General features: G+C 65.4%; 71 protein-coding genes, 1 tRNA gene and 2 pseudogenes. 28 read left to right on the top strand and 46 right to left on the bottom strand.

Going from position 1 to position 94,707, the window contains the following annotated elements; translation table 11 throughout:
• Positions 1–1,910: ATP-binding cassette domain-containing protein (locus A5753_RS02800; RefSeq protein ID WP_082971145.1), on the top strand; the 1,910-nt coding region annotated here is incomplete at its 5' end.
• Between the two features lie 58 nt (positions 1,911–1,968).
• Positions 1,969–3,921: an acyl-CoA dehydrogenase gene (locus tag A5753_RS02795; protein WP_067123134.1), complete on the top strand. Its 1,953-nt coding sequence runs from the start codon at positions 1,969–1,971 to the stop codon at positions 3,919–3,921.
• Positions 3,922–3,969: 48 nt separating this feature from the next.
• Here A5753_RS02795 and A5753_RS02790 read toward each other — a convergent pair whose 3' ends face one another.
• Positions 3,970–4,437 carry an LppP/LprE family lipoprotein gene (locus A5753_RS02790; RefSeq protein WP_067123161.1) on the bottom strand — a complete coding sequence of 156 codons (468 nt, stop codon included), beginning with the start codon at positions 4,435–4,437 and terminating at the stop codon, positions 3,970–3,972.
• A 329-nt stretch (positions 4,438–4,766) separates the two neighbouring features.
• Here A5753_RS02790 and A5753_RS02785 point away from each other — a divergent pair, with 329 nt between their 5' ends.
• The 10 genes from A5753_RS02785 to A5753_RS02745 all read left to right on the top strand — a co-directional run bounded on the left by A5753_RS02785 (position 4,767) and on the right by A5753_RS02745 (position 18,016).
• Positions 4,767–9,008 carry a bifunctional nitrate reductase/sulfite reductase flavoprotein subunit alpha gene (locus tag A5753_RS02785; protein WP_067123130.1) on the top strand — a complete coding sequence of 1,414 codons (4,242 nt, stop codon included), beginning with the start codon at positions 4,767–4,769 and terminating at the stop codon, positions 9,006–9,008.
• Between the two features lie 112 nt (positions 9,009–9,120).
• A complete protein-coding gene (locus A5753_RS02780) occupies positions 9,121–9,402 on the top strand; it encodes a hypothetical protein (protein WP_231989976.1) in 282 nt (93 codons plus the stop codon).
• A 552-nt stretch (positions 9,403–9,954) separates the two neighbouring features.
• The gene (locus A5753_RS02775; RefSeq protein WP_067123127.1) at positions 9,955–10,758 is read left to right on the top strand and encodes a Stf0 family sulfotransferase; all 804 of its coding nucleotides are present in this window, start codon (positions 9,955–9,957) and stop codon (positions 10,756–10,758) included.
• Between the two features lie 124 nt (positions 10,759–10,882).
• Positions 10,883–11,041, top strand: coding sequence for a hypothetical protein (locus A5753_RS24505; protein WP_197694564.1), 159 nt, complete (start codon positions 10,883–10,885; stop codon positions 11,039–11,041).
• On the top strand, positions 11,035–12,168 hold the full coding sequence (locus tag A5753_RS02770) for a YeiH family protein (protein WP_067123123.1): 1,134 nt from the start codon (positions 11,035–11,037) through the stop codon (positions 12,166–12,168). The genes A5753_RS24505 and A5753_RS02770 overlap by 7 nt, the downstream gene beginning before the upstream one ends.
• A 409-nt stretch (positions 12,169–12,577) precedes the next feature.
• Complete coding sequence (gene cysK / locus A5753_RS02765) at positions 12,578–13,510, top strand: cysteine synthase A (RefSeq protein ID WP_067123120.1); 933 nt, start codon at positions 12,578–12,580, stop codon at positions 13,508–13,510.
• A 2-nt stretch (positions 13,511–13,512) separates the two neighbouring features.
• Positions 13,513–14,196 (top strand): serine O-acetyltransferase, encoded by a 684-nt coding sequence (cysE, locus tag A5753_RS02760; protein ID WP_067123117.1) that lies wholly within the window; start codon positions 13,513–13,515, stop codon positions 14,194–14,196.
• Positions 14,197–14,403: 207 nt separating this feature from the next.
• A complete protein-coding gene (locus A5753_RS02755) occupies positions 14,404–15,525 on the top strand; it encodes an LLM class flavin-dependent oxidoreductase (RefSeq protein WP_067123114.1) in 1,122 nt (373 codons plus the stop codon).
• Positions 15,522–16,643, top strand: a complete 1,122-nt coding sequence (locus tag A5753_RS02750) for an LLM class flavin-dependent oxidoreductase (RefSeq protein ID WP_067123111.1) — start codon at positions 15,522–15,524, stop codon at positions 16,641–16,643. The genes A5753_RS02755 and A5753_RS02750 overlap by 4 nt, the downstream gene beginning before the upstream one ends.
• On the top strand, positions 16,640–18,016 hold the full coding sequence (locus A5753_RS02745) for an NtaA/DmoA family FMN-dependent monooxygenase (protein WP_067123108.1): 1,377 nt from the start codon (positions 16,640–16,642) through the stop codon (positions 18,014–18,016). The genes A5753_RS02750 and A5753_RS02745 overlap by 4 nt, the downstream gene beginning before the upstream one ends.
• A 6-nt stretch (positions 18,017–18,022) precedes the next feature.
• Here the strand turns inward: A5753_RS02745 and A5753_RS02740 are convergent.
• Positions 18,023–18,095: transfer RNA gene (locus A5753_RS02740), tRNA-Asn, on the bottom strand.
• A 140-nt stretch (positions 18,096–18,235) separates the two neighbouring features.
• On the opposite strand from A5753_RS02740, the gene A5753_RS02735 reads away from it, so the two are divergent.
• The gene (locus A5753_RS02735; RefSeq protein WP_067123103.1) at positions 18,236–18,511 is read left to right on the top strand and encodes a hypothetical protein; all 276 of its coding nucleotides are present in this window, start codon (positions 18,236–18,238) and stop codon (positions 18,509–18,511) included.
• Here the strand turns inward: A5753_RS02735 and dnaG are convergent.
• From dnaG to A5753_RS02720, 3 genes are all read right to left on the bottom strand, one after another.
• Positions 18,495–20,453 (bottom strand): DNA primase, encoded by a 1,959-nt coding sequence (dnaG, locus tag A5753_RS02730; RefSeq protein ID WP_067123100.1) that lies wholly within the window; start codon positions 20,451–20,453, stop codon positions 18,495–18,497. The two genes, A5753_RS02735 and dnaG, sit on opposite strands and share 17 nt — an antisense overlap.
• Before the next feature lie 29 nt (positions 20,454–20,482).
• The gene (locus A5753_RS02725; RefSeq protein WP_067123098.1) at positions 20,483–21,100 is read right to left on the bottom strand and encodes a superoxide dismutase family protein; all 618 of its coding nucleotides are present in this window, start codon (positions 21,098–21,100) and stop codon (positions 20,483–20,485) included.
• 67 nt (positions 21,101–21,167) lie between these two features.
• Complete coding sequence (locus A5753_RS02720) at positions 21,168–22,433, bottom strand: deoxyguanosinetriphosphate triphosphohydrolase (RefSeq protein WP_067123096.1); 1,266 nt, start codon at positions 22,431–22,433, stop codon at positions 21,168–21,170.
• A gap of 143 nt (positions 22,434–22,576) precedes the next feature.
• Here A5753_RS02720 and A5753_RS02715 point away from each other — a divergent pair, with 143 nt between their 5' ends.
• Positions 22,577–24,565, top strand: coding sequence for a TPM domain-containing protein (locus A5753_RS02715; RefSeq protein ID WP_067123093.1), 1,989 nt, complete (start codon positions 22,577–22,579; stop codon positions 24,563–24,565).
• Between the two features lie 158 nt (positions 24,566–24,723).
• Here the strand turns inward: A5753_RS02715 and A5753_RS24695 are convergent.
• The 3 genes and pseudogenes from A5753_RS24695 to A5753_RS02705 form a co-directional block, all read right to left on the bottom strand.
• Positions 24,724–24,883, bottom strand: a pseudogene (locus A5753_RS24695) (hypothetical protein); the annotation flags it as partial.
• A gap of 520 nt (positions 24,884–25,403) precedes the next feature.
• On the bottom strand, positions 25,404–26,633 hold the full coding sequence (locus A5753_RS02710; protein ID WP_067123155.1) for a PPE family protein: 1,230 nt from the start codon (positions 26,631–26,633) through the stop codon (positions 25,404–25,406).
• Between the two features lie 240 nt (positions 26,634–26,873).
• Positions 26,874–28,265 (bottom strand): glycine--tRNA ligase, encoded by a 1,392-nt coding sequence (locus A5753_RS02705; protein ID WP_067123153.1) that lies wholly within the window; start codon positions 28,263–28,265, stop codon positions 26,874–26,876.
• A 192-nt stretch (positions 28,266–28,457) separates the two neighbouring features.
• Between A5753_RS02705 and A5753_RS02700 the strand changes: the two genes are divergently transcribed.
• The gene (locus A5753_RS02700) at positions 28,458–28,877 is read left to right on the top strand and encodes a helix-turn-helix transcriptional regulator (protein WP_156655901.1); all 420 of its coding nucleotides are present in this window, start codon (positions 28,458–28,460) and stop codon (positions 28,875–28,877) included.
• Positions 28,874–29,269, top strand: coding sequence for a Fur family transcriptional regulator (locus tag A5753_RS02695; protein ID WP_067123087.1), 396 nt, complete (start codon positions 28,874–28,876; stop codon positions 29,267–29,269). Before A5753_RS02700 ends, A5753_RS02695 begins: the two co-directional genes overlap by 4 nt.
• A gap of 4 nt (positions 29,270–29,273) precedes the next feature.
• Here the strand turns inward: A5753_RS02695 and A5753_RS02690 are convergent, their stop codons facing one another.
• Genes A5753_RS02690 through recO form a run of 3 tightly spaced genes read right to left on the bottom strand, consistent with a single transcriptional unit; the run spans position 29,274 to position 31,409 of the window.
• Entirely contained in the window at positions 29,274–29,702 is a 429-nt protein-coding gene (locus A5753_RS02690; RefSeq protein ID WP_067123085.1) for a hypothetical protein, read from the bottom strand.
• Complete coding sequence (locus A5753_RS02685; RefSeq protein ID WP_067123150.1) at positions 29,702–30,568, bottom strand: decaprenyl diphosphate synthase; 867 nt, start codon at positions 30,566–30,568, stop codon at positions 29,702–29,704. The genes A5753_RS02690 and A5753_RS02685 overlap by 1 nt, the downstream gene beginning before the upstream one ends.
• A 43-nt stretch (positions 30,569–30,611) precedes the next feature.
• Positions 30,612–31,409, bottom strand: coding sequence for a DNA repair protein RecO (gene recO, locus A5753_RS02680; RefSeq protein ID WP_067123081.1), 798 nt, complete (start codon positions 31,407–31,409; stop codon positions 30,612–30,614).
• A gap of 61 nt (positions 31,410–31,470) precedes the next feature.
• On the opposite strand from recO, the gene A5753_RS02675 reads away from it, so the two are divergent.
• Together A5753_RS02675 and A5753_RS02670 are read left to right on the top strand one after the other, a co-directional pair.
• Complete coding sequence (locus tag A5753_RS02675) at positions 31,471–32,955, top strand: amidase (RefSeq protein WP_067123078.1); 1,485 nt, start codon at positions 31,471–31,473, stop codon at positions 32,953–32,955.
• A gap of 28 nt (positions 32,956–32,983) precedes the next feature.
• Positions 32,984–34,441, top strand: a complete 1,458-nt coding sequence (locus A5753_RS02670) for an aminotransferase class I/II-fold pyridoxal phosphate-dependent enzyme (RefSeq protein ID WP_067123075.1) — start codon at positions 32,984–32,986, stop codon at positions 34,439–34,441.
• 42 nt (positions 34,442–34,483) lie between these two features.
• Here the strand turns inward: A5753_RS02670 and A5753_RS02665 are convergent, their stop codons facing one another.
• From A5753_RS02665 to hrcA, 9 genes are all read right to left on the bottom strand, one after another.
• The gene (locus A5753_RS02665) at positions 34,484–34,672 is read right to left on the bottom strand and encodes a hypothetical protein (RefSeq protein ID WP_067123072.1); all 189 of its coding nucleotides are present in this window, start codon (positions 34,670–34,672) and stop codon (positions 34,484–34,486) included.
• Positions 34,673–34,903: 231 nt separating this feature from the next.
• Positions 34,904–35,803, bottom strand: coding sequence for a GTPase Era (gene era / locus A5753_RS02660; protein WP_067123069.1), 900 nt, complete (start codon positions 35,801–35,803; stop codon positions 34,904–34,906).
• Complete coding sequence (locus A5753_RS02655; RefSeq protein WP_067123067.1) at positions 35,796–37,106, bottom strand: hemolysin family protein; 1,311 nt, start codon at positions 37,104–37,106, stop codon at positions 35,796–35,798. The genes era and A5753_RS02655 overlap by 8 nt, the downstream gene beginning before the upstream one ends.
• 87 nt (positions 37,107–37,193) lie before the next feature.
• On the bottom strand, positions 37,194–38,474 hold the full coding sequence (locus tag A5753_RS02650; RefSeq protein ID WP_067123064.1) for a hypothetical protein: 1,281 nt from the start codon (positions 38,472–38,474) through the stop codon (positions 37,194–37,196).
• Positions 38,471–39,004, bottom strand: a complete 534-nt coding sequence (ybeY, locus tag A5753_RS02645) for an rRNA maturation RNase YbeY (protein ID WP_067123061.1) — start codon at positions 39,002–39,004, stop codon at positions 38,471–38,473. Before ybeY ends, A5753_RS02650 begins: the two co-directional genes overlap by 4 nt.
• A 21-nt stretch (positions 39,005–39,025) precedes the next feature.
• Positions 39,026–40,084 carry a PhoH family protein gene (locus A5753_RS02640; protein ID WP_067123058.1) on the bottom strand — a complete coding sequence of 353 codons (1,059 nt, stop codon included), beginning with the start codon at positions 40,082–40,084 and terminating at the stop codon, positions 39,026–39,028.
• A gap of 56 nt (positions 40,085–40,140) precedes the next feature.
• Positions 40,141–40,992 carry a 16S rRNA (uracil(1498)-N(3))-methyltransferase gene (locus tag A5753_RS02635; RefSeq protein WP_067123054.1) on the bottom strand — a complete coding sequence of 284 codons (852 nt, stop codon included), beginning with the start codon at positions 40,990–40,992 and terminating at the stop codon, positions 40,141–40,143.
• Between the two features lie 16 nt (positions 40,993–41,008).
• Complete coding sequence (gene dnaJ / locus A5753_RS02630; protein WP_067123051.1) at positions 41,009–42,160, bottom strand: molecular chaperone DnaJ; 1,152 nt, start codon at positions 42,158–42,160, stop codon at positions 41,009–41,011.
• A gap of 56 nt (positions 42,161–42,216) precedes the next feature.
• Positions 42,217–43,248: a heat-inducible transcriptional repressor HrcA gene (gene hrcA, locus A5753_RS02625; protein WP_067123147.1), complete on the bottom strand. Its 1,032-nt coding sequence runs from the start codon at positions 43,246–43,248 to the stop codon at positions 42,217–42,219.
• Positions 43,249–43,491: 243 nt separating this feature from the next.
• Between hrcA and A5753_RS02620 the strand changes: the two genes are divergently transcribed.
• From A5753_RS02620 to A5753_RS02610, 3 genes are all read left to right on the top strand, one after another.
• Entirely contained in the window at positions 43,492–43,806 is a 315-nt protein-coding gene (locus tag A5753_RS02620; RefSeq protein WP_067123048.1) for a type II toxin-antitoxin system VapB family antitoxin, read from the top strand.
• A gap of 78 nt (positions 43,807–43,884) precedes the next feature.
• Positions 43,885–44,481 (top strand): carboxymuconolactone decarboxylase family protein, encoded by a 597-nt coding sequence (locus A5753_RS02615; RefSeq protein ID WP_067123045.1) that lies wholly within the window; start codon positions 43,885–43,887, stop codon positions 44,479–44,481.
• Positions 44,478–45,371: a sigma-70 family RNA polymerase sigma factor gene (locus A5753_RS02610; protein WP_067123042.1), complete on the top strand. Its 894-nt coding sequence runs from the start codon at positions 44,478–44,480 to the stop codon at positions 45,369–45,371. The genes A5753_RS02615 and A5753_RS02610 overlap by 4 nt, the downstream gene beginning before the upstream one ends.
• Here A5753_RS02610 and A5753_RS02605 read toward each other — a convergent pair.
• The 9 genes from A5753_RS02605 to A5753_RS02565 all read right to left on the bottom strand — a co-directional run bounded on the left by A5753_RS02605 (position 45,365) and on the right by A5753_RS02565 (position 67,895).
• Positions 45,365–45,889 carry a hypothetical protein gene (locus A5753_RS02605; RefSeq protein WP_067123039.1) on the bottom strand — a complete coding sequence of 175 codons (525 nt, stop codon included), beginning with the start codon at positions 45,887–45,889 and terminating at the stop codon, positions 45,365–45,367. The two genes, A5753_RS02610 and A5753_RS02605, sit on opposite strands and share 7 nt — an antisense overlap.
• 309 nt (positions 45,890–46,198) lie before the next feature.
• On the bottom strand, positions 46,199–46,735 hold the full coding sequence (locus A5753_RS02600; RefSeq protein WP_067123036.1) for a hypothetical protein: 537 nt from the start codon (positions 46,733–46,735) through the stop codon (positions 46,199–46,201).
• Between the two features lie 221 nt (positions 46,736–46,956).
• Positions 46,957–48,243: an NADPH-dependent L-lysine N(6)-monooxygenase MbtG gene (mbtG, locus tag A5753_RS02595; RefSeq protein WP_067123033.1), complete on the bottom strand. Its 1,287-nt coding sequence runs from the start codon at positions 48,241–48,243 to the stop codon at positions 46,957–46,959.
• Positions 48,240–52,670: a non-ribosomal peptide synthetase gene (locus tag A5753_RS02590; RefSeq protein WP_067123030.1), complete on the bottom strand. Its 4,431-nt coding sequence runs from the start codon at positions 52,668–52,670 to the stop codon at positions 48,240–48,242. The genes mbtG and A5753_RS02590 overlap by 4 nt, the downstream gene beginning before the upstream one ends.
• Positions 52,667–59,248 (bottom strand): non-ribosomal peptide synthetase, encoded by a 6,582-nt coding sequence (locus A5753_RS02585; RefSeq protein WP_067123028.1) that lies wholly within the window; start codon positions 59,246–59,248, stop codon positions 52,667–52,669. Before A5753_RS02585 ends, A5753_RS02590 begins: the two co-directional genes overlap by 4 nt.
• Before the next feature lies 1 nt (position 59,249).
• Positions 59,250–62,291: a mycobactin polyketide synthase MbtD gene (mbtD, locus tag A5753_RS02580; protein ID WP_067123143.1), complete on the bottom strand. Its 3,042-nt coding sequence runs from the start codon at positions 62,289–62,291 to the stop codon at positions 59,250–59,252.
• Complete coding sequence (locus A5753_RS02575; protein ID WP_082971143.1) at positions 62,291–63,622, bottom strand: polyketide synthase; 1,332 nt, start codon at positions 63,620–63,622, stop codon at positions 62,291–62,293. Before A5753_RS02575 ends, mbtD begins: the two co-directional genes overlap by 1 nt.
• Before the next feature lie 5 nt (positions 63,623–63,627).
• Complete coding sequence (locus A5753_RS02570; protein ID WP_067123023.1) at positions 63,628–64,389, bottom strand: thioesterase II family protein; 762 nt, start codon at positions 64,387–64,389, stop codon at positions 63,628–63,630.
• On the bottom strand, positions 64,386–67,895 hold the full coding sequence (locus tag A5753_RS02565; protein WP_067123020.1) for a non-ribosomal peptide synthetase: 3,510 nt from the start codon (positions 67,893–67,895) through the stop codon (positions 64,386–64,388). The genes A5753_RS02570 and A5753_RS02565 overlap by 4 nt, the downstream gene beginning before the upstream one ends.
• Positions 67,896–68,002: 107 nt before the next feature.
• Between A5753_RS02565 and A5753_RS02560 the strand changes: the two genes are divergently transcribed.
• Complete coding sequence (locus A5753_RS02560) at positions 68,003–69,667, top strand: (2,3-dihydroxybenzoyl)adenylate synthase (RefSeq protein WP_067123016.1); 1,665 nt, start codon at positions 68,003–68,005, stop codon at positions 69,665–69,667.
• A 28-nt stretch (positions 69,668–69,695) separates the two neighbouring features.
• Here A5753_RS02560 and A5753_RS02555 read toward each other — a convergent pair whose 3' ends face one another.
• The 8 genes from A5753_RS02555 to A5753_RS02520 form a co-directional block, all read right to left on the bottom strand.
• Positions 69,696–70,757 (bottom strand): 3-deoxy-7-phosphoheptulonate synthase, encoded by a 1,062-nt coding sequence (locus tag A5753_RS02555; RefSeq protein WP_067123013.1) that lies wholly within the window; start codon positions 70,755–70,757, stop codon positions 69,696–69,698.
• A 262-nt stretch (positions 70,758–71,019) separates the two neighbouring features.
• Positions 71,020–71,214 carry a hypothetical protein gene (locus A5753_RS02550; protein WP_156655899.1) on the bottom strand — a complete coding sequence of 65 codons (195 nt, stop codon included), beginning with the start codon at positions 71,212–71,214 and terminating at the stop codon, positions 71,020–71,022.
• 715 nt (positions 71,215–71,929) lie between these two features.
• Positions 71,930–73,597, bottom strand: a complete 1,668-nt coding sequence (locus tag A5753_RS02545) for an MCE family protein (protein ID WP_067123007.1) — start codon at positions 73,595–73,597, stop codon at positions 71,930–71,932.
• Positions 73,597–74,754, bottom strand: a complete 1,158-nt coding sequence (locus A5753_RS02540; protein WP_067123005.1) for an MCE family protein — start codon at positions 74,752–74,754, stop codon at positions 73,597–73,599. Before A5753_RS02540 ends, A5753_RS02545 begins: the two co-directional genes overlap by 1 nt.
• A gap of 38 nt (positions 74,755–74,792) precedes the next feature.
• On the bottom strand, positions 74,793–76,247 hold the full coding sequence (locus A5753_RS02535) for an MCE family protein (protein ID WP_082971140.1): 1,455 nt from the start codon (positions 76,245–76,247) through the stop codon (positions 74,793–74,795).
• Positions 76,247–77,311 (bottom strand): MCE family protein, encoded by a 1,065-nt coding sequence (locus A5753_RS02530; RefSeq protein WP_067123140.1) that lies wholly within the window; start codon positions 77,309–77,311, stop codon positions 76,247–76,249. The genes A5753_RS02535 and A5753_RS02530 overlap by 1 nt, the downstream gene beginning before the upstream one ends.
• Complete coding sequence (locus A5753_RS02525; protein ID WP_067122999.1) at positions 77,301–78,335, bottom strand: MCE family protein; 1,035 nt, start codon at positions 78,333–78,335, stop codon at positions 77,301–77,303. Before A5753_RS02525 ends, A5753_RS02530 begins: the two co-directional genes overlap by 11 nt.
• Positions 78,335–79,549 carry an MCE family protein gene (locus A5753_RS02520; protein WP_067122996.1) on the bottom strand — a complete coding sequence of 405 codons (1,215 nt, stop codon included), beginning with the start codon at positions 79,547–79,549 and terminating at the stop codon, positions 78,335–78,337. Before A5753_RS02520 ends, A5753_RS02525 begins: the two co-directional genes overlap by 1 nt.
• An 87-nt stretch (positions 79,550–79,636) precedes the next feature.
• On the opposite strand from A5753_RS02520, the gene A5753_RS02515 reads away from it, so the two are divergent.
• Positions 79,637–81,283 (top strand): GMC family oxidoreductase, encoded by a 1,647-nt coding sequence (locus A5753_RS02515; RefSeq protein ID WP_067122994.1) that lies wholly within the window; start codon positions 79,637–79,639, stop codon positions 81,281–81,283.
• A gap of 30 nt (positions 81,284–81,313) precedes the next feature.
• Here A5753_RS02515 and A5753_RS02510 read toward each other — a convergent pair whose 3' ends face one another.
• Positions 81,314–82,444 (bottom strand): spirocyclase AveC family protein, encoded by a 1,131-nt coding sequence (locus tag A5753_RS02510; RefSeq protein WP_067122991.1) that lies wholly within the window; start codon positions 82,442–82,444, stop codon positions 81,314–81,316.
• 141 nt (positions 82,445–82,585) lie between these two features.
• On the opposite strand from A5753_RS02510, the gene A5753_RS02505 reads away from it, so the two are divergent.
• Positions 82,586–83,071, top strand: coding sequence for a MarR family winged helix-turn-helix transcriptional regulator (locus A5753_RS02505; RefSeq protein ID WP_197694563.1), 486 nt, complete (start codon positions 82,586–82,588; stop codon positions 83,069–83,071).
• Positions 83,072–83,360: 289 nt separating this feature from the next.
• Complete coding sequence (locus A5753_RS24205) at positions 83,361–83,504, top strand: hypothetical protein (protein WP_156655895.1); 144 nt, start codon at positions 83,361–83,363, stop codon at positions 83,502–83,504.
• Here the strand turns inward: A5753_RS24205 and A5753_RS02500 are convergent.
• The 4 genes from A5753_RS02500 to A5753_RS02485 form a co-directional block, all read right to left on the bottom strand.
• A complete protein-coding gene (locus A5753_RS02500) occupies positions 83,501–83,791 on the bottom strand; it encodes a hypothetical protein (protein WP_067122984.1) in 291 nt (96 codons plus the stop codon). The two genes, A5753_RS24205 and A5753_RS02500, sit on opposite strands and share 4 nt — an antisense overlap.
• 212 nt (positions 83,792–84,003) lie before the next feature.
• Complete coding sequence (locus A5753_RS02495) at positions 84,004–84,339, bottom strand: antibiotic biosynthesis monooxygenase (RefSeq protein WP_197694562.1); 336 nt, start codon at positions 84,337–84,339, stop codon at positions 84,004–84,006.
• 18 nt (positions 84,340–84,357) lie between these two features.
• The gene (locus A5753_RS02490; RefSeq protein WP_067122978.1) at positions 84,358–85,005 is read right to left on the bottom strand and encodes a cyclase family protein; all 648 of its coding nucleotides are present in this window, start codon (positions 85,003–85,005) and stop codon (positions 84,358–84,360) included.
• Positions 85,002–85,457 (bottom strand): hypothetical protein, encoded by a 456-nt coding sequence (locus A5753_RS02485; RefSeq protein WP_067122975.1) that lies wholly within the window; start codon positions 85,455–85,457, stop codon positions 85,002–85,004. The genes A5753_RS02490 and A5753_RS02485 overlap by 4 nt, the downstream gene beginning before the upstream one ends.
• A gap of 308 nt (positions 85,458–85,765) precedes the next feature.
• Here A5753_RS02485 and A5753_RS02480 point away from each other — a divergent pair, with 308 nt between their 5' ends.
• Positions 85,766–86,650 carry a cyclopropane mycolic acid synthase family methyltransferase gene (locus tag A5753_RS02480; protein ID WP_067123137.1) on the top strand — a complete coding sequence of 295 codons (885 nt, stop codon included), beginning with the start codon at positions 85,766–85,768 and terminating at the stop codon, positions 86,648–86,650.
• Positions 86,651–87,313: 663 nt separating this feature from the next.
• Here A5753_RS02480 and A5753_RS02475 read toward each other — a convergent pair.
• On the bottom strand, positions 87,314–89,293 hold the full coding sequence (locus A5753_RS02475; protein ID WP_231989975.1) for a chloride channel protein: 1,980 nt from the start codon (positions 89,291–89,293) through the stop codon (positions 87,314–87,316).
• 887 nt (positions 89,294–90,180) lie between these two features.
• On the opposite strand from A5753_RS02475, the gene A5753_RS02470 reads away from it, so the two are divergent.
• Entirely contained in the window at positions 90,181–91,590 is a 1,410-nt protein-coding gene (locus A5753_RS02470) for a NarK/NasA family nitrate transporter (protein ID WP_067122972.1), read from the top strand.
• Here the strand turns inward: A5753_RS02470 and A5753_RS02465 are convergent.
• The gene (locus tag A5753_RS02465; protein ID WP_082971136.1) at positions 91,573–92,112 is read right to left on the bottom strand and encodes a DUF421 domain-containing protein; all 540 of its coding nucleotides are present in this window, start codon (positions 92,110–92,112) and stop codon (positions 91,573–91,575) included. The two genes, A5753_RS02470 and A5753_RS02465, sit on opposite strands and share 18 nt — an antisense overlap.
• A 717-nt stretch (positions 92,113–92,829) precedes the next feature.
• On the opposite strand from A5753_RS02465, the gene A5753_RS02460 reads away from it, so the two are divergent.
• A complete protein-coding gene (locus A5753_RS02460; RefSeq protein ID WP_231989974.1) occupies positions 92,830–93,681 on the top strand; it encodes a sigma-70 family RNA polymerase sigma factor in 852 nt (283 codons plus the stop codon).
• Positions 93,682–93,744: 63 nt separating this feature from the next.
• Here A5753_RS02460 and A5753_RS02455 read toward each other — a convergent pair whose 3' ends face one another.
• Both A5753_RS02455 and A5753_RS02450 read right to left on the bottom strand, forming a co-directional pair.
• Positions 93,745–94,317, bottom strand: a complete 573-nt coding sequence (locus A5753_RS02455; RefSeq protein WP_067122968.1) for a TetR/AcrR family transcriptional regulator — start codon at positions 94,315–94,317, stop codon at positions 93,745–93,747.
• Positions 94,318–94,618: 301 nt separating this feature from the next.
• Positions 94,619–94,707, bottom strand: a pseudogene (locus A5753_RS02450) (type VII secretion protein EsxI); the annotation flags it as partial.

Genomic DNA, 94,707 nt, shown 5'->3' with positions numbered 1-94,707 from the left:
CCCCCGTCCCACCGCCCGCGGCCCCCCCGGCCCAGCCACCAATTGCGCCGATGGGTCCGTCCGCCGCTGAACCCGAGCAGCAAAAGGGCCCGAGTTTGATCGAGCGGATGGTGACCAGCAAGCTCCGCGTTCAGCGGCCCTCGTTCCGCACCACGGAACCCGACTCCACCCATCGCCTGCCCCTGCAGGCCGCCTCGCGGACCACCGGGATGACGGCCTATCAGCTTGGGCTGACAGTCGACGGACACGACACCCTGTCGGGAATTTCATTCACGGCGCGTCCCGGTTCCATCACCGCGGTCATCGGACCGTCGGCCGCACGGAATTTCGCGCTGCTCGCACTGCTGGCCGGCACCAGAGCGCCCAACTCCGGGCGCGTCATCCTCGACGAACACGACGTTCACGGTGAGCCGCAGTACATGCGGACTCGCGTCGGGGTGGTTCCGCGCGACGACCGCCTGCACGGACAGCTCACGGTCGCGCAGACCGTGAAGTATGCCGCCGAGATGCGGCTGCCACCGGACACGTCGCCCGAGCAACGCGACCGTGTGGTCAGCCAGGTTCTCGACGAGCTCGAGCTGACGTCGCACCGGGACACCAAGATCCGCAAGCTGGGACCCGAGGTGCGTCGCTGCGCTGCCCTGGCGGTCGAGCTCGTCACCCGGCCGAGTCTGCTCGTGGTCGATGAACCGACCGCCGGACTGGATGCTGCCCAACAACGTCAGCTCATGGCGATCCTGCGGCAGCAGGCCAACATCGGCTGCGCCGTCGTGGCCGCGATCTCGGATCGCGCATCCCTTACGGATGTGAACGCGTGCGACCAGGTGTTGGTGCTCACTGCGGCGGGCAAGGTGGCCTACCTGGGAACGCCCCTGCAGATCGAGTCCGCGATGGGCACCACGGACTGGTCGAGAGTGCTGTCGCAGGTCGGCGCCGATCCCGACGGAGCCCACCGCGCCTTCCGTGCGAGGCAGCAGACGGCGGCACCGACAACCCCGCCGGAAGTCGCGGCACCCGGTCCCCCGCCACCCGGGCTACCCAGGAACCGGCAGATCCGACTGGTGGCCCGGCGCGAGGTCCGCCTGCTTCTCGGCGATCGCATCTACTTCGCGTTCCTGGCGATCCTGCCGTTCGTGTTGGCGGGCTTGGCGCTGCTGATTCCGGGCGGATCCGGCCTGACGCGTCCCGACCCGGGTAGCACCAACGCGCACGAGGCCATCGAGATCCTGGCCGCGCTCAACGTCGCCGCGGTGATCATCGGCACGGCGCTGACCACCCGCGCGCTGGTTTGCGAACACCGCATCTTTCGGCGCGAGCAGGAGGTCGGACTGACCGCACCGGCGTACCTGAGCGCCAAGATCATCGCGTACGGCCTGGCCGCGGCCCTATATACGGCAGTCGTCGTGGCGATCGTCATCGCGGTCAAGGGCGAGCCGGGGCCAAGCGCCGCTTTGCTGCACAACGCCACAGTCGAGCTGTACGTCAGTGTGGCCGTCACCGCGATCGTGTCCGCGGTCGTCGGCCTCGCGCTGTCGTCGCTGGGGAAGTCGCTGCGAGAGGTTCTGCCCCTGGTGGTGCCGGTGATCCTGGTATCTGCGCTGTTCAACGGGAGCCTGGTGCAACTGGTGAACATCTGGGGCCTGCAGCAGATCAGCTGGTTCGTCCCTGCCCAATGGGGTTTCGCGGCCGCGGCGTCCACCGCGAATCTGCGCAGGGTCGACTCGCTGGCCGCCGACGCCCTGACATGGACCCACTACAGCGGCTGGTGGGTCTTCGACATGGGGATGCTGGTTCTGCTCGGCGTCATCGCGGCCGGGTTCACGCTCTACCGGCTGCGGTCGCCCCTCGGCCAAAGCCGCGACCCGTCGCCCGATCGCGGGCCCCAGGAAGGCAGTCCACCCCGGCGCTGATATCCGGCGCGGGCGGACGAACGTGGTCGCGACGCGAACCGGCCATTACTGTCGGATCATGGCGCCTGAAACGACTACCACTGCCGACTATCTGCGCAATGCCTTGGACGGACGTTGGCGCGACGTCAGACACCGGATGCGCGACACACTTACCGAGGACCTGTTCCGCCCGCATTACACACCGAACACGGTGATCGCCCGCACCAAGGTGGCGGAGCAGATGAGGATCATGGCGGCGTTCGGCGCGGCCGCCGACAGTTTCAAGAAAGAGCACGGCGGCACCGGCGACGTCGGTGCGGCGATCACGATGATCGAGATGCTGGCGATGTCGGACCTGTCGCTGATGGTGAAGGCCGGCGTGCAGTGGGGGCTGTTCGGCGGGGCCGTGGAGAACCTGGGCACCGAGCGTCACCACGAGATGTACGTGCCCAAGATCATCAGCCTGGAATTGCGCGGTTGTTTCGCGATGACCGAGACCGGCCACGGCAGTGACGTGCAGTCATTGGAGACCACCGCGACCTACGATCCTGAGACTCAAGAGTTCGTCATTGACTCCCCCACCCCGTCGGCCCGTAAGGACTACATCGGCGGCGCCGCCGAAACCGCAACCATGGCAGCGGTTTTCGCGCAGCTGATCACGACCGAGGACGGCAAGCCGGTCAATCACGGTGTGCACTGCGTCCTGGTCCCGATCCGCGACGAGGACGGCAACGACCTGCCCGGGGTCACCACGTCGGACTGCGAATACAAGGGCGGACTGCCCGGTGTCGACAACGGCCGGATCGTGTTCGACCATGTCCGCGTCCCTCGGGTCAACCTACTGAACAAGTACGGCGACGTCGCGGAAGACGGCACGTACAGTTCGCCGATCGATAACCCGAACCGTCGGTTCTTCACCATGCTGGGCACCCTCGTCCGCGGCCGGATCACGGTGGGCGGCAGTGCCGGCGCCGCCGGCCGCGTGGCGCTGGACATCGCCACCCGGTATGCGTTGCAGCGCAGGCAGTTCAACGCACCCGACGACGACTCCGAAGTGCTGATCATGGACTACCTGGTGCACCAGCGACGGCTGTTCCCGTTGATCGCGAAGTCCTACGCGTTGCAGTTTGCGCAGAACGAATTGGTAGGCAAATGTCATGACGTACAGAGCGCTGACGCGCCCGACGCCGACGAGCAGCGCGAACTCGAAGCGCGTGCCGCCGGGCTCAAGGCCGCCAACACCTGGCATGCGAGCCGGGCGATCCAGGAGTCCCGCGAGGCGTGTGGTGGCGCCGGATACATGGCCGAGAACAGATTGATCGGGCTTCGGGGTGATACCGACGTTTTCACCACGTTCGAGGGCGACAACCACGTGCTGACCCAACTAGTGGCCAAGGAACTGCTCACGGCCTATGCCGATGACATCAAGAGCATGAGTCCGGTCGAATGGGTGCGCTTCGCCGCCAACACCGTTGGCGAACGCGTCGTGAAACGTACTGCGGCAGAAGCGATTATCCAAACCATTGTGGATACCCGGCAAGACAGCGAAGAAGAGGGCAGCCTCTTCAACCGCGGCACCCAGATCAAGATGTTCGAGGACCGCGAGGAATATCTGCTGGCATCGGTGGCGCGGCGGCTACAGGCGAAATCCAAAGAGATGTCGGCATTCGACGCGTTCAACTCGGTGCAGGATCACGTGTTGCATGCAGCCAGCGCGCACATTGATCGCGTCATCCTGGAGGCGTTCGTCGCCGGGATCGACGCGTGCCCCGACGAGCAGGCCCGCGAACTGCTCGGTGTCTTGTGCGACCTGTACGCACTATCAGTCATCGAGGACGACAAGGCCTGGTACATCGAGCACCGCTACCTGTCCACCGAACGCGCCAAGGCCGTCACCCGGGGAATCAACGACCGGTGCCGCGCGCTGCGACCGCACGCCGAGACGCTCGTCGACGGGTTCGGGGTCCCCGAGCGGCTGCGTTACGTCGAGATGCTGCATCCGGAGAACCTGGCCGAGGCCATCACTCGCTGACGGGCCACTCTCCGATCTCTCGGGGTCGGCCGTCCGGGCGCGAACACGTTACTGGTTCGGGACCTTGCCAAGGGTTTGCAGCTTGCCGTCCGGGCCGATCCGGAACTTGACCGTCCCGATGCCGGTGGGACAGCACAGCTGGTCATGTGGCTTCTGCCACTGGTATTGAACGGTGACGGTGTCGTCCGAGGGCGGTAGCACGGTGGTATAGGGCTTCGGGTTTGAGGTTGGACTACCAAGCGGCTTGTTGTGGTCGAAGAAGATCAACTGTTGCGGAGTCGACTCGCTGGCGATCGTCGGGATGATCTGCACCCAGTACAACCGGCAGTTTCGCGTGTGCCCCCTGCCCATCTCGACCCAGATGGTGCCCGGGACGGCAATGGGAACGGCGGTGATGGCCTGGCGCACGGCGTCGGCCGTGGGTCCGTCGGAGTCCTTGCACGTGTCGGGCCGGGCCTGTGGCGGCGCGGTGGGCTTCCAGCCGCAGCCGGAGGCCAGCAAAACCAGAACAATCACAATGAGCTGACGCACGCGGTGAGCTTAGCGAAGACTGTGAATGTCCCATCGGTTTGGTCAAAAACCCTGTTCTGAGAAGCGTTTCGAGGGGCGTCGTGAGTAACCTCGAGCGGGACAGGCGGTCGACGGTGACCTGCGCTAACGCGACTCTCAGCCGTGAATTCCTCCGGTGATTTCACACGGGCGTGCTGGCCGTTGAGAGGAAGAAGTAAACCGGGGGAAATTTCGGGCAGCGATGTCGAAACATGCCTGCTCCACAATGAACTCACCCTGTACGGAGCTAACCCGTACGTACTTGACGGAGGGACGTAAGCGTGGCGAGGGAGTCCATGGCGCCTGACGACGCCGTGAACACCGTGTGCGCTTACTGCGGCGTCGGTTGCGGGATGGTGTTGCAGATCACAACGGATCCGATAACGGGCCGCGATCACGTCATCAAGTCGGTTGGGAACAAAGAACATCCGGCAAACTTCGGCCGCTTGTGCACCAAGGGTGCCACCACCGCGGACCTGCTTCGCGCGCCCGGTCGGTTGGACTCGGCGCATGCGCGGACCGACCGTGGCGACCCGCTCGAGCCTATCGACATGAATCAAGCGATCATCCAGTGCGCGACGCGGTTACGCGCAATCATCGATGAACACGGCGCGGACGCATTCGCGATGTACGTGTCCGGCCAGATGTCCATCGAGGCGCAGTACCTGGCGAACAAACTGGTTAAAGGTTTCATCGGCACCAACCAGATCGAATCCAACTCGCGACTGTGCATGGCCAGCGCCGGTTCTGGCTACAAGCTGTCGTTGGGGGCGGACGGACCGCCCGGGTCATACCAGGACTTCGACCGCGCCGACGTCTTTTTCGTTATCGGTGCCAACATGGCCGATTGCCACCCAATTCTGTTTCTGCGCATGATGGACCGGGTCAAAGCCGGCGCAAAGCTGATCGTTGTCGACCCCCGCCGCACCGCGACCGCCGACAAGGCCGATCTGTTTCTGCAGATCGCACCGGGATCCGATCTGGCGCTGCTCAACGGACTGCTGCACCTGATCGTCGAGAACGGCCACACCGACCCCGGTTTCATCGCCGAATTCACCGAGGGCTGGGAGGTGATGCCCAGTTTCCTGGAGCAGTACACCCCCGACATGGTCAGCGCGGTGACCGGGATACCCGAAGAGCACATCCGCAAGGCGGCTCAAATGATCGGCGAGGCCGAGAATTTCATGAGCTGCTGGACGATGGGCCTCAATCAGAGCACCCACGGTACGTGGAATACCAATGCCATCTGCAACCTGCACCTGGCCACCGGTGCGATCTGCAAGCCAGGGAGCGGGCCCTTCTCGCTCACCGGCCAACCCAACGCGATGGGCGGTCGCGAAATGGGTTACATGGGGCCAGGTTTACCCGGGCAGCGTTCGGTGGCATCGGACGACGACCGTGAGTTCGTCGAAAATCTGTGGGGCCTCCCTCGCGGAACGCTGCGCACCGAGGCGGGCAGCGGCACCATCGACATGTTCTCCCGGATGGCCGATGGTCAGATCAAAGCGTGCTGGATCATCTGCACCAATCCCGTTGCATCAGTTGCTAATCGAAAGACCGTGCTGGCCGGACTGGAGCGCGCCGACTTGGTGATAGCCCAGGACGCGTTCTTCGAGACCGAGACCAACGAATACGCAGACGTGTTGTTGCCGGCGGCCCTGTGGACGGAAGCCGAAGGGGTCATGGTCAATTCCGAGCGCAACATGACTTTGTTCCGGCCGGCGGCGCAGGCACCCGGCCACGCTTTGCCGGACTGGCAGATCATCGCCCGGATCGCCTGCGAGATGGGCTTTTCGGAGTCGTTCAGCTACGACTCCGCCGCGGAGGTCTTCGAAGAAATCAAGCGGTTCTCGAACCCGAAGACCGGGTACGACTTGCGTGGCGTCAGCCATGAACGACTGCGTCAGGGCCCGCTGCAGTGGCCGTGCGCCCCCGAGAATGAGGGCGACCGCAATCCGATCCGCTATCTCAACGACGGCATCAGCCAGACGCAGTTGGTCCACGAGGATGGCAGCGTCCCGCGGCTGGCCTTCCCCACGGCGACGGGTCGTGCGGTGTTCTTCGCCCGCCCGCACCTGCTGCCCGAGGAAATGCCCGACGACGACTACCCGTTCCTGCTGAACACCGGTCGCCTGCCGCACCAATGGCACACCATGACCAAGACCGGCAAGGTGGCCAAACTCAACAAGCTCAATCCCGGGCCATTCGTCGAAATCCACCCCGACGACGGCGCGCGCCTACAGATCGCCGAGGGCGATCGGATCGAAATCGCTTCCCGCCGAGGTCGCGCCGTGCTGCCCGCCGTCATCAGCGATCGAGTGCGGCCCGGCAACTGCTTCGCGCCGTTCCACTGGAACGACGTGTTCGGCGAATACCTGTCGATCAACGCCGTCACCAACGATGCGGTCGATCCGGTCTCGAGCCAGCCGGAATTCAAGGCTTGCGCCGTCACGCTCACGAAAGTCAGTGTCGTACAATCTTTTTCGGACATCGAGGCGCCGACCCCCAGCGAGATACCAGGGCCCTCGCCCACGGAGGTACGAGAAATCAGCGTGTCACAAGTCGATGCCCTCGGCGAATTACTCGGTGTGGCAACACAACCCAAGCCGGAATTCAACGAGCTCGGCCGCTCATACCTCGCCGGTATGCTGTCCGGGCTTCGTTCGACCGCGGGTCGCCGCGCCGGCGGGGTGCCGACCCTGCCGCTGAGCGCGCCGTTCGATTCCAGCACCCGGCTTTGGGTAGACGGCCTGCTGGCGGGTCTGTTCTCGCGCATCGACGGGCCCGAACCGGTGGCGCCTGTACAGGATGCCCAAGCGACTACGCCGTCGGCTACCCGGCAACCGCCCGTCGCGCCGGCCGATGCCAAGCCCGCGGCCCAGCGCGCACCCGTCGTGGTGCTGTGGGCATCGCAGACCGGGAACGCAGAGGAGCTCGCCGCCGAGATCGCCGCGCGGTTGGGCGCCGCCGAACTTCCCGTCGCGTTGCACAGCATGGATGATTTCCCTGCGGACAAGTTGACGACGACGAAGGAGCTGCTGCTCGTCACCAGCACCACGGGCGACGGCGAAGCGCCTGACAACGGCGCCGGCCTCTGGCGGGCGCTGAGCTCCGAGGGCGCGCCGCGATTCACCGACACCCGCTATGCCGTACTCGCGCTGGGCGACTCCAACTACGACGATTTCTGCGGTCACGGACGCAAACTGGACGCGCGACTCGCCGAGCTGGGAGCCGCCCGCATCACCGAGCGGGTGGACTGCGAACCCGACTACGACGACACCGCGGTGAAGTGGCTGGGCGACGTCATCACCGCCCTGACCAAGACGCCCACGTCCGTCGGCGGAGACGGAGCTGCGACGGCGCCGGCCCGCACTTCCACGGTTACGGCACCGCCTCGCCCTGGCGCGCCCGCTTCCAGCCCCTACAGCAAAAAACATCCGCTGATCACCGGCATGATGCGCAACACCGTGTTGAGCCGGCCACAATCGACGAAAGACGTGCGGCACCTGGTTTTCGACATGCCTGAAGAATCCGTTGCCTACGCGGCCGGTGACGCGCTCGGTGTGTGGCCGCGCAACAGCGACGAGTTGGTCGACGAATGGCTGTCGGTCACCGGCCTAAGCGGGCAGACCCCCGTGGAGGTCGGCGAGCATGGCCTGATGTCGTTGCGCTCCGCGCTCACCGAGCGTATCGAGATCGCCCACATCAGCCGCGATTTGGTGCGCTTCGTGCAGGAGCGCACCGGTGACTCGACCCTCGCGGAGCTGCTGAAGCCGGAAAACAAACGCGCACTGTCGGATTGGACCTGGGGTCGCCAATCTATCGACCTGCTGGCCAAGCTGCCCGTCGCCGCATCGGCCCACGAGTGGCTGCGGGTGCTCAAACGCCTTCAGCCGCGGCTGTATTCGATCTCGTCGAGCCCGAAGGAGTGTCCGGGCGAGGTCCACCTGACCGTCTCCCCGGTGCGCTACAACTTCCAGGGGGTCGCGCGCCGCGGGGTGTGTTCGACCTACCTCGCCGACCGCTCCCCCGGCGATCGAGTCGCCGTCTATCTGCAGCAATCCAGCAATTTCCGGCCGCCGAGTGAGTCGGACACTCCGATGATCATGATCGGACCCGGGACGGGAATCGCACCCTTCCGCGGTTTCCTGCAGGAACGGCGCGCACTCGGCCACACCGGACCCAACTGGCTGTTCTTCGGTGAGCAGCACGCCGCCACCGACTTCTACTACCGCGACGAACTCGAGCAGATGCGCGATGACGGATTCCTGACCGAGCTGGATTTGGCGTTCTCCCGCGACCAGCAGCAGAAGGTTTACGTGCAGCACCTGATGCGCAAACGCGGCGCGGAGCTGTGGAGCTGGTTGCAGGACGGCGCCCAGCTGTACGTCTGCGGCACCGCGGATCCCATGGCCAAGGACGTCGATCGGGCGCTGTGCGACATCGCGGCCGAATTCGGCAACCTCGACCCGGAAGCGGCGAAGGAATACGTCCGATCGTTGAGCGCGGACAAGCGCTACCACCGTGACGTCTACTAACGGCGATCTGCTGGCACCCGTAACACAGCGGAAACATCGCACACCCACCACCGAAACTTCTGCGCCGCACGATGCACTCATAAGGTCGCGCGCCTGAAGGAGTGACGTCATCGTGGCTCGGGAGTGTGATGGACCCGATCGGGTCTTCAAGAACGGCTGCCCGCTGCAATGCCGGCTGCGGTACGCCGGCACGGCCGACGAACCGGTCGGTGACCAATGCGACTGGGCGGGCCTGCCCGTGAACCTGGATTTCGCGTTCTCGCGGGATCAACGCGACAAGGTCTACAAGCAGCACCTGCTGCGCAGGCGCGGTACGCAATTCGGACCGTGGCGACACGGTGCCCACGTCTGCGTCTGCGAGATCCTCGAGGGCGAATCGCTCAGCAGCGGATAGCGACGCTTCTCGGACCAACGCGCGACGGTGCAGTGCGGGGTCGACCGACGCAAAAAATCAACTAGGTTCGAATTCCTTGATGCTGCAATAGCCAAATCATCTTGCGAGCGCCGAGCTACGCTGACCCGCAAGCCGGTCCGGCTCACATGTGCTTCGGCCGCGGTGGTCAACCTATAGACAGATGGCCCGTAATCCGTGTCATGAGCCGAAGACCCGCACAAGCCTCCGCCACGCCGAGGCGTGCCGATCAAGGGGTTCGGAATTCATGGTGAGCGGGCGCGCAGGCGGCGGGGCCAGCCCACGGGGGGCTGCCGGGTGCCCACCCGAAACAATATGTGGCGCAGCGCTGTTGCATGCAGCACAGATTCGCCGCCAGTGCGGCTTTCGGTTCGCTCCGAAACCAGATGAGCACCCACGGCCACCGTCCCGTTCGGCTGTCGTCACCGAACGCCACAGTTCGGGTAAGTCCGCTTCGATACAAAGGTTTCCTTCAGCCTGACCCTTACCGCGCTAGCCCGGATAACAGCGGACGGTTCTGGATACACTCTGCCGGTGACAAGTAGGCCGTCGTCATATCTGGTGTTGGCGTCGCAGCGCAGCGGCAGCACGCTGCTGGTCGAGTCGCTGCGCGCCACCGGCGTGGCCGGCGAGCCACAGGAGTTTTTCCAGTACCTCCCCTCCACCAGCCAGTCCCCGCAGCCGCGGGAGTGGTTCGCCGGTGTCGAGGACGAGTCGATTTTGAGCCTGCTCGACCCGCTGGACGTCGGGACGCCGGACCTGGCGCCCCCGGAGATCTGGCGTGCCTACATCCGTACGGTCGGCCGCACGCCCAACGGGGTGTGGGGCGGCAAACTGATGTGGAACCAGACGCCGCTGCTGCTGGACCGTGCCAAGAATCTGCCGGATCGAAGCGGCGAGGGCCTGCTGGCGGCGATCACCGACGTGGTGGGCGAGCAGCCGCTGCTGATTCACGTCTACCGACCCGATGTGGTTTCTCAGGCCGTGTCGTTCTGGCGCGCGGTGCAGACGCGGGTCTGGCGAGGCAGGCCCGACCCGGTGCGTGACGCGCGCGCCACTTATCACGCCGGGGCGATCGCCCACGTGGTCAGCATGCTGCGCGCGCAAGAAGAGGGCTGGCGAAACTGGTTCGCCGAGGAAGACATCGAGCCCATGGACATTTCGTATCCGGTGTTGTGGCGCAACCTGACTCAGGTGGTGGGATCCATCCTCGAGGCTTTGGGGCTGGACCCGCAGCTGGCGCCCGAACCGGTGTTGGAGCGCCAGGCCGACCAGCGCTCCGACGAATGGGTGGACCGCTACCGCGCCGACGCCGAGAAACACGGTCTGCCAACCTGATCGAGCGGCATAGCTAAATTCAGCCCGAGTCAATCACTTGGAGGTGACGCCCGCAGACGCCACCATTCGGAGTCAACGGGTGCGGCCGACAGACGCCGCCATGGGCGCTTGAGGAGCGATCATCGTGGGTGAAGGCGTGCCGATCGAAGACCACGACGCCCCGCGGGCGCCGGATTGGGCGGCCCGGCTCGGCTCGGTGTCGGTGGACGGGTGGGCGACCGCGGTTGCGGGGGTGATCGTCGCTCTGGCGGTGGCCGACATGCTCCCGAAGATTTCGTGGTGACCGCCGTGAGCACAGTCCAAGTGCAGCCCGACGAGACGTCGGCCGAAGGCACCTTCACCAGCAGCCGTCCGCTTGACTACGTACCCGGCATCCTGCTTCTGATCGGCGTGGGGGTGCTGGGCAAGTACTCCCAGATCTGGTGGAACGCCCTGGCCAAGCACCAGCACTGGACCGTGCCCGACATCGAATATGTGTTGTGGTCGATCGTGATTGGGCTCTTGATCACCAACACCATCGGCCTGCACCCGATATTCCGCCCCGGCGTGCTGACCTACGAATTCTGGCTCAAGGCAGGGATCGTGGCGCTCGGCTCGCGATTCGTGCTGGGCGACATCGCCAAACTCGGCGGGATCAGCCTGGTGCAGATCCTGGTGGACATGACCATTGCCGGGACGATCATCATCGTCGCGGCCCGCGCGTACGGATTGTCGGGCAAGCTCGGCTCGCTGTTGGCGATCGGCACGTCCATCTGCGGGGTGTCGGCCATCGTGGCGGCCAAGGGGGCGATCCGGGCCCGCAACTCCGATGTCAGCTACGCGATCGCGGCGATCCTGGCGCTGGGCGCGGTGTCGCTGTTCGTGTTGCCGCCGATGGGTCACGCGATCGGTCTCACCGACCACGAATTCGGTTTGTGGGCCGGGCTTTCCGTGGACAACACCGCCGAAACCACCGCCACGGGATATCTGTACTCCGACCACGCCGGCAAGATCGCGGTGCTGGTGAAATCAACTCGTAACGCGCTGATCGGCTTCGTCGTGCTGGCCTTCGCGTTGTTTTGGGCCGCACGAGGGGAAGCCGACGGGATCGCCCGGGGCGCCAAAGCCAAGGCCGCGTTCATCTGGAGCAAGTTCCCGAAGTTCGTGCTCGGCTTCCTGGTGGTATCGGCGATCGCCACGGCGGGGTGGCTGACCAAGGGCCAAACCGCCAACCTCGCCAACCTGTCGAAATGGGCGTTCCTGCTGACCTTTGCCGGCGTGGGACTCAACACCGACATCCGTCAGATCGCGCGCACCGGCTGGCGTCCACTGGTGGTCGCGGTCATCGGGCTCACCGTCGTCGCCACCGTCTCCCTCGGTATTGTCCTGCTGACGTCGCGCGTATTCGGTTGGGGCGCGGGGCCAGCGTGACGTCGGCGGTCATGTGCCTCATCGTGGCCCACCGCACCGGGGCCCACGCGCCGCGCGAAGCAGGAATAAGTCCTGGCCAGAAGGCGTGAAGGCCGGCTGAGCCAAACGAACGAACATGTCCGATGTCCTATAGTGGTGACATGCAACGCCCCGCACAGCTGCGCTTTGTCCCGTCGCGCTACCTTGCCGTGGACTGTTGTTGCTGCTGTTGTTGTTGAGTCCCTCGAGCCCTCGGCACCGGGGAAACGGTTTGCGAACTGCCTGGACGCGTGCTCACCGGGTGGCGCTGAGTAGAGCGTCGTAACGCTCTCACCCGGTGGCGCTAGCCATCCCCGCCGAGATGAACATAGAGTTCGATATTAGCTGGCAGGCCGAGGCCTGGTCCTACGTCGTTGGAGACAATAGGTAGATGAGCATCGCGGAGAACGTCACGGAATTGATCGGAAACACCCCGCTGGTCCGGCTCAACCGGGTCACCGAGGGTGCGGTCGCCGACGTCGTCGCCAAGCTGGAATTCTTCAACCCAGGCAATAGTGTCAAGGACCGCATCGGGGTCGCGATGATCGACGCTGCCGAGCAGGCGGGTCTGATCAAACCGGACACGATCATCCTCGAGCCGACGAGCGGCAACACCGGCATCGCCCTGGCGCTGGTGGCCGCGGCCCGTGGCTACCGCTGCGTGCTGACCATGCCCGAGACCATGAGTGTCGAGCGACGAATGTTGTTGCGCGCCTTGGGCGCAGAGATTGTTTTGACACCAGGCGCTGAGGGCATGCCGGGCGCCATCGCCAAGGCCGAGGAACTCGCCAAAAGCGACCAACGGTATTTTGTGCCACAGCAATTCGAGAACAAGGCGAATCCCGCGATTCACCGCGCCACCACCGCGGAGGAAGTGTGGCGCGACACCGACGGCAAGGTCGATATCTTCGTCGCCGGTGTGGGCACCGGCGGCACCATCACCGGTGTGGCGCAGGTGATCAAGGAGCGCAAGCCTTCAGCACAATTCGTGGCCGTGGAGCCGGCCGGGTCGCCGGTGTTGTCCGGAGGGCAGAAAGGCCCGCACCCCATCCAGGGCTTGGGCGCCGGGTTCGTCCCGCCCGTGCTCGCGATGGATCTGGTCGACGAGGTGATCACCGTCGGCAACGAGGAGTCGATGAGCCTGGCCCGGCGGCTGGCCGCCGAAGAGGGGCTGTTGGTCGGTATCTCCTCGGGGGCGGCGGTGGTTGCCGCGCTGCAGGTCGCCCGCCGGCCCGAGAACGCTGGAAAGCTCGTCGTCGTGGTGCTACCCGACTTCGGCGAGCGGTACCTCAGCACGCCGTTGTTCGCCGACCTGGCAGATTAGCCGTGCTCGAAGCCATACGACGGGACATACGAGCGGCCAGGGAGCGCGATCCGGCCGCTCCGACCACGCTGCAGGTGATCTTCGCCTACCCGGGCGTGCATGCCATCTGGTGCCACCGCATCAACCACCGGCTATGGCAGCGCGGCGCAAAGCTGGCCGCGCGTATCACCGCCGAAATCACCCGCATTCTGACCGGCGTCGAGATCCATCCCGGAGCCGTTTTGGGCCCCGGTCTTTTCATCGACCACGCGACCGGTGTGGTGATCGGTGAGACCGCCGAGGTGGGCGAGGACGTTACCATCTACCACGGCGTCACCCTCGGCGGCAGCGGCAGGGACACCGGAAAACGACACCCCACCATCGGCGATCGGGTGATCATCGGCGCCGGAGCGAAGATTTTGGGCGCGATCAAAGTCGGCGACGACAGCCGCATCGGTGCCAACGCCGTGGTGGTCAAGGAAGTTCCGTCGAGCTCGGTGGTCATCGGGGTGCCCGGGCAGGTCATCAGCCGCAGCCGTCCGGGCAGTCCGGACGACTCGATGATGCCGGACCTCGTCGGCGTCAGCCTGCAATCGCTGCTGACTCGCGTGACCCGACTCGAAGCCCAAGCGGACGGCTCCCAAACCAATCACGTCATCAGGCCGCCCGAAGCCGGTGTCTGGCACGGCGAGGATTTCTCCATCTGAAAGATTGTGGAGCTCAGCTCAACACAGTCTGATCGGCGGTATTCGCCAGCCCGCACCGAACGGTGATCGCCGCGTTTGGCGGGCTTGAGCTCGGCGAAGTATTACTCACGCTGAACATAACGCGGCCTTGGAATGCATCGTCGCCCGCAGCGTTGCACAGTGAGTTATGACCACGCTGCGTGACGACGCCACTCTCGAGGAGCGCCCATGACCGAGCTGCACCTGGCGGTGGGGCTGGATGGCTACGGTTGGCACCCCCAGGCGTGGCGATACGCGTTCGCGCACAACGCGACCGGTGGCGGCCAACTCAGCGGTCGCTATTGGGCCGCGCTGGCCGCCACCGCCGAGCGTGGGCTGCTGGATTTCCTTACCATCGACGACAGCCTGGACGCACAACCCGGGCCCCGGGCCGACATCTCCCCGCGGCGCCTGGCGGGACGCGCCGATGCCACGCTGGTGGCCGCCCGCATCGCGCCGGCCACCCGACATATCGGCTTGATTCCCGTTGCGACGGTCACGCACACCGAGCCGTTCCACGTCTCGAAAGCGATTGCGACACTCGACCACATCTCAAATGGCCGGGCCGGCTGGCAGATTCGGGTAAGCCCGACGGCGCACGAAGCCGCGCTGTTCGGCAGGCGAACCGCCCCCGACGGCGACGCACTGTTCGACGAAGCGGCCGACGCCGTCGAGGTGGTGCGCCGCCTCTGGGACAGCTGGGAGGACGACGCCGTCATCCGTGACGTCGCGACCGGTCGCTACATCGACCGCGACAAGCTGCACTACATCGACTTCGCCGGAAAGTACTTCTCGGTCAAGGGGCCGTCGATCACCCCGCGGCCACCCCAAGGCCAGCCGGTGGTGACCGCGCTGGCGCACGCTCCAAGGGTCTACGATTTCGCCGCCACCAGCGCCGACCTGGTCTTCATCACCCCGCACGATGAGGGCTCGCTGCATACGATCCTGGACGAGGTCGGCGGCGCGCAGCGCGCAGCGGGCCGAGAGCTCCTGATCTACGCGGACCTGGTGGTGTCGCTGGCCGACGATCCGTTGGCACCCGCGGCGGCCCTCTCGTCCGATGCGCACGTATTCATCGGCAGCACAAGCGATCTGGCAGAGCACCTGCTCGCGTGGCAGGACGCCGGGGTCGACGGCGTGCGGCTACGGCCCGCGATCAACGCCATCGACCTGCCCGCCATCGTCGATGACCTGGTCCCGCGATTGCAGCACGCCGGCCGATTCCGCACCGGTTACCGCGACGGCGAGACACTGCGCGAACGCCTGGGTCTGGCGCCGGCACCGAACCGCTACGCGACGGTGCCGTCATGACCGTCACTCCCCTGTCGATCCTCGACCTGTCGCCCATCAGCGCCGGCAGCGACGCCGCCACGGCTTTGCGCAACAGCATCGACCTGGCCCAGCACGCCGAGCGCTGGGGCTACCGGCGCTACTGGCTCGCCGAGCACCACTTCGTCGCGGTGGCCAGCTCGTCACCGGTGACCGTGATCGGCCAAATCGCCGCGGCCACAGAACGAATTCACGTCGGGTCGGCGGCGGTACAGGTCGGCCACACGACGGCGATTGCGGTGGTGGAAAGCTTCGGCATCCTCGACGCGCTCTATCCGGGTCGCATCGACATGGGGTTGGGCCGATCCGGGCAGCGGCGCCAGGAGGCGGCCGCGTCGTCTCCGGCCGCATCCGAACGTGCGCCCACCCCGTGGCGTGAGGTAGCCGGCATTGTCATCCCTACGCCATTCGATCAGGTGCCGCTGATGAAAACCGACCGGATCCGGACTCAGGCTTCGGTCCTCGCCCAACCGTGCGCGCAACCGCCGGACTTCGCCGAACAGCTGGCCGACATCGAAGCGATGCTGGACGGCACCTACACCGTCAATGGCCATGAGCTGCATGTCGTCCCGGGCGAGCATGCCCAGTTGACGCCGTGGATCTTCGGCAGCACCAAGGGCCAGAGCGCGGAAGTGGCCGGTGCGCGTGGACTCCCGTTCGTCGCAAGCTACCACATCACCCCGGGCACCGCGATCGATGCGATCACCACGTACCGCAACGCATTCCGCCCCTCCGCCCGGTTATCCGAGCCGTACGTGGTGGTGTCGGCCGACGTCGTGGTCGCCGAGGACAGCGCCACCGCACGCCACCTCGCGTCCGGTTACGGTCGGTGGGTGCATTCCATCCGCAGCGGCCAGGGCGCCATGCCCTACCCGGATCCCGACTTTTGTCAGCCCTTGACCGAGGACGAGCAGGCGTTGGTAACCGACCGCACTGCAACACAATTCGTCGGCAACCCGGACGAGGTCGCCGACCGGCTCGAGCTGCTGCGCCGCGCCACCGATGCCGACGAACTGGTGATCACCTCAGTGACCCACCGGCATGTAGACCGGCTGCGCTCCCACGAGCTGATCGCCAAACGATGGGGATTGACAGGATGATCGTTCGAGAAGCAGATCATCGCAAACAGATTCATTTGGGTGCGCATTTCCCCGGGGTGAACAACACCACGGTGTGGTCCGATCCGAGCGCGGGCAGCCAGATCGAGTTCGAATCGTTTGTGCACCTGGCCAAGTCAGCCGAACGAGGGCTGTTCGACTTCTTCTTCCTCGCCGAGGGCCTGCGACTGCGTGAGCATCGCGGCAAGATTCACGACCTCGACGTCGTCGGCAGGCCGGACACCTTCACAGTGCTCGCCGGGCTCGCCGCGGTCACCGACAACCTCGGCCTCGCCGGCACCATCAACACCACGTTCAACGAACCCTACGAGGTGGCAAGGCAATTCGCGACGTTGGACCATCTGTCCGACGGGCGGTCGGCGTGGAACATGGTCACCTCCTCCGATGCGTTCACCGGGGAGAACTTCCGCCGCGGCGGGTTTCTCGCCCATGCCAACCGCTACCGCAGGGCCGAGGAATTCATCACCGTGGCCCGGCAGTTCTGGGACAGCTGGACTCCCGAGGCCGTGGTCGCCGACGTCGACGCCGGGGTCTATGCCGATCCGGCCCTCATCGACAGCATCGATCACGACGGGCCGCAATTCCGTGTCCGCGGGGTGGCCTCGCTGCCCGCCGGACCGCAAGGCCAAACGGTGCTACTGCAGGCCGGTGACTCCGACGACGGTCGCGACTTCGGCGCCAAGCACGCCGACGCCCTGTTCACGCTGCACGGGTCGCTCGAGGCGGGCCAGCGCTACTACGCCGACGTGAAGAGCCGTGCCGCGGCCTACGGGCGGGACCCCAACCAGCTCAAGGTGCTGCCCGGCGCAACGTTCGCGCTGGGCGACACCCCTGCCGAAGCGGCGGAAAACGCCCGCCATATCCGCGAGCAGCAGGTCAGCGGTCCGACCGCGATCGCGTTCCTCGAACAGGTGTGGGGCGTGGACCTTTCGGCCTACGACCCCGATGGGCCCCTGCCCGACGTCGAGCCCGTGGAGAACCCCAGCATCACCCGAGGGCGAGTCCGGCACGGCGACCCCCGGAAGGTCGCCGAAACCTGGCGCGCCCGAGCCGAAGCCGAGCGCCTGTCGATCCGCGAGCTGATCATCGAAGTGACAAGCCGCCAGCAGTTCGTCGGGACTCCGGCGCAGGTGGCCGAAGAGATCGATCGCTATGTGCAGTCGGATGCTTGCGACGGCTTCATCCTGGTGCCCCACCTGACGCCGCACGGCCTCGACGAATTCGTCGCCAAGGTGGTCCCGCTGCTGCAGGAGCGGGGTAGCTTTCGCACCGAATACCGGGGCCACACGTTGCGCGAGCATCTGGGCTTGTTGCCCGCTCCGGGGCGGACGGCACCTCAGGCCGCCGTCGGCTGAGAAATGCTCCCCCGCCTGGACTCGAACCAGGAACCCTTCGGTTAACAGCCGAATGCTCTGCCAATTGAGCTACAGGGGACTAACCCGATCGCGGGACGACTCTAGCGTACTGGCACGACCGCACCCAACTAGCGTGGACCGCCCCGATCGCAAGCGCGGCGCAGCGGGTCGCCCGCCGGTGAGGCAGGATGGAAGCCATCGATCGTCGGGAGGAACGTTTTGATCCGGTATGTCGTGGTGCTTGGGCTGGGTTACGTGCTGGGCTCGAAGGGCGGCCGTCGCCGGTACGAGCAGCTCGTCGGCACCTATCGCGCGCTGACCAGCAGTCCGGTGGCCAAGTCAATGATCGAAGGGGGACGCCGCAAGGTCGCTAATCGGATCTCCCCCGACGCCGGTTTCGTCACGCTGAAGGAGATCGACGACCAGACGGCCATCATGGAACGCGACGTCGAGGGCTCGGCCGACGCGCTGGCGCCGTCTAATCGCCGCCGCTAGCCTGCTCCAACAGACTGCGGCGGTAGGACTCCATCGCCACCAGGTCCCCGAATAGGGCGTGGTACTCGTCGCCCTGGTCGATCGGCGACATGCGCTGCAATTTCGACTTCACTTCCGCGATCTGCCGACCCATCCACACCTCTTGCAGCCGGGCCAGCACACCGCCGATGTAGCGCGGCAGCTTCTCCTCGTCGACCTGGATGGCCTCCACACCCAACTCGCTGGCGAGGCCGGCCGTCAGGGGCGAGGAGGCCTGATCGCGCACCGCCTCGATCCACTGCCCGCCCGTGACCCCGCTGGACGTACCGCCCGCGGTCTCGATCGCCGCGCGGATGGCCGCGTACCCGGGATGGGTGAAGCTTTCGACGGTCAGCGTGTCGAACACCGGCCCCGCGAACGCCGGGTACTGCAAGGCCGCCTTGAGCGCCTCCCGTTGTGGCCACAGGGTGGGGTCACGTGGGTCCGGGCGGCTGGCGGCGGCCTGGGCTGCGTCCGGCGGCCGCTCGGCCGCGCGGCGGGAAGCCTTTGGGTGGCCAGAACCGCCGCGGGCCTGGATGTTGGTGGTTTTGGCCTGCCTGCGCACCCGGTCGATGACCTGCGCGACGTCGTCCCAGCCGACCCACCCCGCGAGCTGACGGGCGTACTCGTCGCGCAGGGTCGGGTCCTTGATCTGGCTCACCATCGGCACGCAGCGGCGCAAGGCGGCAACCCGGCCCTCGGCGCTGTCCAGATCCATCTCGGCGAGCGCCGAGCGGATCGCGAATTCGAATAGCGGCGTTCGCCGCGCCACCAGATCGCGCAGGGCGCCGTCGCCGGATTTAAGCCGCAGGTCGCAGGGATCCATGCCGTCGGGCGCGACGGCCACAAACGACTGCCCGGCCAGGTTCTGCTCGCCGCCGAAGGCCTTGAGCGCGGCGGCCCGCCCGGCCGCGTCGCCGTCGAAGACATAGATCAGTTCGCCGCGAAAGAAGCTGTCGTCCATCATCAGTCGGCGCAGCATCGACAGATGCTCGTCGCCGAACGCGGTGCCACACGAGGCGACCGCGGTGGTGACCCCGCTCAGATGCATCGCCATCACGTCGGTATAGCCCTCGACGACGACGGCCTGGTGTCCCTTGGCGATGTCGCGTTTGGCCAAGTCGATGCCGAACATCACGTTCGACTTCTTGTACAGCACCGTCTCCGGCGTGTTGATGTACTTGGCTTCCATCGGATCGTCGTCGAACAGCCGCCGGGCACCGAAACCGATCACCTCGCCGGACGAACTACGGATCGGCCACAACAACCGGCGATGGAAGCGGTCCATCGGTCCGCGACGCCCCTGCCGCGACAGGCCGGCCGCTTCCAGCTCTTTGAACTCGAAACCCTTGCGCACCAAGTGCTTTGTCAGAGAATCCCAGCCCGACGGTGCGAATCCGCAACCGAAGCGACGGGCCGCCTCGGCGTCGAAGTTCCGCTCGGTCAGGTACTGCCGCGCCGGTGCTGCCTCGGCGGATTCCAGCGCCGCCGCATAGAACTCCGCCGCGGCCGCGTTGGCCGCGACGAGCCGGCTGCGACTACCGCGGTCGCGCTGCACGCTGGTCGCCGGGCCGGAGTAATTGATGGTGTGGCCGATCCGGTCGGCGAGTAGTTCGACCGCCTCGACGAAGCTGACGTGTTCGATCTTCTGGATGAACGCGTACACGTCGCCGCCCTCACCACAGCCGAAGCAGTGAAAGTGGCCGTGGTTGGGGCGGACGTGAAACGACGGCGACTTCTCGTCGTGGAACGGACACAGGCCCTTGAGTGAATCGGCGCCGGCGCGCCGCAATTGGACGTAATCGCCGATGACTTCGTCGATGCGCACCCGTTCGCGGATGGCCGCGATGTCGCGGTCGGGAATCCGGCCGCGTCCCCGGGCACGGCCATCGCCCTCCGCGCGTGAACCTGCCGGGCTTGACATCGGCTCAGTCTAAGGCGCGACGGCGGAAGCTAGCCGGTACCGATGACACCGCAGGCGACCCGATCCATCGCGTTCTCGCTGTCCTGGGCGCCGTGCAGCATCAGCGCGGTCTTGTTGCCCGCCAGCAGATCGTCCCGATTGAACGAATCGGTGGTGGTGACCAGATATGCCGAGCCGTCCTGGCGGACCTCGAGCGACGTCAGATCGCCGCTTTCCGGCTTACCGGTGTGGCCCGGGGCCTGGTAATGACCGCCGGCGGACAGGAAGTTTCCGGGTGCACCGCCGGTCGGAGCCACCGAGTTCGGCTCGCACTTGCCGATCTCGTGGACGTGCAGGCCGTGGATGCCGGGCGTCAGGATGCCCGGCGCCGCCGTCTTCACGGTGACGGTCACATAGCCGCCGGTGAAGTCGAAGGTGGCGGTGGCCGCCGAGCGACCATCGGGCGTCTTGAGTTCCGCACTGAGCGAGCCGCCAGCGGGTGCCGGGGTGGTCGTCTCACTGGACGACGTCGGAGCGCCGCTTTTCACCGGAGGCGTGGTGCCCGGTTGGATGCTCGCATGCTGCGGTGAACTGCAGGCAGTCATGGCGACGATGGGAAGTCCCATCAAGAAGGAGACCACGAAGGGCGAGCCGCTGAATTTCTTCATGTCGGGGAGCCTAGCTCGCGGCGGCTCCGCTGATCCCCGGACGGGACGACTTGATGCCCACCGGCGACTACGGCCGCACCTGGCGGATGTCGATGCGTTCGAGCCGGTCCTCGGTATACGACGCGATCTGATCGACGATGACCCGCCACCGGCCGGCGTCGTCGGCAGCGGTGGTGAAGGCCGCAGCAAATATCGGGTCGAGCGTTCGGGGGGCCCCGGCATACAGCCAGTGCGCCACCCGATGGATGCGTTCACGCTGTCCGGCTTGGGTTTTCTGATGCCGCGGATCGGACATGATGAATTGCAGCGCCAGGATTTTCAGCAAGGCGACCTCGGCACGCACCAGGTCGGGAACTTGCAACTCGGCCCGGTAACGCACCAGCGGTCCGGGACCGGCCGCGGCGCGCGTGGAGGCAATGGCGGCCGCGGCGAACCTGCCGACCAGCTCACTGGTCAACCGCTTCAGCGCGACCGAAGCCGCGAGCGTGGCGTCGTACTTGCCGACGGACGCGACCACCGGCAGCGCGGAGAGCCGCCGCGCGGCCGCCATGAGGTCGTCGGCACGCACCCGGGAAGATTCGGTCTCGCCCAGCTCGGCCAAAGCGGCGACCTCGTCATCATCGGCGAGCACCCGCAGGTCGATGCGTTGCGACACCACACCGTCCTCGACGTCGTGCACGGAATACGCCACATCGTCGGCCCAATCCATCACCTGCGCTTCCAGGCACATCCGGCCCTCCGGAGCACCCGCCCGAACCCAGGCGGCCGGCTCGCGGTCTTCGTCGTAGTACCCGAACTTTCGCTGCCCGTTGCCGCGGGGCCACGGATACTTGGTGACCGCGTCCAGCGACGCGCGAGTCAGATTCAGCCCCGCGCTATTGCCTTGCGCATCAAGAACTTTGGGCTCGAGGCTGGTCAGGATTCGAAAGTTCTGGGCATTGCCCTCGAAGCCGCCGTATTCTTTTGCGACCTCATCGAGCGCGCTCTCACCGTTGTGGCCGTAGGGGGGGTGGCCGATATCGTGGGCCAGTCCCGCCAACTCGACCAGGTCGAGATCGCAGCCCAACCCGATGGCCATCCCCCGCCCAATTTGGGCCACCTCGAGCGAGTGCGTCAGCCGGGTGCGCGGCGTGTCACCCTCTCGGGGCCCGACCACCTGGGTCTTGTCGGCCAGCCGGCGCAACGCGGCGCTGTGCAGAACCCGCGCCCGATCGCGGGCGAAGTCGGTACGGTGCTGGCCCTCGGTACCCGGCAGGCCCGCAGTCTTCGGCGCTTCGGCCACCCGTCGCTGACGGTCGAAGTCGTCGTATGGGTCATGCTGATTCCCGGTCACCGACGCACAGTCTGCCAGGGATTGGCTGCCGAAGTCCGCCTCGACGCGGGCCCCCTGACGTATGTCACCGCGGGCCTTTGCCCAACGGTCCCCCTCCTCATCACGCCTACTGGCCTGCGTCGTCGCGGGGCTAGATTGGCCCTATGCGCTTCGCTCGCCTGATCGCGCTGATCGCGACGATCCTCACCGTCGGCTTCGGCAGTGGGTTGGTGCTGGCGGCGCCCGCCCGCGCGCAGCCACCATTCCGGTTGGCCGACTACATCACTGACAACGCGGGGGCACTGTCGGATTCCGGGCGCAGCGCGGTGAAGGCCGCCCTGAACCGGCTGTACACCGACCGCCACATCCGGCTGTGGGTGGTCTACGTCGACGACTTCTCCGGGCAACCCGCGGCCGGATGGGCACAACGCACCGTGCGCAGCAGCGACCTGGGCGACTACGACGCGCTGCTGGCCGTCGGCACCATCAGTCGTCAGTACGCCTTCCTGGTGCCGTCCACGATCAAGAGCGTCAACGCGAACCAGGTCGACAAGTTGCGGCGCAACGGGATCGAGCCCGCCCTGCACAACGGCGATTGGAGCGGCGCCGCGGTGGCGGCGGCCAACGGCCTGGACACCTCGCCGGGCTCGTCGGGCCGGGTGGCGCTGCTCGTCGTATTGGCCGGCATCCTCGTCGCGCTGGCAGTCTTGTTGCTGGTCATGCGCTATCGCGGCAGGCGCCGCCGCGCCGCGGCGCTGGCCGCGGCACGCCGTGTCGATCCCACCGACGCCGGCGCGCTGGCCGAGGTGCCGCCCCAGGCACTCGATGACCTCTCCCGCGCCTTGGTGGTGGACGTCGACAATGCGATACGCACCAGCGCCAACGAATTGGATCTGGCGGTCGCAGAATTCGGTGAAGACCGCACCCAGCCATTCATACAAGCAGTGACGAACGCCAAAGCGGCTCTGTCCCAAGCATTTACAATCCGGCAGCAGCTCGACGACGCGATCCCCGAAACACCGGCGCAGCGCCGCGACCTGCTCACCCGGGTGATCGTCTCGGCGGCGCGCGCCGACCGCGAACTGGAGTCACAAACCGAGGCATTCGAGAAGTTGCGCGATTTGGTGATCAACGCCCCCACCCGCCTGGACTCGCTGACGCAGCAGTACGTCGAACTCACCACCCGCACAGGGCCGGCCGAACAACGACTTGCCGCACTGCACAAGGACTTCAGCGCTGGCGCGCTGACTTCGGTGTCCGGCAATGTCACGACCGCCACGGAGCGGCTGGCGTTCGCCGACCGCAACATCGGCACTGCCCGTGAGCTTGCCGCCCACGCCGTCAGCGGACAACAATCCCGTCTGGTCGACGCCGTGCGGGCCGCCGAATCAGCGCTGGGCCAAGCACGCGCGTTGCTCGACGCGGTCGACCACGCGGCAGGCGACATTCAGCACGCGATCGACCGGCTGCCGTCGGCGATGAACGACATCCAGAACGACATCACACGCGCAGACGACCTGCTGCAGAAGGCATCGAACGTCAAAACTGCGCACGCCAGTGAGCTGGTCGCGGCGCGCGACGCGGCCATCAGGGCCGTCGAAAGCGCACGAGCCGGTGCTTCCGACGATCCTTTGGGCGAGTTCGGACAGCTGACCAAGGCGGACGCGAATCTCAACGGAGTATTGGCCACGCTAGCCGAGGAGCAGGCCGCCGCCGAACAGCTGAACCGGTCATTAGAGCAGGCGTTGTTCACCGCGCGGTCGCGGGTGCGTGCGGTGTCGGACTACGTCGACACGCGTCGGGGCAGCATCGGTCCCGACGCACGCACCCGGCTGGCCGAAGCCAAGCGGCATCTGCAGGCCGCGCAGGACAAACGATCGACACTGCCGACCGAGGCGATCGCCCACGCCAATGCGGCGTCGACGCTGGCTGCCACGGCGCAATCCCTGGCCAATGACGACGTGCAACTGGCCCAGCGGGCTTACATGGGCCGCGGCGGCAGCGACATGGGTGCGATGCTCGGCGGGATCATCATCGGCAATGTCCTCGGTGGCGGCATGCGGGGCGGATTCGGCGGCTGGAGCCCGACGTCGTTCGGCGGCAGCCCAAGTGGGTCCGGCGGCGGTTTCATGGGTGGCGGCGGTCGATTCTGAACAGTGCCTGACGCCGGCGGCTTCGGGCCCTCAGCCGGCGGCCGGGGAGTGTGGTATCACGCCAGGGGCACGCCGCCTGGTGTCGTTTTCCCATCCGCTACGCGCACCATCTGTAGCCGACGGTGGGTCGGCATCGTCGGGCATCTCTTCGGGACCTTCGGCGCTGACTTCCGGCTTCGGCGCCCAGTGGTCATAGTCATCTGGCGGCACGACCACGCCCCACTTGAGTGGGACCGACAGGCCGCCGAGCACGCCGGACTCACCTCGAACTGCCGACACCGTGTCATCCGGCAACGGCGAACCGAGCGGCAAAAGCACCCCTGCCCCCTTCCACAGCCGACTAGAGCGTTCGGGCGCTGTGGCGAATCGAATTCACACCCACCGGTTCACATCGTAAGACAAACTGAAGAAAATGAGCGGAATTTGTTGATTCTATTTTTGTCGAGCACATCCTCAACGGTGCGCGACCCCGTCGCCGGCGCCGCGACCACAGCCGCCCAGCGCCGTCACTCGCAAGGAGGATACCGATCGCCCGGCGGTTGGTTCGAAGCCTTGTGCGACAGGACGCTGATTCGAAATCTGTTTATGCACAATAATTTAGGGGTGTTATCGAGGTTCACTTCGATGACGGGACGAGGTTGTTTGTCGCGTCGCGGTAGTCGGTTCTCGTCCGGCTCTTCCGGTGAACGAGTAGAGCGGCGGCGAGTTTTACCAGGCGCATCAGATGAATTCCGCATGGCGATAGAACGCTTGTTCCCATCCATATCGACAAATCCCGAAAGTATTAATTCTGGCCGATTTGCACAATATGCACGCGTGCAACAGCAGCACCGTCGCGCTATCCGCGCCGGTTGCGCGGAACTACTTTGGGACGAGATCTCACCACCTGCGCCCTGGTCGCGCGGTCCTCGCCCTCGGGTCGCTTCTCGTCCACCGGCATCGCCGCCATCGGCGCGCCATTGCCCGACCCGGTTGCCGCCGCTGCAACCGGCGCCGCAGAGCCCGCACCCGACATCGCGGGTGCGGCGATGTAAGCCGGCATCGATCCTTGCCACGCGGCGGGCACAGACATCGACCCGACGAACCGCGCGCTACCCAGCCCGGCCGTCGCAACGCCGAGGGCGCCCAGCCCCCCACCGGTCAGCGGCTGCAGGTCGGTCAGCGCGCTACCCGCGCTATGCGGCGCGTTGGGAGGCGCGCTGGCGGCACCGACCAACGCTGGTGCCAGCGACGGCGCCGACGCGGGTGTCGCCGCCGGGCCGGCACTTTGGGCGAGCGTCACCATGGGCGTCATCAACGCGGTTGCCGGGTACGCTCCGGCCTGCGCGGTAGTCGTCAATGCGGCCACCGGCGTCGACGACAGCAGCGACGTCAACGACGAGACGGCCGGCGAGAGCGCCGAAAACACCGACTGCAGCTGAGTGGCGAACGCGGTGCCCAACGAGGACAAGCTCTGAAGAAACGGCGACGCGAAACTCAGGGGTGCGGTCACCAATCCGGCCAGATCCGCCACATCCGCGGACGGCGCGTCACCCCCGAGGGCCGCGGGCGGCGCGCTGAAATTCGGCAATGCCTGGGCCATCGATTGCGCCCCGGCCTGATAGCCCAACATCGCGGCCACATCCTGCGCCCACATCTCGATGTACTCGAGCTCGGTCTGTGCGATCGCCGCAGTGTTCACGCCCAAAAAGTTCGTCGCTATCAAGACGAGCAGTCGGGCCCGATTCGCCAGCACCTCCGGCAGCGGCACGGTCGCCACCAGAGCCCCCTCGTAAGCCAGGGCCGCCATCCGGGCCTGCCATGCCGCCACCTCTGCCTGCGCCGCAGCAAGGAGCAGCCATTCCACGTAAGGGGCCGCGGCCGCGGTCATCGACGTCGACGACGGCCCCCGCCAGGGACCGCTGGCCAGATCCGAAACCACGGTGTTGAAAGACGATGCCGAGGACGACAGCTCGGCCGCCAACCCATCCCACGCCGAGGCCGCCTCGAACAGGGGTCCGGACCCCGGGCCGCCAAATATCAAGGCCGAGTTGATCTCAGGAGGGAAGAACACAAACGCGGGAATCAATCGCAAACCCCAACCGACCGAGTCAACGGCTACTGTCGTGGGCGGTTCGACGTCCACCCGCGGCCATTAGCCACCTACTTTTGCCCCAGAAGGGGATCTTAAGGCACCCATGCGGGAAAGGCCGAATCTTACCCAACCTTATTTCGCAACACCCGGCGCCGGTGACGACGCATCGCCACGCGGGCGCGACCACCAGTTGTGCCGGACAGAAATCTGAAAGACGACACGAGGGGAAGGCGACTAACAGCCCTTGAGGCGCACCGCCAAATACTCGGAGACGGCATTGATCGCGACCCGTTCCTGGGACATGTCATCACGCCGGCGCACGGTCACGGCGTTGTCCTCGAGTGAGTCGAAATCCACCGTCACGCAGAACGGTGTGCCAATCTCGTCCTGACGCCGATAACGGCGCCCGATCGCGCCGGCGTCGTCGAAGTCGATATTCCAGAATTTGCGTAGCTCGGCGGCTAAGTCTCGCGCTTTGGGACTCAAGTCGGCGTGCCGGGACAGCGGAAGCACCGCGGCCTTGACCGGAGACAGGCGTGGGTCGAGGCGCAGCACCGTGCGTTTCTCCATCTTGCCCTTGGCATTCGGGGCTTCGTCCTCCACGTACGCGTCGATCAAGAACGCCATGAACGACCGCGTCAGGCCGGCGGCCGGCTCGATGACATAAGGGGTGTACCGGGTGTCGGTGACCTGGTCGTAGAACGACAGGTCGACGCCGGAATGCTTTGCATGCGTCGACAAGTCGAAATCGGTGCGGTTGGCAACGCCTTCCAACTCGCCCCACGGATTACCGGCGAAACCGAACTTGTACTCGATATCGACGGTGCGATCGGAGTAGTGCGACAGCTTGTCGGCCGGATGTTCAAATAACCGCAAGTTCTCCGGGTCGATGCCCAGCTCGACATACCATTGCAGCCGGGTGTCAATCCAGTACTGATGCCATTCCTTCGCGGTCGATGGCTCGACGAAGAATTCCATTTCCATTTGTTCGAACTCGCGGGTTCGGAAAATGAAGTTGCCCGGGGTGATCTCGTTGCGGAAGCTCTTGCCGATCTGACCGATACCGAAAGGCGGCTTCTTGCGGGCAGTCGTCACCACGTTGGCGAAGTTGACGAAGATGCCCTGCGCGGTCTCCGGGCGCAGATAGTGCAGGCCCTCCTCGGTCTCGATCGGACCCAGGTAGGTCTTGAGCATCATGTTGAACTCGCGCGGCTCTGTCCACTGGCCCGGCTCGCCGGTCTCCGGGTCGCGGATGTCGGCAAGGCCGTTGGGCGGCGGGTGCCCGTGTTTGGCTTCGTAGGCCTCGATGAGATGGTCGGCGCGATAGCGCTTGTGGGTGATCAACGACTCGACCAGCGGGTCGTGGAACACTTCGACGTGGCCGGAGGCCACCCACACTTGCCGCGGCAAGATGATCGATGAATCCAGGCCGACGACGTCGTCGCGACCGCTGACCACCGAACGCCACCACTGCCGCTTGATGTTCTCTTTGAACTCCACCCCCAGCGGGCCGTAATCCCATGCCGACCGGGTGCCGCCGTAGATCTCCCCGGAGGGAAAGACGAAGCCGCGCCGTTTGGCCAGGTTCACTACGGTGTCGATGACGGACGCCACGGGGCGGTGCACTCCCTTTCCGGGTTCGGGCGGGCACGCACGGCGGTCAACCGCGGTGCGCAGAGCATCAGTCATGGTAGCGATCGACGCCGCGGTCTTTGACATGCGTCATCATGCATGTGACAGTGGATGGCAGCCGATAACGACATTCAATGGCGGATACTTTTCCCACTACCTGGCACTTCTCGAGGTGATGCCGCTCCCATGATGACGTCCCCGTCACCTTCTGCCTCGATGCCGGCCGCCGACGACGGCGATGCGGAGCTGGGCGTGGTCGGCCACGACCCCGACGCGCTTGGCGCCGGTGGTTTGGCCGCCTACCCCGTTCCGCCGCCGCGCGACATCCTCGACGCCGCCGGTGAGTTGTTGCGCGCGCTGGCCGCGCCCGTGCGAATCGCCATCGTGTTGCAATTGCGCGAGTCCCATCGCTGCGTGCACGAGCTGGTGGATGCGCTCGGCGTGCCCCAGCCGCTGGTCAGCCAGCATCTGAAGATTCTCAAGGCGGCCGGGGTGGTCACCGGGGAGCGATCCGGTCGCGAAGTGCTGTATCGGCTCGCCGATCATCACCTGGCGCACATCGTGGTGGACGCCGTCGCGCACGCCAGTGAGGAGCCGCGCCAATGACCGGAACCAGCGTCCGCTCTACCCGGCAGCGCGCGGCGATCTCCACGCTCCTGGAGACGCTCGACGAGTTCCGCTCCGCCCAAGAACTGCACGACGAGCTGCGCCGCCGCGGCGAGAACATCGGCCTGACCACCGTTTACCGCACGCTGCAGTCGATGGCCGCGGCCGGGATGATCGACACGCTGCGCACCGATACCGGCGAGTCGGTCTACCGCAGGTGTTCCGAGCACCATCACCACCACCTGGTCTGCCGCAGCTGCGGCGCCACCATCGAGGTGGGCGATCACGAGGTCGAGGAGTGGGCGGCGGAAGTGGCCGCCAAACATGGCTTCTCAGACGTCAGCCACACCATCGAAATCTTCGGTACCTGTTCGGAATGCGACGGCCGATAGCCGATTACGCCATCAGCGCCCGACGTATGCCGGCGCCGGTGTCCAGCACCAACAGGATCAGCGTCCTTAGCGCTTCGTCTGTCAAGCCCCCGCCGGGGAAATTGTAGCGCAGCATTACATCGGCGGTTTTCGCCGCGCCCTTGCCCGAATTACGTTGCACGGCCTTCTCGTTGAGCTTCTCGATCAGGGTCACGCTGCCGAAATTGCTGTCCCGGGCCTGCGCGGCGATCTGCTCGCTGACCTTCTTGGTCAGCGACAGATCCCACGCCAGGATCTGGGTGAGCGACACCAGGTCGAGGCCCTCGGCGATGTTCACTACCCGCAACGAGGCGATGGTGCCGTCGTGGCGCACCGTGACCGCGCCGTCGGGCTCCTCCTCGAGCGGAAGGACGTCGCCGAGTATCGAGGCCAGCCGTTCCTGTAGCGATGGCATTATGCGCTCCCGAATCTGCGGTTGCGAGAAGCGTATTCCTCACACGCCGCCCATAGGTCGCGGCGGTCATAGTCGGGCCACAGCTTGTCCTGAAAAACGTACTCGGCATACGCGGCCTGCCACAGCATGAAATTGCTCGACCGATGTTCCCCCGAGGTGCGCAGGAACAGATCCACGTCGGGGATGTCGGGCCGCTGCAGGTGATGTGTCACCGTCGACTCGCTGATGCGTTCCGGGTTCAGCCGGCCGGCGGCGGCCAGGCGCGCGATTTCCTTTGTTGCCTCGGCGATTTCGGCGCGCCCACCGTAGTTGACGCAATAGTTCACGGTGATGACGTCGTTGTCCTTGGTCATGTCTTCGGCGATCGCCAGTTCGTTGATCACGCTGCGCCACAGGCGAGGTCGCGAACCCACCCACCGGATCTTGACCCCGATCGTCTTCAGGTTCACCCGCCGCATCCGCACCACGTCGCGGTTGAACCCCATCAGGAAGCGGACCTCCTCGGGGGAGCGCTTCCAATTTTCCGTGGAGAAGGCGTAGAGGCTGAGCCATTTGATACCGAGTTCGATTGCACCGCAAACGATGTCGATGACTACCGCCTCACCCGCTTTGTGGCCGTCGGTGCGGGTCAGGCCCTGTTGGGTGGCCCAGCGGCCGTTGCCGTCCATCACGATGGCCACATGATTGGGCAGTCGGGCGGCCTCGATTCTGGGCGGGGCCGCCTTGGAGATGTGCTGCGGGGGCCGGCACGGACCCCCATCGCGGGACGGCGGCAGCTCCGGAAAGACGACCGGCCAGGTCGACTTGTCGGGAAACACCGGATAGTCGTCGGGCGCGGGGGGAAGCTGCGGGAAATCGGCTGACACCGTGGGGGGCTCGGCCTTTCGATCCGAACCGCCGGCCCAGAGTTTAGCCACAGTCCATATCCTGCCCGATCAGCGCCGCGCGCTGTTCGGCGATGGTGCGATCGACGTGATACGTCCGTTCCACAAGCGGCAGCGTCTTGAGCTGCCGCTCCAAATGCCACTGCAGGTGCGCGGCCACCAGGCCGCTGACGTAGTTGCGGTGCGATTGCGGCGTTTCTTCGGCGAAGTCCCAATCGCCGTCGTGAAGCGCGGACATCAGGTCCAGCACCCCCGGGGGCGGCGTCGTCGAACCGGCCGGGCGGCAGTGTGCGCAGACGCTGCCGCCGGCGCCGACGTGGAACGCCCGGTGTGGGCCGGGCGTGGCGCACCGGGCGCACTCGCCCAGCGCCGGCGCCCATCCGGCGATGCCCATCGCGCGCAGCAGGTAGGCGTCCAGGAGGAGGCCCCGGGACCGGCGGCCGTCGGCAACCGCCCGCAACGCGCTCACCGTGAGCCCGTGCAGGGCGGGGGCGGGCGCCCGCTCCTCGCCGGCGAGCCGCTCGGCGGTTTCCAGCATGGCGCACCCACAGGTGTAACGGCCGTAGTCGTTGACGATGTCGGTGGCGAACGCGTCGATCGCGACGACCTGGGTGACGATGTCGAGATTGCGGCCGGAATGCAGTTGCACGTCGATGTGCGCGAACGGCTCCAGCCGGGCACCGAATTTGCTGCGGGTGCGGCGCACGCCCTTGGCGACCGCGCGGACCAGCCCGTGATCACGAGTAAGCAAGGTGACGATCCGGTCGGCTTCGCCGAGCTTGTGCTGGCGCAACACAACAGCTCGGTCTCGGTATAGCCGCATCACAATAGTTTTGCACCCCGCCGCGACATTACGGGTATCCGCGCCGTTAGTCTCGTACCCCGTGATCGGCGCTTCTGGCTTGGGTTCCGGGTCCATTTCCGGATCGGGCCACCGGCGCCTGCCCACACTCACTGACCTGCTCTATCAGCTGGCCAGCCGCTCGGTGACATCCACCACTCTGGTAGGTCGCTCCCTGCACGCCATCCACGCCAGCCAGCCCACGCTCAACGCCTTCCGGGTGGTGCTCACCGAGTCGGCGCTGGCCGACGCGGCGGCGGCCGACCGGCGACGCGCGGCCGGGGACACCGCCCCCCTGCTGGGGATCCCGATCGCAGTGAAAGACGACGTTGACGTGGCCGGAGTGCCCACCGCCTTCGGGACCGAGGGATTGGTCGCGCCGGCCACGCACGATGCCGAGGTGGTGCGCCGTCTCAAGGCGGCCGGCGCCGTCATCGTCGGCAAGACGAACACCTGCGAACTCGGCCAATGGCCGTTTACCAGCGGGCCCGGTTTCGGACATACCCGCAACCCGTGGTCGCGCCGGCACACCCCCGGCGGATCGTCGGGCGGCAGCGCCGCGGCCGTGGCGGCGGGCCTGGTCACCGCCGCGATCGGCTCCGACGGCGCCGGCAGCATCCGCATCCCGGCGGCGTGGACACATCTGGTGGGCATCAAGCCGCAGCGTGGACGCATCTCGACCTGGCCGTTGCCGGAGGCGTTCAACGGCATCACGGTCAACGGCGTGCTGGCCAGGACCGTGGCTGATGCGGCGTTGGTGCTCGACGCCGCATCGGGCAACGTCGAGGGCGACCGGCACAAGCCGCCCCCGATTACCGCATCCGATTACGTGGGGAAAGCGCCCGGCCCGCTGAACATCGCGCTGTCCACCCGGTTCCCGTACACGGGCTTCCGGCCGAAGCTGCACCCGGAGATCCTGTCCGCGACGCGAGCCGTCGGCAAGCAACTCGAACTGCTCGGCCACACCGTGGTGTCCGGCAACCCGGATTACGGCATGCGGCTGTCGTGGGACTTCCTCGCCCGGTCCACCTCGGGTCTGCGGGATTGGGAGGAGCGGCTGGGCGACGGCGTCGTGCTTGACCCCCGCACCCAGTCCAACCTGCGCTTGGGCGCCGTCCTGGGACAGGCGATTTTGCGCAGCGCCAGGCGTCACGAAGCGGAAGACCAGCGACGGGTGGGCTCGATCTTCGACATCGTCGACGTCGTCTTGGCGCCGACCACGGCCCAGCCACCGCCGCTGGCGCGCGCCTTCGACCGGTTGAGCGGCTTCGGCACCGACCGCGCCATGATCGCGGCGTGCCCGCTGACGTTCCCGTGGAATGTCCTGGGCTGGCCGTCGATCAACGTGCCGGCCGGCTTCACCTCCGACGGTTTGCCGATCGGAGTCCAACTGATGGGTCCGGCGAACAGTGAGGGCATGCTGATTTCGCTGGCCGCCGAGCTCGAAGCCGTCTGCGGATGGGCTAGCGCACAGCCCCAGTCGTGGTGGGACCAGACCACCGACGCTCCCGGCGCATCGGGGCATTAGCCGCTGTTAACTCGGGTATTCGATGGCGATGGACCAATCGACCGCTCCCCTGCTCGATGCGCTGGCCGATTATCGGGCCAAGAATCGCTACGGATTCACGCCACCGGGCCATCGGCAGGGCCGCGGCGCCGACGATCGGGTCTTGGCCGTATTGGGCCGCGAGCCGTTCCTGGATGATGTGCTGGCCAGCGGCGGGCTGGATGACCGCAGAACCAGCAACGAATATTTGAAGCACGCCCAAGACCTGATGGCCGAAGCGGTGGGCGCCAAGATGGCCTGGTTCTCCACTTGCGGCAGCTCACTTTCGGTCAGGGCGGCGATGATGGCAGTCGCCGGCGGTGACGGCAGCCTCCTGGTGAGCCGCGATAGCCATAAATCGATTGTGGCGGGGCTGATCTTCTCCGGTGTGCAGCCGCGCTGGATCACTCCCCAATGGGATGCCCAGCACCACTTTTCGCATCCGCCCTCACCGCAGCAGGTCGAAGAAGCTTGGGATAAGCACCCGGACGCCGCCGGCGCGCTTGTCGTCAGCCCCAGCCCGTACGGCACCTGCGCCGACATCGCCGGGATCGCCGAGGTGTGCCATCGGCGCGGAAAGCCGTTGATCATCGACGAGGCGTGGGGAGCGCACTTGCCGTTTCACGAGGACCTGCCGACCTGGGCGATGAATGCGGCCGCGGACGTCTGCGTGGTCAGCGTGCACAAGATGGGCGCGGGATTCGAACAGGGCTCGGTGTTCCACATGCAGGGCGACCTGATCGACCAGGACCGCCTTTCCGGCTGCGCGGATCTGCTGATGACCACCAGCCCCAATGTCCTGCTCTACGCCGCCATGGACGGGTGGCGCCGGCAGATGGTGGAGCACGGTCACGAATTGCTTGGTACCGCACTTGATTTGGCGCGGCAGGTCCGCGACGAGATCGAACTCATTCCCGACGTGGAGGTGCTTGACGACGAACTGCTCGGCGCGCAGGCCTCCCACGACCTGGACCGGATGCAGGTGCTGATCGACGTATTCGCCACGGGCACATCGGGTTACCAGGCCGGCGACTGGCTGCGCGCGAATGCCCACATCGATGTCGGCATGACCGATCACCGTCGCATTCTGGCCACCTTGTCCATGGCCGATGACAAGGAGACGCTGGGACGTCTCACCGATGCCCTGCGGGCATGGCGAACCGCGGCCGACGACTTCGAGCCCCCGCCGCGTATCGCGCTGCCTTCACCGGCGGACCTCCAGCTGGAGACCGTCGAGTTGCCGCGGGATGCGTTTTTCGGGCGGGTCGAGGAGATACCCTCCGAGAGCGCCAACGGCCGCATCGCCGCCGAGCAGATCACGCCCTACCCACCGGGCATTCCCGCCGTGGTCCCCGGCGAGCGCCTCAATGATGCGGTGCTGGATTACCTGCGCTCGGGTGTCGACGCCGGCATGAATCTTCCCGACGCGGCGGATCCGTCGTTGAAAACTATTCGGGTGCTGGCCTGACACGGGTCGGTTCAGTTGGCCCGCGGCTTCGACATCCCGCTATTACCAACGGCTTTGACCGTATCGGAACATCTCGCCGCGGCCGATGCCCGCGTTGAGCGCCGCCGCAGCGAGCACCCGGTCGCCTTCAATTGCGCTCTCGTACAAGTGCTCCACCCCGTCGGGGTCGCGCAGGTCCACCTGGACCGGCTGCACGGCAAAACCGAACTGCGCGAGTTGAGGCTGCGTCATAGGCCGCGGCTACCCGTGACAAAGTGGACCAAACCTACTCGCACCCGCGGCGCGTCGCGGGCGCGCCGTGACGTCGCACATCAACATTCACATGAGTCACGCGCGTAGCCTGTGCCCGGTATATGGGCAATTCCAATTGCGCTAGCACCGGCGCTAGCACGGATGAGACTCACCTATTGGTACGGGCGCGTCGGGTCCGTGCTGCGGGCGCGCGTCGGTCGGGTGTGACCCCTAAAACCCGAGTCGGCCAAGCTGTTTGGGGTCGCTCTGCCAATTTTTGGCAACCTTGACGCGCAAGTCGAGGTAAACCTTGGTGCCCAACAACTTTTCGATCTGGGCACGCGCGGCGGTACCAACCTCGCGCAACCGTGCGCCGCCTTTGCCGATGACGATTCCCTTCTGGCTGTCGCGTTCGACGTAAAGCAGGGCGTGGACGTCGATCAGATCGTCGCGGTCCGCCCGCGCGTTGACCTCGTCGATCACCACCGCCAACGAATGCGGCAGCTCGTCACGAACGCCCTCGAGGGCGGCCTCCCGAATGAGCTCGGCCATCAGGACCTCTTCTGGTTCGTCGGTCAGCTCACCGTCGGGATAGTAGGCCGGGCCGGGCGGCAGTGCGGCGGCCAGCACGTCGATCAAGATGTCGACCTGCGCCCCGGTCAGAGCCGACACCGGGACGATCTCGGCCGAGTCACCGACCAGCTCGCTGACCGCCACCAGCTGCGCGGCTACCCGGTCCCTGGGCGTCTTGTCGATCTTGGTCACGATTGCGACCAGAGTCGTCTTCGGCGCGGTCGAACGGATCTGTTCGACGATCCACCGGTCCCCCGGACCGATCGCTTCGTCGGCCGGAATGCACAACCCGATCACGTCGACTTCGGAATAGGTATCGCGCACAAGGTCGTTCAGCCGCTGGCCAAGGAGGGTACGCGGGCGATGCAGACCCGGCGTGTCGACCAGGATGATCTGAAAGTCGTCGCGATGCACAATGCCGCGGATGGTGTGCCGGGTCGTCTGTGGCCGCATCGAGGTGATCGCGACCTTGCTCCCGACGAGCGCGTTCGTCAGCGTCGATTTCCCGGTGTTGGGGCGGCCGACCAAACACACGAAACCGGAACGGAATTCAGTCATTCTGCCCGGGTCCCTGGCCATCGGGGGAATCGCCGGATTCGACCGGGCTGAGCAGAACCGTGTTGATTCGCACCCGGCCGCGGTGATCGGTGCCGCCTTCGGCCCGCAGCCGCAGACCGTGTGAAACCACCTCGGCGCCGGGCAGCGGTACCCGGCCCAATTCCAGTGCGAGCAGGCCGCCCACGGTGTCGACATCGAGATCGTCGTCGAATTCCACGTCATACAGCTCGCCCAGGTCTTCGATCGGCAATCGCGCCGACACCCGGAAGTACTTGTCGCCCAACTCTTCTATCGGCGCCGTCTCCGCCTCGTCGTACTCGTCGGCGATCTCACCGACGATTTCTTCCAGCACGTCCTCGATGCTGACCAGGCCGGCGATTGCGCCGTACTCGTCGACGAGAAGAGCCATATGGTTGCGGTCGCGCTGCATTTCGCGCAGCAGCGAGTCCAAAGGCTTGGAGTCTGGCACGAATACCGCCGGGCGCATCACCTTGGAGACCGGCGGGGTCCGGCCGCCATCGCCAGACAAAACCGTCTGCTGGACAAGGTCTTTCAAATACACGACGCCGACGATATCGTCGACGTTCTCGCCGATCACGGGGATGCGGGAATGCCCGCTGCGCACCGCCAAGTTGATGGCCTGGCTGGCGAACTTGTCGCTCTCGATCCAGATCATCTCGGTGCGCGGCACCATCACCTCGCGGGCCGGGGTGTCACCCAGTTCGAAGACCGACTGGATCATCCTGCGCTCTTCGGCCGCGACCACGCCGCGCTGCTGGGCCAGGTCGACGACTTCGCGCAGTTCGATCTCTGAGGCGAATGGGCCGTTCCGCAGGCCGCGGCCGGGAGTCACCGCATTACCCAAGACCACCAGCAACCGGCTGATCGGCATCAACAGCCACGAGATAGCTTGCAACGGAAGCACTGTCGTCAGCGCGATGGAATAGGCGTTTTGACGGCCAAGGGTGCGTGGCCCCACTCCCATGACGACGAAGCTGGTCACCACCATGATGGCGGCTGCGCCGAACAATCCCCATTTCAGCCCGAAGTTGTCGTAGAGGAACACCACCAGCAGCACGGTCGCGGTGATCTCGCAGGCGATCCGCAACAGCACCACCAGGTTGATGTAGCGCGGCCGTTCCGACATCACCTTGGACAACGCCACCGCGCCGGGCCGCTCGTCGCGTACCAACTCCTGAACCCGGGCCAGCGACACCGTGCTGATGGCGGCGTCGATCGCCGCGAACAGTCCGCCCAGCGCAATCAGCGCGACTGCACCGAGTAGCTCAGACCAGCCCGTCAATTGTCGACAAACCTTGACTTGGTCACTGACTCCCCTGTGGCGTTGAACTGCAGCTTAGCGGTTTGTCGGTGTCGAGAACGGCGACCGCTAGGTGTCGGCCTTCTGCTCCTCAGCTCTCTGCTCCTCGCTTCGATTCCGGCGGTTGAGCAGCCAGGCGATCAAGCCCACGACTACCGCAAACCCGCCGAAACGCAGCGGCAGAGCCCACGCCGATTGGTGGGGTAGACCGGGTTCCTGGTGGTGGACGGCAAGCAGCACCAAGAAGCTGCCATCGTCGGTTGGCCCGACGCCCGGCGTCGGCTGGGTCTTGATCACCCTGATCTGCGCGGGGGCGCTGCTCGAGTTGTCGATCTGCCCCCAGGCCAGCGTGGAATCGTCGAACAGGAAGGTGTCCTGGCCGCCGGCGGGCTGGCTAGCGTCGTGACCAACCACCGCCACATGGCCCACTTCGACGATCTCGCTTTTGGCCGGAACGGACACCGTGACGTTCTCGTAGAGTTTCGGGGGCGCCGGTTTGCGGTCCGGCGCCGTCGCGCCGTTGGGTTCGTTCGGCGGTGTCGAACCGGCGCCGTAGAAGCTGCCGGCCGCGACGTAGCTGTCGCTGACCGCGGTGAACGGGACGACGCCGACGGTGGTGGCGTCGAGCACCATCCGCGCTCCGCGCGGCAAATACGCCTGCTGGTAAGCGCCGTTGTAGAAGTAACGGAACGTAACCGGCTGACTGAGCGGGTTGTAGATCGTCGGACGGCGATAGGCATCGTCGTAGTCGAGGTAGTCCCAGTGGCGCGGCCGGATGAACTTCTGATCGTCAACCTTGAGGATGTCCACATTGTCCCGGTGGGAACTCACGACGTTCTGCACCTGCTGGTCGAAATCAACTTGGGTGGGCGGCTTTGGTGGGTTGGCGGGGTCGACACGCGTCAGCGGTGCGGCCTTGGCCGCCGCGATCGCCAGCGACGGCGCATCCAGCCCCCGCGGCGGTGCCACCACCGGGGCATTTCGTGGTGTGTCCGGGCCCGGCGGGTTGATCTCCACCACCGGGACGGGGTGGTGACCGGAGTCGGGCGGCGGAAGAACCAGCGGGCTGTCCCCCGGCGGCGGGATGGGGGGCGGCTCATACACCGGAATGGGAACGTGCGGAACCGGTGACGGGGCGTTGCTTGGGGGCCCTTGGACGCCGTGGCGGTCCTCGTTGCACACGTTCGCCGTGTGATAGGCGTTCACGTAGAACATGCAGTGGTCGCAGGCGACGGGGTTCGATCCCGCACCCGCACACGGGGCTGCACGCGCCTCGGTGTCGGTCGTGACCCACACCGGCAACGGCGCGAACGCGATGGCGGCTGCCGCCAAAATCCTGAATAGCCTCAATTGTCGAAATACCTTGACTTGTCTATCAATCGCCGGTCCCGCTCCTCTTGGCGGTGCTGATGGTAGGCCTCGACCTGATCGGCGACCCATTCTTCGAGCAGCCGGTCCTGCAGGGCGAACATCTCCTTCTCCTCGTCCGGCTCGGCGTGGTCGTAGCCGATCAGGTGAAGCACGCCGTGGATGGCCAGCAGCGCCAGCTCGTGCCCCAGACTGTGGCCCGCCGAGGCGGCCTGGCCGGCCGCGAATTCCGGGCACAGCACGATGTCGCCCAGCATCGAGGGTCCCGGCTCGGGGGCATCCGGGCGCCCACCCGGCTCGAGCTCGTCCATCGGAAAGCTCATCACGTCGGTCGGGCCGGGCAGGTCCATCCAGCGCATGTGCAGGTCGGCCATCGCGGCGGTGTCCAGCAGCACCATGGACAGCTCGGCAGCCGGGTTGACGTCCATCTTGGCGATGACAAACCGCGCGACGCTGATCAGTTCGGCCTCAGAGACGTCGATACCCGATTCGTTGGATACCTCAATGCTCATAGAACCCACTCACCGCAACCATTATCGACGACCACGCGAGCCGGCCGCCCGCCGCGACGCCCGATTCATCGTCAGGTCGGGTTCTTCAAACTTCGCATAGGCGTCGACGATCTCCGAGACCAGCCGGTGGCGGACCACATCCACGCTGGTCAGCTCCGCGACGTGGATGTCTTCCACGCTGTCCAGGATTTCCATCGCCGAGCGCAGGCCCGACTTGGCGCCGCCCGGAAGGTCGACCTGAGTGATGTCGCCGGTGACAACGATCTTCGATCCGAAGCCGAGTCGGGTGAGGAACATCTTCATCTGCTCGGCGGTGGTGTTCTGCGCCTCGTCCAGGACGATGAACGCGGAATTGAGGGTCCGGCCGCGCATATACGCCAGCGGCGCCACCTCGATGACTCCGGCGGTCATCAGTTTTGGGATCAGCTCGGGATCCATCATGTCGTACAGCGCGTCATACAACGGCCGCAGATACGGATCGATCTTCTCGCTGAGGGTGCCGGGCAAAAAGCCAAGGCGCTCACCGGCTTCCACGGCCGGGCGGGTCAGGATGATGCGGCTGACCTGTTTAGTCTGCAGGGCGTTGACCGCCTTGGCCATCGCCAGATACGTCTTGCCGGTGCCGGCCGGTCCGACCCCGAAGACGATGGTGTTGGCGTCGATGGCGTCGACGTAGCGCTTCTGGTTGAGCGTCTTGGGCCGGATCGTCTTTCCGCGCCGCGACAAGACGTCCAACGTCAGCACTTCGGCCGGCGACTCGTTATCGGTGCCGGCCAGCATGGCGACGCTGTGGCGAACCACCTCCGGGCTCAACGACTGACCCCCGGCAACGATGGCGACCAGTTCGGAGATCACCCGCTCGGCGAGCGCGACATCGGCGGGCGCACCGGCGAGGGTGATCGCATTGCCGCGCACGTGCAAATCGGCGTCCAAGCTGCGCTCCAGGGCCCGCAGGTTCTGGTCCGCCGAACCCAACAGGCCCATCACGACATCGGGCGGAACATCGATGCTGCTGCGAACCTGAGCAGAGGCCGGGACGGCTCCGGCTGCGTCAGCAGCGCTGGTCTCGCGGGGTGTCACGTGGCTCTCGATGCCTGCTTTCTCGGCTTGTCGGTGGGTTGCTGGGCCGTCTCAGTCTACGCCGAGGGCCCGGGTTGGTCAGTGTTCAGCAACGTACTCGACGACGACGCGCCGATGTCGCGAACCTGCTGTGAAATGCCATTTGCCGGCACATCGCCGCGCCGGTCCCAGCGCGGGGTCAGCACCCCGAGCGCGCCCAGGGCCACCGCCGCGGCCGTCGACGTCCGCAGCACCTGGGGCCCGAGCCGCACCGCCGCCGCGCCCGCGTCGGACAACGCTGCCATCTCGTCTTCGGCGATCCCACCTTCTGGACCGACCAGCAGCAGCAGTGATTTCGCTTGTGCCAGCTCGATATCCGCGAGTCGGCTGGTGGCCGACTCGTGCAAGGCCAGCGCCGTCGCGCCTGCGGCCACCTCGTCGCGGACCCGCCGCGCCAGCTCGGCGGTGGACAGCACGCCGTCGACCGCCGGGATGTGCGCCCGACGGGACTGCCGGGCCGCAGACCGGACGACGGCACGCCATCGGCGTAACCCCTTGTCGGCCCGATTGCCCTGCCAGTTGGCCACGCATCGCGCGGCCTGCCACGCCACGAAGGCGTCGGCGCCCGCCTCAGTGGCCAGCTCGACGGCCAGCTCCGAACGCTCCGACTTCGGCAGCGCCTGCACCACCGTCACGGCCGGGGACCCCGGCGCGACGCTCCAGCGCTCGAGCACCCGTGCCCGCAACCCGTCGCGCCCGGCATGTTCCACCTCGCAGTGAGCCAGGGCTCCGGCGCCGTCGCCGAGCACGAGTCGCTCGCCGGGGCGAATCCGCCGCACGGTGGCGGCGTGAAAACCCTCGTCACCGCCCAGTACCGCGAGCGAGCCGGGCTCGGGCAGCTCGTCGAGGTAGAACAGGGTCGCGACCATGTGCGCGCCTCCGGGACTAGCGCCCGGTGAAGGTCTCGCGGAGCCGGCTGAACAAGCCTCCGCCGGCGTGGGTCGAGCGGACCTCGGGCACGTCGCGGCTGCGGCGAGTTTTCAGCTCGCGCAGCAATTCGGTGTCGCGGTGGTCCAGCCGGGCGGGAACCACCACCTCGATGTGCACATGCAGATCGCCCCGAGTGCCGGACCGCAGGTGCGGCATGCCGTGGCCGCGCAGGCTGATGACCGAAGCCGGTTGGGTGCCGGGCGGAATGGTGATCTCGCTGACGCCGTCCAAAATGGCATCGACGGTGACGGTGACGCCCAGCGCCGCGTCAACCATTGGCACCGAAACCGTGCAGTGCAGGTCGTCGCCTTCGCGGACGAAGACGTCGTGGGCCTGTTCGTGCACCTCGACGTACAGGTCACCGGCCGGTCCACCACCGGGCCCGACCTCGCCCTGCGCGGCGAGCCGCACCCGCATCCCGTCGCCGACGCCGGCCGGGATCTTGACGCTGATCTCGCGGCGGGCCCGCACCCGGCCGTCGCCCATGCACTGGTGGCACGGGTCGGGGATGACGACGCCGACGCCACGGCACGTCGGACACGGTCGCGACGTCATCACCTGTCCCAGCAGCGAGCGCTGCACCGTCTGCACCTCACCGCGGCCACCGCAGGTGTCGCAGGGCACCGGTACCGAATCGCCGTTGGTGCCCTTGCCCTGGCACCGGTCACACAGCACCGCGGTGTCGACGGTGACCTGCTTCGTCACACCGGTGGCGCACTCTTCGAGGTCGAGGCGCATCCGCAGCAGCGAGTCCGAGCCCGGGCGCACCCGCCCGATGGGACCGCGGGAGGTCCCGCCGCCACTGAAGCCGCCGCCGAAGAAAGCCTCGAAGACATCGCCCAGGCCGCCGCCGCCGAATCCGCCGAAACCGCCGCCGGCCGCGGCCGCGTTCTCCAGCGGGTCCCCACCCAGGTCGACGATCCGCCGCTTCTCGGGGTCGCTCAGCACCTCGTAGGCGGCACTGATCTCCTGGAATTTGGCCTGGGCGGCCTGGTCGGGGTTGACGTCGGGATGCAGTTCGCGCGCCAGCTTGCGGTACGCGCGCTTGATTTCCGCGTCGCTGGCGTTTCTGCTCACGCCTAGCAGCCCGTAGTAATCGCGTGCCACGCTTGACTCTCCTATACCTGGTCTATCCCGCGCCTACCCACCCTGCGGGTGCGCGTTCATCGAGCACCCAGGACTTCGCCGATATAAAGGGCAACCGCAGCAACGCTGGCGATAGTTCCCGGATAGTCCATCCGGGTGGGCCCCAGCACACCCATTCCCCCGTATACGGTGTCGGAGGTGCCGTAGGCGGTGGTCACCACGGAGGTGCCCAATATCTGCTCGGCGGCCGTCTCATGGCCGATGCGCACCGTCACCTTACCGGCTTCCTGCTGGGCGGCCAGCAACCGCAGCACCACCACCTGCTCCTCCAGCGCTTCCAGGATGGAGCGCAACGAGCCACCGAAATCGGCCGCGTTACGGGTCAGGTTCGCGGTGCCGCCCAGTAACAAGCGCTCTTCGGTGTGTTCGACGAGCGATTCCAGCAACACCGTCGCCGACCGGCCGACGGCGTCGCCCAGGCCGTCTGGGCTGCTCAGCTGCCCCGCGAGGTCGGCCACCGCGACGGAGGCGGCCGACAGTTTCTTGCCCACCAGCGCCTGGCCGAGCATCTCCCGCAGCTGAGAAAGTTCGTGATCGTCGATGACGTCACCGAGTTCGACGACCCGCTGGTCGACGCGGCCGGAGTCGGTGATGACGACCATCAGCAGCCGCGCCGGGGTCAGGGCGATCACCTCGAGGTGACGCACGGTCGACGACGACAACGTGGGGTACTGCACCACGGCCACCTGCCGGGTCAGTTGCGACAGCAGCCGGACCGCCCGGCGCAGGACGTCGTCGAGGTCGACGCCGGATTCGAGAAAGCTCTGAATCGCGCGCCGTTCGGCCGAGGACAGCGGCTTGACGTCGTCGAGCCGGTCGACGAATTCGCGGTAGCCCTTCTCGGTAGGCACCCGCCCGGAACTGGTGTGCGGCTGGGTGATGTAACCCTCGGCCTCGAGTACCGCCATGTCGTTGCGGACCGTGGCCGACGAAACGCCTAGGTTGTGGCGGTCCACCAACGCCTTCGAACCGATCGGCTCTTTGGTGGCGACGAAGTCGGCGACGATGGCGCGCAGCACCTCGAACCGACGGTCATCGGCACTTCCCACCGCCGCCACCTCCTTCGATACCGCCTTGACCGGATTCATTTTACGGGCTCGGCCGATGCCAACCGCTATCAGCGGCGGTTCGGCCGAGCCGATGGTCAGCAGGACAGCTGCCCATCATCGCGGCGACGCTGGCGGCCGCCGGAAACTTTCTCGGAACGCATCGGTGCTGCCGATCATCAGTCCGGCTAGCCTTTCCAGAATGAACCGGTCGGGCCACAGCAATGAGTCGAGAAAGTTCGGCCGATGATCTTCAAGGGCGTGCGTGACGGCAAGCCGTATCCCGAGCACAACCTGTCCTATCGGGATTGGTCCCAAATACCGCCGCAACAGATCCGGCTCGACGAATTGGTCACCACGACAACGGTGCTCGCACTGGACCGCCTCCTCTCCGAAGACTCCACCTTCTACGGCGATCTCTTTCCGCACGCGGTGCGGTGGAAGGGCACCACCTACCTCGAAGACGGCCTGCATCGTGCGGTGCGCGCCGCGCTGCGGAACCGCACCGTGCTGCATGCCCGGGTGTACGACATGGATACGCCGCTGGGCTCGCCCGCGTAAGTGTCACGTTCGGGCCTCGCCGCGTGTCGACCTAGTAAGGACGTTGGTTTCCCGCCACAACTTGCCAGGAGGATCGCCATGCCACGGCTGCAAGGAGTCTCGGACCGCGACGCCGGCCTCGGCGCCAAAATCGCCTTCTTCTTCACCAAGCGCAAGCTCGCACAGATGGCCGGGCTCGAAACCGCGGGGATGCTGGAGCCGCTGCGGATGTATGCGCACATCCCCCGATTGCTCAGCGTCTACGGCAAGTTGGAACAGGCCGAGTCGAAACTGGACATCCTCAGTCCCCGCCACCGTGCGCTGGCAGAGCTCAAGGCGGCGACGACGGTGCGCTGTGAATACTGCATCGACCTCGGCTCACAGATCGCCCGGCAGTGGGGCATCACCGACGAAGAGTTGCTGGCGATGGCGAATTACCGCAACGCCGTCTGCTTTTCCGACGTCGACAAGCTGATCCTCGAGTACGCCGCCGCAATGAGTCGCACCCCGGTTGAGGTGACCGACGAACTTTTCGGCGCGCTGCGCGTCCACTTCGACGCACCGCAGCTCGTCGGCCTGACCCACGTCATCAATCTGGGCAACATGCGCGCCCGGTTCAACATCGCCCTCGGTATCGGGTCGTCGGGCTTTTCGGCCAATCGGGTGTGCGCGTTACCCGAGACCGACCGGCCGTGACGGTCGACCCGTCGTTGGCGGCTCGCTTCGAGGCGGCCCGACCGCAGCTGGGCGCCATCGCCTACCGCATGCTGGGCTCGATCGACGACGCTCAGGATGCGGTGCAGGAGGCGTGGCTGCGGTTGAGCCGCAGCGCCGAGTCGGACGGCGTAAACCGCATCGGCAACCTGGACGCCTGGCTGACCACCGTGGTGGCGCGCATCTGCCTGAACGTGTTGCGCGACCGCCGGACTCACGACGGCGTGGAACTTTCCGGTCATCTGCCGGACCCGATCGTAGAAGCGGTCGGTGAATTCGACCCCGAGCAACGCGCGATGCTGGCCGACGCGGTGGGGCTGGCGCTGTTCGTGGTGCTGGACACCCTGCCGCCGGCCGAGCGGCTGGCGTTCGTGTTGCACGACGTATTCACCGTGCCGTTCGATCAGATCGCGGCCATCGTCGATCGAACGCCGGAGGCGGCCCGCAAGCTGGCCAGCCGGGCCCGCCGGCGGATCGAGCAGGCGGACCCGGCCCCCGACGGCACCTTGGTTGCGCAACGCGAGGTTGTGGACGCCTTCTTCGCGGCAGGGCGCAGTGGCGACTTCGGCCGCCTGGTCGCGGCGCTGCATCCCGACGTGGTGTTGCGCGGTGACTTCGGCGCCACGGCCGTCTTCCGCGCCGAGGGCGCGTCCGCGGTGGCCGAGCTGGCCCGCGGTTACGCCGGGCCGGAACGCGAGGTGCGTAGCGCGACCGTGAACGGCGCCGCCGGAGCGGTGATCTTTATGGCCGGGCGCGCGGCATCCGTCATGGGTTTCGTGGTGCGCGACGGCCGAATCCGCGCGATCGACGTGCTGGCGGATCGGGCGCGCATCGCCAGATTGAACCTGCCCGCGTTACGCGCCGATCACTGACCGGCGGCCTCCAGCAGCTCCATCGCCGACGCCCGGGACAGCACCCAGCCGCCGCCCTGGCTGACGAACGTGACGTTCTGCGTGACCGGCGACGTCAGTTTGGGGCCGGAGACCGCGACGTCGGCGGTCGCCGAACCGTCCGTGGCCGGCTGGACGTTGGTGACACCGAAGGACAGCGGCAGATCGCCGTTCTTGGCCGCCTTCTGCAGCTTCTTGTCAGCGACGTGCGCCGCCATTCCGCTGATGCCGCCCTGCACCAGGTTGCTCTTGTTGGAGAAGGAGACCTTGGGGTCTGCGAGGGTGGTGAGCACGCCGGTCAGCTGATCGGAAGTGGGCATGTTGGCGCCCGCAACCGGCTGCGCCGGCGGCGGGTCTTGCGGAAGCGGCGCGCCGATGGTGGTGAGCCGCACTCCGGCGGCCAGCGCACGCGGTGTGGCGCTCGAGGCCACGCCGCCGGCGACGCCCCCGACGATGGCCAGCGCCGCCACCCCGGTGGCAATGGTCTTGATGGTTCCCATGGTTCCCCCCTGTAGACGAGCACGGATCTCGACGCACGATCAGCATCCGCATCGCCCGTTGGTGGCGGCGTGGACGGTGTCAGCGTGCCCCTGGCGTCTCGTACTTCGCGCCAGGGCACCGATACGTTACGGCGAACCGATATGGAACAAACATGACCGAACTGTGCGCCGACTGTGCGAGGACACGCGCTGATGCCGCCGGGCCGACCAATCGGTGCGTACCGGCGTTACACACCAATCCCCATGCGCCGCCGTCCGGGCGCATGGGGATTGGTCTGAAGCGTCGGTATTACTCGACGACGATGTGTCTTAGTTCGTCGCCGTCGCCGCCTGCAGCAGGGCAAGCGCGGCGTCGTGTTGCAACACCCAGTTTCCGTTCTGGTTGACGAACACCAGGTGCTTGTTGACCGGCCCGGCGAACTTCGGCCCCGTGATGCCCACGTCGGCCTGCGCCATGTTCGGACCCGCCGGCGCAATGTTGGTCACGTTGAACTGCTCAGGGAAGTTCCCGTTCCGGTACGCCTTGCGCAGGTCGTGGTCGGCGACCATACCCTCGTTTTGCGGGACGCCGTTTTCAACGAGGTTGGCCTTGTCCCTGTAGTTGACCCCGGGGTCGGTTACTTGGGTGCAGAGATTGGCCAATTGGTCGGCCGTCGGCAACTGCCCCGGCGCTCCCGGCGGCGCGGGCGGAGGCGGCGGCGGGTCCTGCGGCAGTGGCGCGCCGACCGCAGCAAGGTGCACCTGATCGAGACCAATCGGTGCGGCAATGGAAGCCACGCCGGCGGCGGCGCCGCCAATGGCGGTCAAGGCCGCCACGCCCGTGGCAATGGACTTCACGGATTTCACAGGTCCCCCTTCGATGCACATGGACCGTGGCGGATATCTCGCGGATGGCCGCACGCGGTCACACGTCTCCATGGATGAAGATGGTGTAAGTGTGCACCGTGACTCGGGAATTTGTGTCTCAGGTGGGTCACGTTACGACGTCGCTACGGTCGCGACGTGTGAAAGCACGCTAAACATTCTGTGCCGCAAGCAGGTCGTAGCAATAAATTCGACCGCCGTCGTCAAAGGGGTTGGCGCTCATCGTGTCTAGTTCTCACCGAATACCTGGAGGGGCTGACGGTCGATCCCAACACCCGGTCGGATAGCAGTCCAAGGCAGCTCAGGTTGGGAAAACCGGGCCCCTGGGTGAGTCCTGACAAGTTCGGCAGGAACAGCTTGGGCGTCACATCCGTGACGGCCAGGTCATAACCTATCGCCTCCTGCAGCCGCTCTGAGGTCAGCGGCCCGCCCAGCCCTAGTTCGAGCAGATCCAGTGCGTCCTGACTGAATAACGATGCGAACCAAAGTGAGTCAGCGCCGGAGCCGTCGATCACGAGATCAAATCCATGTACCGTCTCGAGGTTCTCGCTGCCGCGGTTGGTGGACAGCGTCAGCCGGACCTGTCCCTCCTTGCCTACCGCGTGCGCGACCCGGCCACGCAGGTGGTGAATGCGATCATCAGCCAGCAGTGCTTCCTGCACGTTGGACGAGAACACCCCACGGTCGGTGCGAGCCAACGCATCACGGCGTTCGGCAAGGGTGAGTGCCGGCCAGTTGGTCGGATCGGAGAACAGCGAATTCTCGAAAAACCCCTCGCCGCGAGTGAACAACGTGGCCTGCGGAGAAATCACGGTGATGCTCGACACGCGGTGCCGAAACAGTTCATAGAGCATCGCCGCAGCCGTCTCGCCACCGCCGATAACCGCCACCCGCTCCGCATTGATCCGGTCGTGATTGGCGGCGCGGTCCCAGAATTGGGCAATCGACAGCATGCGCGGATTGCCGGGAAGCAAGGACCTTTCGGCCTGGCCGGGACCGGTGATCATCAGTGCATCGGCGTGCACGGTGGTCTCGTGGGTGTGCAGCGCCCAGCGGTCCCCGGTGACCGCCAATCGTTCGACGTCACCGTGCACCACGTTCATTCCCACGTGGTTGGCTACCCAACTCAGGTACTGGCTCCACCGGCGATGCGTCGGCGCCGGTCTGCCACGGTCGATCCACTCGGCGAACGACGCCGTCGCGATCAGATATGACTGCCAGCTGTAGCGGGTCATCCGCTCGTCGAGTTCGGCGTTGCGGCGCGGCACCAGCGCCGAGCGGTAGGGGAACCCGACGTCTTTTTCCGGGCTGGTGCCCAGCCGGTGCGCGCCATCGGTCCAGCCGCCGCTGGCCTGCCAGTTCGCCGCCACGCCAATCCGCTCCACGGCCACCACGTCGGGAACCTCGACACCCATTTCGCGCAGCGCGAAGGCCTTGGCGGCCACAGCCACCGCCTTGGCGCCGGCACCCACGATCGCCAGTGTGCTCATGCCACCATCTCCCGCAACGAATCAATCCAAAGTCTCTGTAGCGCAGCAATATCCGCGTCATCGAGGATGTCGGGCAGGGCGCGCCACTGCGCCGCCAGAACCCGCTCACCGTCATAGGTCAGCACCATCGCCGCGATGGTGAGCTCGTGGCGGACAGCCAGCTCCGGCTCCGGCACCGGCGACGTCCCGGCGAGTAACTCGCGCTCGAGCCGTAGCCCCGCGCCGCCGCTGTGGGCGGCGCCGAGATAGTTCAGCAGCAGTTGCGGTGGCGAAAAGGCGGCGAGCCGCTCGGCGGTGTCGTCCCGCAGGTAGCGCAGCAACCCGTAGTCGAGTCCATCGCCGGGGATCGCCGACAACTTCTCCCCCACCTTGCGCGGATCGGACGAATCCAGTCGCACTGGGTAGATGGAGCTGAGCAATCCGACCGTGTCGCCGGTGTCGATGGTGTGTGCACCCGGCGCGTCCACCAAACTATCGGCGCGGCCATGGGTTTCGAGTGCGAGCAGCGGGGGCGGCGTAGCTTGACCGCGCAGCTCGCGCCAGCGCGTCACGGTCGCCGCGGTGGTGGCGATCAGGAGGGTGGGCAACGACAGGTCCGATGCCAGCAGCCGGCGGGTGACCTCGGCGTCGGCGGCGACATTACGAACGAGCAGATCGCGAGCCCGGTCGCGGCTTGGATCGAGCCGCCGGGCACCGAGCTCGGGATCGTCGCCATCCAGCTGGGACGCCCAGAATTGCACCGTGTCCAACCGCTGTGCGCGCGCGGTGAGCGCGGCTGCCCAGCGCCGATAACTGGTGTGTTCGCGAATGGGTGCCGGCGAGTGGCCGGTGGCCGAGGCCGTCAGGGCGGCAGCGAGTTCGCCGAGGATTACTCGCCATGACGCCGGGTCCAGCGCGACGACGTGCGCGGCCAGCAGCAGAACGCTCTCCCCTGTCGGCGGTCGTAACCAGACCACGGACAACAGCGTTCCGCGTTCGGGGTCCAGACGGTCGACGGCCTGGGCGACGTGTGCGGGTACTGCCGCGGTCAGATCACCAACCACCTCAACCTCTTTGACGAGGTCGACGGTGTCGACGGCCGGTACCGGCGCCAGAGTCAAGGTAGAACGGTCTACACGGGTCCGCAGCACTTCGTGGCCCTCGATGAGGCCGCCCAACGCCGCATCAAGTTGCTCGCGGCGCAACGTCTCGGGCAGTCGGATGGCTTCGGTCTGGGCGAGCCTGCGCGGGTCGCCGAATTCGTAGAGCCACCGGCCATTGGGCAGCAACGGCATTGGCCCGGTGCCGGCTTCCGGCTGCCGGGTAGCGGCCGTGGCCTCCGAGTCGATCGCTTCGGCCAGCTCGCGAACATTGTCGCACTCGAGGATGAGCCTGGCGCGCAGCGCAATTCCGCGTCCGCGGGCCGCTTGCACCACCGACAGGGCCATGATGCTGTCCAGGCCGAGCTGCAGGAAATCCGCGGTCACGTCGATACGCGGTTGCCCGAGCAGCTCGGCGAGCAGTTCGGCCAGCGCGGCTTCTGTGGCAGTCTCGGGCGTCGCCGCGCCAACCTCGGACTCGGCGTCGAAAGCGGCCAACGCGGTTTCGTCCAGCTTTCCGTTGGCGGTCAACGGGATTTCGTCGACCAGGATGATGCGCTGTGGAACCATGTAGCGCGGCAGCCGTGTGCTGAGCATGCTCCGCAGCTCGGCGATCGCGGGCCGGTTGGTGGCCGTGTCGGTGGCCACGTAGGCGGTGAGCCGCGCAAGGCCACGGCGCTGCTGTACCAACACTCCCGCGTGGCGGACGGCCGGGTGCGATTCGAGGGCGGCGGCGATCTCGCCGGGTTCGACGCGGTGGCCGCGGATCTTCACCTGGGCATCGGCGCGTCCCACGTATTGCAGTGCGCCGTCGGGCAATCGGCGCGCCAGGTCACCGGTGCGATACATCCGTTCGGCCGGGGCAACCGGATCGGCGAGAAAGCGGGCCGCGGTTTCCGGAGCGCGGCCGAGGTAGCCGCGGGCCAATTGGGCACCGCCCAGATACAGTTCGCCCGTCGCTCCGCGGGGGACCGGGCGAAGCGCGGAATCCAATACGTAGCCGCGGGTGTGCCGGGTCGGCCGCCCGATGGCCGGCTCGTCGTGCTCGGCGATGGCGGCGACCAGCGCCTCGACGGTGGTCTCGGTGGGGCCGTAGCAGTTGTATGCCGCCATCGACGTCGCGCCGCACGTGTTGCGGATCCGGGCCCAGGCCGAACTGCCGACGGCCTCGCCGCCCAGCGCCAGCACGCTCAGTGGCGCCTCGGTCAGCAAACCAAACGCTTGCAGCTGGGCAAACATCGACGGGGTGGTGTCGATCATGTCGATACTGTGCGCGGCGATCAGCGCGACGAGCGCCTCGGCATCGGTCTGGGTGTGTTCGTCGACCACATGCACGACGTGCCCGTCGAGCAAGCCGACCAGCGGCTGCCACGCGGCATCGAAGGCGAATGACCAGGCGTGGGCGATGCGCAGCGGCCGGCCCAGTCTGTCTGCCGCGGGCCGCAGCACGCGATCCAGATGATCGTCGGCGTAGGCGCCTACCGCACAGTGAGTTCCGATGACGCCCTTGGGTTCTCCGGTCGTGCCCGAGGTGAACACGACGTACGCGGCCTGGGCCAGTGGAACGTCCACGGGGTTGAAGTCGTCGTCGTGTGGTTCGCTGCCCTTCAGCAGCGCCTCGGTCAACTCTTCGTCCAACACGATCAGCGCGCCCGATTGACGCAGGATCGAGTTCACGCGTTCGGAGGGCATTCCCGGCTCCATCGGCACGCACATGCCACCGGCTTTGAGCACGGCGAGTATCGCGATGACGTACCGCGGGCCCCGGGAGAGCTTGATGCCCACCGGTGTTTCGGGTTTGACTCCCTTCTCAGCCAGTCGCGCCGCCAGCCGGGTGCTGTGAAGGTCGAGCTCGCGATAGGTCAGCACGCCACCAGCCCAGGTGACCGCCGGGAGGTCCGGTGTCCTGGCCGCGACGTCGGCGAATCGGGCGTGAATACTCAAGGGCAACAACGGTATTGGCGTGCCAGTGACGCGCAACGCGTCCGCCTCGTCGTCCAGCAGGACACTGACGACGCGCAGCGGACGCTCCCAACCCTGCAACAACCTCTCGGCGGCGGTGAGCACCCGCCGCCCGAGCGTGGCGGCGGGTACGGCACCCAGTGCCCCGGCGATTGCTTCGATGAGCACCACCAGCTCGCCACCTTCCATATGGGCGGCGACGGCGATGGGAAAATGCGACAGGGTTTGCAGGGCGGACGGGCGGAAAGTCACTCCGCCAGCGGTCAATTCGCCTCCCGCAGTCAATCCGTCCATCGGGAAGTTCTCGTAGACCAACAGGGTGTCGAACATTTCCCCGACCCCGCCTAGGGCCCGCAGTTGGGCGTGGCCCAGATAGCTGTGCTCACGCAGCAGCGCGGCGCTGCGCTGGACGGCTCGGCATTGCTCGCCGACCGTCGCCGCCGGGTCCAGACGCACACGCAGCGGCACGGTGTTGATGAACAGACCGACCATGGTTTCGACCCCGGTCAATTCAGGTGGCCGACCGGACACGGTGACGCCGAAAACCACATCGTGCGTGTCGATCAGCCGCGACAACACCAGCGCCCATGCCATTTGCATCAAGGTGTTCACGGTGATGCCGCGGGATCGGCTGTCGTCGATCAGCCGCGCGGTCGTGTCGGCTGGCAGTCGCAGCTCGGTGGTGCGCGGCAGCGCCGTCTGACCCTCGGTCGTCTCGATGGATCCCAGTGATGCGGCGAGCAGGGTGGGCCCCGGCATCCCAGCCAGGTGCTCGCGCCAGACCCGGTGGCTGGTTTCCGGATCGCGGCTGGACAGCCAGCCGATGTAATCGCGGTAGGGCCGCGGGGCGACGGGCAGCGCCGACGGGTCACCGCCAGCTCGATACAGGATCATCATCTCGTTGACGAACACCGGCAACGACCAGCCGTCGATCACGATGTGATGGGCGGTGAGCACCAAACGCCATTGCGTGCCGGGCAATTCGATCAACAGAAAGCGGATCGCCGGCCCACGTTCCAGATCGAATGGTCGCCGGCGCTCGCCGGTCTCCAGCGCAGGCACGTCGGCGGGTGCCGCGGCGACCAGCCGCCACGGCAGTTGGACGCGGGACGGCACGATCTGTACCGGTCGCGGGATTCCCCGGCTGAAAAAGCTGGCCCGCAGATTCGGGTGCCGCACCAACATCTGCTCCGCGCACTCGCGCAACAGGGCGACGTCGAGGGCGCCGGAGATGTCCACCCCGATCCCGATGACGTACGGGTCGTCCGCCGCTTCGCCGTCGGCGAATTCGGCGAGCGTGGTCAGCGAATACAACCCCTCCTGCAGCGGGCTCAGCGCCATCACGTCGTCGATGTCGGGGGCGACATCGGTTTTGGCGGCCGTCATGTCGTGCCTTCGCGCGACGACGCAAAAAGTTGCGTCACGGCAGCCAGATCCGACGGCGAAAGCCCGGAGGTGCTCATCGGCTCGAAATGGGTGTCGGTCGCCTCGGCGCCTTGTTCGATGCCGGCCCCGTCGTCGCCCAGGGCGTCCAACGCGGCGGCCAACTGCTGCACCGTCGGATTCTCGAAGATCATGCGCGGACTCACGGCCAAGCCGGCCGCCCGCGCCCGCGAGGCGAGCTGCACGGACAGGATGCTGTCGCCGCCGAGGGCGAAGAAGTCGTCGAAGCGCCCGATTTCGGGGGTCGAGAGCAGCTCGGCGAATACCTTGGCCAGCGCGCGTTCGGTGTCCGTGCGCGGGGGTTCGGCCTGGCCGCCGGTGCTGACCGCCGGCCGCGGCAGTCCGGGCCGGTTCAGCTTGCCCGATTCGGTTTTCGGAAGGACGTCGAGCACGGTGAGCGATGACGGCAGCATGTAGCCCGGCAGGGTTGTGGCGATCGTGGCGCGCACGTCTCCCGCGAATGCCGCCTTCTCGGCCTCATCGGTGATCGGTCGTTGCGGCACAACATATCCGGCCAGCGACGTGCCGCCGTGCACCTCCCACGTGCGTGCCGCCGCGGCGGCGACGCCCTTGGCTGCGGCCAGCGCCGCCTCGACCTCGGCCAGCTCGACGCGGAAACCGCGCACCTGCACCTGGTGGTCGGAACGTCCGACGAACTCTAGTTGGCCGTCCTCGGTCCACCGGGCCAGGTCGCCGCTGCGGTACAACCGCGAACCCGGCTCTGCACCATAGGGATTGGCGATAAAGCGCGTCGCGGTCAGACCCGCGCGTTTCCAATAGCCGCGAGCCAGCTGGTCACCGGCGTAGTACAGCTCTCCCACCAAACCGACCGGCACAGGGCGCAACCCATCGTCGAGCAGATAGGCCTCGGCGCCTGGAACGGGCTTTCCGACAAGTGGATTCGGCAGACCCAGCCGCCCGCGGGATACGGCGCCGGAGGTTTCAGTGGAACCTATGTTGTTCAGCAGCTCGGTGCCGGTGCCGTCCTCCTCGGCGCACACCGACACCAGCCGCTGCAGCAGCGCCGCGCTCACCGGTTCGCCACCGCACACCAGCCGTGACAACGAGCGCACGGCATCGGGCCGGCTGTCCACCAATGCCGAGACCAGGCTTGGCACCGCGGTCACCTGAGCGACCGAATACCGGTTCATCAAGTCCCCGATGGCCTCCGGGTCGCGGTGCTCGGCATCGTCGGCCAGGATCATGGTCGCCCCGGCCGCCAGGCCGGCCAGCATCTCCATGCCACCTTCGAGGAAGGTGATCGAGGCCTGCGCCAGTCGCACGTCGTCGGTTCGCGGCGGGTAGTTCCGCAGCTGCCAGTCGAGCCGGGCTGTCATCGAGCGATGCGTTCCCACTGCGCCTTTCGGCTTGCCGGTGGACCCGGAGGTGAACACCAGGTACATCGGGTCGCCGGGGTGCGGTAGCCGCGCATTCGTAGCCTGCGGAACGACGTCTTCGCTGTCCACCAGGGCGCGTACCTGTGGATCGTCCAGCGAGATCAGCTCGACGCCGGGCACCTGCGGCATGGTGTCCACCGCTTCGACCGTCGCGACCACGACCGGCGGTTGCACGTCGTCGAGCATGAATTGCTTTCGCGCCAGCGGATAACCGGGATCGATGGGAAAGTAGCCGGCACCGGCCTTCATGATGGCGACCAACGCCACCACCAATTCGATGCTCCGCCGGGTCGACAGCCCGACCAGTGACCCCGGGCACACTCCGCTCTTCGTTAGCAGCGCGGCCAGGTTGTCCGAACGGCGGTGCAGCGTGGGGTAATCGATGCTTTCCGCGCCGCAGCGCACCGCGATGCGCTCGGGGCCCCACGTTCGGCTGGGCTCCAGCAACTCCGGGATGGTGCGCGCCCGGTCGTATGGCGGCTGTTCGCCGAGGCTCCAGTCCCGCAGAATGCGATGCTGTTCTTCGGCGTCGATCAGCTGGACATCCCGCAAAGTCTGATCGAGATCAGTGGCAAACCCTGTGAGCGCCCTGGTCAGCCAGTGCGCCAAGCGCTCGATGGTGGTCCTGGCGTAGAGCTCGGTGCGGTAGATGACATTGCAGTGGTAGCCGGTGTCGCCGGAGCCGTCGGTACCGAAGAAGTTGACGCTCAGGTCGGCATGCGCCATGTCGAAAATCGGGTCCAGCGAGGTGCACACGGTGTCCTGCTCGCCGCTGCCCGCCGCCGCCGCCTCGATCACCCGCGTAGGGGACAGGTGATCCCGGACGTGCACGACGACCTGGAACAGCGGGTTGCGTGACAGCGAGCGCACTGGGCTGACGCTGTCCACCACGCGGTCGAACGGCAGGTCCTGGTGCGCGTAGGCGGACAGCGCGGTCTCCCGGGCCCGCTTGAGCAATTCACGCAACGTCGGGTTGCCGTCCAGGTCATTGCGCAGTACCAGGATGTTGACGAAAAATCCGATCAGCTGGTCCAACTCGGCTTCAGTGCGGCCGGCGACCGGGGTGCCCAGCGGAATGTCGGTTCCGCCACCGGCTTTGTGCAACACCATGGCGACGGCCGTTTGCAGCAGCATGAATTCGGTGATGCCCAGCTCACGACATAGCTCACCGAGCTTGACGCGGGTAGCCGAGTCGATGTGGAAGTCGACCGACTCCCCCTCGCCGCTGGGCACCGGTTGGCGGGCAAAGTCAGGCCGCAGCCCGGTGTCCTCCGGCATCCCGGCCAGCTGCCGGGCCCAGTACTCCCGCTGATCGGCGGCGATCGCGGATTCCTGGCCGGCGGCGTCCCCCAGGAAGGTGCGCTGCCACGCCGCGTAGTCGGCGTACTGCAGACGAAGGGGGGCCCAGGACGGCGCTTCTCCGCCGCGCCGGGCCCGGTAGGCCGTCATGACGTCGGAGAACAGCACGCCCGCCGACCAATGGTCGGAGGCGATGTGGTGCACGACCACCGACAGCACGTGCTCTGCGGTGTTCTCGGTGCGCAGCACCGCGACCCGGATCGGCAATTCGGTGTCCAGCTCGAAGCAGTGGCACCGTTCGACGTCGAGCTGCCGCTGCAGCCACGCGTCGTCGGGTCCCTCCGAGCGGCGCACCGGAATCTCGAGCCCGGCCGGATTAACAACCTGATACGGCACACCGTCCAGCTCGACATAACTGGTGCGCAGGATCTCGTGCCGGGCGACGACATCGCCGATGGCGGCGATCAGCGCATCGATGTCCCACGGCCCGGTCAGTTTCGCCGCAAAGGGGATGTTGTTGACCCGGCTGGGCCCGTCGACGCGGTAGGCGAACCAGCTGCGCAGCTGAGAGGCGGAGAGCGGCATGGGCTCGTCGTGCGCCGTTGCGATCAGCCTGGGCCGCGACGGCGTCAGTTCACCCGAACTCAGCTGGTCAATCCGCTCGGCCAGCGCTGCGACCGTGGCGAGCTCGAACACGTCGCGGATGCCGATCTCCACGCCGCACTCGCCGCGGATCGCGGTGACCAGTTTGGTGGCAACCAGCGAGTGGCCGCCCAGATCGAAGAACGAGTCGTCGGCGCCCACCCGCTCGTGGCCGAGCAGCCCGGAAAATAGTTGCGCGATGCGCTGTTCGGTGGGGGTCGTGGGGTCGCGGTATTCGGTGGCCGCCGCGATCTGCGGTTGTGGCAGCGCGGCGCGGTCGATCTTCTGGTGCGCGGTGATCGGGATTTCGTCGAGCACCACGTACGCGGCCGGGGTCATGTAGTCCGGCAGCGCGGCGGCCACCCGGGCCCGGATGCGTTCGACGTCAACCGTTTCCGTGCCGGCACCCTGGGCCGGCGTCACGTATCCCACCAGGCTCTTGCCCAGCTGGGGCAGGTCCATCGCCAGCACGATCGCCTGCCCGACGCTGGGGTCGACCGAGATGGCTGAAGCGATCTCACCCAACTCGATGCGGAAACCGCGGATCTTCACCTGCTCGTCGGCGCGGCCGACGAACTCGATGTCACCGCTGGCGTTGCGGCGGGCCAGGTCACCGGAGCGGTACATCCGCCCGCCGGGCGTGAACGGGTCGGCGACGAATCGCTCCGCCGTCATCCGGGGTCTGCGGTGATAGCCATGCGCGACATGTGTTCCGGCGATGTAGATTTCGCCGATCACGCCGACGGGAACCGGCTGCAGCGCGTTGTCGAGCAGATACACTTGCGTGTTGATTTTGGGTCGGCCTATCGGCACCACCCGGGTGCCCTGGGCGCCCTCGACCGGGTAGCTGGTGCAGTTCACCACCGTCTCGGTCGGCCCGTAGAAATTGTAGAGCGACGCGTCGAACGTGGCGTGGAACTTGTCGGCGACCTCGCCGGGCAGGGGCTCCCCGCCGATGGGCACGCGTCGCAGGGTGCGCCACTGGCCGACGCCGGGTAACGAGAGGAACAGCCCCAACAGCGAGGGCACGAAGTGCATCGACGTAATGCCCTCACGCGCAAGCAGATCGGTCAGGTAGCCGATGTCGCGCAGTCCATCGGGCCGCGGAATCACCAAGCGGGCGCCCATGATCAATGTGCCGAAGATTTCGCCCATCGACACGTCGAAACTGGGCGAGGCGACCTGCAGCAGACGGTCGGTGTCGTCAACCCGGTATTCGTCGCCGAACCAGACGAAATACTCGGCGATCGGTGCGTGTGGCACCGGAACACCTTTGGGCAGCCCGGTGGAACCCGAGGTGTAGATCAGGTACGCAGTGTTTAGTGGGCTCAGCGGTCGGATCAGCTCGGCGGGCGCGGTGGCCGGATACTGCGCCGCGTCGGTAACCGGCTCGCGCAACACCAGTTTGGCGTCCGCATCCTCGAGAATGAAGGTCAGCCGGTCCTCCGGGTAAGTGGGATCCACCGGCAGATAGACCCCACCCGATTTGAGCACCCCGAGTGCGGTGACGATTAGTTCGGGAGATTTGTCCAACAGCACCGCGACGCGATCCTCGGTGCCGATGCCTCGCCCGATGAGCCAGTGCGCCACACGATTCGACTCTTCGTCGATCTCCCGGTAGGTGTAGGCGCGACCCTCGTAGACGACGGCGACGGCATCGGGCGTCAGGTCCGCCCTGCGGCTGACCAGCTCGGGCAATGTGCTGGCCGGGGTGACGAATTCGTCGCCGGTCGACACCGCGCGCAGCCACTCGGCGTCTTCGCCGCTCATCAACGCGCATGCCGAAAGCTTCGCGTCGGGCTCAAAGAGCAGGCCGTCGAGTAAGGCCGCGTAGTGACGCAGCAATTGCTCAGCCAGCTGCTGATCCATGACCTCGACCAGATACTCAGCCTCGACCATGGCGCCGTTCGAACCGTCCGGGGTCCGGTTCAGCTCGACCATCAAACTCAGCGGCAATTGATTGAAATGTCCACGCAATTCGCCGCGTTCGCAGCGCACGCCGGGCGGGCAGAAGCCGGCGCCGTCGGGCTCCCGCTGCCCGAAGCTCACCCGGGTCATCCGGTCGGCGCCATGCCGACGATCGGGATTCGACTCGCGCACCAGCCAGTCGAGGTCGGCGCGCGAATGGGCGAAGGCGCCTACGGCGTCGTCACGCGTTTGGGCCAGCAGCTCGCGGAACGTCTGATGGGGCTGCGGCCGCAGCCGAATCACCACGGTGTTGCCGTAGTACCCGATCACATCCTCGTTGCCCACGCCCCGGTTGAGCACCGGGGCAGCCACCAGGAAGTCGGTCGACTGAGTGTATCGGTGCACGAGCGCGGCGAACGCGGCCATCAACACCATGTACGGACTGGCGCCCGTGTCGCGGGCCAGCGCGGTCGCCCGCTCGACGGTGTCCACGGACAATTGCGTGAACGCGCGCTGCGCGCGCCAGGTGGTGGGCACCACCGAACCGTTGGGCCCCGGAAGCTCGAGCGGCTCCGGTAGGTCGGCCATCAACGGCCGCCAGTAGTCCAGGTCCTCCTGGCGAATCGCGGTCGCAGCCACCGAATGATCCGTCAGCACCCGGCCATCGGCGAAAACGTCCGGGTCGGTGTATGCGCGTGTCAGATCGGCGAAGAACGGTGCCCAGGAGGCATCGTCCCAGGCGATGTGGTGCGCGGTGATCAGCAGCATCAGCTCGTCGTCAGCCAGGCGCGCCACCGTGACTCGCAGCGGTGAATCCTTGCCCAGGTCGAATGGCCGGCGAAAGTCCCGCTGCGCCAGCACATCCAGCCGTAGCCGACGCGCCTGATCGGTCAGCCCGGCCAGGTCGTGCTCGGCCCAGTCGGGTCGCAGGTCCTCGCGGACCACCGGATGCGGGTCGCCCTCGCCGTCAGCGGCATACGTCGTGTGCAACACGGGGTGCCGCGCGGCGACGGCGTCGACCGCACGGTGCAACCGCGCGGTGTCGACCGTGCCGCACAGGCGGTAGGAGACGCAAATGTTGAGCAGCGCGCTGTCGGGGTCGACGGACTGCACGAACCACATCCGGTGCTGCCCGACCGACATGCGCGGCCCGCCGTCGCCCGCCACCGGCGCAGCGGCCGTCGTCCTGGCCAGGCCACGCTCAGCGAGCTTGCGGCGCAATAATTCCAGGCGCTCCTCGTCGAGATGGGCGCTGACGCCGGTGGTGTTTGTCACGCTAGGAGTCCAACCTTTCTAGCATCGTGAGCGTTGAGTGGTGCACCCCGGCGGCGGCGCCGGCACGCTCGAATGATGGCGGCGCCGCGGGGCCGCCGGTCGAGTCGGCACGTAACGCCTCGATCAGCTCGGTCACGGTGATGCCGCCGAGCATGCGGGACACCGGAACCGAATTGCCTACCGTGCGGCGCAGCCGCTTACGTAAGTCGAGTGCGAGTAATGAGTCCACGCCGAGGTCGATGAGCGGCGTGTCCGGGTCAATTGCGGGCGATTCAGCCAGGTGCAGCGTCGCGGCCAACTCGGCGCGGACGATCTCGGCAAGTGGCTTCTCAACCGCGATTTCGCGGCCGTCGTCGTCGCGTGAGACGGTGAACGGCATTGGCATTCCCTGGCTTTCGAAGAACACCCGAAGCCGCTCGAAGTCGGCGTCGAAAATCAGTGGATCGCCCTCGTAGCGATGCAGACTGGCTTCGATCGCCCGCTCTGGCTCCATCGCCACCAAACCGGAACGCTCGGTGCGGCTGATCTCGTTACCCACCACTACCCCGGCGCCTTGCCACAAGCCCCAGCGGATCGCCGTGCAGTCGCGGCCCGCGGCACGCAACTGGGCGGCCAATACGTCGAGCATCCGGTTGGATGCAGCGTACGCCGCATGGGTATAGCCACCCCAGACTCCGAACACCGATGAGCAGGCCAAGATCCGGCAGTGCGGCCGCAGCGGCCAGACTTCGGTCAGCACCGCCAGTCCATTGACCTTGGCCGCGCAGACCGCCGCGACGTCGGAGCCGGTGAGCTCCGAGCGCGAGCGCGCCTGCGCGATGCCCGCGGTGTGGATCAGCAATGACGCGCCCGACCCCGCATAGTTCGCGGCAACGGCGGCCAGTGCGGCGCGATCGGTGATATCGCACTGCGGGGCACGGACCTCGGCATCATGCCGGTCAGCGAGCTCACACAGTACGGTCGGGTCAACGCCGTTGCGGCTCAACAGAGTAACGGTTCGGGCACCGCGGTTCAGGCAATACCGCGCGTACTGCAGCCCGATCGCTCCGCTGCCGCCGGTGATCACCACGTGGTCCAGTGCGGAGGCATCGAGAGGTCGCCGGCTGGCCGACTCGCGGCACGCGCGGAACGCGCGGGCGTACCGTCGCGGCGATTCGGCACCTCGCAACGCGATCTCACCCGCCTCGCCGAGCAGGACCTCGACAGCGGCTTGCGCCGTCGCGGAATCGACATCGCGGTGCGCGATGTCGAGATGCCCGAAGGCCTGATCCGGGAATTCGAGGCCGACGCTGCGATGCATGCCCGCCAGTGCCGCTTGAGCCGGAGAGACGTCGGAGTCATCCCGGTCGATCTGTTCGGCACCGGCGGTGAGCAGCCAGACGGCCCGGCATCGAGGGCCGATGAGCGCGGGGTAATCGGGCAGACCCGCATCGGGCCGGTCGGCGATCCGCTCGATTGCGGCGGGCGCGTCGAGTTCGTCGAGTTCCGGGGCGGCCACCACGAGGATTTCCGCCTCCTTCGGTGACACCGCTCGGCAGCCGCCATGTGCCGTGACGGCATCGCTGAGTCGCTGCGTCAGTTCGCGCGCTCCGGAGAACGCGATGTCGACGGTGGTCGCGTGCGGTGGGATCGGCGCGGCCGTCGGCCGCCAGTCCTCGACGGCCACGGTGAGCGCCCGCGTGGGCGCCGCTTCGGTCACTCGTTCCGGTGCTGCCCACAGGTGCACCGCGCGCATCGGCGCATTCGGAAATCCCCGCAGCGCAGGCCGGTCGGTAATCGGGATCGCCTCGGCCCACTTGCAGCCTGGGTCCGCGGTCGCAATGGCGGCGATGCTCGCCGACAGTGAATCGGTGATGGATCTGTCGCGATGCCCCGAGCCGACGATGACGGTCGGCTCGTCGTCGACGATGCCGCGCAGTGGGTAGAGCAGTGACGGGTGCGCCGAAAGCTCGATGAACGCGTCGACTCCGCAGGCGCGGGCATATCCGACGGCGAGGTCGAACCGCACCGTGCCACAGAGGTTTTCATACCAATAATTGGAAAAATCGGTCGTGCCACCCAATTCGGTGCCCAGCGTGGAGCCGATAAACCTCACCGGCGCGTCCCGGAACGCCGACTTCGGCGTCAGCTCGGCCAGACTCGCCCGCAACGGTCGAAGCGCGCTGGTGTGCCCGGGATAGTCGACGGATAGTTGCTGGCTGAAAATGCCACGCTGTTGGGCCAGCCGCACCGCGGCGGCCACCGCCTGGTGATCGCCGGCGACCACGGTCGACGACGGCCCGTTGACCGCCGAGACTTCCAGCCAGCCCGGGGTCTCGGTCAGCAGCGACTCTGCGATGTCGAGGCCGGTCCCGAGCACCGCCATCGCGTAGCGGCCGGTCAGCTGATCGACGACGGTGGCGCGCGCGACCACCAGTGCGACGGCGTCCGGCAGCGAAAGCGCTTCCGCCACATAGGCGGCCGCCACCTCGCCGAGGCTGTGGCCGATGGTGACATCGGGCAGCACCCCACAGGATCGCCACGCTGCTGACAGACTCACCGCGTGGGTGAACTGCGCTGCCTGAATCTCGGTTCGGGACCACTTGCGCCCCTCGTCGCTCACCAGATATGGCAGCGGAGAGGGAAATCCGGCGGATGCGAACGCTTGCGTGCACCGGTCGGCGGTCTCCCGGTAGGCCGGCAACTGCCGGTAGGCGTCGGCTCCCATGGCCTGCCATTGATTGCCCTGGCCCGGGAACACGAACGCGACGCGCGGCGCCGTGGTCTTGGCGGAGCGCGAGACCAACTCGTGTTCCTCGTCGCAAGCGATGGCGGACAGTCCCGCGACGAGCTCGGCGCTGTCTGCCGCTCGCACCACCGCGCGGTGGCGTCTCACCCGGCGCAGCCGCAGCAGGGTGGCGGCGACGGCGGCGGTCGGGTCTGCCGAGTCGTCGACGCGACCCAGGTAGTCCACGATCGCCGAGGCGTCTTGGCGGATCAAGTCCGGGTCGTGAGCACTGAGCAACACGGGAACGCGCCCGTCGGGCAGTCGAGGGGTCAGCATCATGCAACCTCGGGAACGGAAACGATCAAATGTGCGTTGGTGCCTGCAATCCCGAACGCGGACGCCGCCGCGATGCGCCGCCCATCAACGGCCGGCCACGGCGTCAAAGTCTGCGCCAACCGCAATCCTTGTTTCTCCCAGTCGATTTCGGGGCTCGCTTCGCTCGCGTGCAGGGTGGGTGGCACGGCGCCGTGTTCGGCCGATACCAGCACCTTGGCCAGCCCCAGCGCGCCGGCCGCGGCCAGCGAGTGGCCCACGTTGGATTTCACCGAGCCCAGCACTGCTCCGTCGCCGGGTTCGGTGTCGCCGTATGTCTCGGCCAGCGACCGCAACTCGGTCCGGTCACCGAGGCGGGTGCCAGTGCCGTGCCCCTCGATCATCCCCACCTCGGCGGGCTTGATCCCCGCCTGGCTGATCGCGCGCCGGAACAGCCGCACCTGGGCATCACCGCTGGGCGCGCTCAGACCGGCGCTACGTCCGTCTTGATTCATGGCGGTGGCCCGCACCTCGGCGACGATCTGCCGGCCGGCGCGCAGAGCGGCCGATTTACGTTGCAGCACAAACATCGCCGCTCCCTCGGCCCACACGGTTCCGCTGGCCTGCGCGCTGTAGGGGCGGCAGTACCCGTCGTCGGAGAGCGCGTGTTGTTTGGAGAACTCGACGAAGAAGCCCGGTGAGCCCAGCACGTTGACCCCACCCGCGATGGCCAGATCGCAGTCGTTGTTCTGCAGTGAGCGCGTGGCGACGTGGAAGGCCACCAGCGCGGATGCGCACGAGGAGTCCAGGGTCAGTGCCGGCCCAGTCAATCCCAGCGTGTAGGCGATGCGGCCCGAGATCACACTGAGCGCGGTGCCAGCCAGCAGGTGTCCGCTGTGGTCGGAGAACTTGGCCATCTCGGGTCCGTAGCCGGTGGCCGAGGCGCCGACGAAGCAACCCACTTCGTGCCCGGCCAGGTCGTCGGGATTGATGCCGCTGTTTTCGCACGCACGCCAGGCCACCCGTAACGCCACCCTCTGTTGCGGGTCCATCACGACGGCCTCGCGCGGTGAGATGCCGAAGAACTCTGGATCGAATGTGGTTGCCCCGGTGAGGAAACCGCCGCGGTCATGGATCTCTTTGAAGCCGCTGCGGCGCGAGCCGGCGAGCAGTTCGCGCACCGCCCATCCGCGGTCGGTGGGAAACGGGCCCAGCGCCTCGCGGCCGTGTGCCAGCAGATCCCAGTAATGCTCCGCGGTTTCGATGCCGCCGGGCGCCTCCACAGCCATTCCCACGATCACGACGGGATCGGCGCCGTCGGCGCCAAGGCCCTCGACAAGACCCTCGTCAGACATCGGCATCACCCGGCATTCACCTGCGCGGCGACCGCGTCGACATGGTCATAGACGTAAAAGTGCCCGCCGGCATACAGCGACACCGCAAACGATCCGGCGGTGTGCCTTTCCCACTGCGCAAGCACGCCGGCGCCGATGCGATGGTCATCGTGGCCGCCCAGGACGTGAATGTCGGCGCCGATGCGGACATCGGGGCTGGGTTCATACCCGTTGAAGGCCTGGTAGTCCGCGCGCACGGCGGTGGTCAATAGTGCGGAGAACTCTTCGTCGGCAAGCAGTTCGGGGTCGGTACCACCCAGATCGGCGATATCGGCCAGCAGTCCGTCGTCGCTGGTCGGCAGTTCGGGCATGTCGGCGACGACGCATGGCGGCGGTCCGGCCGATACCCAAAGCTTCTGTACGGCCGCGCCGTGCGTTTCGGCGACGCGGGCGAACTCGAAGGCGACAACGGCGCCCATGCTGTGCCCGAACAACTTCAGCGGTGCGACGCTGGGCCATGGCGCGGCCTGAAATAGGCTGACGGCCAGGTCGTGCACGCTGTCGTGGGCCGGTTCGGTGAGGCGGTCGGCACGTTGCGGATACTGCATGACGTAGGTGTCGCCACCGGCGGCCAGCGCCGCCGCCAGTACCCGGTAGCTCGCGGCGGCCGCGCCGGCGTGCGGAAATATCAGGGTGGCACCGGTCGATGATCGGTTGCCGCGGCCGGGGGTCAGCTTGATCCAGGACGGGAACGTGGCAGACAGGTTGATCAGATTATTCAATATCATTGCGCCATATACGAGTTCGCGGGCTGCCGAGAGGCGGCCAGAACCGATTCGGGGTCCATGCCGATGACTTCCAGGTACAGCTCGGCGACCTGGTCCAGCCGGCCGGGGTTGTTCTCGCCGGCGCTGAGCAACGCGGCAAGCGCCGATACCGTTCGGTTGGCGAAGATGTCTGCGACGATGATGTCCGGCGCGTCGAGCCAGGCCCGAATCCTCGCCACCGCCTGGGTGGCGAGCACCGAATCACCGCCGAGCGCGAAGAAGTCGTCGTCGATGCCGATGTTATCCCGAGCGAGCAAATCACCGAGGATCATTGCCAGCGCGGATTCCAAAGGCGTCGACGTGCAACGGTGGTTAGGCCGCTGCGCTTGCGAGACAGCGGTTTCCAATTCACGCGCGGCGGCTCGCCGGTCAAGCTTTCCGGCATCGGTGAAATTGATCCGCTCCACCACCGCGATGTGGCGCGGGACCATGTGCGCGGGGACCAGCTCACCAAGGCGCTGCCGGATCCGTTCGGCGGTCATCGAGGCGTCGTCGGTGCAGACCTGCGCGGCGAGCACGTCGGACTCCCCCGATACCGCGATCAAGGCGGCCACCGCCGTCCGCACCCCCGGCACGCGCCGCAACGCGGTCTCGATCTCGCCCAGCTCGACGCGATACCCACTGATCTTCACGCGGTGGTCGGCGCGGCCGACGAATTCGAGGGTGCCATCCGGCCAGTAGCGCACCAAATCGCCGGTGCGGTACCAGGTTCGGCCGTCATGCTCGACGAAGCGTTCCGCGGTCAGATCGGGACGTCCGCGGTAGCCGCGCGCGATGCCGCGGCCGGACACCCAGAATTCGCCCGGGACCCAGTCGGGGCAGTCGGCGCCGGTGTCGCCGACGACGCGACAAGAGTTATTGGGAAGAGGGACACCGAAGGGCAGGGCCGCCCAATCTTCCGATATCGGCCCTGCTACCTCGAAAATGGTGTTGTGTACCGGGGTTTCGGTCGCACCGCCGAGGCCCGCGAAGCGCAGGTTCGGCGCTTCGGCCCGTAGGCGGCGTACCACCTCGGGCCGCACCCAGTCACCTCCGGTGGGAATCACCCGCACCGAGGAAAGGCGCCCGCTGCCGACTTCGACCAGCATCTCCAGCCAGCCGGGCATGAAATGCAGCACGGTGACTTTGTGCGTGTCGATCAGCCTTGCCCAGGCGTCGGGATCACGCCGCTGCGCTTCGTCGACCACCACCAGGGCCCCGCCGGTGCGCAAGGTGACGAACACGTCCATCACCGAGATGTCGCCTTCCAGAGTCGACAGTGCCAGGCATCGGTCCGCAGGGCCGATCTCGAAGTGGCGCCCGATGAATTCCACTGTGTTCATCGCCGCGTCGTGGGCGACCTCAACGCCTTTGGGTTCGCCGGTGGAGCCCGAGGTGAACAACACGTAGGCGAGTTCGGCGGGATCTATCCTCGCTGAGGCAATCTCGGCGCGGGCAGAAGTGTCGCGAAGCGCCTCGGCAATCAGCAGCTCGGGCACCGGCAGGCACAGCCGTTGTCCGCCGCACACCAGCGCCAAGCTCACCCGACCGGTTTCTAGGATGCGCTCGGCGCGGTCACGCGGCTGGTCGACGCCGATCGGTAGGTAAATGGCGCCGACGGACAGGATGCCCAGCAGCGCCGGAATCTGCTCGGCGGTTTTCGGGCCCATCACCGCGATGGTGTCGCCGGCGGCGACGCCGGCGGTGCGCAGCGCCGTGGCCACCGCCCACGCCTGGTCGCGCAGTTGCGCGTAGCTGAGATCACCGGTACTCGCGAACACGGCAGGCGCGTCGGGCTGCTGCTCGGCTTGCCGAAAGAACCCGTCGTGCAACGCTTCTCCGCTGGGTTCGGCGGTGTGGGCGTTGGCCGCCTCCCGTACCGCGCGCTGGGTCTCCGGCAGCGGCGAGGGGCCCAACGCGCCCCATGCGTCGTCGGCGGAGGCCAGCCGGTGCAGCTCGTCAATGTGATAGGCGAACATGGAGTCGATGACGCCCGAGGGGAAGATGCCTTCGCGCACATCCCAATTGACCATGACTCCGCCGTCGAACTCGGTGACCTGCGCGTCGAGCAGCACCTGCGGACCCTGGGAGATGATCCATCCCGGCGTGCCAAATCGGCCGGTCACGTCGCGGCTGAACAGTTCGCCGAGCCCGAGCGCGCTGGTGAATACCACCGGCGCGAGCACCTGGGTACCGCGATGGCGGCTGAGGTCGCGCAGCACCGACAGCCCGGGATAGGCGGAATGCGCTGCGGCCGTGCGCATCGCGTCCTGCACCACCTGCGCCCGGGCGGCCGCGGTGTCCGCGCCGACGAGATCGATGTCGAGCAGCAGCGACGAGGTGAAGTCACCGACCAACAAGTCGACGTCCGGGTGCAGAGGCTGGCGCCCGAACAGCGGGACGTTCAGCAGAAAGCGCGAGGCGGTCGACCAGCGCGCCAGGGTGTTGGCGAATCCCGCGGCCAGCGCCATCGCCGGAGTGATGCCGCGCGCCTGAGCGCGGGCAAACAGCGCATCGCGGGTTTGCGGGTCCAGCCAATGCCAACGCCGGGTGCTGTGGTTCGAACCCCGGCCACCGGTCGACGGCAACGCCGGCGGGTCCGGCAGCTCCGCGAGGCGCTGCGCCCACCAGACCCGATCGGCCTCGCGCCTCGGCTGCGGTTGTGCGTTCTCGGCCTCGATGGCTTGGCGGTACTGCCGGTAGGTGTAGCTCAGCTCCGGAAGGTCGCGGCCGCCGTAGAGGGCAGCAAGATCGGCCATCAGGGTGCGATAGCTCATCGCGTCGGCGGCCTGCATGTCCAGGTCGACGTGCAGCCGTGACCGCTCGCCCGGTAACAGCGTCACGGCCAGTTCGAATACCGCGCCGTCGAGCTGCTGGTGTGATTTGGCGTCGCGGATCGTGGCGAGCCGCTGCGCGACCTCGTCGGTGCCCAGCAAGCGCAGGTCCTCGACGCTGACCGGGAAGTCGCCGCTCTCGTCGGCCGGCGGGATGCGCTGGTTTCCGTCGGGCAGGAATTGCACCCGCAGCATCGGATGACGACCTGCCAGCGCGGTGGCCGCCGCGCGCAGGCGCTCGGCGTCGATCAGCCCGCCGTCGAACTCCACGTAGAGATGACCGGCAACCCCGCCCAGCTGCTGGTGGTCATGGCGCCCGACCCACATCGCGTGCTGCATCGGTGCCAGCGAGAACGGCTCGTCGTCCCCGGACAGGTCGCCGGGAGCCTCGGCGGTGAGGATCTGCTGGTCGGCGCCTTGCCCGCCGTCATCGACCAGCCGGCCCCAGGCTTCGATCGTCGGGGTTTCGGCCAGCGTGGCGAAGTCGATGGCGATGCCCTGGCGGCGCCAGCGACCGGCCAGCGTCATGATCCGGATGGAGTCCAGGCCCTGGCCGATCAGGTTGCTACCCGGCTGGACTGCATCGACGTCCACGCCGAGAAGTTCGGCCACCTCCGCCCGGATGTACTCCGAGCGTGCCGAGGCGTGCACCACAGACCCTCCCTGATTAGCACAGGCTGCCCTAATTTTTTGGTTACCCTATCCTTACTCCGGGTGTCCCCGCTACTAGCCCCGGTCGAAGTCCCCCGCTGAAGGAGCCAATGAGCGCCAACGCACCGCAGCCGCCGACCGGAGTCCTCGACGGGTTCGTGCCGTTCCCCGCCGATCGGGCCGCCGCCTATCGTGCGGCCGGCTACTGGACGGGACGGCCTCTGGACACGATCCTGAGCGACGCGGCGCAGCGATGGCCCGACCGAATCGCCGTCCGCGACGCGATGGGCGATGCCGGCATTACCTATGCGGACCTCGACGTCCAGGCTGACCGCGCCGCCGGTGGACTCCTGCGCGCGGGTATTGCGCCGGGCGACCGGGTGTTGCTGCAACTGCCGAACGGCTGTCAGTTCGCGGTGGCGCTATTCGGGCTGCTGCGGGCAAGAGCCATTCCGGTGATGTGCCTGCCCGGTCACCGGGCCGCCGAACTGGGGCATTTCGCCGCGGTCAGCGAGGCCACCGGACTGCTGATCGCCGATACCGCAGGGGGTTTCGACTATCGGGCGATGGCGCGCGGGCTATCCGAGGAGCACGCCGAGCTCAAGCATGTCATCGTCGACGGCGACCCTGGACCGTTCATCCCCTGGGCGCAACTGCGCGATCAGCTGGCCACCGGCACGCCGCCACCGCCGCCCGACCCGGGATCCCCTGCGCTGCTACTGGTTTCCGGCGGCACCACGGGAACGCCCAAGCTCATTCCCCGCACCCACGACGACTACGTTTTCAACGCGAAGGCCAGCGCCGAGCTCTGTGGGGTGTCCTCGGACGACGTCTATTTGGCGGTGCTATCGGCCGGCCATAATTTCCCGCTGGCCTGCCCGGGCCTGCTCGGCGCGATGACCGTCGGCGCCACCACCGTTTTCGGCACCGATCCCAGCCCCGAGGCGGCCTTCGCCGCCATCGCCCGCCACGGCGTCACGGTGACCGCCCTGGTGCCGGCGTTGGCCAAGTTGTGGGCGCAGGCCTGCGACTGGGAACCCGTGACACCAAAGACGTTGCGGATCTTGCAAGTTGGTGGTGCCAAGCTGGAACCCGAAGACGCCCGCTTGGTGCGCAGCGCCCTGACCCCCGGTCTGCAGCAGGTGTTCGGAATGGCCGAAGGTCTGCTGAACTACACCCGGCTCGACGATCCCCCAGAACTCACCGAACACACCCAGGGACGGCCCTTGTCGGCCGCCGACGAACTGCGCGTCGTCGATCCGCAGGGCAAGCCCGTGCCCCAGGGTGAGGAAGGCGAACTACTGGTCCGCGGACCTTACACCTTCAACGGTTACTTCCGCGCCGAGCGCGACAACGAACGCAGCTTCGACCCCGACGGGTTTTTCCGCAGCGGCGACGTGGTGCGGCTACGCAGCGACGGCAACCTGGTGGTGACCGGCCGCGTCAAAGACGTGATCTGCCGTGGTGGAGAAACGATATCCGCGGCGGACCTCGAGGAGCAGCTGCACACCCACCCGTCAATCTTCTCGGCCGCGGCGGTCGCGCTGCCCGACTCCTACTTGGGCGAGAAGATCTGTGCTGCCGTGGTTTTCAACGGCCGCGAGCTATCGCTGGCGGAATTGAACGGCTATCTCGACGAGCGTGGCGTGGCCGCGCACTCCCGTCCCGACGTTCTGGTTGCGATGACGATGCTGCCCACCACTCCGATCGGCAAGATCGACAAAAAGGCCATCGCCAGCCAGGTTTCGGCGCGACGGGCACACGCGCGACACTAGGGCCGCACGCCTTCCCGCCGCTCCGCGGTCAGCGCTTCGCCGCGTAGAGGTTGGCCAACAGGCCCGCCGTGGTCCGGAAGTCCATGCACTGATCGGTCACGGACTGGCCATAGGTCAGCTCGCCGCCCAGCGATTGCGCGCCGGCCACCAGGAAGCTCTCCAGCATCAGGCCGGCGATACCGCGCTCGCCGGCGGCCAGGCGTGCGGCCACCTCGGCCGTGACTTGGGCCTGCCGGACATGGTCTTTGGCGGAGTTGGCATGTGAGCAGTCGATCATCACTCGCGCGGAAAGCTCAGCCTTGCTTAGCCGTTCGATCACGGTGGTCACCGAGGCGCTGTCGTAGTTGGGGCCGGCGGTCCCACCCCGAAGGATCACGTGGCAGTCCGGATTGCCCTTGGTCTCGACGACGGCCGCACGACCGACGTTGTCGGTACCGAAGAAATGATGTGCTGCCGCAGCGGCTTTGACGCCGTCGATGGCGACCTGGATGTTGCCGTCGGTGCCGTTCTTGAATCCCACCGGCATGGACAGCCCGGACGCCAGCTGGCGGTGTACCTGCGACTCGGTGGTCCGGGCGCCGATCGCACCCCAGGCGACGGCGTCGGCGATGTACTGCGGACTGGTGGGCTCCAGGAATTCACATCCCACCGGCAGTCCGACGTCGATGATGTCGAGCAATAGTCCTCGCGCAAGGCGGAGTCCACGTTCGACGTCGAAGCTGCCATCCATGTTGGGATCGTTGATGAGCCCCTTCCAGCCGACGGTCGTGCGCGGCTTTTCGAAGTAGACCCGCATCACGATCTTCAGCCGATCCGCGTACTCGGTGGCAATCGGCGCGAGTCGGCGTGCGTAATCAAGCGCGGCGGCGGGATCGTGCACCGAGCAGGGCCCGACGACCAGTAACAGCCTGTCGTCACCACCGGCGAGGATCGCCGAGATCTCCTCGCGATCGCGCTGGACGGTTTGGGCACGCTGAGCCGTCAGCGGCAGCTCGGTGCGGAGGACGGCGGGGGCCGAGAGTTCCCGGAACGAGACGATCCGATGATCGGACGTATTGATAGTCGCCGTGTCGCAATTGATGGTGGACATGGAGGGTGTGTGCCTTTCTCTGCTGGCTCCCAGGGCATGCCCGCTGGTTCCCGATGCCCTGAAAAACGAAAAGCAGCGACCGTGTGGTCACTGCTGGGCTCCGGGTATCAGTCGTGCGGTTGCGTCAACCAGACGCTGCATCGCTGGCTCCACCCGGAGCCACGATAAAGCGCCAATACACGCGCACGCCGATATTCACGTCGGCGAAGATACCACGTCGAAGCGAGACCGCTGAAAACGCGTCTTGCGACGCCCCACCTGATCAGCGCAGATCGAGCGCGAGGCGTTGGTCGAGGCTGCCCAACTGGCATTTGCGGAATTGATCAAGTCCGGGGCGCTCGACCGCCACATCCGACGGATGCGCCGACGCTATCGACAGCGCCGCGATGCCCTGCTGACCATCCTCGGCGATGCTGCGCCCATGATGCCGATACATGGAGTCGCCGCCGGTCTTCATGCCGTCGTCTCGTTGCCCGCGGGAATAACCGAGGCCGGCGTCATGGTCGCAGCCCAAAAGCAGAAGATTGCCCTCACCGGCTTGACGCCGTTTTGGCACCGGGAGCCAAGCACTGCGGGAATCGTGCTCGGTTACGGGACACCGCCAGAACACGACTACCCCGCCGCGATCCAACGCCTCGGACGCTTACCGCGCGCCGTTTCTGCGCGCTGTTAACGCCTGCGCCACAACCTGTTTCGTAGTTCAACAACCAGCCCTCGCTACGAGCGCGGGCTGCAAAAGTCCGATGCGCGGATGCGTTGCACGTGCAACCGCAGCGGCTTGGGGCGTTCCGTCTCAAATCCGTGTCATTATTCTGCCCAGGCTCGCCCGCTGCCCAGCGACAGCGCAGGTACTCGCCGGTTCACCGCCGATGTGGTACGCTAATGACGCGAAAGTGACACTGGGACAACGGTTTTGATACCCGACACTAATTGTCGGTTCTCATTCCCGATGTCATGTAGCGATCCCCTGAGCTGCTCCGATGCAAGTTGTCTCACCCTGTGTCATCTATGTTTCGTCTCATAATCGTGTCATTTCTTCAGGCGCTGCATCTGAGTCGCTTCGGCAAGCTCTGGTCATCGATCGGCGCGGCCGACAACGCCATTGCGTCAGTGACAGCGATTAGGAGGTGGTCGGGGGGTATCGGACTCTGGGGATCCAGTGGGCCCGCGTGTCATTCCTGCGTTGGACACATCATCATGTCGAGCCACGTCTCGGCCGGACGTAGTTTGGATGCTCCCGAGGCAAAGATTCCCACCTCGCCGCTGGGGTCAAGGAATTTGCCGGAGCTGGGGTCATAGGTGACTCCCATCGGCCCTTGAGCCTGCGGCGCCGGCGATGGTGGCGGTCCGAGCGCGTCGGGCGGAGCCGGCCCCGGAAGCTGTCCGTAGGGCGGCACAATCTGGTTGGGTGGTGGACTAAAAGGCAGCGGCGGCGGTGGCGGGCCGTCCGCAGGCGGTACTTGCAAGGGAAACGGCGCGATCGGCGCCGGCCCAGGCCCCGGAGGCACGCCGGGGGGAAGTTGGACGACCGGTGGCCCCGGGTCATAGTCGATGCCAGGCGGTATGAGCGGAAACTTGTTGGGCGGCAGGATGTTCCTGGGATTCGGTACGGGCGTGTCAAGTGGTACCGGAGGCCCACGCCACGCATTACGGCCGATGGGCACGTAGCCCTTCGGGTCACGACACAGCTGAATCGTCGGTGCACGTTTGCCGGGAAATTCCTGGCAGGGGTAATTGCGGGCACCTCGGACAACGACCGGGTCGCTCTGCGGCACTTTGCAATACATGTCGCGAGGAATGTCTCGGACCGTTTCGTCGGCGGGTGAGCGAATCAGCGGCGCGGGGATAAACCCCACACTGCACGGTGGCGGATCTTGCAGCGCAAGCTTGAAATCGGCGCGCGCCCCTTCATCGAAGGGAACCTGTTGAGCGATAGTGAGCAAAACGGCTGTCATCGCGGGAAAGATCACCAGAACCTGTTCGAGCGACTTTCGGTAGATGACACCGATGCGGCCGAAGTTTGCGAGATTGGCGGCCAGCATTGGGAAGTCTGGGCGGATGTCTCGCAGTGTGTCACCGACCTGCGGTGCTATCTCGGGCACGATCTGGAGCAAACTACTGATTTGTGGGGCAGCCCCTCGGACGTGTCCGGTGAATCGGGCCGCTCCGTCGGCAAGACTTCTGATCGCATCGCCGCTACGAATCTGAGCATCAAGGAACGGTCCGAGTTGATCCATCAGGCCCGCGATATCGTCGCCATGGGCGCTGGCCGAGTCGGCCAATAGGCGCGCTGACTGGATTAGACGGGCTAGCTCGGGTCCCGAACCGTCGAAAGCTTTGAACGTGTCGTGCAACAGATCTCGCAATCGGCTTTGACTGATCGAATCGACCAGCCGCTGCGCCTCGTGCAACAAGCCCGCAACATCCCCATTGAGCACGGTATGGTCACGACTGATCCGGGAGCCATCCCGCAGCCACGTCGGCGAAGGCTGATCTGGTGGCACCAAGTCGACGTACTGTTCTCCGATCGCGGAAACACTTTTGACAGTGGCGGTGACATTGGCGGGGATGTGAGTGCCTGAGCCGATGCGAAGTTGTGCATTCACGCCGTTGCGATAGGCCAGCGACACGTCGGTGACGCGGCCGACCGTGGTTCCGCGATAGGCCACGTTCGCGTTCTTGTACAGACCACCGCTGGCCGCGAAGTTGGCGGTCACCGTGTAGGTGCCGAAGCCAAGTGCCGCCGGAATCTGCACGTAGCTCACCGCGATAACGCTCACGGTAATCACGGTGATCACGGCGAAGGTCGAGAGCTGCCACTTCTGAAGCCGGGAAAGCATCAGTGCGGATCCTTGGGCGCCGCGGTTGAATCATGTGTCGGCAAGCTGAAGGGATCGGCTGCTTGACCTGACAGGTTTGCCAGCGCCCCGAGCAGATAATCGGGCGGGTTGACCACTTCGGAGAGGTGCTTCATGTTCGGGTCCAATGCCGATGTTGTGAACAGGGTCTCCCCGAGACGTCTAATGGTGAGGTCGAAGGTGGCATCGATGTTCAAGAAGTCACCACGGACAGCTTGCTTGATCCCTTTCTGCGGCAGCGGATATGTGACCAGGATCGGCAGCGCATTAACGAGTTCGCGGGCCTTTCCTGAGAGCGCTTTCACTACCGGGTAGGCAGCTTTGATGTCCTCGGTGAAGTCGCGTTTGGTGTTCGAAAGTATGTTGGCAGCAATACCACCCAGCCGTCGTAGTGCATCGAACGTCGCGACAATCTGGCCACTGTCGGCGTTGAGCACGCGGAGCGCCTCGGGCACCGTCTGCAACGCTAGATTCAACTTTCCCTTGCCGTCGGCAAGAATTGAGCTGACGTGGTTCAATTTGTCGGTCGCCTGGATGATTTGGTCGGTTTGGCGGTCAAGTCCGGCTGCCAGCGTGGCAAGTTGGGGCAGAAAGTCGGCGAACTGCTCAGTACGCCCGGCCACCGCCTTATAGAGCTCGTCGGTGATGTCTTGCAGCGCCCCAAGGTTGCCCTTGTTGACCACGATGCTCAGTGAGGACAACACCTCTTCGGTGGTGGGATATCTGTCGCTGCCGTTCATCGCTATTACTTGTCCATTGGACAGTCGCCCGGCCGCAGGCGCGGCGACGGGACGCGACAGCTCGAGGTGTTGAGAGCCCAGCAGCGAGGTTTGCGCAACCTTGACCACCGCGTTGGACGGCAGGTTCACCTGCGCATCCAACGACAACTGGACAGCGGCGTAGAAGGTTCCGTCAGGTCGTTGTTCGACGCCCATTCCCGAGACACTGCCGACGGTGACGTCATCGACCATGACCGGGGAATTCTGCGCCAGGGTGGCTACATCGGGCAGTTCTACCGTGACCTTGAATGAGCCGAGGCCATGTCCTGCGGTTCCCGGCATATCCAACGAGTTCAGACCGCCGAACTGGCACCCGCTGAGCACCAAGCCCACCGCCGCGCACGACAGGCCGCACCGCATCGACTTTTGGCTATCCACCCGCCTTTGAACCACTCTCATCACCGGCCTCCGTCATCGGTCGGGATCGGCAGATCGGTCACTGGTAGAGGTGCGCCAGGTAGGTCGCGGGCCGGCGTCGTCGGCTGCGCCGGAGCGCCCGGAGCAGGACCCGCGTTGGGAGGCGGTCCAGCGACCGGCGGCTGCGGTTGAGCCGGTGCCCGGCCTGCATGAGCCGGCGGTCCGGCTGCTGGCGGCACCAGCAGGTCTTTCAGGTTGGTCTCGGGCGAAAATGATGGCGGGGTCACGCCCGGCAGCGGCTGCCACTGCAGTTGCGCGATCGGTGTTCTGGCCTTTGCTTCGGTTTCTGGTGTGTCGTAAATGATTTGGCCTTTATAGGCGTTGATGCTGTTGATCGGATGGAACAGGAATGGTGGGTAGTTCACGGCAAGGCGTCTCACGACGGGGCCTATCCGCTCGCGGCAGATCTCGGCGCGCCTGAAGTAGTCCGGTGTTCCAGCCGTCTCAAAGGTGCCGCAGATGAACTGCACGGGGTTGGCAAAATTCGGTAGCGTGACAAGACCCGACATCGACCCCTGGGCCGGGTCGTAGATGTTGTAGAAGTTGGCAAGGCCGGTGGGCGCGACGTGCAAGGTCTGTTCGAGCTCGTCGCCATGATCGTTGAGTAGTTTCGTGAAGCTCGCCAGTTTGTTGATTTGGGCAACCAGGGGATCATTGGTGTCTTTGAGGAAACCCCGGACGTCGCCGAGGGCGTGGTTGAGCGCGTCGAGCGCGCCGGTCAAGTCTGATGAACTGTCGGCCAGGACTTGACTGACCGCGGCGACGTGGTTTGCGAACTGCACAATCTGTTCATTGCTTTGCGACAGCGCATCCACCACGATGCGCAGGTTTTTGATCGTGCCGACCAAGTCGGTGCGTGAGTCGCCGAGGCGCCCAGCCGCCTGGGAAAGCTCGCGCACGGCTTGCCGAAATGTGTCGCCTTGGCTGTCGAAGGTATCTGCGGCCTGGTTGACGAGTTTGGTGACGGGGCCCTGCAGGGATCCCGGCTGCGGCGCTAGCTGGGTGCTGAGTTTAGTCAGTTCATTCTTGATCTCGTCCCACTCGACAGGCACCGCTGTGCGGGCTTGAGGAATTGTGCTGTGGTCAGCCAGGATTGGCCCCTGGTCATAGGTAGGCGTCAGTTCGATGAACCTCGAGGCCACCAGGCTTGGAGAGATGATGATGGCCTGCGCATCCGCGGGTATCGGCACGTCGCCTCTGACACCCATGACGATCTTGGTGTGTTCGGGCTCTGGTGAAATGGATTTGATGCTGCCGATCCTCACGCCGGCCACTTTGACATCGTCGCCTACATACAGGCCGACGGCCGACGAAAAATATCCGGTTACCGCGATCGTGGTGGCCCTGGGCCACAGGTGAAAGATCCCGCCGCCCAACGCGAGCACTAAAATCGCGGCCACCACCCGCCGCACCCTTGATGCTGAGCGCAGCTCCATCACGGAGTCCTGGGCCTGATGATCATGCGCTCGCTGATGAATCCACGCAGGAAGTCCGCCAGGCTTTGCGGCAGTTTGCCGGGCTGGAAGACCGCATCCAGGACCATGGCTCCCACGGTCGCGGGCGGCACACCGTACGTGTTGACGCTGAAGCCCGGACCCGACCCGACAACCTCTCCCAGCTCGGTGGAATACACGGGAAGTCGCTTTAGCGATTCGCCAATCTGGGTCTGACGCGAGTTGAGATTGCCGAGGACGAGATTGAGCTTGTTTAAGGTTGGACCCAGCTGTGTTCGGTTGTCGGCGATAAAGCCCGAGATTTGCTGCGCAACATCACGGATCCCTGCGATGAGAACGCCCAACTGCTGTCTTCGTTCGGCGAGCGCGGCAAACAGGTCGCGGCCATTACCAATCAGCTGGTTGATCTGCCCCGCCCGGTCAGCCAAAAGTTGTGACACATGGTGGGTATGGGATAGGAGTTGACCGATACGTTCATCACGGTTATTGATCGTCTTCGATAATGCGGTAACACCCTCGAGCGCACTTCTTAGCTGCGGAGTGGCCTCGTGCAGGGCGTCAGTGAGCACCCCCATCGCCTGAGCCAATTGCTCGCTGTCCACCCCACCGGCGGCTTTGCCTAAATCTTGTAACGCATTGTTCAGGGTGTAGGGAGTGGTGGTGCGCCCCACCGGAATTGAGGTCACCGAACCATCCCCAGCCGGAACAACATTAAGGGAGCGCTGACCGAGTACCGAGTCAGCCTTGATCGACACGACCGACTGATCACCAAGTCGCGCCTTGCGATCCAGGTTAAAGCCGACACGGGCCAAGCGGTGTGCCAACTCGATCGAGGTGACATGTCCAACGACGTAGCCCATGATCTGCACGTCGTCACCTTGCTTGATACCCGCGGCATTGGTGAAATACGCGTCACAATTCTTGCCGCGCGGCCATAACGGAAGTTGCCCATATCCGATCGAGATGAGCAGCACGCAGACAATCACCGTGACGCCTATCGTGCCCGTGCGCAACGGATCGCGCTTGCCCGGAGCTTCATTTAGCAAAAGCACACCGCCCTTTGGTCGGGTCGGGAGGACCACCGGCAGGAATAATGATGTCGCTGCCCGCGGGCCCGTTGATCTTGATCTTGAGCGAGCAGTAATAGAAGCTGAAAAAAGATCCGTAGGCGCCCAGCGAGGTCAATCGCTTGTAGTCCTCCGGCAACGGGTCTAGCACGTCGTTGATGTCCTTTTTGCGCCGATCAAGCTCGGTGGACAACGGACCCAATTCCTTGATGACCGCCTGCAGCGGCCGCCGAGAGCCGGACAGCATCTCGGTCAGGTCGGTTTCTGCCGATGCCAAGGGCCCGATGGCTCCCGCGATAGGCTCTCGACCGGCAGCGAGAGTGCCCACCAACTTCTGAAGCTGGTCGACGCCGGCATCTAGCTGGCTAGATTTGGAGTCCACGGTGCCGAGCACCTGATTCAGGTTTTCGATGACCTCACCGACCAATTGATCCCGCGCCGCGAGGTTTTGGGTGAAAGAGCTGGTGCTGGAAAGCAGGTCGGCAAGCGTTCCGCCTTTACCCTGCAGCACGGCGAGAATAGTGTTGCTGATCTCGTTCACCTTGTGCGCGTCGAGTCCTTTGAGGACGGGCTTAAGTCCCCCGAGCAACGCATCCAGATCTAGAGCGGCCTCGTTGTTTTCAAGTCGAATAGTGCCCCCGCGAGGTAATTTCCTGAGATCGCCCGGGCCAGCCGCGATCTCGAGGTAACGATTACCCACCAAATCTTGGTAGCGGATCATCGCACGGGTGGACGTAAAAAGTTGATAGCGTTTGTCAACATCAAAAGTGACGCTGACATACCGGTCGTGTAGTTCGATTGATTTCACCTTACCGACAACGATCCCCGAAATACGCACGTCCTGCCCGCTCGCTAACCGCGATATCGACGTGAAATCGGCGTGATACTCTTCCGTCGAAGAAAATCTGAATTGGCCGAAAGTGACTGTGAGAAAGCCGAGCACGAGCAACATCGCTACGACGAAGATCGCCACTTTTGCTTTCAGATGCCGCGTGCCCGTCATCAGTAGTCGTCGCGCTCGGCGAAGGAACCGTGGAAGAGGAACTGCAGCGTTGAAGGTGCATCGATCTGCATTTCGGTGTTGGGCTGATACGGAACGTAGGCGTTATCGGTCACCAAAAACGGTGTCTTGTACCAAGAGCCGCTGCCCTGCTTGGTCGGCAAGTTGGGCAACCCGCGACAGTTCGGACCGCCGGAAGCGTTGACGATCGGCAAGCTCTCGGGATAGGTGTAGCTCGGCGCCCCGGGAAGCAGTGCCGCACTGACGAAAAGGGCCGGTTTCGTGACCCCGAGATAGGGTCCGAATCGTCCTATCGCGTCGGACAACGCGGTGAGCAGACAGCCGTACTCCGGTGAGTAGTCGTGCAGAACTTTTAGCGGCGCCCGAAGGCGCTGGATCGCGGCGATGTAGGAGTCGGCGGCCGGTGCCAATGTCTGCTCGCCCTCACTGGCCACCCCCGCGGCCGCCAACAGTGACTCCGTCAGGTCTTTTTGCCGGCGCGCGATGGTGTTGCTGATCGTGGGCACGTTATCCAGCGTCGTGACAAGATCGGGTGCGGCTTCCGCATAGATTTCGGCAGTTTGAGCCGCGCGATCAAAGTCGGATTGCAGCGCGTCCAGTCGCGGATTGACCTTGGCCAAAAGGGAATTCAGGTCAGCGGTCAATGCACCTAGGTTGTTTCCATTGTCGCGTAATCCCTCACTGAGTGCCGCAAGCGTCGCATTCAATGCCACGGGGTCAATCTTGTGAAGAGTGTTGAGTAGCGTCTCGAACAACGAATTGACTTCTACCGCCACTGCGCCGGCGGTGAACCGCGCTCCCGCCGCCACCGCTCCGGCCGAGGGGTGGGCGGGTTCAAGAAACTCAACCGACTTTGCGCCGAATACCGTTGTGCTAGCTATGCGGACCGTCGAATTCGAAGGGATGAATGCAAGCTGGTCACGGCGAACAGCAAGGATGAGCTCGGCGTGTTCGCCGTCATATCGGATGCTCGTCACCTTGCCGACCTGAACACCCAAATACTTGACCTTTGCGTCGCGTTCCATCACCAGACCCGCTCGCGGCGCAGTCACGGTAACCATTGCGACGTCAGTGAATACATCGCTGTAGGCCAAGTATGTAAACACGCAATAGGCTGACAGCGCCGCGGCGGCAATCACCGCAGCGACCCGAGTCGCGCGGCGTCGACCCCTTTCTTGCAACACCGCACCCCCCATGGCGCCTCTCCGTGGGCCGACTATGTTAGCGTCAGCAGATACTTCAGATTATGAAATTAAGTTGGGTGTGTCAACGGAGGCGTTGGGATGAAGCGAGCACGGACGACGAAGGATCTCGCCACGCCGGAGCCAGCCGACTACGTCGTTGTGGGGTCCGGTAGTGCAGGGGCGATCATCGCCCGGCGCCTGGCCGACACGGGCGCCGCGGTCACCCTGATCGAGTCGGGACGCCAGCGGCGCGGCCCGCTGGTCACGGTCCCGGGCATGTGTGGGGCCATTCACGCGGCTACGGCCCTGCAGCGATTGGTCACCTGGCCCGCTTATAGCGTCCCCCAACGACATATGAAGGGCCGCCAGCTTCCCCAGTCTCACGGCCGGATACTCGGCGGCGACAGCGTGATAAACGGGATGGCGTTTGTACGCGGAAACCGGCAGAACTACGACGACTGGGCGGCCAGCGGGGCAAAGGGCTGGGGATTCTCCGAGGTGCTGCCCTCCTTCCGACGGCTGGAGAGTTTCGAGGACGGTCCCAGTGATCTGCGCGGCGGAGACGGCCCAATTGCGGTGGAACGGGCCACATGCCTGGCGAGTGTTACCAAAAGCTACATGGTCGCGCTGGCGGCGACCGCCGACGTCGGGATGAACGAGGATTACAACGGTGCGCAGCAGGCCGGGGTGGCGCCACTTCAGCAGAGCGCCGGCGCCGGCCGGAGAGTGGGCACCGATCGTGGATACCTGTGGGATGCGCCGCCGACCTTGCGGGTGCTCACCGACGCAACCGCGACCCGGGTGATGGTGGAAAACGGCCGGGCGGTGGGAGTGGAGTTGGTCACTGGCCGCAACCGGCGACCGATTACACCTGTGCGCGCGAGCAGCGAGGTGATCGTCAGCGCTGGGTCGCTCGGTTCGCCGCGACTTCTGATGCTCTCCGGCATCGGCCGTGCAGCCCACTTGCGTGAGCATGGGATCAACGTCATAGCGGACCTGCCGGTCGGTGACAACCTGCACGATCATCTGTTCGTGCCGATGTCCTACCGGGCGCCCGGCGGGCGGAGTTCATCGCCACTGAGTTTTGCCGGAGCTGCGGTCCGCGAATGCGTGCGTCCGCGGTCGACATATCTGGCGCACACCCTGTTCGAGGCCGTGGGCTTCGTCGACAGCGGAGTGCGGACGGGCACCGACGTTCCGGACTTGCAGGTGTTCATCCTTCCGATGGGCTATCCCGAGAATCAGGACAGCCCGGGCCTGCACCTGGCCGCTGATTCGTCACCGGCGTTAACGCTCCTTCCGACTATGATCTATCCGGAGAGCCGGGGAACCGTGCGCCTGGCCTCGACAGATCCGTTCACTGCTCCCCTCATCGATCCCAACTACCTGGCCGAACCCCGGGATCTGGCGACCCTGGTGGCCGGCATGGAGCTCGTGCGGGAGACGTTGGCACACAAGGCGATCGCACGCGAGATTGGTCGTGAGGTGCTGCCCGGCTCCAATCAGAATGGCGCCGACCTCGCGGAATTCGTACGACGAAACGCTTCGGGTGTGTATCACCCGGTCGGGACGTGCCGGATGGGCACCGACGAACGCGCGGTTGTCGATCCCGCGCTACGGGTAAGGGGCGTGGCGGGACTGCGCGTGGCCGATGCATCGATCATGCCGAGCATCGTCGGAGGCAATACGAATGCCGCGGCGATGATGATCGGAGAACGGGCCGCCGAACTGATAATCGGGGCTTGATGCTCGTCGGCTGATCGCGCGCCGCGGAGGTCACTGGAAATTGCAGCGGTCGGACTGCACAACGATGTCTCTCGGTCGGCCTTCCGGTTGCGCGATCTGCCACGAACTGGCCTTGCCGGCGGTGAATGGTCCCGGGGCTCCTTGAGATTGGTAGTAGCCGCGCGGATCCCAGGTCTTCGCCTGGGGGTACGGCCACGGGCAGGCGACGGTGGACGCTGCGCCAGTCGCACGTACCAGCCAAAAGACTGAGCTAAACGTGATCATTGCGATGTTCACAACAATCGCCATCACCAGGAAGGTAGCCAACGTGGGGCGACGAGCATGCAGGCGCAGTCGCTGTGCAATCTTTTCGGCCTGGGATCTTCCGGTGTCGTCGCGATACAGCAGGACCGAAGCAGGGATCATGACGATCGTGATGAGCCCGCTTGCCATCATCAGCGGGAACTGACTGTTCTTGCCCGTATCGACCGAGCCGAATTCGATGACGTGGCTGTATGTGAGGAACTGGGCACGGGTCAGGAGGATCTCTTGAGCAGCATCCCAGATGACGCCGATGACGAACGTCAGCACGGCTATTGAGATCAGCGGATGGCGCCAGACGAAGGCCCCCGGATCACTGCGGCGCTGGATGGTCCGCAGGATCGGCATGGCCAGGAAGTAAGGAACGAGGACATAGGGCGCGTAAATGAAGGAGGTCAGCGGTTCAATAATCGGAGAGATGTTGAGCCACGGCCACTCTCGGGGAAAGTGCCAAAGATTTGGGTTGTAGACCAGGCCGATTGCCCAGTTGTTGATCGGATCCCACCAAAACAGTGTGCTGGTGGCGAGGACCATAAGTATGACCGGCTGTCCGGGATGCCGCCTCCACACGAGAATCGAGGCGACGATGGTGCCAGCGGCGAGCAAAGCGCCCAATATCTGTCCCCACGCGAGCCAGTCGAAGGGGTGTAACAGCGGCTGCACCGGAGGCGGCTTGCCCACGCCGTCGGGATTCACGTTCTCGGGCGACACCGGTCCATGCTTGTCCGCGGTCGCCAAAATGAGGACCGCCAACGCGGCCACCGTCACCCAGCCGATCAGGGCCTGCCAAGGTGAAACAGCGCGGGGGTGCACGGTCCGGTTGGCGACAGAACGCTCGTGGACAGGAACTGATGGCTTCATTGCACTCCTCGCTGTATCCCCGCGACCTCTAGTGACGCGTGAGGCGAACATCGCCCAGGGTGAAGATTAACCCAGTTTATTCATATAATGAAGTATTCTGCTGAGTCGCTGTCAGACGTTGAGGCGGTAGCGTATGGCATCGTGACCGATGCCCTTGGACCTGCCGACGACGCCGACATCGTCGACTTTCTTGGAGCAGTGATGGACGTCGAACGTATGATTGCGACCCTCACCATGCCGGTAACCCACAAGTATGGAATCTCTGAACGCGCCCTCGGCATCATCTTTCTGGTTCACGCCGGGCTCGACCGCCCCAGCTCGCTGAGCGAATACCTCAACGTGCTGCCGAGTACCATCACCGCGGACATCGACAAGCTCGCCGCCGCGGATCTGTTGCGACGGACGGCATCGAAGTCCGACAAACGGGTCACCCGCATCCAGGTGACGCCGCGCGGTGCGCGCGTGCAAAAGGAGTCGTTGCGCCAGCTGCATGAGTTCTTTCGAGCCAAGGCGGCCGGCGTGGCTCGCGAAGAACTCCAAGCCTGCATCGCTACGCTCCGCAGGCTCAGCGGTGTTCCGAAGTCGCCAGTTCCAAATCCGCTGCGGAAGGCCGACGACACCCGCTGATCGAGTCCGGCCGGGCCGGGATATGGCTCTATAGCAAGCTGTTTCGCTTGGGTGGCGGTGCATTGGACTATTCGCCGGCCGCGAGGGCCAGCTCGGTCTCTGTCTCACTTTCGTGTCATCTATGACATCGACATGACAGGCCAGATGAGAACCTGCACCCGGGTGGCTTGTCGGCCGCGTCCGGTTCATCAGTGTTTCGTCAAGCCTTTCGCTCTCGGTCATAGCCATCGGCGCGCCGCGCCTCAGACTCCGGTCGATCCACGGTCCCCCTTCGATCCTCAACACGGCGATGAGCGCTGTTGTCGAGCTTGCATATCCCGTGCAGCCCGTCAAGATCCAAACGCTGCTCGCCGTCAAGGGAGACGTGGTGGATCCTGACCTGGCAGGCGAGGGCGCCGAGATGAAACACGCCTTCCCGACAGCGTCAAGCTAGATGACGAGACCCGCTGGCTGCTCACGAATTTGGGCCAAGCGTTCAGAATCCAGCGGAATCGAGGTGCCAGGCACGACCGGGGTGATCGTGTCGCGTTCGTAGATCGCGCGCAGCACTTTGATCTTCCAATCGTCACCGATGCGCTCAAGCTGATACAGCAGCCGGGTGAATGAAACCAGGTCTACCCGGACACCCTCGATATCGTCGCGGAACTGGATCTGGGCGCTGACTTCAAGCACCGCGCGGTTACCGTCTACATGCGCTACCGGCGCCGCGAGTTGGTGCACCGGTCGTACACCAGAGTCGAAGCTCGTTTTGGACCCGCCACGAATGCAGCCCCCGTGTCATGGATCCAGCTCAGCGAAACCAGCGAGTCCGCGTCGAAGCACTTCTGCATCTGGTCCCACCAGCCCCGGTCGCGCCCCTGGCGCTCCAGTAAAACAACCTGAGTTACGGCAATAATGTCGTCTGTGCGTGCAGTCACCGTAAATCCTTTCAATCAGCCGAATTTGGCTGCAGTCTTGTAGATTCCGCGGTGCGGGGTGAAGGACGATGCGGACCCGGCCGCGTAGGCGTCGAGTTCGGCTCTGAACTCAGGTGCCTGGGTGGGCGCCTTGAAATCGGCTCGGCTACGCCATTTGCTGACGTTGATGAGCTGGAATTCGGTTGTGGAACCCGTAGCCCGATGAAGTTCTGCGGAGATAAATCCCTCGGCGGATGTCGTCAGACGGGAGCGGTGCTCCCACTGTGCGATGAACGTGTCGATCTCATCTTCGGGAATGTCGAAAACATTGATGAAGGTGATCGGTCCGTCGTCGGCAGGCCGTTCAGTCACAAGAATCTCCTCAAGGTGTCAGAAAACGGCGATCGGATTGACGGGAAGTCCTGTGCTGCCGTTGATTCGAGGCGGGGCAAGCACGAGCATGAAGCTGTGACGCTGCTCGGCCCGGCACACCTCGGCCAATTCATCGACCGCGGTCGCATCGACCAACGGCATACCCAGGCGGGCCAGCGCCACCTGATGCACCGCGACTGGTGGAGACCAGGGCCGGGCGTCGCCGATATCGCCGAGATAGACGCTGACATCGCGCTCACCGAGCCAGCGGACGGCATCCAAACTCAGTCCCGGAACTGGTTGGTCCATCGGCTGATTGGTGTCCCAACCGCCGCGCACCACCACCGCGTCCCCGCTGTGCAACGTGCTGTCTGTCCGCTCTAAAGCCCCGTCGAGGTGGGTCCGCTCCACGAGATGGTCAGCATCCAACCGACCGCCGGGCGCCAGATCCAGCAGCACACCGCGAGTCAGGATTCCATCTCCGAAGCTGTCACTGCCGGCGTGTCGCACCCCGCCCGGAGTCACAGCTTCGGCCAATGGCACTCCCGGATAAACCTGGCCTTCCGACGGAACATGTGACACCGCGTCGAGGTGAGTCAACCCTGCATTGTGGATATTGATCACCAACGAGTTCCCGATACCGAGCACAGCCTCCGATGCCGTCACCCGCGACGCCGGCGGCGCAGCAGCCTTTGCATCGTGCCTAGTGCGCCGCGTGCCGCGTAGATGGCGGACACGATGGACAGCAGAACCATGACGACGAACATCAGCAACCAGTTCGCCCTGTCGTGGCTGACGTTCCACCAGACGATCGTGAACAGCACGGCGCAGATGAAAACCAGACTGTCGCGCCAGTTTCCGCGATAAGAGAAGGCCACCTCGCGTATAGCACGGCTCGTCTCACTTGCGGCAATCATGTCGTCGATACGATCGTTGATGCTTTGTTGCAGTCTTTCCCGTCGATCCGCCTGTTCCTGCGGAATTCTTTCCAGGAGGTCAAGATCCTGCTTGATCAGGCTGCGGTAGTCCGGCCCCTTCAGGCCGCCCGCGGCGATCCCGAGCAGCGCGCCGCCGGCGATGGGGGCTGCCCCCAATGTGAGCGCAGCTATTCCAGGCATCGTTCTCCTTCATAGTTATCGGCCGAGTATCCGCCGAACCTCCTGCCGTGCGCCGCCAACACTCCCGACGTGGCGTCGCCGATGCAGCCGATCCCCCGCAGGGATCTTGAACGATCGGTTCCCGATGTTGGGGCGCCGCTCCCTCCGAAAGTCGGACGTGCCGGCATAGTAGTTCAACTCGTCGCGGTCCTTGCAATCGCTGGATAACGTCTGCCAATTCATTTGCGTGAAGGCACGGTTGGTGTCGATGGAGTAGCGTTATTGCGCATGCTAAGCAATCGCGGAGCAACGTGGAGACGGTTCTGAGTATGGCGGACGAGACAGAATCAGCGACGGCGATGGAGCCGCACTTCAAAGAGGTCCAGGCGCACTACGACCTCTCCGACGATTTCTTTGGAACCTTCCAGGACCCGTCCCGCACCTACAGTTGCGCGTACTTCGCCCGCGACGATATGTCGCTGGAGGATGCACAGCTCGCGAAGATTGATTTGTCGTTGGGCAAGCTGGACCTGAAGCCCGGCATGACGCTGCTCGACATCGGATGCGGGTGGGGCGCGGCGATAAAGCGTGCAGTCGAGAAGTACGACGTCAACGTCGTCGGCCTGACGCTGTCCAAGAACCAGTGCAAGTTCGCTCAGAAGTTGCTCGATGGGCTGGACTCCGAGCACTCGCGTCGCGTCTTGCTGCGCGGCTGGGAGCAGTTTGACCAATCCGTTGACCGAATCGTCAGCCTCGAGGCTATCGAGGCGTTTCCCCCGGAGCGGTACGCGCCGTTCTTCAAGGCGTGCAGCAGAATGTTGCCCAGCGGCGGGCGGATGGTGTTGCAGGCGATCCTCGGACACCCGCTGAAGCGCTGGCCAGAAATGGGCATTCCGATCACGATGACCGACCTGCGGTTCATGCGGTTCATCGCCAAGGAGATCTTCCCGGGCGGGTCGATCCCGTGCGCTGAGGACATCATCAACCTGTCGCAGGACGCCGGGTTCACGGTGGAGCACAAGGAACTCCTAAACGAGCACTACGTACGCACTCTCGACATGTGGGCTTCGGAACTTGAAGCCCACCACGACGCCGCGGTCGCCGCGACCTCCGAGGAGATCTACGAGCGGTACATGAAGTATCTGCGGGGCTGCAGCGACTTCTTCGCGCGGGGAATCAGCGAGTTGGGGCAGTTCACGCTGGTCAAGGGGTGATCACGGCGCACCGAACACCCATGCCGCGCTGTGTCGGCCGAACCCGAAGCTCCAGCCACTCCTCCGGAGGGGTCAGTGTCCAATTGGGCCCCCGGTGATGGCGGTCGAGGTGAATAACGGGCAGCCCAGCGCGCCGGCCCAACCCACGGGAGAACGTAGATTTTGCCCGCCCCGCCCGAACCGATAACCATGACGCGCCGCACGGCTCACCGTGCACTCGCCACCGATGTTCCAGAATTTGGGACGGTGACACCGAATTCGGGAAACCCTACAACGTTAGCAACAGTCCCCCAACCAGGTGTAGGTTCTCATTTCGCCTGTCATCTCTTCGATTCTGGACCAGCTGCGATCGAAGTCGTCTCACAAGATGTCATTGGGGCTTTGGCTCAAACTCATGTCATTTCTTCAGACTGGCCTCACCCGGATCCGACCAGCCTTGCCGACCGGCCGTCCCACGGCTACCACTTCCGGCACTGTGACATCGCGGCGGCCGATCATCACGTTTGCCCACCACATGGGTACTGCGAAATCCTGGGCGCCTGGTAACGGTCGATATGCCCGAGTGACGGTTTATAAGTCTTGCTGTGCACCACTACATTTCGCGCCCGCCGGTGGCAGGGGCGGCCACTCGCTTCGTTAGCGGCGCCGACGTCGTTGTCGGGATCAATCGCGGGATGGGGGAAGCGAATTGAAATCGCGGCCTTGGCCGGCGCCGATGGTGGCGCCATTGACGTTGTTGTAGCGGCCGGCGGGGACAAGGACGTTGACCCGGTCCCCGGTGGTGAGTCGGATGGAAGGGTCGGCCTCGACAAGCTGGCGGTCGTGGAGGATCGACACGGGAAGGTAATCGGCTGGCAGGTCGATTTCATCCAGGGTGCGGCCAACCGCAGCCGAGTCGGCTCCGAGTGTGTACTCGACGATTTGGTACCCGGCGAGCTGGCTACCCAGATCGTGTTCGGCGGTTCCCGCCCGCGGGTCCGCCCATTGGGCCGCGGTGCGGCCGGCCGCCATGCCCGGCTCGGCGTCGGCAAGGTAAACAGCGACCGCGCGCAGCACGTTCTGGTTGGTCAGCCAGCCCTGTACCCGGCGGGCATTGGTGTCGATAACCGGTAGTCCATCACGGCCATAGAGCACGAGCTGTCGAAGGGCTTGAGCCAGGCTGTCGTTGGCGAATAGCGCTTGTGGTTCGCGAACCCGAGTAACAGGTCCGAACACGGTTGTTCGGTCCGGGCCCGAATCTTCGTCGCGGGAGAGATCGAACGGAACGGTGAACCGGTGCATGGCGTCAGCGGCGGTGAGGTCGGCAAACGCACGGACAGGTGTTGGGCGGTCGATGTCGATGCCACGGCGAAGCAGTTTGGTGGTGTAGATCGTGCCGTAGGAAAGTGCGCGCGACACGGTGCTACCGACGGCGACTGCCAACATGACCGGCAGGGTGAGCGTGAAGTCCCCCGTCATCTCGACCGTACTGGCCAGCGCGGTGAGCGGAGCGCGCGCGGCGGAGGCGAATACAGCGCCCATTCCGATGATCGCGTAGAGGGCCGGTTCCCCTGCCCCCGGCCCGATTAGTTGGTGAACGACGAGTCCGAAGGCCATGCCGGAAGTAGCTCCCACGAATAGCGAAGGTGCGAATACGCCGCCTGAGCCGCCAATGCCGATGGTCAGGCTGCAGGCCAGCATCTTGCCTGCGGCGAGAATTACCAGAAACCACAGCGCATAGTGGCCCGCGAAAGCGGCATACATTACCGAGTAGCCCACCCCGTACAGTTGTGGCACCGCTAGCAGCACGAGACCGAGCACGATTCCGCCAACTGCTGGCCGTGCCCAGTCCGGGCGGCGACGCCACACCCGGTCACACAGATCCTCGGTGTAGTAGAGCACGCCCTTGAACACCACTCCGATCAGGCCGGCGATCGCTGCGAGGACGGCCACTAAAAGGTAATTAGCGATGTGGTCCAATTCAATGCCGGTGGGGAGCTGGGTGAGGAAGGGCGCGGAGCCGAAGAAGACCTGGGCGATAACATCCGCAACCATCGCTGAGAGCATGATGGCGAAGATCGCCTCGGCGGACAGCTCCCGCAATATCAGTTCGATTGCGAAGAAAACCCCAGTTATGGGGGCGTTGAACGTAGCCGAGATTGCCCCCGCCGCCCCGCAGGCCACCAATACCCGCAATCGGCTCTCCGGCATGCGGACCCATTGTCCGAAGCTGGACGCCAGTGCCGCGCCGATCTGCACGATCGGACCTTCTCGGCCTACTGACCCACCCGTGCCGATGCACAGCGCCGAGGCGAACGCCTTGACAACTGTCACCTGGGGTCGGATGCGACCGCCGTTTTCCGCGACCGCAATCATTACTTCCGGCACCCCGTGGCCGCGTGCCTCGCGGGCGAACCGAGAGATCAACGGCCCATACAGCAACCCGCCGATCACCGGGATGACCGCAAAGAAGCCGACTCCCAACCAGGGCAGGTTGTCGCTGCCCGCCCAGCCCTGCTGGCCGAACTCGGTGTGCCCGGTGGCGAGCCAGGTGAACCCAAAGATCAGGTAGCGAAACGCCACTGCACCCAGCCCGGCGGCGAGGCCCACCACAATTGCCACGCAGAACAGCCCGAATCGATTTGCACGCAACCAACCGGCCACCCGTCGGACTCCGTCTGACACGGATCGCGGCTGCCGCACCCTATAAATCGCCAACTTTTCCTGCTCCAATCGCGGTCACGCCGTCAGTGGCTGGATGAGGCAGATCAAGGTGTGAAGCTTTTCCGGGCTGACGCCAAGACCCAGCCAGCCGAGGAGTGTCGTATCAGCGATGCGTCTTCCAGCACGCGGAAAGGCGGTTCGATTACTGCCGCCTGATCGTTGGTTTCGTAGCAACGGCCCTGATGGTCATTCGGCTTCCCACGTGTTCGGTCGGTCCCAGTGGTCCCTTGATCGAGCTGGCGAATACGAGTCCTCACAGCTGCTGTCCAGCAGTCTAGCAGGCGGCTACTATAGCAACTACAAACTGTTTCCCAGTATTACTATAGGTGCCGCCCCCGAAGCGGTGCGCGATGTTTCCGTGCCGGTTGCGCGATGACGGTGTTGGAGCAGGCACCTCACATCTTTTCAGGAAGGTCATGATGAGGACCGACATGTCGGATGGAAGGCATCCGGTGTCGCCCGCACATTGGGGCGCTGCAGAAAATGGACGATGATGCTTCCTGATGACTACGCAATTGGCGACGTACTCGACCCAATCCTGTTCAGCGCCAGTGGGATCGGTCGACGCAATAGGATCTGTGCCGGCTTATCTGCCGCGGCTGGAGTCGCGACCGGTCCGGCACCCGCGCAGTAGCGCACCACGATGATGGGCGGGTGATTCAGCGACGACGGTGGCGGCATCAACATCTGAAACGACCGCAACAAGAACGCATTCCGTCTAGCATCGCACCGCCCCTGGCCAAGCGCACGGTCAGGCCGGCTAATTCGGCGTGTCAATTCCATAAGCACCCCTGCCACGGATTCCCAATAGGAAAGGTGAACCATATATGGCCCGCTCCCATCGCCTCTCGGACTGGGATCCCGAACACGTTTTGGCCTGGGAGGCCGGAAACAAGGCGATCGCCCGTCGCAACTTGCTGTGGATCGTCGCCTGCGACCATGCCGCTTTCGGCATCTGGACTCTCTGGCCGGTGATGGCGCTATTCATGCCCCAGAATGTGTACGGGTTTTCCGCGGCTGACAAGTTCTTGCTGGGCGCAACCGCGACACTAGTCGCGGCGTGCTTGCGCATCCCCTACTCACTGGGTATCGCAAATTTCGGCGGGCGTAACTGGACGGTGTTTTCGGTTGTGGTGCTGCTGATCCCCACCATCGGCACGATGGTGCTGTTGGCTCATCCAGGACTGCCCCTATGGCCGTATTTGGTATGCGCAGCGCTCACCGGATGCGGCGGTGCCAATTACGCCGCATCCATGACAAATACGAATTCGTTTTATCCCCATCGGATCAAGGGTTCGGCGCTTGGCTTCAACGCCGGCGCCGGCAATCTGGGCGTCCCGATGATCCAGTTGGTAGGGCTTCTGGTACTTGCAATCGCCGGTCAGCGTGAGCCCTATTGGGTCTGTGGGCTCTACCTTGTGTTCTTGACAGTGGTCGCACTCGGAGCGGCGCGATACATGGACAACCTCGACCACCCCACCGAGGCAAGCCATCTGCGCTCGATACTCTCCGAGCGTGATACCTGGGTACTCGCGCTGCTTTACCTGGGTACTTTTGGCTCGTGGATCGGTTTCTCATTCGCCTTCGGACTGGTCCTCCAGGTGAACTTCGCCGCCTCCGGGCAGAGCCGTGGGCAGGCGGCGTTGCATGCCGCCGAGTTGGCGTTCATCGGGCCGGCACTGGGGTCGGTGGCGCGCATCTATGGCGGCAGGCTGGCTGACCGCCTTGGCGGCAGCCGCGTCGCCCTCGCGGTGTTCGCGGCCATGGGGCTAGCTACCGGGCTGCTGGTCACCGCCAGTACCCTCGACGACCAAAACCGCGGTCCTACGACCACCGCGACGATGGTCGCGTACATCGGCGGCTTCATGGCCCTGTTCATCTTGTCCGGTATCGGCAACGGCGCCGTGTACAAGCTGATCCCCTCGGTATTCGAAGCGCGCAGCTACCGACTCAAAGTCGTTGAGGCCGAACGGCGTCACTGGTCGCAAGCCATGTCGGGCGCGGTAATCGGGTTCGTTGCCGCGTTCGGCGCCCTCGGCGGAGTGGGAATCAACATGGCCTTACGCCAGTCGTACCTGAGCACCGGCACAGATACACCGGCCTACTGGATCTTCCTCACTTTCTATGTAGTTGCCGCCATCCTGACCTGGAAGAGGTACGTTCGCCGGCCACACGCGACAACCACCGAACAACAAGAGGCGCCCGCACTTAAAGCGGTGTCACCGGGCTCCGTCTGAATCTGATCCGCGATCGATGCCGTTCGGCTTGCCCCCGCCGTGGGCGTCGGCGAAGACGGAGACCACGCCCTTCGTCTCCAACAGCGCAAGTCGAATCTCGTCGGGTCTGCGGTGACCATGTTGGCGCAGGATCGCGTCCAGGTCCTCGTCGGTAAGCCCGCACCGTCTCAGGTTGGGTCGGTCGAGTTGGCCGTCGCGAATAAGCACTCGGACCGGCGGGTCAACCAGTCGGCGCAGCCAAGGGATGAAGCGAAGACGCGCGACGGTGTCATGAGCGGCGATTAAGGCGAGCAAGGCTGCCGCCCCGGTGAGCCACGAGGTATCGGCAGCGGTGGCGGTACGGCCGACGATGGCGCCCACCGCAACTGCGGTGACCCAATCGAAGGGCGTGAACTCGGCGATGGTCCGCCGCAATGTAAACCGGAAAGCGGTTGCAGTCGTGACGAACAACGCCAATGCCTTGAGTGCCGCATAGGCAGCCGGTCGCCACCCATCGACCAACTGAAGCAATAAGTCGTTCATCCCTGCCACCCGATTTCCCTTGCCGGGGAGGTGAAATAGGAGGAACCATTCTCCTCATCTTTCGTCATGGTGATCTCCTTGCCTTGGTGTCAAAACTACTCACGTGCAGTGACCAGTCGCCGCACATAGACGACCCGGGCAAGACCGCCAAGCCGATGTAACACAATAAGAAAATCCACAATGCCGGGGTCTTGGTACGGGCATGAGTGCCTCGAAGAGGTCGCCATGCAACTTGCCCTTGGCCGATTCACGGGCCTGGGTACAAGATCGCTCGAGCAGCTCGGCGACGCCGTGTTCCTTCTCGAGTCTCTCGACGTTTGTCGATGATCGCTTCCGGCTTGCTCATGCGATTTCTCCCCACAGAAAGCTTTAACTGCCCTGCGCGCGCCAATGTGAACCAGGCACATCGGACGCGATCACCGTGGGATATACCCGCAATGGGTCGAACGAACCGCACTGAGATATCGAGATTGGCTCTGCGGGGTTTTGATGCCCGAGGCCGGGTATGAGAGCAGCAGACAGATCTGTCTACGTCTATAGACTGACCTGTCTACCTAGGGCGTAGACTGATCTGTATGTACCTCTTCGTAGACAGAGCGGTCTACCTCCCGCAGCAGACAGACGGGTCTATCACACGTCATAGACAGTCCCGTCTGCCCCAATGCAAAGCCGTCGTTGCGCTTGGTGTTTGCGTCTACACGGTGCTTAAGGAGCATGATGCAACCAACAAAAGTCTCCGCCTATGGCGATCCTGCGTTCCGGATGAAGCCACCTGGCATGTTCCCAAGCGATGACAGCGATTACTCCAAGATCGAGTTGCAGTTCGAACGCTTGGCCGACGCCGAAACACCTGAACAGCGCCAAGAGCGGCGTCGTCAGATCATCGTCACCTGCTTGCCGCTGGCCGATCGCATCGCCGACCGCTATGCCGGTCGCGGTGAGCCCAGCGATGACCTGATTCAAGTGGCGAGGATCGGCTTGATCAAGGCGATCGACAGGTATGACCCTGCCAAGGGAAGCTTCGTGTCGCTAGCGTTCATTCTCATTTTGGGCGAACTGCGGCGGCATTTCCGTGACAACGCGTGGGGTATGCATGTCCCACGAGGCATAAAAGACACTCATCGTCGGGTCAGGGCAGCAATCGAGCCGCTGTCTCAGCGGCTTGGACGTATCCCCACTGCCTCGGAGTTGGCCGCGGAACTGGGCGTGGGACGCGACGTTGTCAGCATCTCCATGTGGGCCGAAAACGCCTATCACCCCAAATCCTTCGACGAGCGAATTTGGGCATCGGGGAGCGACGAGGACGCCGTCGGATCGCACCTTGGAGCGGACGATCCCCGATATAACGCCGTCGAGGACGCCGTGGCAGTTGCCCGATCGATCGCCAGACTTCCTGAGCGCCACCAAGTAATCTTGAAGATGCGGTTCTATGAGTGCCTGACTCAGGCTCAGATCGCGCAGTACTTCGGTATTTCCCGAGTGCATGTCTCTCGTCGTCTTAACACCGCACTGGGCTGCCTACGCGCACAACTGTCCGACAAGCCGGGACGGCGCGAGATGTTGATTTAAGCTTTGCTTCTCGCGTTGACCATTCGCTTCTGCCATTGCATTGCAACCGTATTCGCCTGGCAGCTACCGGTGCTGCTCGATTAGCCAGGCCGCCATCGGCTTGGCTCGTCGCGCCGCGTTCCGATCACCCTCGGCGGCACACACAATGCTGCCCTTGATCAAGCCATTGAAAGTCCAGGTGAAGCTGTGCACATTTCGCAATCCGGCCTTCTTCGCCCGGCGTGTGAAAATCGCTCGGATCCTGCCTAACTGGACGGTGCATGCCTCGCCGACGCGTCCTTCATCGCCGACTTCGAGCAAGATTTTGACAAAGGACCATGCCTCGTAATCACGCCGACCGTGGAACCACCCGTCGAGCACATCGAATGTTGCTAGCAGCTGCTCCGCGGGATCGTCGGTGTCTTCTGCGGGACGGCGATCGATCACTTCATCGGTCCACAGTTCCTCGCGTTGCGCCAGGAACGCCAGGACAAGATCCTCCTTTGAGGGAAAGTACTTGTAGAGGGTCGCCTTTGCGACGCCGGCCTTGGCCACGATCTCATCCACACCGACGTCGGAGATGCCGCGCCGGGTGAACAAGTCATACGCAGTGGCAATCAGACGTTCCTTGGCACTCGGCGACTTACTGATCGTCATGCCGTACAGCTTCCCGGATGCCGGCCTTATCGTACAGAGGTGGGAGGCGAAACGACTTCTGTCGACCGTTTCAGAGTGGGACTAAGTCATGCCTGAATCAACGTACGCTCAGTCGATAACACTTCACTGAACGGCGGGTAGCCAACCGGGATTGGCGGTGCACGACGTGGGCAAAAGGGCTGACTGCCCAGCGGCGCTCCTGATACCCAGTGCGCCCGAGCAGCTGTCGGCACAGCAGGTGCGCCAACCTTGCGGTTAGACCATCCTGAACCGGCCACCTATCGGGCGAAGATTATCGATCTCAGGCCCAGCTGGACCCGACGGCGCTGTCGGTGCTGGCCATGTTGCTGCCCGCGGACTGAACCTTCTGTCCGTGCGCGTTGGCCTGCT

It is taken from the genome of Mycobacterium sp. 852002-51971_SCH5477799-a (assembly GCF_001667145.1).
In the GTDB taxonomy this organism is placed as follows: Bacteria; Actinomycetota; Actinomycetes; order Mycobacteriales; family Mycobacteriaceae; genus Mycobacterium.
Note: the sequence above shows the minus strand (reverse complement) of the source record. Positions and strands in the feature narration are given on the sequence as shown.

Bases quoted from the DNA above. Each gene is read 5' to 3' on its own strand.
- mbtD (WP_067123143.1), bottom strand. From the start codon at position 62,291: ATGCTGACCCCTCGACTGCCCGACGGGCGCGTTCCCGTGTTGCTCAGT.
- A5753_RS02745 (WP_067123108.1), top strand. From the start codon at position 16,640: ATGATCGTTCGAGAAGCAGATCATCGCAAACAGATTCATTTGGGTGCG.
- A5753_RS02535 (WP_082971140.1), bottom strand. From the start codon at position 76,247: ATGGAGCTGCGCTCAGCATCAAGGGTGCGGCGGGTGGTGGCCGCGATT.
- mbtG (WP_067123033.1), bottom strand. From the start codon at position 48,243: ATGAGCACACTGGCGATCGTGGGTGCCGGCGCCAAGGCGGTGGCTGTG.
- A5753_RS02755 (WP_067123114.1), top strand. From the start codon at position 14,404: ATGACCGAGCTGCACCTGGCGGTGGGGCTGGATGGCTACGGTTGGCAC.
- A5753_RS02690 (WP_067123085.1), bottom strand. From the start codon at position 29,702: ATGCCATCGCTACAGGAACGGCTGGCCTCGATACTCGGCGACGTCCTT.
- A5753_RS02695 (WP_067123087.1), top strand. From the start codon at position 28,874: ATGACCGGAACCAGCGTCCGCTCTACCCGGCAGCGCGCGGCGATCTCC.
- A5753_RS02795 (WP_067123134.1), top strand. From the start codon at position 1,969: ATGGCGCCTGAAACGACTACCACTGCCGACTATCTGCGCAATGCCTTG.
- era (WP_067123069.1), bottom strand. From the start codon at position 35,803: ATGACTGAATTCCGTTCCGGTTTCGTGTGTTTGGTCGGCCGCCCCAAC.
- A5753_RS02470 (WP_067122972.1), top strand. From the start codon at position 90,181: ATGGCCCGCTCCCATCGCCTCTCGGACTGGGATCCCGAACACGTTTTG.
- A5753_RS02520 (WP_067122996.1), bottom strand. From the start codon at position 79,549: ATGGGGGGTGCGGTGTTGCAAGAAAGGGGTCGACGCCGCGCGACTCGG.
- A5753_RS02615 (WP_067123045.1), top strand. From the start codon at position 43,885: ATGCCACGGCTGCAAGGAGTCTCGGACCGCGACGCCGGCCTCGGCGCC.
- A5753_RS02715 (WP_067123093.1), top strand. From the start codon at position 22,577: ATGCGCTTCGCTCGCCTGATCGCGCTGATCGCGACGATCCTCACCGTC.
- ybeY (WP_067123061.1), bottom strand. From the start codon at position 39,004: ATGAGCATTGAGGTATCCAACGAATCGGGTATCGACGTCTCTGAGGCC.
- A5753_RS02570 (WP_067123023.1), bottom strand. From the start codon at position 64,389: ATGATATTGAATAATCTGATCAACCTGTCTGCCACGTTCCCGTCCTGG.
- A5753_RS02665 (WP_067123072.1), bottom strand. From the start codon at position 34,672: ATGACGCAGCCTCAACTCGCGCAGTTCGGTTTTGCCGTGCAGCCGGTC.
- A5753_RS02750 (WP_067123111.1), top strand. From the start codon at position 15,522: ATGACCGTCACTCCCCTGTCGATCCTCGACCTGTCGCCCATCAGCGCC.
- A5753_RS02510 (WP_067122991.1), bottom strand. From the start codon at position 82,444: ATGAAGCCATCAGTTCCTGTCCACGAGCGTTCTGTCGCCAACCGGACC.
- A5753_RS02485 (WP_067122975.1), bottom strand. From the start codon at position 85,457: ATGCCTGGAATAGCTGCGCTCACATTGGGGGCAGCCCCCATCGCCGGC.
- A5753_RS02515 (WP_067122994.1), top strand. From the start codon at position 79,637: ATGAAGCGAGCACGGACGACGAAGGATCTCGCCACGCCGGAGCCAGCC.
- A5753_RS02465 (WP_082971136.1), bottom strand. From the start codon at position 92,112: ATGAACGACTTATTGCTTCAGTTGGTCGATGGGTGGCGACCGGCTGCC.
- A5753_RS02575 (WP_082971143.1), bottom strand. From the start codon at position 63,622: ATGTCTGACGAGGGTCTTGTCGAGGGCCTTGGCGCCGACGGCGCCGAT.
- A5753_RS02785 (WP_067123130.1), top strand. From the start codon at position 4,767: ATGGCGCCTGACGACGCCGTGAACACCGTGTGCGCTTACTGCGGCGTC.
- A5753_RS02560 (WP_067123016.1), top strand. From the start codon at position 68,003: ATGAGCGCCAACGCACCGCAGCCGCCGACCGGAGTCCTCGACGGGTTC.
- A5753_RS02725 (WP_067123098.1), bottom strand. From the start codon at position 21,100: ATGAAGAAATTCAGCGGCTCGCCCTTCGTGGTCTCCTTCTTGATGGGA.
- A5753_RS02525 (WP_067122999.1), bottom strand. From the start codon at position 78,335: ATGACGGGCACGCGGCATCTGAAAGCAAAAGTGGCGATCTTCGTCGTA.
- A5753_RS02460 (WP_231989974.1), top strand. From the start codon at position 92,830: ATGCAACCAACAAAAGTCTCCGCCTATGGCGATCCTGCGTTCCGGATG.
- A5753_RS02545 (WP_067123007.1), bottom strand. From the start codon at position 73,597: ATGCTTTCCCGGCTTCAGAAGTGGCAGCTCTCGACCTTCGCCGTGATC.
- A5753_RS02620 (WP_067123048.1), top strand. From the start codon at position 43,492: ATGATCTTCAAGGGCGTGCGTGACGGCAAGCCGTATCCCGAGCACAAC.
- A5753_RS02605 (WP_067123039.1), bottom strand. From the start codon at position 45,889: ATGGGAACCATCAAGACCATTGCCACCGGGGTGGCGGCGCTGGCCATC.
- A5753_RS02540 (WP_067123005.1), bottom strand. From the start codon at position 74,754: ATGCGGTGCGGCCTGTCGTGCGCGGCGGTGGGCTTGGTGCTCAGCGGG.
- dnaG (WP_067123100.1), bottom strand. From the start codon at position 20,453: ATGTCAAGCCCGGCAGGTTCACGCGCGGAGGGCGATGGCCGTGCCCGG.
- A5753_RS02635 (WP_067123054.1), bottom strand. From the start codon at position 40,992: ATGGTCGCGACCCTGTTCTACCTCGACGAGCTGCCCGAGCCCGGCTCG.
- A5753_RS02480 (WP_067123137.1), top strand. From the start codon at position 85,766: ATGGCGGACGAGACAGAATCAGCGACGGCGATGGAGCCGCACTTCAAA.
- A5753_RS24205 (WP_156655895.1), top strand. From the start codon at position 83,361: ATGAGCGCTGTTGTCGAGCTTGCATATCCCGTGCAGCCCGTCAAGATC.
- A5753_RS02550 (WP_156655899.1), bottom strand. From the start codon at position 71,214: ATGAAGACCGGCGGCGACTCCATGTATCGGCATCATGGGCGCAGCATC.
- A5753_RS02555 (WP_067123013.1), bottom strand. From the start codon at position 70,757: ATGTCCACCATCAATTGCGACACGGCGACTATCAATACGTCCGATCAT.
- cysK (WP_067123120.1), top strand. From the start codon at position 12,578: ATGAGCATCGCGGAGAACGTCACGGAATTGATCGGAAACACCCCGCTG.
- A5753_RS02455 (WP_067122968.1), bottom strand. From the start codon at position 94,317: ATGACGATCAGTAAGTCGCCGAGTGCCAAGGAACGTCTGATTGCCACT.
- recO (WP_067123081.1), bottom strand. From the start codon at position 31,409: ATGCGGCTATACCGAGACCGAGCTGTTGTGTTGCGCCAGCACAAGCTC.
- A5753_RS02590 (WP_067123030.1), bottom strand. From the start codon at position 52,670: ATGACGGCCGCCAAAACCGATGTCGCCCCCGACATCGACGACGTGATG.
- A5753_RS02700 (WP_156655901.1), top strand. From the start codon at position 28,458: ATGATGACGTCCCCGTCACCTTCTGCCTCGATGCCGGCCGCCGACGAC.
- A5753_RS02670 (WP_067123075.1), top strand. From the start codon at position 32,984: ATGGACCAATCGACCGCTCCCCTGCTCGATGCGCTGGCCGATTATCGG.